General features: G+C 37.1%; 105 protein-coding genes, 1 pseudogene and 1 riboswitch (2 of these 107 running past the window's edge). Of the genes and pseudogenes, 73 read left to right on the top strand and 33 right to left on the bottom strand.

Annotated features, from left to right (window positions below):
• From K5S59_RS09130 to K5S59_RS09045, 18 genes are all read left to right on the top strand, one after another.
• A protein-coding gene (locus tag K5S59_RS09130) for a glycosyltransferase (protein WP_120451013.1) crosses the window boundary here: on the top strand, window positions 1-100 show its 3' end. 968 nt of this gene lie to the left of the window's left edge; 100 of the gene's 1,068 nt are visible here — the last part of the coding sequence; its start codon lies beyond the left edge, outside the window; the stop codon is at window positions 98-100.
• A 31-nt stretch (window positions 101-131) separates the two neighbouring features.
• The gene (manA, locus tag K5S59_RS09125) at window positions 132-1,076 is read left to right on the top strand and encodes a mannose-6-phosphate isomerase, class I (protein ID WP_120451012.1); all 945 of its coding nucleotides are present in this window, start codon (window positions 132-134) and stop codon (window positions 1,074-1,076) included.
• A gap of 103 nt (window positions 1,077-1,179) precedes the next feature.
• Complete coding sequence (tagU, locus tag K5S59_RS09120) at window positions 1,180-2,094, top strand: polyisoprenyl-teichoic acid--peptidoglycan teichoic acid transferase TagU (protein ID WP_120451011.1); 915 nt, start codon at window positions 1,180-1,182, stop codon at window positions 2,092-2,094.
• A 98-nt stretch (window positions 2,095-2,192) separates the two neighbouring features.
• Entirely contained in the window at window positions 2,193-3,011 is an 819-nt protein-coding gene (locus K5S59_RS09115) for an SGNH/GDSL hydrolase family protein (protein WP_120451010.1), read from the top strand.
• Between the two features lie 89 nt (window positions 3,012-3,100).
• Window positions 3,101-4,093 (top strand): UDP-glucose 4-epimerase GalE, encoded by a 993-nt coding sequence (galE, locus tag K5S59_RS09110; RefSeq protein ID WP_001084652.1) that lies wholly within the window; start codon window positions 3,101-3,103, stop codon window positions 4,091-4,093.
• Between the two features lie 180 nt (window positions 4,094-4,273).
• On the top strand, window positions 4,274-6,220 hold the full coding sequence (locus tag K5S59_RS09105; RefSeq protein ID WP_120451009.1) for a BglG family transcription antiterminator: 1,947 nt from the start codon (window positions 4,274-4,276) through the stop codon (window positions 6,218-6,220).
• A 144-nt stretch (window positions 6,221-6,364) separates the two neighbouring features.
• Window positions 6,365-8,317: a PTS fructose transporter subunit IIABC gene (locus tag K5S59_RS09100; protein WP_120451008.1), complete on the top strand. Its 1,953-nt coding sequence runs from the start codon at window positions 6,365-6,367 to the stop codon at window positions 8,315-8,317.
• 17 nt (window positions 8,318-8,334) lie between these two features.
• Window positions 8,335-9,279 carry a mannose-6-phosphate isomerase, class I gene (gene manA / locus K5S59_RS09095; protein ID WP_120451007.1) on the top strand — a complete coding sequence of 315 codons (945 nt, stop codon included), beginning with the start codon at window positions 8,335-8,337 and terminating at the stop codon, window positions 9,277-9,279.
• Between the two features lie 121 nt (window positions 9,280-9,400).
• Window positions 9,401-10,072: a response regulator transcription factor gene (locus tag K5S59_RS09090; RefSeq protein ID WP_098258907.1), complete on the top strand. Its 672-nt coding sequence runs from the start codon at window positions 9,401-9,403 to the stop codon at window positions 10,070-10,072.
• An 11-nt stretch (window positions 10,073-10,083) separates the two neighbouring features.
• On the top strand, window positions 10,084-11,514 hold the full coding sequence (locus tag K5S59_RS09085; protein WP_120451006.1) for a sensor histidine kinase: 1,431 nt from the start codon (window positions 10,084-10,086) through the stop codon (window positions 11,512-11,514).
• Between the two features lie 66 nt (window positions 11,515-11,580).
• Entirely contained in the window at window positions 11,581-12,363 is a 783-nt protein-coding gene (locus tag K5S59_RS09080; RefSeq protein ID WP_000826629.1) for a DUF3919 family protein, read from the top strand.
• Window positions 12,360-13,394: an ABC transporter substrate-binding protein gene (locus tag K5S59_RS09075; RefSeq protein WP_001225603.1), complete on the top strand. Its 1,035-nt coding sequence runs from the start codon at window positions 12,360-12,362 to the stop codon at window positions 13,392-13,394. Before K5S59_RS09080 ends, K5S59_RS09075 begins: the two co-directional genes overlap by 4 nt.
• A 19-nt stretch (window positions 13,395-13,413) precedes the next feature.
• Window positions 13,414-14,748: an MFS transporter gene (gene pgtP, locus K5S59_RS09070; RefSeq protein WP_000477578.1), complete on the top strand. Its 1,335-nt coding sequence runs from the start codon at window positions 13,414-13,416 to the stop codon at window positions 14,746-14,748.
• 239 nt (window positions 14,749-14,987) lie between these two features.
• Window positions 14,988-16,181 carry an efflux RND transporter periplasmic adaptor subunit gene (locus tag K5S59_RS09065; RefSeq protein WP_120451005.1) on the top strand — a complete coding sequence of 398 codons (1,194 nt, stop codon included), beginning with the start codon at window positions 14,988-14,990 and terminating at the stop codon, window positions 16,179-16,181.
• Complete coding sequence (locus K5S59_RS09060) at window positions 16,178-16,858, top strand: ABC transporter ATP-binding protein (RefSeq protein WP_098133472.1); 681 nt, start codon at window positions 16,178-16,180, stop codon at window positions 16,856-16,858. Before K5S59_RS09065 ends, K5S59_RS09060 begins: the two co-directional genes overlap by 4 nt.
• A complete protein-coding gene (locus K5S59_RS09055; protein ID WP_000054369.1) occupies window positions 16,855-18,057 on the top strand; it encodes an ABC transporter permease in 1,203 nt (400 codons plus the stop codon). Before K5S59_RS09060 ends, K5S59_RS09055 begins: the two co-directional genes overlap by 4 nt.
• Window positions 18,058-18,183: 126 nt before the next feature.
• A complete protein-coding gene (gene yknW, locus K5S59_RS09050) occupies window positions 18,184-18,885 on the top strand; it encodes a YknW family membrane protein (protein ID WP_000387949.1) in 702 nt (233 codons plus the stop codon).
• 222 nt (window positions 18,886-19,107) lie between these two features.
• Window positions 19,108-19,578, top strand: a complete 471-nt coding sequence (locus K5S59_RS09045; RefSeq protein ID WP_120451004.1) for a sigma-70 family RNA polymerase sigma factor — start codon at window positions 19,108-19,110, stop codon at window positions 19,576-19,578.
• A gap of 55 nt (window positions 19,579-19,633) precedes the next feature.
• On the opposite strand, the gene K5S59_RS09040 is transcribed toward K5S59_RS09045, so the two are convergent.
• On the bottom strand, window positions 19,634-20,140 hold the full coding sequence (locus K5S59_RS09040; RefSeq protein WP_120451003.1) for a competence protein ComK: 507 nt from the start codon (window positions 20,138-20,140) through the stop codon (window positions 19,634-19,636).
• Between the two features lie 191 nt (window positions 20,141-20,331).
• Between K5S59_RS09040 and K5S59_RS09035 the strand changes: the two genes are divergently transcribed.
• Complete coding sequence (locus tag K5S59_RS09035; protein WP_000731404.1) at window positions 20,332-20,730, top strand: DUF4359 domain-containing protein; 399 nt, start codon at window positions 20,332-20,334, stop codon at window positions 20,728-20,730.
• Between the two features lie 33 nt (window positions 20,731-20,763).
• Here K5S59_RS09035 and K5S59_RS09030 read toward each other — a convergent pair whose 3' ends face one another.
• Window positions 20,764-20,979 carry a DUF2922 domain-containing protein gene (locus tag K5S59_RS09030; protein ID WP_001197598.1) on the bottom strand — a complete coding sequence of 72 codons (216 nt, stop codon included), beginning with the start codon at window positions 20,977-20,979 and terminating at the stop codon, window positions 20,764-20,766.
• 99 nt (window positions 20,980-21,078) lie between these two features.
• Entirely contained in the window at window positions 21,079-21,303 is a 225-nt protein-coding gene (locus K5S59_RS09025; RefSeq protein WP_073517148.1) for a DUF1659 domain-containing protein, read from the bottom strand.
• A 110-nt stretch (window positions 21,304-21,413) separates the two neighbouring features.
• On the opposite strand from K5S59_RS09025, the gene K5S59_RS09020 reads away from it, so the two are divergent.
• Window positions 21,414-21,899, top strand: coding sequence for a VanZ family protein (locus K5S59_RS09020; RefSeq protein ID WP_001080718.1), 486 nt, complete (start codon window positions 21,414-21,416; stop codon window positions 21,897-21,899).
• Window positions 21,900-21,923: 24 nt separating this feature from the next.
• Here the strand turns inward: K5S59_RS09020 and K5S59_RS09015 are convergent, their stop codons facing one another.
• Window positions 21,924-24,680 (bottom strand): DEAD/DEAH box helicase, encoded by a 2,757-nt coding sequence (locus K5S59_RS09015; RefSeq protein ID WP_000610122.1) that lies wholly within the window; start codon window positions 24,678-24,680, stop codon window positions 21,924-21,926.
• On the bottom strand, window positions 24,664-26,283 hold the full coding sequence (locus tag K5S59_RS09010) for an SWIM zinc finger family protein (protein ID WP_120451002.1): 1,620 nt from the start codon (window positions 26,281-26,283) through the stop codon (window positions 24,664-24,666). The genes K5S59_RS09015 and K5S59_RS09010 overlap by 17 nt, the downstream gene beginning before the upstream one ends.
• A 158-nt stretch (window positions 26,284-26,441) precedes the next feature.
• On the opposite strand from K5S59_RS09010, the gene K5S59_RS09005 reads away from it, so the two are divergent.
• Genes K5S59_RS09005 through K5S59_RS08995 form a run of 3 tightly spaced genes read left to right on the top strand, consistent with a single transcriptional unit; the run spans window position 26,442 to window position 29,881 of the window.
• Window positions 26,442-26,933: a zinc ribbon domain-containing protein gene (locus K5S59_RS09005; RefSeq protein WP_097844723.1), complete on the top strand. Its 492-nt coding sequence runs from the start codon at window positions 26,442-26,444 to the stop codon at window positions 26,931-26,933.
• Between the two features lie 5 nt (window positions 26,934-26,938).
• Window positions 26,939-28,489 carry a zinc ribbon domain-containing protein gene (locus K5S59_RS09000; protein WP_120451001.1) on the top strand — a complete coding sequence of 517 codons (1,551 nt, stop codon included), beginning with the start codon at window positions 26,939-26,941 and terminating at the stop codon, window positions 28,487-28,489.
• Between the two features lie 12 nt (window positions 28,490-28,501).
• Complete coding sequence (locus K5S59_RS08995) at window positions 28,502-29,881, top strand: zinc ribbon domain-containing protein (RefSeq protein ID WP_120451116.1); 1,380 nt, start codon at window positions 28,502-28,504, stop codon at window positions 29,879-29,881.
• 98 nt (window positions 29,882-29,979) lie between these two features.
• Here K5S59_RS08995 and K5S59_RS08990 read toward each other — a convergent pair whose 3' ends face one another.
• Together K5S59_RS08990 and K5S59_RS08985 are read right to left on the bottom strand one after the other, a co-directional pair.
• Complete coding sequence (locus tag K5S59_RS08990; protein ID WP_000867906.1) at window positions 29,980-30,282, bottom strand: DUF3910 family protein; 303 nt, start codon at window positions 30,280-30,282, stop codon at window positions 29,980-29,982.
• A gap of 80 nt (window positions 30,283-30,362) precedes the next feature.
• The gene (locus tag K5S59_RS08985; RefSeq protein WP_120451000.1) at window positions 30,363-31,253 is read right to left on the bottom strand and encodes a cell wall-binding protein EntA; all 891 of its coding nucleotides are present in this window, start codon (window positions 31,251-31,253) and stop codon (window positions 30,363-30,365) included.
• Between the two features lie 664 nt (window positions 31,254-31,917).
• On the opposite strand from K5S59_RS08985, the gene opuD reads away from it, so the two are divergent.
• A complete protein-coding gene (gene opuD, locus K5S59_RS08980) occupies window positions 31,918-33,435 on the top strand; it encodes a glycine betaine transporter OpuD (RefSeq protein ID WP_001230112.1) in 1,518 nt (505 codons plus the stop codon).
• Between the two features lie 563 nt (window positions 33,436-33,998).
• On the opposite strand, the gene K5S59_RS08975 is transcribed toward opuD, so the two are convergent.
• The 6 genes from K5S59_RS08975 to K5S59_RS08950 form a co-directional block, all read right to left on the bottom strand.
• Complete coding sequence (locus tag K5S59_RS08975) at window positions 33,999-35,300, bottom strand: glycosyltransferase family 2 protein (RefSeq protein WP_000988760.1); 1,302 nt, start codon at window positions 35,298-35,300, stop codon at window positions 33,999-34,001.
• Entirely contained in the window at window positions 35,297-36,052 is a 756-nt protein-coding gene (locus tag K5S59_RS08970) for a PleD family two-component system response regulator (protein ID WP_120450999.1), read from the bottom strand. Before K5S59_RS08970 ends, K5S59_RS08975 begins: the two co-directional genes overlap by 4 nt.
• Window positions 36,053-36,302: 250 nt before the next feature.
• Window positions 36,303-37,514 carry a NupC/NupG family nucleoside CNT transporter gene (locus tag K5S59_RS08965; protein ID WP_001051035.1) on the bottom strand — a complete coding sequence of 404 codons (1,212 nt, stop codon included), beginning with the start codon at window positions 37,512-37,514 and terminating at the stop codon, window positions 36,303-36,305.
• Between the two features lie 346 nt (window positions 37,515-37,860).
• The gene (locus K5S59_RS08960) at window positions 37,861-39,612 is read right to left on the bottom strand and encodes a C40 family peptidase (protein WP_000760304.1); all 1,752 of its coding nucleotides are present in this window, start codon (window positions 39,610-39,612) and stop codon (window positions 37,861-37,863) included.
• A gap of 209 nt (window positions 39,613-39,821) precedes the next feature.
• Entirely contained in the window at window positions 39,822-40,706 is an 885-nt protein-coding gene (locus K5S59_RS08955) for a D-amino-acid transaminase (RefSeq protein WP_002073626.1), read from the bottom strand.
• 511 nt (window positions 40,707-41,217) lie between these two features.
• Window positions 41,218-43,146: an LTA synthase family protein gene (locus K5S59_RS08950; RefSeq protein WP_000665353.1), complete on the bottom strand. Its 1,929-nt coding sequence runs from the start codon at window positions 43,144-43,146 to the stop codon at window positions 41,218-41,220.
• A 545-nt stretch (window positions 43,147-43,691) separates the two neighbouring features.
• On the opposite strand from K5S59_RS08950, the gene K5S59_RS08945 reads away from it, so the two are divergent.
• Window positions 43,692-44,057: a YkvA family protein gene (locus tag K5S59_RS08945; RefSeq protein ID WP_000435500.1), complete on the top strand. Its 366-nt coding sequence runs from the start codon at window positions 43,692-43,694 to the stop codon at window positions 44,055-44,057.
• 50 nt (window positions 44,058-44,107) lie between these two features.
• Window positions 44,108-44,599, top strand: a complete 492-nt coding sequence (locus K5S59_RS08940) for a metal-binding protein (protein ID WP_098258012.1) — start codon at window positions 44,108-44,110, stop codon at window positions 44,597-44,599.
• A gap of 117 nt (window positions 44,600-44,716) precedes the next feature.
• On the opposite strand, the gene K5S59_RS08935 is transcribed toward K5S59_RS08940, so the two are convergent.
• Complete coding sequence (locus tag K5S59_RS08935; RefSeq protein WP_001014106.1) at window positions 44,717-45,034, bottom strand: magnetosome magnetite crystal formation protein family; 318 nt, start codon at window positions 45,032-45,034, stop codon at window positions 44,717-44,719.
• Window positions 45,035-45,317: 283 nt separating this feature from the next.
• Between K5S59_RS08935 and lldP the strand changes: the two genes are divergently transcribed.
• Window positions 45,318-46,979 (top strand): L-lactate permease, encoded by a 1,662-nt coding sequence (gene lldP / locus K5S59_RS08930; protein WP_001099312.1) that lies wholly within the window; start codon window positions 45,318-45,320, stop codon window positions 46,977-46,979.
• Between the two features lie 71 nt (window positions 46,980-47,050).
• A riboswitch (TPP riboswitch) is annotated at window positions 47,051-47,166 on the top strand.
• Window positions 47,167-47,278: 112 nt separating this feature from the next.
• The gene (gene thiC, locus K5S59_RS08925; protein WP_000814447.1) at window positions 47,279-49,039 is read left to right on the top strand and encodes a phosphomethylpyrimidine synthase ThiC; all 1,761 of its coding nucleotides are present in this window, start codon (window positions 47,279-47,281) and stop codon (window positions 49,037-49,039) included.
• Window positions 49,040-49,140: 101 nt separating this feature from the next.
• Here the strand turns inward: thiC and K5S59_RS08920 are convergent, their stop codons facing one another.
• The 3 genes from K5S59_RS08920 to cydA form a co-directional block, all read right to left on the bottom strand.
• Window positions 49,141-50,499, bottom strand: a complete 1,359-nt coding sequence (locus tag K5S59_RS08920; protein ID WP_120450998.1) for an arsenic transporter — start codon at window positions 50,497-50,499, stop codon at window positions 49,141-49,143.
• 351 nt (window positions 50,500-50,850) lie between these two features.
• On the bottom strand, window positions 50,851-51,876 hold the full coding sequence (locus tag K5S59_RS08915) for a cytochrome d ubiquinol oxidase subunit II (protein WP_000544182.1): 1,026 nt from the start codon (window positions 51,874-51,876) through the stop codon (window positions 50,851-50,853).
• Window positions 51,869-53,224, bottom strand: coding sequence for a cytochrome ubiquinol oxidase subunit I (gene cydA, locus K5S59_RS08910; RefSeq protein ID WP_000381953.1), 1,356 nt, complete (start codon window positions 53,222-53,224; stop codon window positions 51,869-51,871). Before cydA ends, K5S59_RS08915 begins: the two co-directional genes overlap by 8 nt.
• 255 nt (window positions 53,225-53,479) lie before the next feature.
• Here cydA and K5S59_RS08905 point away from each other — a divergent pair, with 255 nt between their 5' ends.
• Window positions 53,480-53,629 (top strand): hypothetical protein, encoded by a 150-nt coding sequence (locus tag K5S59_RS08905; protein ID WP_000283173.1) that lies wholly within the window; start codon window positions 53,480-53,482, stop codon window positions 53,627-53,629.
• A gap of 91 nt (window positions 53,630-53,720) precedes the next feature.
• Entirely contained in the window at window positions 53,721-54,806 is a 1,086-nt protein-coding gene (locus K5S59_RS08900) for a transcriptional regulator (protein ID WP_120450997.1), read from the top strand.
• A 47-nt stretch (window positions 54,807-54,853) separates the two neighbouring features.
• Here the strand turns inward: K5S59_RS08900 and K5S59_RS08895 are convergent, their stop codons facing one another.
• The gene (locus K5S59_RS08895) at window positions 54,854-55,738 is read right to left on the bottom strand and encodes a LysR family transcriptional regulator (protein ID WP_000421925.1); all 885 of its coding nucleotides are present in this window, start codon (window positions 55,736-55,738) and stop codon (window positions 54,854-54,856) included.
• 135 nt (window positions 55,739-55,873) lie between these two features.
• Between K5S59_RS08895 and K5S59_RS08890 the strand changes: the two genes are divergently transcribed.
• Window positions 55,874-57,874, top strand: coding sequence for a YhgE/Pip domain-containing protein (locus tag K5S59_RS08890; protein ID WP_120450996.1), 2,001 nt, complete (start codon window positions 55,874-55,876; stop codon window positions 57,872-57,874).
• Window positions 57,875-57,916: 42 nt separating this feature from the next.
• Here K5S59_RS08890 and K5S59_RS08885 read toward each other — a convergent pair whose 3' ends face one another.
• From K5S59_RS08885 to K5S59_RS08875, 3 genes are all read right to left on the bottom strand, one after another.
• Window positions 57,917-58,297 carry a VOC family protein gene (locus K5S59_RS08885; protein ID WP_042515874.1) on the bottom strand — a complete coding sequence of 127 codons (381 nt, stop codon included), beginning with the start codon at window positions 58,295-58,297 and terminating at the stop codon, window positions 57,917-57,919.
• A 42-nt stretch (window positions 58,298-58,339) separates the two neighbouring features.
• Window positions 58,340-59,497: an acyltransferase gene (locus K5S59_RS08880; protein ID WP_120450995.1), complete on the bottom strand. Its 1,158-nt coding sequence runs from the start codon at window positions 59,495-59,497 to the stop codon at window positions 58,340-58,342.
• 148 nt (window positions 59,498-59,645) lie between these two features.
• Window positions 59,646-60,863, bottom strand: coding sequence for a dicarboxylate/amino acid:cation symporter (locus tag K5S59_RS08875; protein ID WP_000649374.1), 1,218 nt, complete (start codon window positions 60,861-60,863; stop codon window positions 59,646-59,648).
• Window positions 60,864-61,085: 222 nt separating this feature from the next.
• Here K5S59_RS08875 and K5S59_RS08870 point away from each other — a divergent pair, with 222 nt between their 5' ends.
• From K5S59_RS08870 to K5S59_RS30460, 4 genes are read left to right on the top strand one after another with little or no spacing between them, the layout of a single operon-like run.
• On the top strand, window positions 61,086-61,388 hold the full coding sequence (locus K5S59_RS08870; RefSeq protein ID WP_001023540.1) for a PTS sugar transporter subunit IIB: 303 nt from the start codon (window positions 61,086-61,088) through the stop codon (window positions 61,386-61,388).
• A 14-nt stretch (window positions 61,389-61,402) separates the two neighbouring features.
• A complete protein-coding gene (celB, locus tag K5S59_RS08865) occupies window positions 61,403-62,704 on the top strand; it encodes a PTS cellobiose transporter subunit IIC (protein ID WP_097844741.1) in 1,302 nt (433 codons plus the stop codon).
• Between the two features lie 9 nt (window positions 62,705-62,713).
• Complete coding sequence (locus K5S59_RS08860) at window positions 62,714-63,031, top strand: PTS sugar transporter subunit IIA (RefSeq protein WP_087983153.1); 318 nt, start codon at window positions 62,714-62,716, stop codon at window positions 63,029-63,031.
• A gap of 9 nt (window positions 63,032-63,040) precedes the next feature.
• The gene (locus tag K5S59_RS30460; RefSeq protein WP_120450994.1) at window positions 63,041-63,160 is read left to right on the top strand and encodes a DUF3021 family protein; all 120 of its coding nucleotides are present in this window, start codon (window positions 63,041-63,043) and stop codon (window positions 63,158-63,160) included.
• A 104-nt stretch (window positions 63,161-63,264) separates the two neighbouring features.
• Here K5S59_RS30460 and speD read toward each other — a convergent pair whose 3' ends face one another.
• Both speD and K5S59_RS08845 read right to left on the bottom strand, forming a co-directional pair.
• The gene (speD, locus tag K5S59_RS08850; RefSeq protein ID WP_098258007.1) at window positions 63,265-63,636 is read right to left on the bottom strand and encodes an adenosylmethionine decarboxylase; all 372 of its coding nucleotides are present in this window, start codon (window positions 63,634-63,636) and stop codon (window positions 63,265-63,267) included.
• 18 nt (window positions 63,637-63,654) lie between these two features.
• Window positions 63,655-64,866: a polyamine aminopropyltransferase gene (locus tag K5S59_RS08845; RefSeq protein ID WP_120450993.1), complete on the bottom strand. Its 1,212-nt coding sequence runs from the start codon at window positions 64,864-64,866 to the stop codon at window positions 63,655-63,657.
• A gap of 424 nt (window positions 64,867-65,290) precedes the next feature.
• Between K5S59_RS08845 and K5S59_RS08840 the strand changes: the two genes are divergently transcribed.
• The 5 genes from K5S59_RS08840 (at window position 65,291) to chbG (ending at window position 69,507) form a co-directional block, all read left to right on the top strand.
• Window positions 65,291-65,593: a PTS sugar transporter subunit IIB gene (locus K5S59_RS08840; RefSeq protein ID WP_001023569.1), complete on the top strand. Its 303-nt coding sequence runs from the start codon at window positions 65,291-65,293 to the stop codon at window positions 65,591-65,593.
• A 16-nt stretch (window positions 65,594-65,609) separates the two neighbouring features.
• Entirely contained in the window at window positions 65,610-66,917 is a 1,308-nt protein-coding gene (gene celB / locus K5S59_RS08835) for a PTS cellobiose transporter subunit IIC (RefSeq protein WP_001168833.1), read from the top strand.
• Between the two features lie 183 nt (window positions 66,918-67,100).
• Window positions 67,101-67,424, top strand: coding sequence for a PTS lactose/cellobiose transporter subunit IIA (locus K5S59_RS08830; protein WP_000989050.1), 324 nt, complete (start codon window positions 67,101-67,103; stop codon window positions 67,422-67,424).
• 3 nt (window positions 67,425-67,427) lie between these two features.
• The gene (gene celF / locus K5S59_RS08825; RefSeq protein ID WP_000145768.1) at window positions 67,428-68,753 is read left to right on the top strand and encodes a 6-phospho-beta-glucosidase; all 1,326 of its coding nucleotides are present in this window, start codon (window positions 67,428-67,430) and stop codon (window positions 68,751-68,753) included.
• A gap of 49 nt (window positions 68,754-68,802) precedes the next feature.
• Complete coding sequence (gene chbG / locus K5S59_RS08820; protein ID WP_120450992.1) at window positions 68,803-69,507, top strand: chitin disaccharide deacetylase; 705 nt, start codon at window positions 68,803-68,805, stop codon at window positions 69,505-69,507.
• Window positions 69,508-69,548: 41 nt separating this feature from the next.
• Here chbG and K5S59_RS08815 read toward each other — a convergent pair whose 3' ends face one another.
• On the bottom strand, window positions 69,549-70,730 hold the full coding sequence (locus K5S59_RS08815) for a chromate transporter (protein WP_000002747.1): 1,182 nt from the start codon (window positions 70,728-70,730) through the stop codon (window positions 69,549-69,551).
• A gap of 189 nt (window positions 70,731-70,919) precedes the next feature.
• Between K5S59_RS08815 and exsM the strand changes: the two genes are divergently transcribed.
• A complete protein-coding gene (gene exsM / locus K5S59_RS08810) occupies window positions 70,920-71,333 on the top strand; it encodes an exosporium regulatory protein ExsM (RefSeq protein ID WP_120450991.1) in 414 nt (137 codons plus the stop codon).
• Between the two features lie 141 nt (window positions 71,334-71,474).
• Here exsM and K5S59_RS08805 read toward each other — a convergent pair whose 3' ends face one another.
• The 3 genes from K5S59_RS08805 to K5S59_RS08795 all read right to left on the bottom strand — a co-directional run bounded on the left by K5S59_RS08805 (window position 71,475) and on the right by K5S59_RS08795 (window position 76,273).
• A complete protein-coding gene (locus tag K5S59_RS08805) occupies window positions 71,475-74,150 on the bottom strand; it encodes a sigma-54-dependent transcriptional regulator (RefSeq protein ID WP_212981665.1) in 2,676 nt (891 codons plus the stop codon).
• Between the two features lie 104 nt (window positions 74,151-74,254).
• Window positions 74,255-74,992, bottom strand: coding sequence for a polysaccharide deacetylase family protein (locus tag K5S59_RS08800; protein WP_000595800.1), 738 nt, complete (start codon window positions 74,990-74,992; stop codon window positions 74,255-74,257).
• 207 nt (window positions 74,993-75,199) lie between these two features.
• Complete coding sequence (locus K5S59_RS08795) at window positions 75,200-76,273, bottom strand: glycosyltransferase family 4 protein (RefSeq protein WP_000378314.1); 1,074 nt, start codon at window positions 76,271-76,273, stop codon at window positions 75,200-75,202.
• A gap of 572 nt (window positions 76,274-76,845) precedes the next feature.
• Here K5S59_RS08795 and K5S59_RS08790 point away from each other — a divergent pair.
• Window positions 76,846-78,216, top strand: a complete 1,371-nt coding sequence (locus K5S59_RS08790; RefSeq protein WP_098258002.1) for a UDP-glucose dehydrogenase family protein — start codon at window positions 76,846-76,848, stop codon at window positions 78,214-78,216.
• 74 nt (window positions 78,217-78,290) lie between these two features.
• Window positions 78,291-79,406, top strand: coding sequence for a non-hydrolyzing UDP-N-acetylglucosamine 2-epimerase (gene wecB / locus K5S59_RS08785; protein WP_097844748.1), 1,116 nt, complete (start codon window positions 78,291-78,293; stop codon window positions 79,404-79,406).
• 40 nt (window positions 79,407-79,446) lie between these two features.
• Here wecB and K5S59_RS08780 read toward each other — a convergent pair whose 3' ends face one another.
• Window positions 79,447-80,574, bottom strand: coding sequence for an LCP family protein (locus tag K5S59_RS08780; protein WP_098258001.1), 1,128 nt, complete (start codon window positions 80,572-80,574; stop codon window positions 79,447-79,449).
• A 74-nt stretch (window positions 80,575-80,648) separates the two neighbouring features.
• Window positions 80,649-81,284: a YigZ family protein gene (locus K5S59_RS08775; RefSeq protein WP_000926679.1), complete on the bottom strand. Its 636-nt coding sequence runs from the start codon at window positions 81,282-81,284 to the stop codon at window positions 80,649-80,651.
• A 239-nt stretch (window positions 81,285-81,523) separates the two neighbouring features.
• Between K5S59_RS08775 and K5S59_RS08770 the strand changes: the two genes are divergently transcribed.
• The 16 genes from K5S59_RS08770 to K5S59_RS08695 all read left to right on the top strand — a co-directional run bounded on the left by K5S59_RS08770 (window position 81,524) and on the right by K5S59_RS08695 (window position 99,729).
• Entirely contained in the window at window positions 81,524-82,366 is an 843-nt protein-coding gene (locus tag K5S59_RS08770; RefSeq protein WP_000844775.1) for a DegV family protein, read from the top strand.
• Between the two features lie 171 nt (window positions 82,367-82,537).
• On the top strand, window positions 82,538-82,852 hold the full coding sequence (locus K5S59_RS08765) for a winged helix-turn-helix transcriptional regulator (RefSeq protein WP_000400858.1): 315 nt from the start codon (window positions 82,538-82,540) through the stop codon (window positions 82,850-82,852).
• Window positions 82,853-82,999: 147 nt separating this feature from the next.
• Window positions 83,000-84,415, top strand: coding sequence for a C40 family peptidase (locus K5S59_RS08760; RefSeq protein WP_120451115.1), 1,416 nt, complete (start codon window positions 83,000-83,002; stop codon window positions 84,413-84,415).
• Window positions 84,416-84,542: 127 nt separating this feature from the next.
• Window positions 84,543-85,892: an ATP-dependent helicase ComFA gene (gene comFA, locus K5S59_RS08755; protein ID WP_000879442.1), complete on the top strand. Its 1,350-nt coding sequence runs from the start codon at window positions 84,543-84,545 to the stop codon at window positions 85,890-85,892.
• Window positions 85,892-86,596, top strand: a complete 705-nt coding sequence (locus K5S59_RS08750; RefSeq protein WP_120450990.1) for a ComFC family protein — start codon at window positions 85,892-85,894, stop codon at window positions 86,594-86,596. Before comFA ends, K5S59_RS08750 begins: the two co-directional genes overlap by 1 nt.
• Window positions 86,597-86,722: 126 nt before the next feature.
• Complete coding sequence (gene cspC, locus K5S59_RS08745; protein ID WP_001990088.1) at window positions 86,723-86,920, top strand: cold shock protein CspC; 198 nt, start codon at window positions 86,723-86,725, stop codon at window positions 86,918-86,920.
• 320 nt (window positions 86,921-87,240) lie between these two features.
• Complete coding sequence (gene hpf, locus K5S59_RS08740) at window positions 87,241-87,783, top strand: ribosome hibernation-promoting factor, HPF/YfiA family (protein ID WP_000671193.1); 543 nt, start codon at window positions 87,241-87,243, stop codon at window positions 87,781-87,783.
• Window positions 87,784-88,057: 274 nt separating this feature from the next.
• Window positions 88,058-90,565: a preprotein translocase subunit SecA gene (gene secA, locus K5S59_RS08735; protein ID WP_000579393.1), complete on the top strand. Its 2,508-nt coding sequence runs from the start codon at window positions 88,058-88,060 to the stop codon at window positions 90,563-90,565.
• Between the two features lie 143 nt (window positions 90,566-90,708).
• A protein-coding gene (prfB, locus tag K5S59_RS08730) for a peptide chain release factor 2 (RefSeq protein ID WP_097844753.1) occupies window positions 90,709-91,807 on the top strand; the annotation gives its coding sequence in 2 pieces (ribosomal slippage) (window positions 90,709-90,780 and window positions 90,782-91,807; 1,098 coding nt in all).
• Window positions 91,808-92,349: 542 nt separating this feature from the next.
• Entirely contained in the window at window positions 92,350-92,673 is a 324-nt protein-coding gene (cccB, locus tag K5S59_RS08725; protein WP_000727965.1) for a cytochrome c551, read from the top strand.
• Between the two features lie 313 nt (window positions 92,674-92,986).
• On the top strand, window positions 92,987-93,673 hold the full coding sequence (gene ftsE, locus K5S59_RS08720; RefSeq protein WP_000594325.1) for a cell division ATP-binding protein FtsE: 687 nt from the start codon (window positions 92,987-92,989) through the stop codon (window positions 93,671-93,673).
• On the top strand, window positions 93,663-94,556 hold the full coding sequence (ftsX, locus tag K5S59_RS08715) for a permease-like cell division protein FtsX (protein ID WP_000645029.1): 894 nt from the start codon (window positions 93,663-93,665) through the stop codon (window positions 94,554-94,556). The genes ftsE and ftsX overlap by 11 nt, the downstream gene beginning before the upstream one ends.
• 118 nt (window positions 94,557-94,674) lie before the next feature.
• Window positions 94,675-96,111 carry a S41 family peptidase gene (locus tag K5S59_RS08710; RefSeq protein WP_000830292.1) on the top strand — a complete coding sequence of 479 codons (1,437 nt, stop codon included), beginning with the start codon at window positions 94,675-94,677 and terminating at the stop codon, window positions 96,109-96,111.
• 91 nt (window positions 96,112-96,202) lie between these two features.
• Complete coding sequence (locus K5S59_RS08705) at window positions 96,203-97,405, top strand: PDZ domain-containing protein (RefSeq protein ID WP_050418689.1); 1,203 nt, start codon at window positions 96,203-96,205, stop codon at window positions 97,403-97,405.
• A 231-nt stretch (window positions 97,406-97,636) separates the two neighbouring features.
• Window positions 97,637-99,352: an ABC transporter ATP-binding protein gene (locus K5S59_RS08700; RefSeq protein ID WP_000944612.1), complete on the top strand. Its 1,716-nt coding sequence runs from the start codon at window positions 97,637-97,639 to the stop codon at window positions 99,350-99,352.
• 65 nt (window positions 99,353-99,417) lie between these two features.
• On the top strand, window positions 99,418-99,729 hold the full coding sequence (locus K5S59_RS08695) for a heavy metal-binding domain-containing protein (RefSeq protein WP_000637523.1): 312 nt from the start codon (window positions 99,418-99,420) through the stop codon (window positions 99,727-99,729).
• Window positions 99,730-99,842: 113 nt separating this feature from the next.
• Here the strand turns inward: K5S59_RS08695 and abc-f are convergent, their stop codons facing one another.
• The 4 genes from abc-f to K5S59_RS08675 all read right to left on the bottom strand — a co-directional run bounded on the left by abc-f (window position 99,843) and on the right by K5S59_RS08675 (window position 103,608).
• Window positions 99,843-101,477: a ribosomal protection-like ABC-F family protein gene (gene abc-f / locus K5S59_RS08690; protein WP_220784048.1), complete on the bottom strand. Its 1,635-nt coding sequence runs from the start codon at window positions 101,475-101,477 to the stop codon at window positions 99,843-99,845.
• Between the two features lie 267 nt (window positions 101,478-101,744).
• Entirely contained in the window at window positions 101,745-102,290 is a 546-nt protein-coding gene (locus tag K5S59_RS08685) for a flavodoxin family protein (protein ID WP_000497646.1), read from the bottom strand.
• Between the two features lie 4 nt (window positions 102,291-102,294).
• Window positions 102,295-102,663, bottom strand: a complete 369-nt coding sequence (locus K5S59_RS08680; protein ID WP_098257997.1) for a MerR family transcriptional regulator — start codon at window positions 102,661-102,663, stop codon at window positions 102,295-102,297.
• A gap of 51 nt (window positions 102,664-102,714) precedes the next feature.
• Window positions 102,715-103,608 carry a LysR family transcriptional regulator gene (locus K5S59_RS08675; RefSeq protein ID WP_001099979.1) on the bottom strand — a complete coding sequence of 298 codons (894 nt, stop codon included), beginning with the start codon at window positions 103,606-103,608 and terminating at the stop codon, window positions 102,715-102,717.
• A gap of 152 nt (window positions 103,609-103,760) precedes the next feature.
• On the opposite strand from K5S59_RS08675, the gene K5S59_RS08670 reads away from it, so the two are divergent.
• From K5S59_RS08670 to hprK, 14 genes and pseudogenes are all read left to right on the top strand, one after another.
• A complete protein-coding gene (locus K5S59_RS08670) occupies window positions 103,761-104,783 on the top strand; it encodes a YeiH family protein (protein ID WP_000438430.1) in 1,023 nt (340 codons plus the stop codon).
• A gap of 290 nt (window positions 104,784-105,073) precedes the next feature.
• A complete protein-coding gene (locus K5S59_RS08665; RefSeq protein ID WP_120450989.1) occupies window positions 105,074-105,271 on the top strand; it encodes a helix-turn-helix transcriptional regulator in 198 nt (65 codons plus the stop codon).
• Between the two features lie 11 nt (window positions 105,272-105,282).
• Entirely contained in the window at window positions 105,283-105,672 is a 390-nt protein-coding gene (locus tag K5S59_RS08660) for a hypothetical protein (protein WP_001000176.1), read from the top strand.
• Window positions 105,673-105,690: 18 nt separating this feature from the next.
• Window positions 105,691-105,912 carry a hypothetical protein gene (locus tag K5S59_RS08655; protein ID WP_001150203.1) on the top strand — a complete coding sequence of 74 codons (222 nt, stop codon included), beginning with the start codon at window positions 105,691-105,693 and terminating at the stop codon, window positions 105,910-105,912.
• Entirely contained in the window at window positions 105,909-106,301 is a 393-nt protein-coding gene (locus tag K5S59_RS08650) for a hypothetical protein (protein ID WP_000043088.1), read from the top strand. The genes K5S59_RS08655 and K5S59_RS08650 overlap by 4 nt, the downstream gene beginning before the upstream one ends.
• A 16-nt stretch (window positions 106,302-106,317) precedes the next feature.
• The gene (locus K5S59_RS08645; protein ID WP_000524124.1) at window positions 106,318-106,545 is read left to right on the top strand and encodes a hypothetical protein; all 228 of its coding nucleotides are present in this window, start codon (window positions 106,318-106,320) and stop codon (window positions 106,543-106,545) included.
• Between the two features lie 100 nt (window positions 106,546-106,645).
• Window positions 106,646-107,407, top strand: coding sequence for a MerR family transcriptional regulator (locus tag K5S59_RS08640; protein ID WP_000260352.1), 762 nt, complete (start codon window positions 106,646-106,648; stop codon window positions 107,405-107,407).
• On the top strand, window positions 107,404-108,024 hold the full coding sequence (locus tag K5S59_RS08635) for a hypothetical protein (protein WP_000025198.1): 621 nt from the start codon (window positions 107,404-107,406) through the stop codon (window positions 108,022-108,024). The genes K5S59_RS08640 and K5S59_RS08635 overlap by 4 nt, the downstream gene beginning before the upstream one ends.
• 44 nt (window positions 108,025-108,068) lie before the next feature.
• On the top strand, window positions 108,069-108,500 hold the full coding sequence (locus K5S59_RS08630; RefSeq protein ID WP_002073537.1) for a DUF4362 domain-containing protein: 432 nt from the start codon (window positions 108,069-108,071) through the stop codon (window positions 108,498-108,500).
• Window positions 108,501-108,651: 151 nt separating this feature from the next.
• Entirely contained in the window at window positions 108,652-110,628 is a 1,977-nt protein-coding gene (uvrB, locus tag K5S59_RS08625) for an excinuclease ABC subunit B (protein WP_000400995.1), read from the top strand.
• Between the two features lie 11 nt (window positions 110,629-110,639).
• A complete protein-coding gene (gene uvrA, locus K5S59_RS08620; RefSeq protein WP_120450988.1) occupies window positions 110,640-113,510 on the top strand; it encodes an excinuclease ABC subunit UvrA in 2,871 nt (956 codons plus the stop codon).
• Between the two features lie 59 nt (window positions 113,511-113,569).
• Window positions 113,570-114,019 (top strand): annotated as a pseudogene (locus K5S59_RS08615) (DUF4275 family protein).
• A 114-nt stretch (window positions 114,020-114,133) separates the two neighbouring features.
• A complete protein-coding gene (locus K5S59_RS08610; RefSeq protein ID WP_001267311.1) occupies window positions 114,134-114,514 on the top strand; it encodes a phage holin family protein in 381 nt (126 codons plus the stop codon).
• 156 nt (window positions 114,515-114,670) lie between these two features.
• Window positions 114,671-115,343: the 5' portion of an HPr(Ser) kinase/phosphatase gene (hprK, locus tag K5S59_RS08605; RefSeq protein WP_001127250.1), read on the top strand. The gene runs 257 nt beyond the window's last position; the window shows 673 of its 930 coding nt (coding positions 1-673); the start codon lies at window positions 114,671-114,673; its stop codon lies beyond the right edge, outside the window.

Here is a 115,343-nt window from a genome sequence, read left to right as displayed (position 1 = left end):
GAGTATAGATATTGGAAGGTACATGGATACCGAGCGTTCTATATATCAAAATGAGGTTCATACTGTTGTATCGCACATTTTTGAATCTGTTATATCTTAATTTTTAGTAGGAAAGAAGGTTTTATACAAGAATGAAATCACCGTTATTTTTACAACCTATTCTTCAAGAAAGAATTTGGGGAGGTAAATCACTACAGAAATTTGGTTATGATTTATCCTGTGAATCAATTGGAGAATGCTGGGGGATTTCAGCTCATCCGAATGGAATGAGTGTTGTAAGGGGAGGCCTGTACGAGGGGAAAACTCTTGGGGAATTATGGGTAGAAGAAAAGCATCTTTTTGGAGATTGCTCATCAGATAAATTTCCATTACTAACAAAGATATTAGATGCTAATAAAAATCTATCTGTACAAGTACATCCAAATGATGAATTCGCAAAGGTTTATGAGAATGGAGAGCTTGGGAAAACAGAATGTTGGTATATTATTGATTGTAAAGAAGATGCTCAATTAGTATATGGCCATAATGCTTATACAAAATCTGAATTTGAAGAGATGGTTAACGATGGGAACTGGGATGATTTACTTCGTAAAGTTTCTATTAAACCAGGCGATTTCTTTTATGTACCAAGTGGAACAATCCATGCTTTATGTGAAGGAACAGTAGTATTAGAAACACAACAAAGTTCGGATACTACGTATAGAGTATATGATTATGATCGAATAGGTGCGGATGGTAAGAAAAGAGAATTGCATTTAGATAAAGCTATTCAGGTTACAAATATTCCACATGAAGATTATCACATTCAGCCAGAAATTATTGAGAGAAATGGTGCGTTAATTACAACTTATGTGCATGAAGAATATTTCTCGGTATATAAATGGGAAATTGAAGCGGAAGCATCATTTCAGCAAAGGGAAATCTTTCAATTAGTGAGTATAATTGAAGGGGAAGGCGTATTGGTCACTATTGATGGCGAGTTTTCTATTAAAAAGGGTAATCACTTTATTTTACCAATAACAATTGAAAACTTTATTATAAAAGGGAACATTGCCGCTATTGTATCTCATTTGTAGAATGATAAATTCTCTTTTATTTTTAGTCAGTCTTAAGGTAATATAATGAGGTAGTGAAAAATCATTGTGTTATTTATAAATATTGATAAAGAAGGTAAAAAATATGAAGAAGAAAATTTTATTTTGGATTTTGGGTATAATAGGTTTTCTGGTAATTGCAGGAGGGGCATATGCATACTATGTGTATTCTAATGTGTCAAATACATTAGATGCAGTGCATAAACCATTAGATCGTGATAAATCGGATAAACGTTCAGAAAAAGTTGATGTATCAGATAAAAAACCTATTTCTATTTTAATGATGGGTGTTGATCAGCGTGGTGCAGATCAGGGGCGTTCAGATTCATTAATGCTATTCACACTAAATCCTAAAACAAAATCAATGAAGATTACTAGTATTCCACGTGATACTTACACAGAAATTGTTGGAAAAGGAAAGAAAGACAAAATTAATCACGCTTATGCTTTTGGTGGGATTGATATGTCTGTAAAAACAGTAGAAAACTTTTTAAACGTACCAGTTGACCATTATATTGAAGTTAATATGGAAGGTTTTAGAGACATTGTAGATGCTGTTGGTGGAATTGATGTTTATAATGATTTAGAATTTGTACAAGAAGGTATGCATTTCTCAAAGGGAGATACTCACTTGAATGGGGAGCAAGCTCTAAAATATACTCGTATGAGATATAATGACCCACGCGGTGACTTCGGCCGCCAAATGCGCCAACGTCAAGTCATCCAAGCTGTAATTAAAAAGGGTGCAAGTGTATCTTCACTAGCAAGTTACGGTGATGTGTTAAAAGCGATTGAGAAAAACGTTAAAACAAGTTTAACGCAAGATCAAATGTTTGATATTCAAAAGAACTATAAAGATTGCATGGAGAATAGTGAAGAAATCCAAATCCCAGGTGACGGTCACAAAGCCGCTGATGGTATTTGGTACTACTATGTTCCAGATGCAGCGAAACAAGATATTACGAATAAGCTAAGAGCGCATCTTGAAGTGACGAAGTAATATGTAATAACCCAACTCCTTTGGTAGGAGTTGGGTTTATTTTTGCGTGGATTTATATTAGTATTATATGTTGTGAGATTAATAGATGAGGTGAATCGATGAATAAGAAAGCAGTACTTGTCCTAGTTATTTTTGTATTGTTTGTCGCTTCGGTTGTGAGTGGTAAACTGTACTGGAATAAGAAGATTGCGAATGCGACAGGGCAGACGAGTGAAGTAACGAAAACAAAGTCTGAAGTGAAAGATAGCGGAGCGAAGAAATCAGAGAAAAAACAAGGTGCGAAGTCATCTTTTAATGAAGCATATGCGAAGAATTTACCAGATGAAGTGAAAGAGAAGTTAAAGAAGGCTGCTGAGGATAAAAAGGCAGTAAATCTCGTAATTGTTGGTGATGAGGCTTCCTCATCTGAAAAAGATGCTTGGGCAGCTAAGTTAACGGCTAATTTAGAAGCTGCTTATGGTAAAGGTTTATGGAATGTGACGGTAAAGGAATATAAGGGTGAAAGCACAGAAGAGTTAATCGCAAATAAGCGTGATAAAGAGATTGCGAAAGATAATCCAGATGTGATTTTATTCGAACCACCATTCATTACTGACAATGGTAAAACTGGTAATGGAAATTCTGTTGTGAGTACGCAGAAATTTGTTCAAGCACTTTCTACTAGTGCAAAGGGTGCTACGATTATGATTCAACCACCAAACCCAGTGTATGGTGCGAAGAATTATCCGAAGGCAATTGAGGCGTTAAAGCAATTTGCGACTCAAAATGGTTATACATATGTGGATCATTGGGGAGCATGGCCTGATGCATCAACGAAGGCTATCCTACCATATTTAACAGAAGAATTCGGTTTCCCAAGTGCTAAAGGGCATGAAGTTTGGGCACAATATGTAACGGATTATTTCGTTGCTAAGTAATAAAGGTACACAAAAGGTATACGAGCAATCGTATACCTTTTATAATAAGTAAGTGAATAAGAAATCCTAATATATGTAGGAGGAAGACAATGAATTCAATTCTAATCTGCGGCGGAGCTGGTTATATCGGTTCTCACGCTGTGAAAAAATTAGTAGACGAAGGTTTATCTGTAGTAGTAGTAGATAACTTACAAACTGGTCATGAGGATGCAATTACGGAAGGTGCGAAGTTTTATAATGGCGACCTTCGTGATAAAGCATTTTTAAGAGATGTTTTTACACAAGAAAATATTGAGGCTGTTATGCATTTCGCAGCTGATTCTTTAGTTGGAGTTAGTATGGAGAAGCCTCTTCAATATTATAATAACAATGTGTATGGTGCACTTTGTTTATTAGAGGTAATGGATGAGTTTAAGGTAGATAAGTTTATTTTCTCTTCTACTGCGGCGACGTATGGTGAGGTAGATGTAGACCTTATTACTGAGGAAACGATGACAAATCCAACGAATACGTATGGAGAAACGAAGTTAGCAATCGAGAAGATGCTTCATTGGTATAGCCAAGCTTCTAATTTACGTTATAAGATTTTCAGATACTTTAACGTGGCTGGTGCAACTCCAAATGGTATTATTGGGGAAGATCACCGTCCAGAGACGCATTTAATTCCTCTTGTACTGCAAGTGGCGTTAGGTCAACGTGAGAAGATTATGATGTTTGGTGAGGATTATAATACACCAGATGGTACTTGTATCCGTGATTATATTCATGTTGAAGATTTAGTGGCAGCTCACTTCTTAGGGCTTAAAGACCTACAGAACGGCGGAGAGAGTGATTTCTATAACTTAGGAAATGGTAATGGTTTCAGTGTAAAAGAAATCGTTGATGCAGTTCGTGAAGTTACAAATCATGAAATTCCTGCTGAGGTAGCACCGCGTCGTGCGGGAGATCCAGCACGTTTAGTTGCTTCTTCTCAGAAGGCGAAAGAGAAGTTAGGATGGGATCCACAGTATGTAAATGTGAAGACAATCATTGAGCATGCTTGGAATTGGCATCAGAAGAAACCTAATGGGTATGAGAAGTAATAATTTTTTAAACCTCAAAAAGTAGTTTCGACTACTTTTTGAGGTTTTTTTGTTTATGTAAAAATGAATAAATTTCAAACAATAGAATCTTACAATTCATGAACCTGCCGATATGTTATGATAAATGCACTAAGTTAGTAACATAATGGGTACAAAGGATAGAAGAAACAGGTGAAGCAGATGAATAAAAGACAACAGGAAATTTTACAAGTTTTATTATCTGAGTCTAATGAGTATTTGTTAGTGCAGGAGCTTGCTGATAGGATAGGCTGTTCGGAGAAGACGATTCGTAATGATTTTAAGGTGATTGAGGAATATTTAGAGAAGTATTCAGATGCACTTCTTATTCGGAAACCAGGTTTAGGTGTCTGTTTAGAAATTAAGGATTATGATAGGACGATTTTGTTTAATAAATTGTATGCTGTAAAACAGAATGTAAGCTATGCATCAGACGAGGAGAGAGTGTTGCAAATAGCGTATAGTTTGTTGATGAATGTTAAGCCAGTTACGGTGCAGGAGCTTGCTGAGCAGTATTTCGTTAATAGAGCTGCAGTTAAGAAAGATTTAGATAGAATTGAAAAGTGGCTTGAGGAACTGGGATTAGAGTTAATTTTAAAACAGAGGGTAGGCTTAACGGTAGAAGGCGATGAGAGAAATAAGAGGAAAGCATTAGCTAAACTATCAGATTTAATTCATAATCAGGAATTAATGAATCAATTTATTAAAGAGCAGTTTTTGTATCATGAAATTGAATTTGTAATGACAGAATTGAAAGCGTTACAAAAAAGATACGCTATATTCTTTACAGATGATACGTTAGAAAATCTTTTATTACATACGTTAATTATGGTGCGGAGGATGAAGTTAAAACAACCAATTTCAATGTCTACAGATGATTTAAACATTGTGCGAGAGACGAAAGAGTATGGGTGGACATTAGACTTTTTAACAAGGTTAGAGTTTGTATTTACTGTTCATTTTACTGAAGAAGAGATAGCTTATTTAGCCATTCATATTTTAGGTGGGAAGTTTCGCTATCAAGATGAATGGGAAAAAAGTAAGCTAAATGTGGGTAGCCCCGTGCTTGCACAAGTTGTATCGCATTTAATAGATCGTATGTCTAATTTGAATGAAATCGATTTCGATAAGGATACATTTTTAGTAGAGGGATTACAGATGCACTTGTATACTACATTAAATCGTTTGCAATATAATCTTTCTGTCTCGAATCCGATGCTTCATGAAATTAAGCGTATGTATCCGTATATATTTGATATGTTAATTCATGAGCTGGATGATATTAATACATCATTAAGTTTACAAATCCCTGAGGAAGAGGCAGCCTATCTTACTTTACATTTTCAGGCGGCAATGGAGCGTTTGAATGATAAAAGGGTATCAAAAAATGTGATTATTGTTTGTCATATGGGGATAGGGATGTCGCAATTATTACGGACAAAAATTGAAAGGAAATTCCGGCATGTCCATGTAATGGATTGTATCGCAAAGTCCGATTTGGAAGAATACTTAATGAAAAATAAAAAGGTAGAGCTTATTATTTCTACGATAGATCTTCCACAGTTAAAGATTCCTCATTTTGTTGTATCTCCTTTATTAGAGCGGAGTGAAGAAAGTAAGTTAGAGGATTTTATGAAGAAATTAGATGAACTACCATCTAACGAAAATAAGGACTTTGTTTTATTGAATTATACAACTCCTTTTTTAGTTTTTTTACAACAGGAAATAGAGCATCGTTACGAGTTAATTGAAAGATTGGCGAGATCTCTTTATGAAAAGGGATATGTAGAGAAAGAGTATATTGAAAGTGCGATTGCTAGAGATAGAATGTCAGCAACGACAATTGGTGCAGGAGTCGCCATTCCGCACGGAAGTCCTAAGTTAATTAAACAATCCGCAATTGCAGTGGCTACGCTTAAGGAGCCGCTAGACTGGGGAGTAGAGAAAGTATCGCTTGTATTTATGTTAGCAGTTAAGAGTGATGGTAAGGAAGTTACGAAACAGTTATTTCATGAGTTGTCTTTTATAAGTGAACAGCCTGTTTTTGTTCAGAAGCTTATAAAGGAAAAGAATATAATGAAGTTTTTATCTTATTTAAGATATGAATAGGTAAGGCGAGAAGCCTTACTTTTTTATTTGCTTCGGTAAAATAATGTTTTTTCCGGAGGTTACGGTAAAAAAGAAAACTTTTATGAATCAAATATTGATATATAGTATTTGTAGGCGCTTACATAAGGGTTGAGGAGGATTAAAATGAAAGTACTAGCGATTACATCGTGTCCAAATGGGATTGCCCATACGTATATGGCTGCAGAAAACTTGCAAAAAGCAGCAGATAAATTAGGAATTCAAATGAAAGTTGAAACACAAGGTGGTATAGGTGTTGAAAATGAACTTACTGAGCAAGAAATTCGTGAAGCGGATGGCATCATTATAGCTGCGGATCGTGCTGTAAATAAAGATAGATTCATAGGTAAAAAGTTACTAGTTGTAGGAGTTAAAGATGGCATTCGTAAACCAGAGGAGCTCATTCAAAAAGTAGTAGAGGGTAATGTTCCTGTTTATCATTCAGATGTGAAAGAGGCAAGGGATGACTCGCAAGGAAAAAAACAAAATCCTATATACCGTCATTTAATGAATGGTGTATCATTCATGGTTCCTTTCATTGTTGTGGGAGGATTATTAATTGCAATTGCATTAACACTTGGCGGCGAAAAGACTCCTGGTGGTTTAGTAATACCAGAAGGTTCTTTTTGGAAAACAATTGAGCAAATAGGTGGAGCTTCATTTGCATTTATGGTTCCAATTCTAGCTGGTTATATTGCGTATAGTATAGCTGATAAACCTGGACTTGTTCCTGGTATGATTGGCGGATATATTGCAGCAACAGGAAGTTTTTATGGTAGTGAGAGTGGAGCAGGTTTCCTAGGCGGCATTATCGCAGGTTTCTTAGCTGGGTATGTAGCTTTAGGGATTAAAAAGTTAAAAGTGCCAAAAGCGATTCAACCAATTATGCCGATTATTATTATTCCGGTATTTACATCACTTATTGTTGGTTTAGCATTTGTATTTATTATCGGTGCCCCTGTAGCACAAGTATTTGAATCGTTAACAGCTTGGTTAGCTGGTATGCAAGGTTCAAGTTCAATTCTTTTAGCATTAATCTTAGGTGCAATGATTTCATTCGATATGGGTGGTCCAGTAAATAAAGTGGCATTCTTATTTGGTTCGGCAATGATCGGAGAAGGAAATTATGAAATTATGGGACCGATCGCAGCAGCAATTTGTATACCGCCAATCGGGATGGGACTTGCTACATTTATAGGAAAGAAAAAATTCCAAGAGTCTGAAAAGGAAATGGGGAAAGCTTCATTTACGATGGGCTTATTCGGTATTACAGAAGGAGCTATTCCTTTTGCCGCGCAGGATCCATTACGTGTTATTCCAAGTATTATGGCTGGTTCGATGACAGGTGCAGTTATTGCAATGATTGGTAACGTAGGAGATAGAGTAGCACATGGTGGACCGATTGTTGCGGTACTAGGAGCTGTAGATAACGTATTTATGTTCTTTGTTGCTATTATTGCAGGTTCTCTTGTTACAGCAGTTATTGTGAATATATTAAAGAAAGATGTTTCGGAAGTTGAAGAAGTACAGGAATTAAAAGAAATGAAAGAAGTGTCAGCGACGAAGGAAGTAACGGAATTTCAAGAGCAAGTGATAGAAAAGAAAGATGAAAAGATTGAAATTCAGAAGTTAACAGATATAACGAGTCTGGAGTTAATAGATATTCATTTAGCAGGAGAGACACGTGACGATATTATTGATGAAATGATTGGGAAATTAAATGCTGTAGGTGCTTTACATTCTGATTCGGAGTTTAAGCAAGCTATTATGAGTCGCGAAGCAGAGAGTAGTACAGGTATTGGAATGAATATAGCGATTCCTCATGGGAAATCGGATGCAGTAAAAAAACCGAGTGTTGTATTTGGGATTAAACAATCGGGGGTAGATTGGAAAAGTTTAGACGGAACGGATGCGAAGTTAGTATTTATGATTGCAGTTCCAAAAGAGAGTGAAGGAAATGAGCACTTGAAGATTCTTCAAATGCTTTCACGAAAACTTATGGATGATAGTTATAGAGAGAGATTAATATCTGTCCAAACGAAAGAAGAAGCACATAAGTTATTAGACGACATCGTATAAAATGGAGGATTTTAATCATGACAGAACCGTTATTTTTTGCACCCATTTTTAAAGAAAGAATTTGGGGTGGGACGAAATTAACTTCTTTCGGATATGAAATACCATCAGAACAAACGGGAGAATGTTGGGCCTTTGCTGCACATCAAAATGGACAAAGTGTAGTGAAAAATGGAAAGTATAAAGGCTTGTCTTTAGGGCAATTATGGAATAATCATCGAGAATTATTTGGGGGTATTGAGGGGGATCGATTCCCTCTTCTTACAAAAATTTTGGATGCAAATCGCGACTTATCTGTTCAGGTTCATCCAAATGATGAATATGCACGTATAAATGAAAATGGTGAGCTGGGAAAAACTGAATGTTGGTATGTCATTGATTGCAAAGAAGGTGCTGAGATTATTTATGGGCATCATGCAAAGACAAAGGATGAACTAGTAAATCTGGTTGAACAAGAAGGATGGGACAAGCTACTACAACGTGTAAAAGTGAAGCCAGGTGATTTTTTCTTTGTTCCAAGTGGCACAGTTCATGCGATTGGTGAAGGTATTTTAATATTAGAAACGCAACAAAACTCTGATACTACTTATCGATTATATGATTATAATAGAAGAGATTCAGAGGGGGAATTGCGTGAACTTCATCTTGAGAAAAGTATGGAAGTAATAGAAACACCATTTGTTTCAAAACAACAAGTTGTACAATATGAAGAAGTAGAAGATTTACATGTAACAAAACTTATTGAGTGCTCTTATTTTTCAGTGAGAAAATGGGAGTTAGGCGGGACGGTTAACTTAACACAAAATAGTCCATTTCTTCTCTTAAGTGTAATAGATGGAGAAGGAGAGCTAATACATGGGACTGAAAAGTATCAATTTGAGCAAGGTGATCATCTCATATTACCAAGTGATTTTGGGGAATATAGAGTTGTAGGGCGTGCTGAATTTATTATTGCGAGCGTGTAAGCGAAAAATATAAGTGGAGAGAGTATCGTCGACAAAATATGTTCGACAATACCCTCTCTTTTTTTATAAGATTTTTGCTATACTAAACTGTACTATAATACGGGATGAAAGGAGGAGAATAATGAAAATACTGGTAGTTGATGATGAATCGAGTATTCGTAATTTGATTCGGATGCAGTTGGAAATGGAAGGGTATGAAGTGCTGACGGCGGCTGATGGCAGAGAAGCTTTAGAGAAATGGAATGAAGTGCCGGATGTATTGATTTTGGATGTTATGCTTCCAGATACAGATGGGTATGAGTTGCTTCGTTTGTTCCGTGAGAAGGATAGGGATATTCCGGTGCTAATGTTAACTGCGAAGAGTCAGATGAATGATAAATTGCTTGGCTTGCAGCTTGGTGCAGATGATTATGTGACGAAGCCATTTAATTATGCGGAGCTTATTCTTCGGGTTAAGAATATGACGCGGCGTGTGAAGAAGAGAGAGGTAACGGTAAGTCATGAAGTGATTGGGGCGGGGGAGATAACGATCTGTCCTAAGGAAAGAAAAGTGCATGTTAGTGGACAAGAAATTCAGCTAACGTACCGAGAGTTTAATTTATGTCAGTTGTTTGTTTCCAATCCGCAGCGTGTATTTATGAGAGATGAGTTACTTGAGAAAGTATGGGGATTTGAGTATATCGGAAATACGAGAGCAGTTGATATTATGGTGCAAAGACTACGGAAGAAGCTAGGGAATAGTGGGGAATATATTAAGACAATTTATGGCGTTGGTTATAAACTAGATTGTTAAGTGGTGATGGTATGTCTTTAAAGAGAAATATGGTGTTTGGAATAGTGGGACTGTTAATCCCGATTTTTGTTCTTTTGTACGCAATTGTTTATATTACGTTAGAAAAGAATATGTATCATAACGCGGCAAATTCTTTAGAAAAGTTAAGTGTAGAAGCACAAATTTATACGATGAATTATTTAGAGAAGGAAGCAGAGGTCGAGACGCTCGGTCCGAATTCACTTTTAATTGCTTCGTATTTAGCGAAGCGTATGGATGTCCGTGTACAGATGATCGGGAAGAATGGGGATGTTGTGGCGGATACGCAAAAGGGGGCACTTCTTCACCGGAATATTGATATTGCGAGTTCTTTGAAGGGGAAGAAATCTTATGTTTTTGAAGAGGGAGACCCAGCTCCAATTCTTTTGTTTTCAAGCCCAGTGTATTATGGAAACGATGTCATCGGAAGTGTTCGTTTCATAAATGAGTTAACGGGTGAGAAGGAAGTTTTAACAAATGTCGGTTGGACGTTCTTAATGACGTCTCTTTGTCTCGTAGCTGCGGGTATTTTCTTTGCAATTCGTTTAGCAAAGTCTCTTCATAAGCCGATTGATCAGTTAAGACAAATGGCAAAGCGGCTTGCGAATGGTGATTATAAAAGCAAGATTGAGCTAAATGAATATGTGGAAATTGCTCAGCTTTCAGCATCTTTTAATGCGATGGCTGATGGAATTGAACTGCATATTAAGCAATTGAAAGAGGAGAAAGAGAAGCAGAAAGATTTCTTAGACCGCATTACGCATGAGCTAAAAACGCCGCTAACTGCGATTATTGGCTATGTGGATTTAATTCCGAAGTTAAAGGCGAAGGAAGATGTACAGGAGAGCCTGCGTTATGTAGCTGTAGAGAGTGAGCGTTTATTATCACTTGTGGAGGAATTACTTAAGTCTTCAAAGTACGGGACGAGTACGTTTGAAGTGTCACCTACAGTTGTGAATATAAAGGAATTAGCAGAAGAAGCAGTTTCAATTGTGAAACCTCGCCTGCAGAAATTTGAGATTGAAGTGATAAATGAGTTAACAGATGTACATGTTGTTGCAGATTTCGATAAGACGAAACAGATTTTCTTAAACGTGCTGGATAATGCGATAAAATATAGCGATGCTACGCAAATTCGTATGAATGTAATTGTTAATGAGCGTGAGGCGAAGGTTTTTGTTCATGATGATGGCATTGGTATAGATGAAGGTGTGCTTGCAGAGTGGAATGAATCGCCAGAAGGGAAGGTACTTCCTTCTAGTTACGGGAATGGTTACGGTTTGTATATTTGTCAGGAGATTATGAATAAGCAGGGTGGAAGTATGCGAATTGAGAGTAGTGAAGAGGTTGGTACTACAATATTTATTACATTCTTGCTTCCGAGACGGATGGAAGACATAAAAAACTTGAAAGCGGTTAAATGATACATTTATGAAACAATTATGCGGTATTTTCGAAACAACGTTTTTTTATCTTGGAGGTAGGCAGAAATGAAAAGGCTATCATTTCAAATTCTTATGTTTGTCCTTTGTATAATCGTTTCTCTTATTTTGTTTTATGTGATAGAGAAGCAAATATATAATCGAATCACAATAGTGAATGACAAACAAACTGTTTTACAAAGGGTGAATGAATCCCTGCCTACTGAAATGAAGGTTAGGCATGAAAAGTGGGGAGAAATTGTTATAACGGATGAAGTTCGTTTACACACGATTGTTTCATTCTTTGACCGAATTCAAATAGAACCGAGAGAAGCTAAGAATCAAGAACAAGTATTTACTGGAGAAGTAACGTACTTGAATGGACATAAACGTACTTTTGCAGTAGGTGACTTGTTCCAGTACGGGGCTGATATGTACGGAAAGAATGGTACGGATCCAATGATTTCAGCATTTCAAACGTATTTGCTAAGCCTGTATTACACACCAGAACGTATTAGTGATTTTTTTGCGTCAGCACAAGATGTTATAGTACGCCAAGGTGATGTAGAACGTGCGATGAATCTTACGCACATACTTGATTCGATTCGGTATGCAAAGCAAATTACAGATTACGGAGAAATACAGAAATTATTACAATCACAGAATGAACCAATTGCTTATATTACCGCTTATAAAACAGGGAAGCGTATAAAGAATGAGCGAGAAGACATTCTTACTATTTCTGTATATCCATCGTACTTTGTTGTGCAATATCTCGGTGATAATAACGGGAATGTCATGTATATGAAAAGCTCCCTCGCAAATGTATTTGTAAAGGAGAATGTGTCATGAGAAAGATAGCCTTTTTCTTTTTTTTGCTAGTAATTGGGGGAGCGATGTCTAGTTGCTCTCGAGATACAACCTCTATTAAATATAATAAAAATGGTCTCCCTATTTTGGATGATCGTCATCTTGTTGCGTATGTAGCGGCACGTGAGGAAGTGGGTGAAGCTTTGCTTTCATCATTTTGTAAACCACGCGGCTGTACGTATGAATTTATTCGTCTTTCGACAGAAGAGCTTCTTCGGAGGGTAGAAGAGGAAGCTGGAAATCCGAAAGCGGATATTATTATTGGCGGTACGGTAGACGCGCATCAAATGATGAAGCAAAAAAATCTATCTATTCCTGTTACGAGTCAGCATGCGAACCGTATTTCAAAAACTGTTAAAGATAAAGACGGTTATTGGTACGGTTATGAAGTGGAGAAACTGGCAATTGCGATCAATAAAGAGCGGTGGAATGAAGAGATAGCACCGCTCGGACTTCCTTATCCATCAAGGTGGCAAGATTTATTAAATCCAGTATATAAGGAAAAGATTGTGATACCAGATCCAAATGTATCAGGAACAGCATATACGTTTTTTCAATCACTTATTGATACGGTAGGTGAAGAGGAAGCGAAGGAATATGTGAAGAATCTCGCAGGACAAGTTGGTGAAGTAACGGTGAATGGTTATATACCAGTGGAGCTTGTTGCGAGCGGTGAGTATATGATAGGTATCAATTTCATGGGAGACCAGAGAATGCTTCAAAAACAAGGCTTTCCAATTGTAAGTATTGTACCTGAGCAAACAGGGTTATCTGTTAATGCGATTTCGAAACTAAAACGTGCACCGAATGGTATTATTGCGGATTTATTTATTGATTATTGTTTATCAGAAGAAGCGGGTCACATTTTAGAAAAGGTTTCGTTTGGCGTACCAACGATGTTTGCGAAGAACGAGAAAGAAATTGAAGGACAGCCGGTTAGAAGAACAAACAAAAATATATCAAATAGCGGAATAATCGAGATATGGAATAGACAGCGTCTCTCTCAGAAGTGAGAAAAGGAGACGAAAGAATATGTTTAAATGGCTTAAGCCAGCACCTGCAATTGAGAGATTGCCAGCGGATATGATTGATCGAGTATACAAATTATTACGTATTCGTGTATTAATGGGAATTTCAGTTGGGTATGCTGCTTATTATTTAGTTCGTAGTAACTTTACGTTATCAAGTACGTATTTAGTACAAGAATATGGGTTTAGTACAGCTGAAATTGGACTACTAGGTTCAATCATGGCAATTGTTTATGGATTTAGTAAGTTCTTTATGGGGAATTTGTCAGATAAAGCTTTCGCCCAGCGCTTTATCGCAGTCGGTTTATTCTTATCAGGGCTTGTAAATATTTGTTTCGGTTTTGCATCGTCATTTGGAATGATTGTTACACTACTTGTTCTAAATGGTATTGTACAAGGTATGGGAGCACCACCTTGTAGTATTGTTATGACGAAATGGTTCTCAAAGAAAGAACGTGGTACGAAAACAGGTATTTGGAATATTTCACATAACGTTGGCGGAATGCTTGTGCCACCACTTGTCGGAATTGGTGTAGCTATTTTTGGTGAAAACCATTGGCAAGGCGGCGTGTTTATTTTCCCAGCGATTATCGCAATGGTAATTGCAGTTCTTGTTTGGATTAATGCGAAGGATACACCAGAATCAGAAGGTCTTCCTCCAATTGATGAGTATCGTAATGACTATGAAAATCTTGAAAAAGCAGATAATGCTAACAAGATGTCACCAAAAGAAATTTTAATGAAATATGTAGTAAAGAATAAATTTGTTTGGTTCTTATGTATTGCAAATGCATTTGTTTATTTAATTCGCTTCGGTGTTATTAACTGGGTTCCACTTTATTTAACGACAGTTAAAGGCTTCTCAAAAAATGAAGCACATGCAGCATACGCAATCTTTGAAGGTATGGCAATTCCAAGTTCATTAATCGTTGGTCTTTTAAGTGATAAATTATTTAAAGGAAAACGTATGCCATTATGTATCATTAGTATGGTCGGAGTTGTTATTGGTACGTTTGTATATTGGCAAGCAACTAGCATACTTGTTGTAAGTATCGCAGTTTCTATTATCGGTTGCTTAATTTATGTACCACAGTTCTTAATCGGTTTAAGTGCGATGGAATTAGTACCAAAATTTGCAGTAGGTACGACAGTTGGTATGTGTGGTCTGTTCGGTTATGTAGGCGGAAGTCTTGTAGCAAACGCAGCAATCGGTGTTATTGTTGATCGTTCTGGCTGGGACGGTTGCTTCATCTTACTATTAACAGGTGCAATTTTATCAACAATCTTCTTGTTCATCGTTCAACGTGGACATGAGAGAAACGCTCCTAAAGCGGCATAATGTTTTGTTCGAAAAGCTATCCAATTATTATTTTGGATAGCTTTTTTTATATTAATATAATCTTTCCTTAAATCTATCTTAAAAGACAATATGTGATATTTCTAATCATTGGAATTTTTGTTACAATATAAATGGATGTGTAAAACTTTGTAAAAAGAATGTAATAATATGTAATTTGTTTTCAGAAAGTTTTATACAATTTTTATATTAAACTATTAAGTTATAAAGGGAGCGAGAAAATGATACCAAATACGGTTCGTACTCCAAACAAGAAGAAGAAATGGATTATTATCGGGGTTATTGCACTAATTGTTATTGTAGCAGCAGTTAATATTTTTATTATGCAGGGTAAGAAGAAGGGCGCATCAACAACGGCTGATGCTGTAAGCTTTGAGAAAGTAACGGAGCGAAAGCTTAATAATACGAAGTTAATTTCTGGTCAGGTGAAGCCTGGGAATATTGAAAGTTTTTATGCAGATCCAACTAAAGGAAAAGTGAAAGATATTGAGGTAAAAGAAGGACAAGAGGTTGAGAAAGGTGCGAAGTTATTCTCTTATGATAATGAAGAGATTAATTTGCAAATGAAGCAAGCTGAGCTTGATCAGAAGATGGCAGATATGCGTTATGATCAAGGGAAGAAGAAGATTGATTCGCTGAAGAAAGAAATTAAGAAAGCGAAAGATAGCGGAGCTGGGAAAGAAGTAACAGATCCGATGGAAGAGCAAGTAAGTGAGTTAGAGATGGCGCAAAAGACAACAGATCTTGAGAAAGAAAAAGGGAAGTTGCAAAAAGAGGAGTTAAGTAAAAAGCAGAAAGAGCTTACGATTTATAGTAATTTTGCTGGTGTCGTTCAAAAGTTAGATAAAGATGCGGCGCAAAGTTCATCTCAAGCGTTAGGTGGTCAAGGGAAAGCATTTTTACAAGTGGCGTCTAAAGATCCATTCCAAGTTCAAGGGACGTTAACTGAGCTTCAAAAGTCACAAATTCAAAAGGATCAAACATTTACTGTAACTGCGAAAGCAAATAATAAGAAGAAGTGGACAGGTAAGATTACAGAGGTAAGTGAATTCCCAACGAGTGCAGAGATGGCTCAAGCTGGTGGGATGGGTGAAGCGACTCAAAATATGTCCCAATATACATATAAAGCAAGTCTTGATAGTCAAGATGGTTTATCTCCAGGTTATCACGTTTCTCTGCAAGTAAATTTAGAGAATAAGACGATGATTGCTGTTCCAACTAAGAGCATTGTGGAAAAAGACGATGATGCATTTGTTTATGTTGAGGATAAAGGAAAGCTTCGTAAACAAAATGTGAAAAAAGGTTCTACTGATGGAGACTGGACAGAGGTTGTAGAAGGCGTAACAGTGGGGCAAAAGGTGGTTAAAAATCCTTCCGACGATGTGTATGACGGAATGGAAGTGAAAGAGAAATGATTACGTTAAATAATATTGCTAAAACGTATTATCAAGGAAAATTGGCAGTGCCGATTTTGCACGGTATTAGTTTAACGATTCAAAGTGGTGAGTTCGTTTCGATTATGGGACCGTCTGGTTCTGGTAAATCAACGCTTATGAATATTATCGGTTGTTTAGATCGTCCAACAGAAGGCGAATATATGCTGAATGATGTGAATATCTTAACAGCAGACGAGTCAAAGCTTGCTTTAATTCGTAATGAATATATTGGTTTTGTGTTTCAGCACTTTAATTTGCTGCCGCGTCTTTCAGCAGTAGAAAATGTTGAACTTCCGCTCGTATACGGTGGTGTGAAGAAAGCAGAGCGTCGTCAAAGGGCTCTAGAAGCGCTTGGTAAGGTCGGTTTGTCAGATAGGGTTCACCATTTACCGAATGAATTATCAGGTGGACAGAAGCAGCGTGTAGCGATTGCAAGGTCGATTGCGAATAACCCAACGTTCATTATGGCCGATGAGCCAACTGGTGCGCTTGATACGAAGTCTGGTGAGCAAGTGATGAATATTTTCACGAAGCTTAATGCAGAAGGTACAACGATTGTTATGGTTACGCATGAAGAGGAAGTAGCAGCGTATTCTTCCCGCCGCATTGTACTGCGAGACGGGAAAATTACAGAAGATAGAAGGTGTGCGGTATGAGTTTACTAGATAGTATAAAAATTGCCCTATCTTCTATTTTAGCTCATAAACTGCGTTCAGCGCTTACGATGCTCGGTATTATTATCGGCGTTGGTTCTATTATTACTGTCGTTGCAATTGGGCAAGGCGGGGAAGCGATGCTGAAGTCGAAATTCGCAGGTTCTGGTGGTAATAACCTGATGCCAATTCAATTTAAACCAGATATGAATGATGAGTTTGCTATAGGTGGATTTGAAATACCAAAGTTAACGGAAGAAGATATTATGGAAGTAAAACAAGTGAAAGATGTTTCACATGTTATTACGACAAATTCGACAACAGAGATATTGGATGTAAATGATAAAAAAGCAAATCTGAATGTTATTGGTCTTGATAATGAATATTTTGCGGTTAATAAAGTAAAGGTCGTAAAGGGACGTACTTTAAATGAATCAGATATTTCTCATGCAAATAACGTTGTGATGATTAGTACAAAAACAGAAAAGACGTTATTTAAGGACGTAAACCCAGTTGGGCAAATTATTGAGATGAAAGGACAACCGATGCAGATTGTCGGTGTGTATACATCTGATAATGAGTTTATGGGATTTGAAATGGAAGAAGCGTTAATCCCCCTTACATTATGGCCTGTTTTATTCGGAACAGATGATATTCAAAATATCGCAATTCAAGCTAAAAATGTAGACGATTTAGAAGCAGCTGGGAAACAAGCTGTTGATGTATTAAATAGTCGTAAGCCAAGTGAAATTCCAGGTAAATATGAACTAGTGAATTTAAAAGAATTCCAAGAAAATGTTTCTAAAGTAACTGGTATTATGACGATGATTATCGGTGGTATTGCGGGTATTTCATTAGTCGTTGGTGGTATTGGTGTTATGAATATTATGCTCGTATCTGTAACAGAGCGTACGCGCGAAATTGGGATACGTAAAGCGCTTGGGGCGACACGTAGTAAAATTTTATTACAGTTTTTAATTGAAGCAGTTATGTTAACGCTTCTAGGTGGTTTAATCGGAATTGGTCTTGGATATGGCGGGGCCTATATCGTTTCCACATTTGCGAAATGGCCACCACTCGTTTCATGGGAAGTTGTTGTTGGAGGCGTACTGTTCTCTATGACACTTGGTATTATTTTTGGATTAATTCCAGCGAATAAAGCTGCGAAATTAGATCCAATTGAAGCATTACGTTATGAATAAGTTAATAGTGTAGTAGAGAGGGGGCTCTCTACTACAAATTACCGTTCTAGTGGGCGGTTCGTTGCCTCATATGAGGAAGTGAACCGCCCGTTAGAACGGGTTATATAAATAGAAGGAGGCGTTATAATGGAAGCGAATTTGAATACAGAAAAAGCTAGCGGAGAGAAGCCATCATTGTTCGGAATGATTACTTCTCCTGGTTTACAGTTTGAGAGAATGAAGACGACTGAGAAAGTTTGGGGCATGTTCTTCATAGTAGCGCTATTACAAGGGCTTGTAGGTGGCTTAAATTCGTATATTACGTATACATCACCTGAGATGATTGAAATGCAAAAGAAATTAGGAGGCGAATTTGCAAAGCAGGGTTCGCTTGTATCAGATGTAATTTCTGGTACGATATGGGGAATAGTAGGTGTTATGATTGCAACACTTGTTATTGCAGCTATTTATAAGGTGTTTATGATGTTCTATGGGAATGATACTTCTTATAAAAAAATAGTAATGATTATTGTATACGCGGATATTATTGTTATTATTGGTGGACTTATTAATGGTGTTATAGCTTTAATTTTAGGTGCTGGACCAACTGCGTATACAAGTTTAGGACCACTATTCGATCAGGGTTCACTTGCATATGGAATTGGTAATACAGTTGAATTGTTCTATTTATGGAATTTAGTTTTAATTTGGTTAGGATTACAAGTTACAGCAGGATTAAGTAAAGTGAAAGCAGCTATTCCAATTATTGTTTTATTCATTATTAAAGCGGGATTCCTAGCTGCGATTGTTGTATTGATTGCAAAGTTCTTACCTGGTTTGCCTGTATAATAATATGATTGAATTAAAGGGTGACTCTTCAGAGGAGTCACCTTTTTTATTTTTACCCTTATTTCAAATACGAACAGCAGAATTTCAAATTCTACTTCGTGTAATTTCAAATTTCAGCGATACTATTTAAAATTACTCACAGTGAAATCACTTCTTTATTTTTATATTGTGGAGGTACCGGCGGAATAACAAAGAGGTATACCTTTTAGAAGTGGGTACTGTGTGAAACCAGCAACTTTTACAGAGACAGTTGTTTTGTATGAAGGTATGATTGTGAATCAAATAAAGAAGTTAGGTATTTACCAAGATCATGAAGAGTATTATCAATGTGGTTTAATTGGTCTTTGGTATGCGTATGAAAGATTTGATGCGGAGAAAGGAAGTTTCCCATCATATGCAGTTGTAACGGTGCGTGGTTATATATTAGAAAGATTGAAGAAAGAGTTTGCGGTGCAAGAAAAGTGTGTATGTGTAGGAGAGTATGAGGATATCTTCCATTTTGAAGATGTTGAAATGAGAGCGAAAGATTTTATGAGTGTATTAGATGAGAAGGAGAAGTATATTATTTTTGAACGTTTTTTTGTAGGGAAGACGATGGGGGAGATCGCTAGCGAGATGGAAATGACTTATTATCAAGTGAGATGGGTGTATCGGCAAGCGCTTGAGAAAATGCGAAATAGCTTAAGAGGGTAAATATTATCATAAGAATGGAAGGCAAGGGATATTGCTTTCCATTCTACTTATTATGTTAAGGTAGTAAGTTTAATAAGAGGTTTTTAAATTGTAGTGAATCTTGCATGTTCATACGTGATAATACGTATCCAGCTTTTAATAATTGTTGTTTTAACCTATGGGGACTGATATGTATTGTTGTAGTGGTGCCGTTTGAAAAATGAATATTAGCTTTTTTACTCTTTTTGAAAAATTCTATGTCATCTATATGGTTATAAAACAGCCATATACAGTTTGGAGAAGAAGGAGATTCTGTTGGGAAAGCACAAATATATTCTCGATGATTAATTGGAATTGGGACATTTTGTTTGAAATGAAAGTTTGTTTGAACTGCTTTCCGTCTGCCTTGATAAGTAGAGTGAACATTAGTTAGACAAGATTGTTTGATGAGCTGGAGAGCAGTTTGACAGGAGTAAAGATGGTTCTCGCTACTTTCGATTATTTTTGTTCGATAATAAGGGTGCTTGTAAGGCTCTAACATCATTGTAGAATTAGAAATAAAAATATCATTTTCATTGTTCATAACTTCGAGTCCTCCCCTATGAAATGTTGTTACAAATATCATTATATACGAATTAAGTAAATTAATTGTTGATATTCTGTTTCATATTGTAAATTTTGGCTATTTGTTTACAATCAATAGATGTTAGTCTTTCTAATTTGCATCGCTTGTACATATATATGAAAATAGAAAAGAGTAGGCGGTGAGATAGTATGAAGAAAAAGTATATTATTATGGCTCTAGTTGTTGTTCTTCTAGTATATTTAGCAAATAGTAATCCGAGTAAAGGTGAATATACGGATTGGGCAGCAAAGCAGTTTATGAAACGTAATGATGTAAGTAAGAAGCTAGACGAAGTTCAAAAGGAGAATGAAGAGGGTCTCCTTGGCGATTTAGCATCGGCTGGTAAGAAGTTGGCGAAAAAATATGTTGAGCCACAAGTTGGATTATTAATCGAGAATTATACAAAGCGAAGTGATTATATTTTCTTCTCAACATATACGACCGAGTTTGATATAGGCGGAGAACACTATAAATATGTATGCGTCGGTTTTTCAAAAATCTTTATTCCGATTGAAATGCCGAAGAAAAAAGACGAATCTGCAAAATGATGCAGATTCGTCTTTTTGTTTATCTCCACTGATTTAGATGTTAATGGGAACTTCAGATACGTTCCTTTCTACAAGACGGGCTCCTTTTTTTCGAGTAGTATCATTAATTGATGAAAATACAGATGAGGCAAGGATCGTATCCATTACTTGATTGACGACTTGTGCATCGACGGGTGTGATAGGTTTCTCGATAGAAAAAACAACTGTTTTTCCATCTTCTTTCGCGAAAATTAATTCTAGTACTTGCATACTTTATTTCCTCCTTTTTATTTATCACGTTAGGCAGGACTGATTGGTGTTGCTTCATAATCAGCGGGGGATGAACACCCCACTGATTAAAGTTTCACCTTATAGGTTAGAAAGATCCGATGTGCTAACAAGTTGTATAGCGTGAAGCGGTGATGCTTGTACAGAAGCAAGAGCACGTGCTACGTTTTGTACTTGCTCTAAGTTTGCGTTTGTTTTAACACGCTTAAATTGTTTGTTCTTGAAAACTGTTTTTCCATTCTTATCTAATCCACTGTTTAAGACAAGACGTAAAGTTAAATCCATTACGATTGTTTCGACTGCCATGTTTATCACCCCCTTTCACTTTATAAATAGGGCGTGAATGTCATGTTTTGGCGTGAAATTTATTCTTTTTTTTGGTACGCTTAAAAGACTAAGAGAGGGGTTTCGGAAGAATGAATCGTAAATGGTTATTTTGGATTCCTGTTTTACTATGGATGGGGTTGATTTTCTATTCCTCGGCACAACCATATAAAAAGCAGGATATGCGTTCGGATATTGAACAATATGTAAATGTTGAGTTTGTGAAAGAGCATTTCTCATGGGTATCTATCGATTATGGCGGTGGTACACCTGTTAGCATTGCGAATAAAGGTGTAGGCGGATTTATTGAGTTTTTCCTTCGTAAAGGTGCTCATTTTATGGTGTTCTTTATGCTCGGTTCATTGACGTATTATGCTTTTCATCGATCGGGTTATTCGAGAAAAAGGTGTTTCCTATACGCTCTTCTATTCGTTGCGGGATATGCAACATTTGATGAAATTCATCAATGGACTACGGGAGATCGTACACCGATGTGGCAAGATTCATTGCTGGATACATGCGGCGGATTAACAGGAATTATAATAAGCAATTGGTTTTGGAATAGAAAAAGGAGCTAATCTTTTGAGATTAGCTCCTTTTGTTTATACACCAAGCAATTCTTTTAGTTCATCTGTAGATAGTTCGGTCATCCAACTATCGGTTGTAATGACGGCGTTGTTTAATGATTGTTTTCTTTCTAACATTTCATCAATTTTTTCTTCGAGTGTCCCCGTTGTAATAAGCTTATGAACGTGAACGAAGCGTTTTTGACCAATACGATATGCGCGGTCTGTTGCTTGGTTTTCCACAGCTGGATTCCACCAACGGTCGTAGTGAATGACATGGTTGGCAGCGGTTAAGTTTAAGCCAGTTCCACCTGCTTTTAACGATAAGATGAAAATGTCATACGTTCCGTTTTGGAACTGCTCGATCATTTTGTCACGTTCTTTCTTCGGTACACTACCGTTTAAGAAGAGGACGCGCTGACCGAAATGTTCTTCTAACACATTTTTTAGCATGTTCCCCATACCGATATATTGTGTGAAGATTAAACAACTTTCATTTTGATCTTTTATATTTTCAATGAGTTCCATTAGCGTGCTCGTTTTCATGGAACGTTCGATGATGTCTTTTGGTTCTGTTTCTTTTAAATAAAGAGCAGGGTGATTACAAATTTGTTTGAGCTTGTTCAGCATAAGTAATATAAATCCGCGTCTTTCAATCCCGCTTAATCCTTCTACATTTTGCAATGTATCTTGAACAAGTTGTTCATATAAGGAAGCTTGTTCACCAGTAAGTGGGCAGTAAGCTTTCTGCTCTTGTTTATCTGGTAAGTTTAATGCGACGGTTTGATCTTTCTTCGTTCGTCGCAGTAAAAATGGTGAGATAAAACGTTGAACTTGTTGGATTTTTCCTTCGTCACGGTCTTTTTCAATCGGTGAGACGAAGCGGCGCTGGAATTGTCCTAAGCTGCCGAGATATCCATGATTAATGAAGTCGAAAATAGACCAAAGCTCGGCAAGTCGGTTTTCCATCGGTGTACCGGTTAAAGCGATTTTGTGATTTGCTGACAAGTTTCGTACTGCTTTCGACTGTTTCGTATGTGGGTTTTTAATATTTTGTGCTTCATCCAAAATAACAGCATCCCAGCATAACGTACTAAGTTCTTCTTCATCAAGTTGAGCTAATGCATAAGATGTTAATACAACATCTGCTGATTGAAGGAAGTCTTTAAATGATTCGCCTTTCGCTCGGTTACTTCCATAATGTAACTGAACGCGTAAATTTGGTGCGAAACGCTCAAATTCTTTTTGCCAATTTCCAAGAACAGATGTCGGTGCCACGATTAAGGCAGGGCCTGTTTGGAGATTGTTCTCTTTTATATATAGTAAGTAAGTGATCGTTTGAATACTTTTTCCAAGTCCCATGTCATCAGCTAATAATGCTCCGAATCCAAGCTTTCTTAAATATAATAACCACTCAATGCCATGTTGTTGATACGGACGGAGTGTTGCGTTTAGTGCAGAAGGGACATCTACTTTTGGAATATCCCCAATGTGCAATAGTTTTTGGAATAGCTCTTCATAATATCCATCTAGTTCGATTTCAATATCGGTAAATGGACTATCTTCTTCTACAATTTCTGCCTCAGCAGTGTTTGATAAATGTTGCTGAAGGACATCTTTCATTTCGAGTCCATATTTATCGGCACGATTCATGAGCTTTCGCACTTCTTCAATAAAGGCTGGATCCAGTCTCATCCATTGACCATTTATATTGAATAATCGTTTGTTTTGCTCAACGAGTTCAAAAAATTCGCTTTCTGATAAATCAATGCCGTTCGTTGAAATGCGCCAGTCAAAATTAACGAGCGTATTCATGCCGAAGAAAGATTGCGTTTGCGTAGCATTTTGCTTCAGCTGTACACGTAATTTTGGTTTTGTTGCTTTTAAATTTTGCCACCATGATGGTAGTAAAATCGTAATACCTGCAGCGAGTAATTCGTTACTTGCTTCCGTTAAGAAGTTCCATGCTTCTGTTTCAAAGAGTTCACTTCGGAACGTCTCGTCTTCTTTTAACCACGGTACGAGCTTACTGAATCCTTCTTGTGTTTCAAGAATACGTTCTTCATAATCGTGCCATCGTTTTGGCAAAGAATCGATACTCTCATATACATATATGCGATGAGCCCCGCGCTTTGGTGTAACAATTGTCTCAAGCTTCCACATTTCAAATTCTTCTTGTGGCTCTTGTAGCCGTAGTCCGATTGTAAAGGGAAGATCATCTTCAATGTAACCAATTTTGCGAAGCCAATCTTCTTCATGTAGTGCTGCATCCAATTGCCTTTTCGTAAAGTCGTAATGTTCATAAAGTCTCTTGGCATCTTCCCATCCATCATTTGAACGGTTATCTTGTAATATGCTTTCATTTACCGCGGCCGAGAAAAGAGATGCCAATGTTTCATCTTCTATTGGGGTATTTTGCACTTTCCAAGATGGTTGCTGAGACCAACGCTCCATATCAGGTACGAAGCTACCGCCGATGAAGGCATCCCATAATTCGTTCGCATCTTCCGTAAGTGCTGTAATAGGACCGTTCATTTGGATATGGGCAAAAGAGTTCATCGGTTTATTAGCGATGTATTCAAATGCTTGTGCGTTTGTTAGCATAACACCTTGTTTTCCCTCAAAGGTTGCTTCTTTTAGAAATGTGCCGTAGAAGGAAGTGGAGTGCCATGTAAATGCATTTCGTTTCCAACTTGTTACGGATAACGGAGTACCGCTGTCATCTTCTCCCCAAAGGAACCAACCTTGACTAACATGCTGGAGCCTAATTGTTACTTCAGTTTGATTGATCATCGATTAATTTTCCTTTCCGTAATTCCTCTTGTAGTGCACGCAGACGTGAGTGTAAGTTTGCGATTTGAATAATGAAAGCATCAAATTCATCAGTGCGCTTTAATCGTTTATACAATGTACGTAATTTCTTTAAGTAACGAACTGCACGTCTATATGATTTGCGGTTTCGCTCTTCAATGGCCTCTACGGCAGCAAGGTGATAAAGAGGAAGGGCTGCTTCTGGTGCTTCCTTTTCAATATCTTTCAGCGGCTCTTTCAAAAGTTCAATGGCTTCAAATCCATGCAAGAGCTGAAGTTCTGTCCATGTACGATATTGCTTTTTTGCGAGTACGTATTGCTCATAGTTTGCGAAACTATATGGTAATAGCTCTTGCAAAATCATTTCGAGTCCGGCTTGTTCATTTGTATGGGTTGCATACGTTTCATACATGATGACAAATAAGCGAACGATATCTTTTATGAAAATCGTATTTTCGTGCTCATGTATCGTTTTCTTCACTTGTTTATACGTAAAGGAAAGCCAGTTTTTCGCACGATCCCACTGCATTGTATTTAATAGCTCTTCTAACCAATAGAAGTACAGACTTACAACAGAAGCAGGCTGTTTCTTTAGTAAGTCCATCGCTAATAGGTCTTCGTCATTTAAAAAGAGTAGATGAGAAGATGCTAATGCTTTGGAGAGTGGATTGATTTTCGTATCGATTCGCTTTTCTTCTTCTTGCAGTTTCTCTTTATTGTGTAAGAGTTCACTCCATATGTGACGATAAATAAAAAATCTTTCTTGCGTATAGGCGTCGGTGGAGAAGAATACTTCGTGAACGAGACGAGCTGTTTCTTGCAAAATTGCTTCAGACTCTGAAGGAATCGCTTCTGATTGTAAGTCCCGAACGATGGATTCCACTTTATCTACAAATAAGCGAACGACGTTAACAGGCTGGTGATAAGAATACGTTTTATTTGCTTCGAAGTCCTGAATTTCTTCTAATAATTTTTGAAAGCAATAAAGCGCTGCATGTAGCCTGAACAACTCATGTATCACAACGATACGTGGAGCTTTCCGCTCGAGTTTCGTATAGAAGTCTGTAAAAATACTCATAAGAAAATACATTTGTTTATAAGTAAGCCGAGCTTGTTCTTTCTTAAATGATTCATATTCGTTGTCAAAATACGATTGCCAACTTTTATAATCCGTTTCTTCAAAAGCTGATGATTGCAACACTTGTCTTGCAGTTCGAATAGGAGGAAGGGAAGGTTTCGTATTATTTTTAAATAAAGTTAATACATCTCCTACTTGCCCAAAACTAGACGCTGCAGATAGTAACACAGCGAGCATATGCTCACATTGCGTTGGTGCAAAGCAATCACAATAGCTTTCAGCAACGTTACGAATTGGGATATGGACGCTATATACGCTGCCTTCAGCATCTACAGTTCCTGATAGCGTATAACCATCAAAGTCAACGTTGTAGACAACACCACTACGATATAGGTGCCGAGCTGTAGCGACATGTTCCTGATCAGCTGTTTGCTGTGGATCTAGTCCTTGAACGAACTCATTCGCAATCATCATAATTTCATCTTTCGTAATTGAGTGTTGCAGCATAATATTCCTCCGTACACATATTTCTTTCCTCTACCATTATAAACAAAAAATGCTCAAAACAGAAAAAATGAAATTTAGATTACACAAATTGAAAATCATGGTAATATATATAATGTTAATTTTGCATATTACTATATTCATATAGGAGGAGAGATAATTTGTCAGATTTACAGACGAAGTTAGGCAGTGGAATGAATAAGTTACAAGAAGGAATTGAGCAAGGGAAGATGAAGCTGCAAGTTGCACAAGAGATTGCTCAATTGAAAAAGGGAATGCAAGTGCAAATGCAGAGAAAGGCAGAAGTTCTATTAGAGGTTGGACAAAAAGTGTATGTTCAATTAAGAGGGCACGGAGTAAATGAATCAAGTTTAAAAGAAATGATTGCTCCAGTCCAAGAATTTGATGTGGCTATTTATCAAGCGAGAAAACGCATCATTGAATTGCAAAAGCAGCAAGGCGAGAAAGCTACATGTGAATGTGGTGGACCTTTATCGATGAATGATAAGTTTTGTGGTTCATGCGGAAATCCTAACCCGATGTTAGTGGTAGAAAATGATGGTGAAACGGCAAATTGTATTTCGTGTGATGAGCATATTGATAAAAACTCTACATACTGTCCAGTTTGTGGAATTGAGCAAAGTGGGGAGTGAATAAGATGTATTGTCGCACGTGCGGAAAGCAACATGGTGAGGAAGTAAATTATTGCCCAATTGAAGGTAGTATGGAGATTGCGGGAGCTACGGATGTAGTAACGTTAGAACAAGATACTGCGAAATATTGTAAAGGTTGCGGCAGTGAAAATGCTCAGCAAAATTTATATTGTCAAAAGTGTGGGCATTCTTTATTTGTTGTGAAGAAAAAAGAACAAACTGTAAAATTACCTGTGATGGACGGCGCTCCTAAAGTTGAATTTACAGCAGATAAGGCTTCGTTACAAACAGGTGTTATTGGTGGAGCTATTGCAAGTATTCTTATGTTAATTGCTGGATGGATTGGTAGTGTATTATTTGCATCTATGTTAAGTGAGATGTTTAGTACATTTGCGAAAGAGTTAAAAATGCTATCAAGCTTTTATACGAGTGCGACTTCTACGCTGCTAAGTTATCATTTACTTGGTTTTACAGCTAGTGCCGATAGTGGAATGGTATTATCTTTATCTTGGCATACTCCATTTACATTATTATTGATCATTCCATTTATTATTTTCGCTGGAACAGGAATTTGGTTAGGAAAGCAGGGCGCTGCAAAAACGATTAAAGATCAAATTTTTATGGCAGCAATAGTTGGTATTATTTATGGCGTCTTTTTATTCATCATAAGTTTTATCGCATCACAATCTTTTGCAATTCCATTCACAGATGGAGGTAAGATTACGGTTGGTTTTTCAGCATTTAAGAGCTTATTGAGTGGTTTTGTATGCGGAACATTATTTACTTTATTAGGATTTATTGCTCATACAAGCAAAAAAAATATGGCAGCAGCATTCCAAGAATTAATGCCATATGGAGCATCTATTTATTATGGAATTTCATCTATGATAAAAGGGTTTTTAGCGACAGCGGTAGTAATGTGCATTTTAGCTGTAGTGCTAGTAAGTAACATAGACAGTGCTGCGCCGTTACAAGAAGAGAAAGAATCTAAAACACAAGGTGTATTATTAGCGCTAGAATTAACACCTCAAGTATGGAGTATGGCTCATTTTTCTCCGTTAGAAGTGTCAAGTCCAGTATTTGATCATCAATTCAAAAAATATACTAAGCAAGAATCTGATAACAAATTAGCATTTTCATTCGTGTCAGGTATTTCTATGAATGGTATCGGAATGAAGGATGTCATAATTGCACAAGGTGGATATCCAGAGGATCTCGCTGAAGTAGAAGAAGTAAATGGTGCATTCCATTACGGTTTATTACTACTTATCATTCCAGCATTCTTTATGTTCATGGCTGGGAGAAAATTAGCGAAATTACCAACTACGAACATGTATATCACACTAGCAGTATGTAGCGGTTCTTACACGATTATGATGATTGTACTGAACATCATTTCTAAATTCCAAATTGATGTTTCAGGAAAGGTCATGAATTTAGCTGGAGCAGGCGGTACTGTACTATCTATGCAAAATTCATTTGTGTATTTAACTTTGTTTAGTTTTATTTTGACATATGCAGCGGCATTCGCCGGAATGAAATTAGCTAAAAAATAGGGGGAGAGCATGTTGAAGTTTTGTGGAACATGTAACAAGAAGGTTGCAGATCATTTGAACTTTTGCCCCGAGTGCGGAAGTAAGGTCGAAATAATCGTTGATAACACTGTCACTTCATATACAGAAGTGCAAAGTGAGACCAAACCAGTAAAAAGTAAGAAAAATTTATTTTTGATTATTGGTTTCGTCATTATTGCAGCTTTATTATTTGGAGCATATAAATTTGGAGCAAATAAGTTTTCAAAAGAAAAGCAAGTGAATGTAATGATTGAAGCATTCCAAAAGAAAGATATCAATGCGATTGATGAGTTTGTGAAAGCAGAAGACCCGAGTTTAAAGATTAAGACAGAGGATATTAAGGCGTACATCCGTTACTTGAAAGAGAATCCGTCTTATAACAAAGAATTACTGTCTTATTTACAGAAAGAGACTGTAGATCAAAAGTTAACAAAAGATAAAGCGGCCTTTAAAGATGGACAAATTGTCGAAGACGGAAAAGAATGGTTCTTATATCCGAAGTATAAGTTCAGCATGAAATCTTATTACATGAGTGTAAGCACAACTGCAAAGAAAGCGGAAATATCTGTGAATGATAAGAAGGTAGCAGACATTTCTAGTGATAAATCTTCGAAAGAGCTGGGGCCATACTTCCCAGGTACGTATGTTGTAAAGGCAAAGGCGAAGACGGAACTTACTGAATTAGAAACAGAAAAAGAAGTAGAGTTAGCAGATGAAAAGAGCGGAAAAGTAGAAGTGGATTTACCACTTGAAGGTAAGTATGTAACCATCTCTTCTGATGAAAATGAAGCAACTGTGTTTGTGAATGGTAAAAAACGCGGGAAATTAACTTTTGGAAGTTACGAACTTGGTCCTGTATCGACAGATGAAACAGTAGAAGTACATTTAGAGAAAACTACTGATTTTGGTGTAGTGAAATCTGAAAGTATTAAAATTGGAGACCAAAGCACGTATTACTTAAAATTCCCAAAAGAAACATCAAGCTCAGCAGTTGGCGATTTTGTACGAAGTCATATTTATGATAATGTACGTGCGATTTCATTAAATGATTTTAGTCTAATTGAAAATAATTATGATAAGAGCGGGAAATCGTATAAAGAAGACCGTGATTACTTACAATATTTACACAAAAAGGGAATTACAGAAGACTTATTAACGATGGAAGTTCGTAATATAGAGCGTCAAAGTGCTACGAAATATAAAGTAACGACATACGAAGAGTACCATATTCGTTACGGTGATGGGTCTGTAAAGTTCAAAAGCTTTAATAATGACCATATAGTTACTGTTAATGGAAATGGAAAGATATTGTACCATTCTCTTGGAGCGAATAATACGCTTAAGTCAGAGGAAGTATCTGGTCCGACTCGCTAATAAGAGAGAGAGGTTGTTCAATATTGTTGAACAACCTCTTTTTTATAGTTTATTCCTTTTGTGAATTTGTTCCGGTAAATTGATATCCTTTTTTACAATTATGAGCGCGTTTCCTTTACTATCGCTTGTACATATGGATCATGTAATATTTGTTCTATGATTGGTAACATGTTTTGTTCGAATGGAATGTCGATAGGAAATGGCTTTTGTGAGCCGGGTTTGATTCCATATTGGACAATTTTGTAATGTGTATTTTCTTCAAAGCTGAGCACAATTAATTTATATCGATTGTCATCGCCAGCGAGTGAAAAGTCAATGGAAGTAGCGTCGTATGTTACTTCATCCTTATATATATACGGTTTTGGTGTACCGATCCAGTCTACTTTTGCTTGTACTTTCATGGACATAACCTCCTTATAAGCTATTATAAAAAAATAAAAGCCAGCTCTCAACAAAGAGAACTGGCTTTAGCAGTCATTGGTTATTTTAAAATTTTCACTTTAACAGTTTTGCGTCCCCATTTTTGAGCAGCACTATCTGATCCAAGTAGGATGTCGATACGGTTACCTTTAATCGCACCGCCAGTATCTCCAGCGATAGCTTCTCCGTAACCTTCAACCCATACTTTAGATCCTAATGGGATTACTTTCGGGTCAACAGCGATCATTTTCATGTTTGGGTTCGCTGTTAAGTCATGACCCATTGCAGTTAATACACGGCCGCCGTATGTGCCACCGTTTTCGCTTGGGTGAGCTGTATATGCTGTAGCTACAACTGTTAACTCACGACCATTAGAAGGTTCGCTAGTTTCAGCAGCTTTCACAGCAGCTTTCACAGCAGGTTTAGCAGCTGGTTTTGCTTGTGCTGCAGGTGCTTGCGCTTTAGCTGGTGCTACAGTTTTAGCAGGAGCAGGTTGTTCTTGTTTCTCAATAACAGGTGCTGTACCTGTTAAGAAAGGAACGTGAACATAAGCTGTTTTCCCGTTATATTCGAATTGTAACCACTCATTTTGTACTTGGTTCGTTGTTTCGATCATATCGTCTTTCTTCAACGTTCCAAGAACTTCTGAGTCTGTGTTCGCTTCAGCACGTACGTTTAATACGTTAGCTGTTACGTAGTAGATGCTTTTTGTAAACTCTGTACTTACGAATGCGTCTTTACCATCTAAAGTGATTTTTGACCATCCGTTCTCTGTATTTTGAACATCTATTTTATTCCCGTTTAGTAATTTACCGACAACTTTTGATTCCGTAGTAGGGTTTTCGCGTACATTTAGTACGTCTGTTGTTACAACAGTTTCTGCATTAGCAGATGATGTGAAAATCCCAAGACCAAAAACTGCTGCTGTTGCTATTCCAATTAATTTTTTCATGATAGCCTCCATTGCGTTTGTTTTCGTGTCCTCATTATAGCAACAGATTTTTTCGGATTTCAGGAAAACACACAATTACAAACCATTCGTAATAAGTCGTTAACATCCTGTAATATAACAAAAAATATAGGAAAGCGTATTTCATTCTATGTGATTAGTAGGTTTCTACTTATATTCAAAATATTTAATACAACATATTGTTTTCGGCGGAAATAAAAACATTACAGGAGTGTTACATGATGTTTACTAAACGATTACATTCCTTGAGTATTTTACCGTTTTATGGGTAATATAGTTATATAAACATAAACATTTCGTTTGTGAAACTATAAACACGTGCTATATACTAGCAAAAAAACCGCATAATTGTTACAAAAAGAAAGGGTTGCAAGGAAGAAAAATGCCCTTTTTTAGATCTGTAACACATCCTTTTTTGGGAAAATACATTCCCATCCGCATTTTTCTCACACAATTTGACAGCAGTATTTCGATCTCATAGCTCTTGTAGAGTGAAAAGGTTATACGGAAGGTAAGGCTGTCCATAAGAATTCGAATTGGTGAAGGTGAAATTAAGAAAATCACCGTAAAATTATAGTTTTCTATCCGATTTTACATATCGGAATTTATGTTATTTACAAAAGTGAAACCTACGAAGGGGGATTTGATGAGGAAACTGACAAAAACATTCATCGTTTCATTAACATTATGTATTGCATTTACAATTTGGGGGATTATTCCCGAATCTATTATTGGAAAAGGTAGCTTAGGAAATGTAACAACCGCAATTCAAACTGCATTAGTTAGTAAGTTTGGGTGGTTCTATATTATTTCTGTTTCTATTATATTAGGTGTGTCTATCTTTTTAATTGTTTCGAAATACGGTTCTATTCGTTTAGGTAAAGATGATGATGAACCTGATTATAGTTATATGACATGGTTTGCTATGCTATTTAGTGCTGGTATGGGTATCGGTTTAGTTTTCTGGGGCGTTGCCGAACCATTAAACCATTTGTACGCACCGCCGTTTGGAGAAGGTGCAACAGAGGAAAGTGCGCGTCTTGCACTACGTTTTTCATTTTTCCATTGGGGATTACATCCGTGGGGACTATATGCGTTTGTAGCGCTGTGTATTGCTTACTTTACTTTTAGAAAAGGAAAAGCAAGTACGATTAGTGCGACAGTAGGTCCGTTATTTAAAGGCGGGGAGCATGGACGTATTGCTCATTCATTTGATGTGTTAGCTGTTTTTGCAACTGTGTTTGGTGTTGCAACATCATTAGGTCTTGGTGCGAAACAAATTGCTGGTGGTGTTAGTTATTTAACATCTATCCCGAATTCATTGCCGACACAGTTAGTTATTATTGCAATCGTAACCGTTCTTTTCATGTTATCTGCGCAAACAGGTCTTGATAAAGGAATTAAATATTTAAGTAATGCGAATATTATTTTGGCATTTGCACTTATGATTATTGTATTATTTGCAGGTCCAACAAACTTTATTATGAATTACTTCACTTCAACAATCGGTTCTTATATTCAGGAATTGCCAAGCATGAGCTTCCGTTTAAGTCCATTAGATGAAGGCGGAAATCAATGGATTCAGTCGTGGACAATTTTCTATTGGGCATGGTGGATTGCATGGTCACCATTCGTAGGTACGTTTATTGCACGTGTTTCACGAGGACGTACCATTCGTGAGTTTGTTATCGGTGTGTTACTCGTACCGACTGTAATTGGTGCACTTTGGTTCTCTGTTTTCGGCGGGACTGGTATTCATATGGAACTGTTCGGCGATGCACATATCTTTGAAAAAGTGAAAGAGATGGGGACTGAAGTAGGATTATTCGCTATGTTTGATCAGATGGGAAGCTTTGGATCAGCTTTATCAGTTCTAGCTATTCTTCTTATTTCTACATTCTTTATTACATCTGCAGACTCTGCGACATTTGTTTTAGGGATGTTAACGACACATGGTAGTTTAAATCCACCAAACCGCATTAAAATGGTTTGGGGTATCGTTCTAGCAGTGTTAGCTTCTATCTTATTATATGTAGGTGGATTAGAAGCCTTACAAACGGCAGCTATCATAGCGGCATTCCCATTCGTCTTCGTTATTTTCTTTATGATGGCAGCATTATTTAAAGAGTTACAAAAAGAAGGGCGTATGAAGCGTCATAAATAATAGAAGGAAAAAGAGCTGATTATGTATCAGCTCTTTTTTATATAGAAGAAACTTGAACTGCAAGTCAGGGAAATAAAATACTTTACGAGATAAGTAGTATGCCTTTTATATAAAGAAAAACCGATACATTTCGACAAATTCCGATATTTTATAAATTCTATTCATATTTTTGACAAAAAATTGTCGGAAATGTGTTGTCACGTTTATGTATATGTGCTATATTATTTCCTGTAAGCGATTTCAAATAGTTTTAAAGCGCATTCAAGGGGGACATCTAGAATAATGAAACGTTACGAAAGAAAGTGGAAGCATATTTGTTTGAAACGTGTGGCACATCGTAGTGTCCAAGAAAGCACGGAACCTAAGACTGAAACGCGCAAAGAACAGCAAGAGAAGCAATTGGTTCTACAAAAATAGCAATCACTTTTTCGTATATAAATGAAGGTCAATCGTTCGTTGGGGGATGGACGTGAAATTACTTTCAGCTAAGGGGTATTGTCTGATATATAATTTATACGGCAATAAATAAGCACAGAGCATACGGCGCTCTGTGCTTATTTTTATTATTTATCTTTTTTGAATCGAACTGTTTTATCCCAGCCAATGACTTGTTTCTTGCTTTTTGCACGTAAGTATAAAATTAAGCTACGAATAAATAAGTACGTAAAGAGCTGTGCGTACGTAAAGTACATGATAACACTAATAAAAATATTAGTTGGTGTAAAGGTTCGTTCTACACTCTGGGCACTAAATAATTGAGAAACATATGTAATATATGCGACATACCACATAAATAGTAGCGGAATGCTATATTGAATTTGGAATATCCCGAGTAACCCAATTACAAACCAAACGTTTGAAATGATTAAGAATAGCCAAAATACAACATACACTAAAACTTGTTGTAAGGAATGGACGAGAAGTTTTCCTTTAAAGAAACTTAAGGAAGAAAACATTTTTTCTAAAATGTACAAGTTCCCTTGGAGCCAACGTGTACGCTGTTTAATAAGGATTTTTAAATGCTCAGGTTCTTGTTCCCATGTAATCGATTCCGGAACGATTGGCAAGAGATAGCCTTTTTGTGTAATTCGTAATGTTAATTCAGCGTCTTCTGCAATTGCATACGGATCATAACCACCAAGCTCCTCTAATGCAGAGCGGCGAAGAAGCATGTTTGTTCCTGTTAGTGAACCTGTTTGGAATAGTAACCAGCGTCCGGATTGCATAAGGAGTTGGAAGATTTGAAATTCTAACGAAATCATTCGTGTTAGCCAGTTTCTTTTTTCATTTACAGTACGAACGTGACCAACAGCTCCAACAGCATCCTCGGTTGTTTCAGCGTGTTCTACAAGCATTCGCAGTGCATGTGGTTCAGGCTGGTTATCTGCATCATATACACAGAAGTATTCACCATCTGAAATACTAAGACCATAGTTTAATACACGCGATTTCCCTTTTGGTTCACCCGCCGGAACACGGATATGACGAATATGAGCATAAGCTTTGTCAAAATCGTCACCAATTTCAGGTGTCTCATCTTGAGAGTTATCGTTTAATAAATAAACAGTTAGTTTTCCTGGATATTCAATCTTCGCCATCGCCTCTAAAGTATCTTTAATAACGACTCCTTCATTGTGGGCAGGTATTAAAATGTCGACGCTTGGATAATGTTCTAGCGTACGATCTTTTCGTTTCCTATTTCGGTGAACTAAGCCCGCAAGTGTTAAGAAAGAATAGTAAACGAGTAAGCCAGAGAACAGAAAGGCTGTAAAAATAAGTACATATTTAATTGAAAATGTGATGCTGATCCAAAAAACAAGTACGCAAAACAAGAGGAATAAAAGGAGTATAACGAGTGTCATCATAATACTGTCGGTCCTTTTGTAGCGATTTGTTCTCGTTTAATCTTAATGTCTTGAATTGCCTCAGCTGCAAGCCATTTTTCCATTTTAGGCTGTAGACGGTTCATTACAATATCGGCACCAGCTTCATTTGTATTTTGTAATAAAATGACTAATGTGTTGTTATCATATTCAGCAACAAGGTCAAAGTCAGCCCTTACCGTTTCAACTAATAATGAAGCTACACGGTCCATAACACTTTCCTTCGTATATTTACTAAAGGGAGTGAAGTCAAAATAAATCATAAGGCCTGTTTCATTACGACGATTCATTGCATTTATTAATAATGCTTGTCGTCTTTCGAATTCTTGTCTTGTTAATAATTTTGATTCTCCAATGTATTGTTCTAACGTTCTCACACGTTCGGTTAATTCTTTATTTTCATGAATAACCTTCTTTAATAAATGAGTTGATATATATACGATGAAGAAGTTTGCTGCCATTAGGAAGTGAGTAATAATGTATTCCCATTGTTCTGATGTACTCCATAAGTAAAGCCATGCTTGGTAGAACAGATAGAATACCGAAGTAATGGTTCCTAATATAAAGAGAACAAATGCGGTTTTATCAGTCAATAATAGAAATAGTAAATTAACAATTACATATATAATTGTGAAAATGAGAGCATGCTCATATTGGGTTACATGTACGGTTGTAAAATAAAATAAAATTTGTAAAATCCACATAGAGAGGACTTTATAGAAGTTATCTTTCACAAAACTTTCCTCCTTAAAGATAATTCAGCAAGGATACTTGTAGTATGCGCAATTATTAAGAAATAGACCGGATGAATAGGTTATTTTACAGAGCAACCACAAGTAGTATCCCTCTTTTGCAAGAAAAAATAAACAGACTTACTAATTATTTTATCATAATGTTTTTATATTTCGGCATGAAGTATTTAATATATACGAAAAAAACATAATAAAAAGCCTCCTCTTTAGAAAGAGGAGACTTTACATCATTTTATAGGAACATCATACCTGCAACTGCTGCATTTAAGAAGTTCGCTAATGTACCAGCGATAACTGCTTTAATCCCTAACTGTGCAATTTGTTTACGGCGAGTAGGAGCTAACGTTCCTGTTACACCTAATTGAATTGCGATAGAAGAGAAGTTTGCGAATCCACAGATTGCGAATGTTAAAATTAAATTTGTTTTTGCAGAGAACTCTGCCATATGTGGTCCTAAGTTTGCATATGCAACGAATTCGTTGATTGCAAGTTTTTGACCGATAAAGCTTGCTGCTTGCACAGCTTCACCAGGAGAAACCCCGATTAAGATTGCAAATGGTGATAGTAAGTAACCGAAGATTAAATCAAGGCTAAGTTTAATATGGAACAGAGAGCCAATTAATCCTAATAGACCATTTAATAAAGCGATTAATGCGATGAAAGCCATTAACATTGCTGCTACGTTAATAACAAGTTGCATACCTTCAGATGCACCACGTGCAGCTGCATCAATAACGTTTGCGTCTTCACGTTCTGTAGAAAGCTCAACGTTATTATCTACTTCTTCTGTTTCTGGCATAATTAGTTTTGCAATTAATAAACTTGATGGAGCTGCCATAATTGCTGCTGCTAATAAGTGTTCCAACGGAATTCCCATCGCTGCATAGCCGACAAGAACTGATCCGGCAACAGCTGTCATACCGCTTACCATAATAGTGAAGAATTCACTATTTGTTAAACGTGCTAAGTAAGGTTTAATTAAGATTGGAGCTTCAGTTTGTCCTAAGAATACAGTTGTTACAGAGTTTAAACTTTCAGCTTTAGAAGTTCCAAGAAGTTTACTTAATGCGCCACCAACGACACTGACAAATTTCTGCATAATACCGAAATAATATAAGATTGCAACTAATGAACTAATAAATACGATTGGAAGTAGTGCTTGAATGAAGAAAACAAATCCCCAAGGGCCTTTTGCGTTGACTAAATCCCCAGCAACGAACTTAATTCCCTCGTAAGAAAAATTAATTAATCCTTGAACGCCATCTGCAGCGTATTTTAAACCTGCTTTTCCGGCATCCCATCGTAATACGATAAATGAAAATGACATTTGTAATGCTAGCGCAATTAAAATTGTGCGCCAATTAATAGCTTTGCGGTTGGAAGATAGTAAGAAAGCAATTGCTAATACTCCAATCACGCCGCCAATTCCCCATAAAAGATTCATGCAGTGTATGCTCCTTCCTCATAGTAAAAAAAGTGTATAAACCAGTTGTCTATACTTTTGCGAATATAACATCTTAAGTAACTTATCATAATGGACATCGGAGGTCAAACGTCTAACGAAAAGTTTAAATAAAAAGAAAATTCTTTAAAAAAACACATATAAAATAAATAGACATGAAATAGGTTATGTTTTTTGTGGGAATATATACATTGTGATAACGTTAGGGGTTATTTTTGTGGAATATAGTGTATGAAATAGGGAAATGGATACATTATTTTTTCTTGGATAGAGGTGACACATACTAAAAAGAGCCTTCTAGTAATCTAGAAGGCTCTAAAAATATAACTTAAGGTGCTTTTGTGTATCCTAAGAAATGGCTCTTCCAATAAGAATTACTTAATGAAGCGATTGCTACACCTTTATCTCCGGCTTGGATAAATGATCCCCCGCCAAGGTAAATACCCATATGAGAAGGACCTGCTTTATAAGTGTCTTTGAAATAAATTAAGTCACCTGGTTGTGGGCTTGAAGTTTGTGGTAAGCTGCTCCAATATCCTGCAACACTTTGACGACTAATGTTATGACCAAATTTCTTAAATACATGGTAGATGTAACCACTGCAGTCAACACCAGTAGCAGAAGTACCGCCCCAAACGTATGGTACGCCTTGCATTCCTTTTGCGTATGCAAGTAGGGAAGAACTATCGCCGTTATTATTACTTGTATTGTTGTTATTATTGTTATTATTTTGATTGTTATTTTGGTTGTCGTTAGGCTTATTATTTACAGCGCCACCAACTGGTGTTTTAGATAGGAAACGTGTTCCGATATAACCATTTTGACCGTTGTAGTTAATTTTACTCCATCCAGAGTTTTCAGAGATTACTTGAACCTTCTGTCCTTGTGGAAGTGCGCCTATGATTCTATAATTTGTACCCTCGCCGCTACGTACGTTTAGGGCAGAAGCATTAATGTAGTAGTCACCAATTGCACCTTGATCAGGTTGTTTTGGCTGTTCAGGCTGTTTCGGTTGTTCAGGAGTAGCAGTGCCACCTTTAACGAATTTTACAAATTCGCTACTAACGAAGCCTGTTTTCCCTTGATAGTTTACTTTAAACCAACCGTTTTCAGATCCAACTACGTTTAATGTAGTACCATTTAACACGCCACCAATTACACTATGGTAAGCAGCAGGGCCTGTACGAACGCGTAGAGATGTTGCGTTAACAACGTAAGTACCGCCAGTTTGAACAGTTACATTATTGTTTTGTTCTTGGTTGTTTCCTTGCGTAACGTTGTCGTTAGAACCGCCTTTTGTTACGTAGTCTTTGCTTACGTAAGCAGCTTGTCCAGCATAATTGATTTTGAACCAATCTTGAACTTCCCCAACAACTTGTACGACTTGTCCTTTTGCAACAGAACCTACAGTTGTATGAGAAGTGCTAGGACCTGTACGAACACGAAGGGAAGATACATTTACTGTATAGTTTCCGCTTGCTGGTTTTACAGATTCTTGGTTGTTATTATTTGTATTGTTGTTTGAAGAACCTGCATTAGAAGAAACACCAGATACAAATTCGCCACTTACATAACCTACTTGTCCATTATGGTTGATTTTCACCCAACCATTTTCTTGACCAATTACGTTTAATGCTTGTCCTTCATATACACGTCCTGAAACAGAACTAGAAGTGTTAGGAGCGGTACGTACACGTAATACATCGGCAGTAACTTTATTGTTCCCACCTGTTGTACTTACATTAGAATTGCTTGCTCCATTTTTTGATACAAATTCGCCACTAACAAATCCTGTTTTTCCATTAATGTTAATTTTGAACCAACCATTTTCTTCGCCAATCACATTTAATGATTGACCGTTATAAACACGCGAGATGATGTCGTGAGAAGTACTTGATCCTGCACGAACATGTAATACACTAGTGTTTACCGTATAAGATGAGCTGTTTGATGCAGAAGCTTGGACAGTTGTAGCAGCTTTTTGTGTATTTTGTTCAGGGGCAGCTTGAACACTATCAAGTGTAGGTGCTGCTCCTCCTGCTACAGACACTGCCGCAAGACCGGCAAGGTATTTTTTCATAATTTGTCGATTCCTTTCTGTCTGTAATGTAGTGAAGAAATATTTACCAACTGTTAAAAATTCTAAAGAGCATGTCGATTACTGTCAAGACTTATGCGGGAATCTGAATATGACAAAAAGATTACAAGAAAAAATCAAGGCATAAATTATACCTTGATTTCCATTTAAATACATATATTGAATGTAGAAAGGTTAGAAATTATTCGTGTTTAAGAAGATGAAATATTGGATTGTAATAAGCTTTGAGCAAAGGATCTTTGCAGCATCTTTGTGATAGGACCAACTTGACCATCTTGAATGGCAGTTCCATCAAGGTGAGTCATCGGTAAGATTTCAATTGTCGTTCCTGTAAAGAAGCATTCATCCGCTTGATAAACATCACGAACGCTGAAAAGCTCTTCTTTTACCGGAATGCGAAGAGTTTTCGCTAAAGAAAGGACATATTGACGAATAATACCATTTAAAATAAGGTGATTAGCTGGATGTGTGTAAAGAGTTCCGTTTTTTATGAGAAAGAAGTTTGAACAGCTTCCCTCAGTTACAGTCCCATTTCGTACGAACAGAGCTTCTTTACAACCTTTGCGTTCCGCTTTCGTAGCAGCTAATACGTTGGGTAATAAATTTAATGATTTGATATCACAGCGTAGCCAGCGCGTATCGGGTTCTGATATAGCACGTACACCATATTCAATCCATAACGCGGGTCTTTCTTTCTTCGTAATATAGGCATAGATTGTCGGCGGGACGTCATATGAGAATGTGTGGGTACGAGCTTGTACACCACGAGATACTTGTAAATAAATCGTTCCATCTTCGTAGAAATTATTATTTTCAATTAGTTTGTAAAGTAGGATAATAAGTTCTGCTTTTGAGAAAGGGAGTGATAATTCTATTTCTTCCATGGAGCGATATAATCTTGTGATATGCGGATCTAATAAGTGAAAGTTCCCTTTATATAGGCGAATAACTTCGTAGACACCATCTCCAAACTGCAAGCCTCTTTCTTCAAGTTCTATGTACGCGCGATGTTTTGTTGTATCAATAACTGCATCATTCCATAGTACAAATTTTTCGTATGCCAATTTCTGTCCCATCCTTTCGTAAGTGCATAAGTAAAGTGAAGCTTTCATTCATTCGCAATAAAAGTCACTATAGTAATTTTTATGTGAGTACTTCTTTACATATGACGTATATGTATTTGTAAATGGTAGAGAAGTAGTAGTGATTTACAGCATTTTGTATATACAAATTCGAAAATAAGAAATAAGAATCCTGCTTTTGAATAAAAAAAAGCAACATTCTTATGGAATGCTGCACAAGGAGGGTAGCTATCTTTCATAGGGACATCGTCTTATTGAATGTTTTGTGTATGGAAACAAAACATATTGAAAGACAATTATAAGAAAGTAGAAATAAACGATTCATATATTTCTTTAAGGGATCTTATTACAGATGAGAGATAAGAAATATATAGAACCTTGCTTACATATTTTATTATAGAGATGTTTCGTTAATCCTATGTGAATATTTGGTAAAGGTTATGTAATGTTAAAGTTAATGAATATAAGTGATTGTATGGAGAAATATAAAAAAAAGAGGCTGAGATTACTCAGCGCTCTTCTTTTCTTCTTTAATAGCTGTTTTTACTTCACCAGTTTTGGTCTTATTACTTTCAGAGAAGCGAAGTAAGTCACCTTCAATGATTTTGTCAGACATGTTCAATTCATTTTGGGCGCGATCAATGAGTGGTTGAGATTCTTCTTTTGGTAGTTGTACAACTTCACCGGTGTTACGGTCATAGAATGTACTGTTCGTGTACATGTACTTATCTGTAATGAAGCTACCGTCACGAAGAACAACGAACCCTTTATTATCAGGTGAGAATACATCATGACCAAATTGAATTTGGTTCGTAGAATCTACACCAAGTAAGTTTAGAATTGTTGGTTTAATGTCAATTTCACCAGTTGGTTTTGAAATTGTTTTACCTTCTTTTTGACCTGGAACGTGAATAAACATCGGTGTTTTTTGTAAGTTCATATGGTCAAATGCAGTGATTTCTTCTTTTCCTAAGAACTGTGCCATTGCACGGTTATGGTTTTCAGAAATACCGTAGTGATCACCGTAGAATACGATAACTGAGTTGTCGTAAATACCTTCTGCTTTTAGACGCTCAATAAAGTGTTTCATTGCTTCGTCTAAATAGCGAGCAGTTACCATGTAACGGTCAAATACGCCATCACCAGAATTGTATTCATCGATTAATTTCGTGCTGTCATCATAAGTGAATGGGTAATGGTTTGTTAAAGTAAGGAAGCGAGTATAGAACGGTTGCTTCACTTCTTTTAACATATCGATAGATTGATCGAAGTATTCGATATCTTTTAATCCCCAATTTAATTTCGTTTCTGGCGTAATCTTGTAGTCAAGCTCGTTGTAGTAACGATCGTAACCAAGCGCCGGATACATAATGTTACGGTTCCAGAATGTTGCGTTGTTCGCGTGGAATACTGATGTGTGGTATCCTTGCTCACGTAAAATTTCTGGAGTTGCTGTATATTCGTTATTACCGTGTGTGAAGAATACAGCACCACGGTCTAGTGGATACATGGAAGTATCTACTAAGAATTCAGCATCAGATGTTTTTCCTTGCCCAGTTTGATGGAAGAAGTTATCAAAGTAATAACTTTCTTTCGTAAATTGGTTTAAGAACGGTGTAACTTCTTGTCCGTTAACTGTTGCACCAATTAAGAATGTTTGTAATGACTCAAGAGAGACAACAATTACGTTTTTCCCTTTTGCCGTACCAAACATATTTGGATCTGGTTTGCTTTGCGTTGTTTTTACGTAGTTCTCTGTTTCCTGTAACTTACTACCGTCAGCAAAAGCTTTTTGTGAACTTGATTTTGCTTGTAAGCCAAGATCATACACTTGGTGTACATATAAACCTAAGTTTTTAACAAGCATAACGCGGTCGAATGAACGTGTTAATAGTTCAGGACGCTCAGCTTCTGCAAGTCCTAAGTTTGCGAAGAAAATAGCAACTGTTGACACGAAGTATAGGGAACGCATTGGGCGTGCTACACGTTCTGTCGGTGCAAAATTCTTCATCTTCTTCAATAAAATGAAGAATACAATAATATCAGCAAATGCAAGGATAATTTTGTAGTTAAACAATTCTTTCACACTAGAACCTAAACTTCCAAAGTTAGATGTTTGTCCTAGTACTGGTAAAGTAACGAAGTCATTGTAGAATCCGTAGAACATTACGTTACCAACAAGAACGATTGTTAAAACAAAATTAATTCCAAGTGCTATATAGTTACGTTTTTTCCCTTTTGCAAATAATGCAAGGCCAACAAGCAGTAATGATGCTGCTAATGGGCTAAGGAATAAAATGAATTCTTGCATGAAAGATTCAAGTTTTAAATCAAAGCTTGTGCGTGTAATAAGATACGTCTTCAGCCATAAAGCTAAAGCTACGAATACAGTGAAACGCACATTTTGAAATTGTGATTTCAAGGTTTCTTTCATTCATTTCCACCCTTTCTCTATCAGGCTTGGTCGATTTTGGAGCGAAAAATGCTAAAATAAAAAATACATAGTTTTCTTGGCCATAATTAGAGGTTCTATATTCACCCATATACGACTATAACTATGCATACCCTTTTGGTTTCTTGTGCTGCTCATAAGCATAACGTCATTTCTGTATTATACAACAAAATTCATTTCTGAGAAACACTATAACATTTTACATTTTTTGTATGAGATTTGTCACTACCAGAGAAAACTTTAACATTCGTTTATATGTCCGTCAACTAGAAAATATAACAAAGGTAGAGCAGAATGTTCAGTGAAAGTGAAAATTTTCTTGTTGAGAAATAAGAAATGACAATGGGTGAGTGGTTATCTAGAAACCTATTATATGAAGGGAAGTATGTAAAAATTAACGAACACTTGTTCTTTTTTAGTTTGTTTGTTACAATGAAAGTTCATTGATAGATTATGTGTAATTTTGATGAACTTTTACTGATAACATATTGTAGCTTATTTCTTTAAAAAAATAGGGAGGCTTTTACATGGAACAAAAATTTTCAGTTGAAGCGTTTTGGAAGAAAGCAAAACATGTTGCAAAGCAAGCAGGGCAGTCGGTCATTTATGCAAGTTTATTATTATTTTACGTTTTGCAAAGACCTGATGTTCCAAAGCGAGTGAAAATTATTGTGATTGGAGCACTTGCTTATTTTATTGCACCAATTGATGCCATCCCAGATTTCATTGCTGGAGTTGGTTATACAGATGATTTAGGGGCGTTAATGGCTGCGCTATTACAAGCGTCGTTATACGTCAATGAAGAGGTGAAAGATAAGGCACGAGTAAAGTTGGCAGAATGGTTTGGTTCGGATATAGACACATCCTTTATCGATCAGAAATTAGATCAATAGGTGAGAACTGTCATATGGTGACAGGGCGAACGTAAGCGAGGAAGTGCTTTATGCCATCAGGAAGAACGCATACGAAAATAAACTTAATATCCCTTCCGGTTGTTTTGTTTATGCTCTTTTCGTATGGATTAACAAACTTGGATTTTTTATTAACTTTTGCAATTGGCTTTTTAGTAGGTACTTCATTTTTAACGCCGGATTTAGATACATATAGTAATGCGTATAATAAATGGGGGTTCTTACGTATATTTTGGTATCCGTATAAGAAGGTCATGCCGCATCGCTCCTTCTTTACACATACAATTATACTTGGTGATGTGATTCGTATTGCATACATGTTAATTGTATTTTCTCCGTTTTTATTCCTATTAAATATAATCGCGCTTGACGGGAATTTGATAGAAATTACGAAGAAACATGAGGTTGAAATTGTAACGTTCGTAATGGGAATTGTTGTGGCAAGCACGCTTCACATTATAGCGGATAAAGTGAATACGCGCCGCAAAAAAATGATGAGAAAAAAGAAGAAACGCAGAAGATAAAAAAACCGTCCCAAAAGGTATTTTGGGACGGTTTTTTCTTATTAATAAGTCGGTTATCGACGAAATTTCATTTATCATCATGGGATAGTGTCTTTTTAATCAAACGTTTGTTTAACCTTAAGCTTTCAGCACTTTAATACCTTTTACGATGTTCCAAATGAAGTAGTATAAGCTAATAATGCCGCAAATACATAAGACAATCATTGCTCCAATGCCAAGTGTTACGTCTGGTTGATCCGATCCGATGCCCATAATTCCTAGAATAATAAATCCAATAAATGACGCGATGCTTGGAATGATGTGTGTCCATAGAGCGCGTTTTGCATGTGGTTTTGTTTCAGAATCTCCCACAATCCACACAATGATAGGGAATAAGATAGGGGCAAATAATACACTAAAGTATGATAAAGCTGCTAATATTTTGTTTCCGTTCATATATATCACCTCATAAATAATATCCGTTGTTATACCTTTATTATGCAGGAAATGTAGTGAGCTTCCTATCGATGAACATTACAAGAACGTGACGTTTTTGTAAGATTTCCATACTAAATAATAAAATTTTCAAAAAACTCTTTTGTAATAGAAATGGTTGTGATAGAATTAATGAAAACGTTTTCTTAAACGTTTTTTATTTTAGGCTTAAAGGTATGATGACCTGATAGTCTATTGATGAGGTTATTCTATTTAAAAGGGGATTCTTTAGGGGGAGAGAACAATGAACACATGGACACAAGTTTATGATCCGTTCGGAAACATTTGGATTTCGGCAGCGGTCGCACTTATTCCGATTATCTTTTTTTTCTTAGCTTTAGCAGTTTTTCGCATGAAGGGGTATGTAGCAGGATTTATTACAGTTGTACTTACAATTTTAGTGGCGTTATTCGCTTATAAGATGCCGTTCACGATGGCGATGGCAGCGACCGGATATGGTTTCTTATACGGACTATGGCCGATTGCTTGGATTATCATTATGTCGGTATTTTTATATAAAATATCTGTAAAAACAGGTCAATTCGATGTCATTCGTGCATCTGTATTATCCATTACAAATGACCATCGTTTACTCGTTATTTTAATCGGTTTTTCATTTGGAGCATTTTTGGAAGGGGCAGCAGGATTTGGTGCACCAGTAGCGATTACGGCAGCACTTCTTGCAGGTCTTGGATTAAATCCTTTATATGCAGCGGGTCTTTGTTTAATCGCAAATACGGCACCAGTAGCGTTCGGAGCGATGGGAATTCCGATTACAGTTGCTGGACAAGTAACTGGTATTGATCCACATAAAATTGGACAAATGGCTGGACATCAATTACCGTTTCTATCATTATTTGTTCCGTTCTTTATCGTATTTTTAATGGATGGATTTAAAGGAGTAAGACAAACATGGCCAGCTCTATTTGTAGCGGGTAGCTCATTTGCAATTACGCAGTTCATTACAGCGACGTTCTTAGGACCAGAACTTCCGGATATTACGTCAGCACTTGTAAGTTTAGTGAGTTTATCGCTATTCTTAAAAGTTTGGCAGCCGAAAGAAATCTATCAGTCTAAAGAAGCAAATAGTGAAGTAGCTGCGGCAACGACGGCAACATCTATGCCGAAACTAACGGTAGGAAAAGTCGTAAAAGCATGGTCTCCATTCATTATTTTAACTGTAATGGTAGTCATTTGGAGCCAAAGTTTCTTTAAAGCGTTATTTGCTCCAGGTGGCGCATTGGAAAGCCTTGTGTTTAAGTTTGAAGTTCCAGGCTTACACAATCTAGTAATGAAAGCAGAGCCAATTGTAAATAAACCGACGCCTTATGAAGCAATTTTGAAATTAGATATTTTATCAGCGACGGGAACAGCAATTTTAATTGCTTGTATCATTTCTATCTTTATTTTGAAAATGAGTGCAAAAGATGCAGTAGTAACATTTAAAGAAACGCTAAATGAGCTTAAGATGCCAATTCTATCTATCGGATTCGTATTAGGATTCGCATTTATCGCAAACTATTCTGGTTTATCTTCTACACTAGCGTTAGCGCTTGCTGGAACTGGCGGACTATTCCCGTTCTTCTCACCATTCTTAGGCTGGATCGGTGTGTTTTTAACAGGATCCGATACGTCAGCCAATGCACTGTTCTCGAATTTACAAGCGATTACAGCACAGCAAGTCGGTGTATCAGAAGTACTTCTCGTTGCAGCAAATACAACGGGCGGTGTAACAGGAAAAATGATTTCTCCGCAATCGATTGCAATTGCTTGTGCGGCAGTTGGACTTGCTGGAAAGGAATCAGATTTATTCCGCTTTACAGTGAAGCATAGTTTATTCTTCGTAATTATTGTTGGTATTATGACGTATGTACAGGCATATTATTTAACGTGGATGATTCCGTAAACAACAAAAGAAATAACCTTTGCATTTTTCAGATTATCGTGTATGATGGGAAAGTATTGAAAATTAAATCAGTGATAAACTAGGGGTGCCTAACGTATGCGTAGGCTGAGAGAGAAGCGTGTAAACTTCTTAACCCTTTGGACCTGATCTGGCTCGTACCAGCGTAGGGAAGTTAACGGCTTTACATAATGATGTCTTTATGAGCCAGGTCCTTATTTTTTTATGGACCTGGCTCTTTTTATTTTGGCATACGCTGGCCATATCTCGTCCTTGTCACGTACAGGGGGGCAACAAAGGTTATGAAACAGTCTGTTTCAGCTGAGCAAATTGAATTGAAATCGAGTTTACCAGGAAGTAAGAAAGTGTATGTGGATGGACCACGCGCGGGTATGAAAGTGCCGATGCGCGAGATTGAACAAAGTGAAACGAACGGCATTCCGAATCCGCCAATTCGTGTATACGATACGAGCGGTCCTTATACAGATCCTGCGTATAAGGTGGAGCTGGAAAAGGGGTTGCAGGCGCCGCGCCACTCTTGGATTATAGAGCGCGAAGATGTAGAAGCATACGAAGGGCGCGAAGTGAAACCAGAGGATGACGGTGTGAAAGTGGCTTCGAAACATACACCTGTTTTTCCGCAAATGGATCGCCAGCCGCTTAGAGCGAAGCAAGGGGCAAACGTTACGCAAATGCATTATGCGCGCAATGGCATCATTACGTCTGAGATGGAATATGTTGCGATTCGTGAAGGAGTAGAGCCTGAGTTTGTTCGTAAGGAAATCGCGGAAGGCCGTGCCATTTTACCAGCGAATATTAACCATCCGGAAGTAGAGCCAATGATTATCGGACGTAATTTCCACGTGAAGGTTAATGCAAATATCGGAAACTCTGCTGTATCTTCTTCTATTGCAGAAGAAGTAGAGAAGATGACTTGGGCAACACGCTGGGGTGCAGATACGATTATGGATTTATCTACAGGTAAAAATATTCATACGACGCGTGAGTGGATTATTCGTAACGCGCCTGTACCAGTTGGAACTGTACCGATCTATCAAGCGCTGGAAAAAGTAAACGGAATTGCAGAAGATTTAACGTGGGAAGTGTATCGTGATACGTTAATTGAGCAAGCGGAGCAAGGTGTTGATTACTTTACGATTCACGCTGGTGTATTACTTCGTTACATTCCGATTACAGCAAAGCGTACGACAGGTATCGTTTCACGTGGTGGTTCAATTATGGCACAGTGGTGTTTATTCCATCATAAAGAAAACTTCTTATACACTCATTTTGAAGAAATTTGTGAAATTATGAAGCAGTACGACGTTTCGTTCTCTCTTGGAGATGGATTACGTCCAGGTTCGATTGCAGATGCAAATGACGAAGCACAATTCTCTGAGCTTGAAACACTTGGTGAATTAACGAAGATTGCTTGGAAACATGATGTGCAAGTGATGATTGAAGGACCTGGGCATGTGCCGATGCACTTAATTAAAGAGAATATGGAGAAAGAACTTGATATTTGTCAGGGCGCGCCGTTCTATACTCTTGGGCCGCTAACGACCGATATTGCACCAGGTTATGACCATATTACCTCAGCAATTGGAGCAGCGATGATTGGCTGGTTTGGAACGGCGATGCTTTGTTATGTAACGCCGAAAGAACATTTAGGTTTACCGAATAAAGATGATGTTCGTGAGGGAGTTATTACGTACAAAATCGCTGCACATGCGGCTGATCTTGCGAAAGGGCACAAAACGGCTCATCAGCGTGATGATGCACTTTCAAAAGCTCGCTTTGAATTCCGTTGGCGCGATCAATTTAATTTATCTTTAGATCCTGAACGTGCGATGGAATATCACGATGAAACATTACCAGCAGAAGGCGCGAAAACAGCTCATTTCTGCTCCATGTGTGGACCGAAGTTTTGTAGTATGAGAATTTCACATGATATTCGTGAATACGCAAAAGAAAATGATTTAGAAACGACAGAAGCAATTGAAAAAGGGATGAAAGAGAAAGCGAAAGAATTTAAAGACACTGGTAGTCATTTATACCAATAATACGTTACACCTCTTTACTTGATTGATCACACTGTAGTACCTAACTTAAATATAGAAGAAGCCCGCTTTGCTAAGACGGTAGCAAAGCGGGCTTCTGTCGTTTATAGGGTGAAGAAGAGGTGTACCCAGTAGTATAAGAGGAATAATGTGACGACTGTTGTGAGAGGAATAACGATAAGGGATACACTTAAATAGTCTTTCCATTTTACTTTAATTTTGTTTTGTTTAAGGATATACATCCAAATGAGGGAAGCTAGCGTACCGATTGGTAATAATAGTGAACCGATGTCACTACCAATAATGTTTGCGAGATAGATAGTTTTTAATGTGACTGGGTCTAGTCCCATTTCTGTTAATGTGATTGTACCAATCATAAGTGCAGGATGGTTATTGAAGACGTTAGAGAGGAGGGAGACGAGTCCGCCCATTGCAAAGCTGGCATAGAGTAGATGTTGACTTACAACTGGTTCAAGCCAATTTACAAGCGCAGCTGTTAACCCTGCGTTATGAAGCCCGTAAATAATGACGTACATAGAGAAAGCGAAAATTAAAATGTGCCACGGTGTCTTTTTCAAAATGTCGACAGGGTTCGTTCGTAAGTAGTACCATCTCCAGATGAGAAGAACGAGTGAACCGAGTACGGCAACAATTTCAATTGGGATGGATAAGAAGGATGCAACGAATAGAAGACAGCGCATAAGGAAGACGAAGCCTAATACTTTTAGCATGAATCTTGTCCGTTTTTGTTTCGTATCAACTGAATTTTTTCCTTTTAACGGATGGAAGTTTTTCGTGAAGAATATTTCTTCGATATCGTATGAAGAAACAGGTAATTTTTTTGGTAGTTTTTTCTTTAACACTGTATACATAAGCCATGACATAAACAATAGTCCTAATGTTGCAGGTACAAACATCATAGCAGTATGCATATAAAGAGTCATATTCACGATATTTAATGCGATTAAGTTTACGATATTACTTACACCAATTGGTGCACTAGATGCAGTAGCGATTAAAGCACCGCTTAATAAATAAGGGATTTGTTGATGCGGTTTTAATTGAAGGTTTTTTAGAAGAAGAATTAAAATTGGAGTTGTAATTAAAATACTACCATCGTTATTAAATAAAAGAGTCATAAGAAAACATAATAATTGAATATACCAGTATAAACGGCGACCAGAGCCTTTTGCTAAATTCGCAAGTTTTGCTGCGGACCAGTGGAAGAAGCCGAAGCTTTCTAATATAACCGCCATAACGATGGTCGCTAATATTGTTATGGAGGCACCGCCAATTTTACTAATAATGTCCATGACGTCGGGTCTTGATACGAGTCCAGTAATCAAGATAATGCCAGCGCCAATTGCTGCCGGCCACGCCTCATTTAAACCACGGGGTCGCCAAAAGATAACAACCATCGTTAAGAAGAATACAATAATAGTAATCCATATCTCAATGCTCATATTTTACCTACCTTTCTACTTTTCCTTAAAGCAATGTAGCTTGTCTCAAGGTCTGTATTGGTAGTATATTCACCAAAAAATAAGAAGAACTAGACGTATAATGGATTAAAGCGAATATGTGTTTTTCAAGCTAAAGGACAAGTGTCACTAATAGAGAAATAACTATTGTGAGAGGGGTCTATAAATTATTGGGGCGATAAGATAGTAAATGAAATTTATATGGGTGATTATGGAGATATATCGGCGCAATGCAAAATATATCAGCGATTTTTAAAATATATCGATTTATCGACAAAACATGACAAAAGGAGTCCATCCCAAAATGCCTTTTGGAACAGACTCTCCACTATATTATTTTTCCTTCAAAAAAGTTCGATCCTTCAAGAATAAATTCCAGAAGAAAATAAATCCTGGTAATAAAATTGCAATCCCAATTGCATATAAAATAAGCAATGCATAGAATGTTTCGACCGTTGTAAAGCTTGTAAATACAGTTACATCAGGATAAATAATATACGGTAAATGCGCAACGCCGTAAGCATAACTTGCAAATGCATATTGAGCGACGACTGCTAAAACGGCAATGCGAGGGTATCCTAGTGTGTCATACTTCTTGTTTGTCCACCAAAGAGAAGAGTATCCGATAACGAATAAAACGATAGAAACTGTAAACCATGTGAATTGCTTTATTAGCCCTTGCATAAGCCAGTGTGTTTCCGGATCCATTACAACGAGGGCAATAATCGCCGTAACGAGCGTTGCAGGACCAAGGATAATCGCGTTTCTTCTATAAATTCTATATGCATCTTCTGAACCTTGTTCTCTCGCAAAATCAGCAAGAAAGAGAGAGGAAAGAAATAGTTCCGAAGTTAGTCCGAAGAGCATATAACAATAAATAACAGGACTAGAAAGAAGTTTTCCATATAGGAGTACTTCTTTTCCTTCAGACATTGTAATATAGGCACCTTCTGTAACAGGTAAAACGGTAATTAATAGGGCTGGAATTAAGAGTCCTGTAATACCTGAAATAATACGAAGAAGGTGTTGGTACTTCGGCAGGGAATAAGCAAATACCATAAATGTACTGCGAATTGCCACGAGTACTAGAATTAACATAACGGGTACGAACATCACCGTTGCTAGGGTGAAAGCGGCTTTCGGAAAGAAACCGAGAAAAGCGACAACGACAAAGACGAGAAATGTATTTGTTACTTCCCAAGTCGGTGATAAGTATCGGTTGGCAAGCTTGGCAGCGAGCGTTGGATGTTTTGCGTATACCATGCCCCAAAAACCTGCCCCAAAATCGATGGACCCTAATATACTGTATACGAAAATAAGAGCCCATAAGATGATGATTGCAATACTTTCCTCATGCACGAGAATCGCCTCCTTCGTGATGTAAATCATTTGTAAGCGGATGTTTCTTAAAGAATGTCCGTAGCACAAAGACTGTTAAAATACCGAGTCCAATATATAAAATGATGAATAGAATAAATAAAGGACCGACAAAATCAGCGCGTGTAGAAGCATCGACTGTACGTTGCATACCGTAAATGGTCCACGGTTGACGACCGCTACAGCTGAAAATCCACCCAAATTCAATGCCAAGCATCATAACTGGTCCACATGCGGCAGCTCCCCAAAGAAGCCACTTCGGTAGTTCGGCTCCTTTTTTTCGGTAAACAAAGTACCAATATAAGAGGGCAATTGCTGCAACTGCAAAGGTAAAGGCAGCAGTGCCAACCATTAAATTGAACAGTGTATGTGTGTAAAATGGTGGCCATGTTTCTTGTGGAAATTCATTTAGACCTTTTACGACGGTGCTAGGGTCTAGCCCCACTAGTAGGCTAAGCATGTTCGGAATTTCTAGTGCATAGTTTAGTTCAAGTGTGTTAGGATCTACAACGCCGCCAATTGATAACGGTGCATGTGATGTCGTTTCAAATAGAGCTTCAGCAGATGCCAGTTTTTCAGGGGAATGCTTATGTAAGGCAATTGCCGATTCGTGTCCCGAAAGCCACATCGTAGCACCTGTAATAAATGTCACGACGAGTCCTAACAGTAGTCCTTTTTTATGATATGCCACTTCACGTTCACTTAAATTCTTCTTTAATAATTTAAATCCGGCGATAGAGGCAATGACGGCAGCTCCAGTTGCGTAGGCTGTAATCACAACGTGGAATGCGCTTGTGCCAAAACTCGGATTAAAGAAAGCTTTCCACGGGTCAACGTTAAAAACTGATCCATCTGGCCCCATTGAAAAGCCCGCGGGTGTATTCATCCATGTATTTGCTGATGTAATAAGCACGGCGGATGCCGTGGCACCAATCATGACGAAGAATAGCGAGATTAATCTCATGAATGGAGGTAGTTTGTCAGCTGCATATACATAAATGGACATGAACAAAGCCTCTAAAAAGAAGGCGAAAATCTCAATTTGAAAGGGAACAGAAATAACTTGCCCAACAATTTTGGCAAAACCAGGCCAAAGAAGTGAGATTTGCACACCAACAATTGTTCCAGTTGGAATTGCTACACCGAGAAGGATGGCAAAAGCCTTTGTCCATCTTTTCGCCATAATGGCGTAGTCGGAATCTTTCTTCCAGTGATAGAGTATTTCACTTATAAAAATCATTAATGAAAGTCCGACACCAAGTGTTGCGAAGATAATGTGGAATGCTAGTGAAGAACCGAAAAATGCTCTTGCTAATGTTACCGTATCCATATGTAAACTCCTCTGCTTTTTTGCCATTATTTTCTGATTGAATTGGAAGATTTATTCAAAAAAACTACCAAAAATATATATGTATTTAAAAAGTGGATATGGTAATGTAATGTTTAAATATTCTAAATAGAAAGAAGTTAATGTTTAATAATATTTTGTTTGTTTTTTAGTAAGGAATATTTTATAATCTTTTATGCGAACGTAAGTTCTGTTTTTGAAGGTGAAGAAGTTTATGTGAAATGGAGAGGATGTTTTATGTATCCTGAAGTCATTAAAAAGATGGCATTTTCAAAAGAGCATAGAGATTTATTATTGAAGCTGTATAATAAAGAGATTACACGTCGTGAATATGATCGACTTGTGGCATCGCTATATAGACCTTCTAAAGAGGCTTGTGAGGGATAGAGGTACGGGAGACAATCTAATCGATTGTCTTTTTTAATTTTACGTATGTTCTGGTAAAATTAAGGCTAGCCTTATTAGGGAGGTGAAAAGATTGCGGAAACGTTTATATATAGGGGTTGGAGTTATTCTCTTAATCGCTTTAGGCGGCATTGTATTTTGGTCAGCTATACAAGGAAACCGTACAGAACATTTTATTTTAAGACATATGGTGAATGAAAATGGGACGCTTGCCACATATCGTTTAGCGGATACAAAGGCAGGTATGGGTGAAGCGAAAGGTCGTGAAGCTTTATCGGAATCAGCAGGACTATGGCTACAATATACATTGGATAAAGACGATCAAGCGTTATTCGATGAACAAGTTAAGGTTATTCAAAATAGCTTTGTACATAAGGATCACATTGTTATATGGAAAATCTCTGAAAAGGGAGAAATGCAGTCAGCTACAAATGCACTTATAGATGATCTTCGTATTATAGAACAATTATATCGTGCTTATGAAATGTATAAGGAAGAGCGTTATAAAAACTTGGCAGATCAATTGAGTGATGCTGTAGTTCGTTATAATAAAAAAGATAATTATTACGTTGATTATTATGATGCAGATGCAGGGAAACAAAATAATTTTGCAACTACATCATACTTAAATCCGCACGCATTCTCGTATATGAAGAAGTATGGAAAAGTCTCTGCTCAGCAATATCAGGAAGTCGTTCAATTTTTAGCGGATTATCCAAGGCATGGCTGGGCATTCCCAAAAGAGTATAAAGAAGATGGTACATTTACGTACGATAAAGAAGTGAATCTTATTGACCAATCATACGTTGCGTATCATCGAAGTTTAGGTGGCCTTTCATCAGATGCTTATTTGGAATTTATAAAGAAGAAATTCCAGGAGGATGGAAAGCTATACGGTCGTTACAATTTAGAAACAGGAAAACAAACTGTGAATTATGAATCGCCAGCCGCTTATGGACTAACAATCTTGTACGTACTACAAACAGGTGATACAAAGTTTGCAAAGGAATTATACGATCATATGGCCACATTCCGAAATGACAACGTATTTAGTAGGTATTACGGTGGATACGTAACAGGCGAAAATAACAATACGCATATTTTTGATAATGTTTTGCCGCTTTTAGCTGAAATAGAATTAGAGAAGAGTGAAAAATAAAAGGTGCCACCCTATGGGGATGGCACCTTTTATTTTTTGATGTCATTTTACGTCCTAATATTGGAAAAGTAATCAATCACGAATTCACGAAATTGCTGAGCAGTTTTCGATAAGTAGCGTTTCTTCGACCAACTTAAGCCGATAGTTCGCTCGCAATTTGGTTCAATAATACGTAACTTATTTAATGCTAAAGTAGAGTTTTTTAATAAAGTTAAACTTGGGACAAAGGCGATGCCGAGACCTTGCTTAATAAGGTCGCTAATCACGGTTGGTTCATCTACTTCAAAAGCGATATGTGGAGTGAAACCAGCTTCCTTGCAAAATTTATCTGTTAAGTGTCGAAATCCGTAACCAGTGTTCATACTAATAAATGGTTCGTCTTTTACTTCATGCAGATGGATGCTTTCGCGTCCTGATAAACGATGACCTGAAGGGACGACTAAGAAAATCTCTTCTGTAATAAGGGGTTCCCAAATAATCTCCTCGCCTTCAATGGGCACAGAAGAAATGCAAAAGTCGATTTCTATATTATCTAGTTGTCGTTTCATAGAAGGAGTAGATGCGAGAAATTGTTGGAAGCGAACGTTAGGATGCTCTAGTAAAAAAGAACCGAGTAGTTCTGGTAATATTCTTGGAATAGAAACTGCCAGTGTAATAGAGCTTTGTTGTAATTCAGCTAAATCTTTAATTTCTCGTTCGCCTTCACTTAATTCATGAAAAATGCGTTCTACTCGTTTTAAAAATACTTTCCCAAAAGAGTTTAATGTAATTTGTCGACCTTGGCGATCAAATAACGGGACGCCTAAGTCCTTTTCTAATCTAGCGATTGTTTTGCTAAGCGAAGGTTGTGCGATATGCAATTCTTCAGCGGCTTTTGTCATATGTTCTAATCGTGCGACTGTCTGAAAGTATTTTAGTTGAAGAAGTTCCATTTTGACTCTCCTTTCTATAGACCCAAAGGAATGAATTGATAATTAAAGATGTATTATACAGTATGAAAATGGGTGTGTATAGTAAATCTGTTAAACCATTCTAATGGTGTTAAATTAGGAGAAGGAGTATGTTTCATGAAGGGAATTCAACTTATATTTAAAGATTGGAAAGCGATGTGGCACCATAAACATGGACGTATCGCTTTAATTTTTTTATTAATCGTTCCTTTAATTTATTCAGGATTCTTTTTAGCTGGATATTGGGATCCCTACGGACGATTAGATAAATTACCTGTTGCGATTGTAAATTTAGATAAGGGTGCTACGATGGATGAAAAAACAATTCATGCAGGAGACGATTTTGTAAGAAACTTAAAGGAGAATAAGGAACTAGCTTTTCATTTCGTATCAGAAAAAAATGCTGATGAAGGGTTAAAAGAAGATAAGTATTATATGGTTGTTACGATTCCAGAGGATTTCTCTAAAAAGGTAAGTACACTTATGGATGAGAAACCAGAGCCAGCACAACTTCAGTACAAAGTGAATCCGGGCAAAAACTTTGTAGCAGCGCAAATTGGAACGACTGCTGTTGAAAATATGAAAACAAAAATCTCAAATAGTATTACGAAATCTTATACAGAAGGTGTCTTTTCAAAGTTTCAAGACTTAGCACAAGGGTTGAGTGATGCAAGTAATGGTGCTGAGAAGTTACATGAAGGAACGACAGATGTAAGAAACGGGGCAAATCAGCTTGCAGATGGTATTCATCGTTTAAGTGACGGGACATCAAAAGTGAAAGAGGGAAGTGAAAAACTTGCTGATAGCCAATCAGCCTTAACTGGTGGAGCAAACGAGCTGAGTCAAGGGGCGACCTCACTTCATAGTGGTATGGAATTATTAGCTCAAGGTGAAAAAACTTTACAATCAGGGGTTAGTGAATTAAGTGCTGGTACAAATGAATGGGTGAACGGAAGTGAGAAACTTGCTGAAGGGCAAGTGAAAGCGGACAATGCAGCAAATAGTTTAAAACAACAACTAGAAGAGTACGTGAAAAGTCATCCAGAAGTGCAGCAAGATCCTGCTTTTCAAAAAATCATTGCTACTTCTAATGGATTAGCTAAAGCAACAAACACTTTAAATAATAGCCAACAACAATTGACACAAGGTGCGCAGAAGCTTGCTGATGGTCAGCATAAGGTTGAAGAAGGCATGAATACATTTGGAGTTAAGTTAAATGAGGCTACTGCTGGAACGAAAAAGATAGCAGATGGTGCGGCGAATTTAGCTGATGGATTTACGAAATGGGAAAATGGATTTACATCATTACAAGAAGGTGTAAATCAACTTGCGAATGGTGGAACGGAGCTAAATAACGGTGCTGGTAAGTTAACGAACGGACTTGTTAAACTTGACGATGGTGCGAAAGAACTTTCTACGAAATTAGGAGAGGGCGCAGAGAAGATAGCGGACGTTCGCAATGATGATGCACGCAATACGATGTTCTCAGAGCCGGTTCAATTAGTGAAGTCGACAGTTTCTGATGTGCCTAATTACGGTTCAGGTATTGCACCATATTTCTTATCACTTGCATTTTATGTTGGTGGAATTATGGCATCAAATATTTTACCTCTTGGCCGTAGACAAAATATGAAGGTAAGCGGAACGGTACATTTTATTAATAAACTAGGACTGGTATATGTAATTGGACTTATTCAAGCATTACTTGTGGATGTGGTCGTGCTAGGAGTTATGAAATTAGAAGTTGCAAGTGTGCCACTCTTTGTTTTATCAAGTATCGTTATTTCCTTTACGTTCATGACGTTTATTCTTATGTTAGTAACGGTATTTGGTCTTGTTGGAAAATTCTTAGCGGTAACGCTTCTCGTCTTGCAATTAGCGACGAGCGGGGGGACTTTCCCAGGAGAATTAAATATAGCTGTTCTTAGCAAAATTGGAGAATTTCTCCCAATGTCCCATTCTCTTAGAGGGCTACAAGATGTGATTTCTTTAGGGGATTGGTCACAATTACAAATACAAATTTTAATATTGTTATGCTATCTCGTTGTTGCTGGCGGAATTGCTTGGATCACGAGTCATATACAACATAGGGAAACGAATGCAGAACAAGTTTCTTAAAATGAAAGAAGCTATCCGTTTTTTTTTCGGATAGCTTCTTTTTTATTTGCGTTCCATTACCGCAAAGTAATTGTTTTCATTATCAGCAAAGTTAAATGCTCTACCAGTAGGTAAATCTACAACTTGTCCAACAGTAACGTTTTTCTCAGCAAGATCTTTATACAGTTGATCTAAGTTGTTAGAGAAGAACATAAGTGAAGGTGTATGTAAGTTTAACTCAGGTTGCATCTTTGCAATTAACGCTTTATCGTGAAGGACGATGCTTGTGCCTGCTTCTTTTGACGGCGCAATTTCAATCCAACGAAAACCTTGTCCGTTATTTTCTTCCGCAATAATTTGGAATCCTACTGTCTCAGTCCAGAATTGTACTGCTTCATCTTGATTATTTACATATAGCATAATTTGTCCAATTTGATTAATCATAGGTGTGTCCTACTTTCTTTTCGTGTATGGAATTCTATTATATCAAAGATATGGTTTGAATACCTTTTCGTGATTTTTCCGAGGTACAATCTTCGCCCATTTCATATTTGTCGTAGGAGAAGGTCCTGTAATCCACGTATGAAATGGTAGTGTACTGCAAATGACCATTGCTGAAATTGAGATTGTGGCCGTTATTATAAATAATAATAGGCTATACAGTATTGTGTTTTCTTGCTGTGTGAATAAAGAAAGAAATTTTGTACATAGTTGCAAGAAGAAAAAATGAGCTAAATAAGCACCATACGTGTAATTCCCGATAAATCGTAAAGCTTTATATAAGAAACCGCGTCGCTGTACGATTGTAATAGAAAGCACGTAAAGTATAATAATTTCGCATACGATATATAAAAACATAGACGGTTTTAAATAAGTCGAAACGGTTAAATGAATAGAATTTGCTCCGTAAAAACTAAATAACTCATAATTGATGAATAAAAATAAGATGAAAAATAATATTGTAATAAGCGGGATATGTTTCATGACAAATGTACGCCACGTTTTTAATGCGACAGCAGCGATTCCTCCCATGACGAAATAGAATGAGTAGAAGAAGAAGGAACGGTCTGTATAATGTAAAATGGTTGAGCTAGTCAATTTCTCTCCATTAAAAATGTAGTGAGAAGAATACCACATTAAGAGAAAATATAGAGAAGCAAAGATGGTCATATATTTATATATGTCTTTTTTATTTTCTGTTCGTTTTTGAAACCAATAAAATAGCGTGCACAGCAAAGGAAACAATAAATGAATTTGGAACATCATAATCACGTACCAAAGATGGGGTGCGGCTGTTCCGAGTAATAAACTTTTTATTCCACTTTGTAGTGTAATCATATCGTTTGTTGTTAATAAGTAAAGAATAGACCAGAAGAAATAAGGAATGAGTAAATGTGCAGCTTTTTCATAAATATATTCTGTGTAGGCTAGTTGCTTCGTATATTGCCGAATTAAGTGAAAGCCGACGATAAATATGAATGCAGGTGCTGAAAATTTTGCAAGGTTGAATAGCATGCCCATAATGAGGGATTGCTCAAGTAAGACATTTCCTTGGTTCATTGTATATAATAAGGAACTTTGCAAAACGACAGCAAGGAATGCAATGCTTTGCAAAACTTTAAATTCTGGTGCGCTTTGAGTCATTAGGTCCATCTCCTTTTCCATACATGATTATAGTACGGAGAATGGATAATGAGTGTGGAATATTTGTGAAGATTATAACAAATTTGTGGCGGAATGGATTAACAACAAAAAAAGAGGATGCTCGTTAGGAGCATCCTCTTTCTATTTATTAAGCAAATTTGTTTTTGATCCAGTTCTTACCTTCTACAAGGCGAGCTGTCATTACGGCACAAGCGTTATCTGCTGTTACGTTTAACATCGTTGCAGGAGGATCAATGATTGTACTAATTGCTGCGATAATTGGCAATGCTTCTGGCGGGAAGCCGTATAGAGAAACGATTAACATTTCACCAATCATACCGCCGCCTGGAATAGCACCCATTACTGTTCCTACTAATAGAGAAACAACAAGTGCGATTGCTAATGTTTTCGGTCCTTCGAATTCCATGTTGAAAATACCGAATAAGAAAGCAATTTTTAATACGCCGCCTAAAACAGATCCGTCTTTATGAAGTGTAGATCCAAGAAGGACAACTGTTTCACGAACGTCAGAAGAGATACCCATTTTCTTCGTTGCTTCCAAGTTCGCTGGAATACTAGCAGCACTACTACAAGTTGCAAGTGATGTAACGGTAGGAGAGACCATGTTCTTCCAAAATACTTGTACACCTTGTTTGCGACCTGCAAGGTATGCATAGAACGTGAAGAATACAAAGAAGTAAATGAGAGACGCTGGGTAGTATACCATTGCTGCTCGGAAGTACGTTCCAAGAAGTTGTGGTCCGAATTCACCAACTAATGCTGCGAAGTAAGCAGCAAGTCCGATTGGAGCGTAGTACATAATGAAAGATACAACTTTCATTGAAATTTCTGCACCAGCTTGTAAGAATGTAGCGAATGGTTTTCCTTTTTCACCAACTGCTGAAGTTGCAACCCCCATTAAAATAGAGAAGAAAATAAGAGCTAGCATATTTTCACGAGATAGTAACTTTGAGAAGTCAGATACTGTTACAATACCGACGATTTGATCTGCAACACTAACAGCTTTTTCAGCTTTATCAGGCTGCGTTAGTTCTAATACAACACCTTGTGCTGGCGGGAATACTTTCACGACAATAATCATAAAAATAGCAGCTAAAATACTTGTAAATAAGAAAGTTCCAGCCATACTAGACATAATTTTACCGAAACGTTTTAATCCATCCATATTAGCAATAGATGACGCGATGCTAAAGAACACTAAAGGTACAACAATCGTAAACATTAAGTTTAAGAAAATGTCACCAAGCGGCTTTAAAGCAACTGCATCGGCACCCATGAAATAACCAATGAAACCACCAATTAGGATAGAAGATAATAAAATAAGTGGAAAGCGATATGCCTTCATAAATATATCCTCCTATCAATTAAAAAAATCATACTGAATTATTATAGCGAGTTAGAGTCCTCTTTACTAGGAGAATAATGATAGATAGAATAGCGTGAAAACCGAGAAATTTTTGTTTTTAAGCTCGGCATACAGCAGGCAATCTAGACATATATATTTGTAACCTAGTGGTGGCAAGGATGCGCCGTAACTTAGGTTTGGAAAAAGGGGGAGGGAAAAGGGATGAATATTTTACTTTGCTGTGCAGCGGGAATGTCTTCCAGTTTAATTGTTACGAAAATGGAGAAAGCAGCAGAGGCAAGAGGGATAGAGGTAAAGATTTGGGCAGTATCAGGTTCTGAAGTAAATAGTCATATAGATGAAGCTGATGTACTTTTACTTGGACCGCAAGTACGTTATTTATTACCGAAGATGAAAGAGTTATGTAAAGGGAAAGGGATACCTGTTGATGTCATTCAGTCCGTCCATTACGGGCTTTGTAATGGGGAAGCAATCCTGCAAGCAGCTTTGTTAATGAAACCATGAGGAGAGTGGGATAGATGGTACGGTTTTTAGAGAAATATGTAATGCCAGTAGCAGGGAAGGTTGCAGAACAGAGACACTTGCTAGCGATTCGTGATGGACTTGTATTGACGATGCCTTTCTTAATTATAGGGTCATTTTTCCTCATCATTAGTGCTTTACCAATACCAGGTTATAATGATTTTATGGCAGGTTTGTTTGGGGAGAATTGGCAGAGGGCTTTGGGGTATCCAGTTAGTGCAACTTTTAATATAATGGCTTTAATAGCTGTTTTTGGAATCGCTTACAGACTTGGAGAATATTATAAGGTGGACGCTTTAGCATCCGGGGCATTGTCGCTTGTGACGTTTTTACTTGCGACGCCATTTCAAGTTGCATATATTATACCAAGTACAAAAGAGAGTGTACTTGTAGAAGGTGCTATCCCAGCTGCATTAATGGGAAGCCAAGGGTTATTTGTAGCTATGATTATTGCACTTATATCTACTGAACTTTATCGGTTTATTGTACAAAAAAAGATAATTATAAAAATGCCAGAGACAGTTCCGCCAGCTGTGACACGTTCATTTGCCGCGCTTGTTCCAGGATTTATTGTTGTAACGGTGATTTGGATTTTACGCTTAATTATAGAAAATACTTCTTTTGGCAGTATCCATAATATTGTGGGGCAAATTTTACAGGAACCACTTAGTGTACTTGGTGCTAGTCTTTGGGGTGCAATAATAGCTGTTATTCTCGTTCATGTTCTTTGGTCATGTGGAATTCATGGAGCTACTATTGTTGGTGGTGTAATGAGTCCGGTTTGGTTATCGTTAATGGATCAAAACCGAATTGCTTACCAAGCAGGGCAAGATATACCAAATACGATTACTGCACAGTTTTTTGATTTATGGATTTATATGGGTGGATCTGGTGCGACACTTGCTTTAGTTATTGGAATGTTATTGTTTGCACGGAGTCAGCAATTAAAAAGTTTAGGAAGATTGTCAATTGCACCTGGTATATTTAATATTAACGAGATGGTAACTTTTGGTATGCCGATTGTCATGAACCCAATTTTACTAATTCCATTTATATTGGTTCCGGTTGTGTTAACGATTGTTTCTTACTTTGCAATGGAATGGGGATTAGTTGCTCGTCCGAGCGGGGCTGCTGTTCCTTGGACGACACCAATTCTATTTAGTGGATATTTAGGATCGGGCGGGAAAATTTCAGGTGTTGTGTTACAACTTGTTAACTTTGCGCTTGCATTCTTCATTTATTTACCGTTCTTAAAAATATGGGATAAACAAAAAGTGGCGGAAGAAAAGGGGGAGTAGTGAACTAAAATGGATACGATAGAGACAAAGGCTTTTCATTTAATTTTGCATGGGGGAAATGCGAGAAGTTGTTCAATGGAAGCAATAGATTGTGCAAAGCGTGGAGAGTTTACAGAAGCGGAAGCGAAATTACAAGAAGCGTTAGAGGAATTAAAAGAGGCGCACCGTGTACAAACGGAGCTCATACAGAAAGAAGCTGGTGGTGAAAAGACCGAAGTTACCCTTCTGATGGTGCACGCGCAAGATCATTTAATGAATGCGATTACGGTGAAGGAATTAGCGAGTGAATTTGTAGAATTATATAGGAAGATGTCGATGTCTGAATGAACCTTGCGTATGCAAGGTTTTTTTATGTTTTGTAAAGATAATTTCATTATTACTTACGTCGTTATATGGTTTATGATGACTTTATATTGGAAACGAAAAATCGCGAAATTAAATTATCAATTAAGATGAATAAACTATGTATGTGTGCGTACCATCAGTAGAGTGTTATGAGCCCCACTGATGGTATTTTCATATTAACAAGCCTCCTTCTTCGTGGGAAATGGGTATGGTAACTAATTGATAGTAATAAATTCTCCTACACCACGAATTAATTTTTTTATATGCATACGCTCTGGTTTTAATACGTTTATTATTGAATCAATGGCTTCTTGAGGATCGACAGATGTGCCACAAGTATAACAATCAATTGCTGCAAATTTCTTTTCAGGATAAGTGTGAATAGAGAGATGGCTTTCTGATAATAAAAGTAATACCGTTACTCCATATGGTTGAAATTCTTTGTTACTTACATTTAAAACGTGAGCACCAGAGCGATTCGCAGCATCTATTAGATGATGCTCTAAAAAATGAACATCATTTAATAGAGAAAAATCCACGCCCCATAAATCTACTATTATATGACGCCCAAACGTGGAATATTCCATATATTTATACCCTCCTTGTCAAAATTGCATCTCTTTTTGATAGCAATGATGTAGGATAAGTTCAGATTCTAAATTTAAAACGGCATTATTACGGTGTTCCAGATGTTCTTCTTTAAATTGAAACAAAGGAGCAAGAAGTGAAGGTAATGTTCGAGGAGTTGGCACAACATATAATTGTTCAATTTGATCGAGTATATAGGCAGAGTTAGCGGCAATATGAAATCCCCAGTCAGTTCCGAAAGATGGGACGATTGTATGATAACTTTTCACAGTTAATCCAGCATGTTCAATTGTGTTACCGATGCTCCAATATACAAGAGGTGCATCAGCAGGTGAATTAGATTGACAGACGAATGCACCACCTTCTGTTAAAAACGTAGCTATACGAGCAAATAGTTCACTTGTATATAAAGTACTTAATAATTCCGTCGCTGGATCAGGAAAATCAATAATAATTACATCATATAAAGAGGAAGGAGAGTTCAGAAATTCTTTTGCGTCACATACATGTACATTTGCACGCTCATCAAAAAATGCACGTTGGTTTAAAGAAACTAATTCTGGAACATTGCGAGCCATCGTAATCATTTCTTCGTCTAAGTCGACAAGGTCTACATGTAGAACTGTTTCATATTTTAAAACTTCTCTTAAAGCAAGACCATCGCCACCGCCTAAGATGAGAACGCGTTTGGGATCTATTACCTTTGACATAATCGGATGCACGAGTGCTTCATGATAAATTTGCTCATCGACGGAACTAAATTGTAGTTGCTTATCCAAATATAGACGAATGTCGCTTACTTGGAGTAAATTAATGTTTTGATAATTACTTTTTTTTTCAAATAAACTTGTATGTTCACCAGTTTGTATTTCTTTTAGTGAAATTTCATCCCATACATCTAAGCTGTGTGAATCTGTGGGTACTATGCTTACATTTTCCGATTGTACTTGTTTATCAGGTTTGTCTTGTTTATCAGGTTTGTCTTGTTTATCGTGTTTGTCTTGTTTATCGTGTTTGTCTTGTTTATCGTGTTTGTCTTGTTTATCGTGTTTGTCTTGTTTATCGTGTTTGTCCTGTTTATCAGGTTTGTCTTGTTTGTCTTCAGTGTCCTTTTGATCTAGTGTATCCGTGTTGGAATTTAATTCAGAATCCTCTTCTTGTTTATACCATTTATTTGGAACCTGTATTCTATAAATCTTCATTCTATTCTTTTTTCTATGCTTTGGCATTGGAATCCCCTTTCAAAATACTTTATTTTCTTCTATTCTATGTAATTTAATAGAGTTTGACTGGACAATAACTAGACGAATATCTTGAATAGGTATTTGTTTTTGATTTGAGTTGAAATAGTATATTTTTCGGTATTATATTTTCACACTTTAAAAAAATAGTGTTTTTTGTTTTAAATACAACTAGACAACTAAACACTAATCTATTTTCATACAGTTATGTGTTAAAAGCGTGTTGTTTTATAACACACTGTGTGTTTTTTGGGTGACACACTAATTGAAAGCGTTAACACACAAAGAAAACAGTCGAAAAAGTGCTGATTTTAGTGGTTTTAAAAAGTTGGCACGCTAATTGCATTAATAAATAGCGTAAAGAAAAATAAATAAACATAAATTTTTTATACTACACAAGGGGGATTTTCAAATGAATATTTTATTATGTTGCTCAGCAGGGATGTCTACAAGTTTACTAGTTACAAAAATGGAAGCGGCTGCAAAAGCTCGCGGTCTAGAAGGAAAGATTTGGGCTGTATCTGGGGATGCAGTAAAAACAAATATCGATCAAGCAGATGTATTATTACTAGGACCACAAGTTCGTTACATGCTTTCTTCAATGAAAACGCTTGCTGATGAGAGAAATGTTGGAATCGATGTTATTAATCCAATGCACTACGGCATGATGAATGGAGAAGCAGTTTTAGATCACGCGTTAACACTTAAAAAATAATTAGGGGGGAAGCGAAATGCAAAAATTTATTGCATTTATGGAGAAATATATTGTTCCTGTCGCTGGTAAAATCGGATCGCAACGTCACTTAGCTGCGATTCGTGATGGATTTATTGCAGTTATGCCACTTATTTTAGTTGGTGCACTGGCATCACTAATTAATGGTTTTCCGTCTGAAGCTTTCCAAGAGTTCATGAAAGGTTTGTTTGGTGAAACGTGGAAACAAGTTGGCGGTGGAATGTGGACTGGTTCTTTCGCAATTTTAGCACTAATCATAGCATTTACAACAAGTTATAACTTAGCAAAATCTTACGGCGTTGATGGTTTGTCAGCAGGTATTATTTCATTTGGTGCGTTAATTATTCTTACGCCAACAACACCGAAAGAAGGCGGATTGAACTTAGCTTGGACAGGGGCACAAGGGTTATTCGTAGCAATTATTGTGGCACTCCTTGTTACTGAAGTATTCCGTTTCTTTGTACAAAGAAACATTACTTTTAAAATGCCTGATGGAGTACCACCAGCAGTTTTAAGATCTTTCGCAGCTATAGTTCCAGCATTTGTTATCTTAACAGTAGTTGCAGGTATTCAATTAGCAGTGAAATTAGCTGGTACAAGTGTTCATGAATTTATCTTTAATACGATTCAATCACCACTGCAAAGTTTAGCAGGGACATTACCAAGTGCAATTGTCATTGTACTCCTTGTTCATCTTCTTTGGTTCTTCGGTTTACATGGTCCAAATATCGTTGGTGGTATTATTGAGCCATTATACTTACCGGCATTAGAGAAAAACATGAATTTATTCAAAGGTGGTACATCTGCATTTGATGTTCCAAACATTGTTACAAAACCATTCTTTGATACTTTCGTATATCTTGGTGGTTCTGGTGCAACATTAGCGTTCTTAGTGGTCGTATTAATTGTAGCAAAAAGTGCACAATTACGCGGTGTATCTCGCTTATCAATTGGACCAGGTGCATTCAACATTAACGAACCTGTAATCTTTGGTACACCAATTATTTTAAATCCAATTTTATTCTTACCGTTTATCCTAACACCAATTGTATTAGTAATTACTTCTTATACAGCTATATCTATTGGTTGGGTACCAAAAACAGTTGTGATGATTCCATGGGCAACACCACCAATTATTAGTGGTTATCTTGTAACAGGTGGACATCTTTCAGGTGCAATTCTACAGTTATTCAACTTTGTAATTGCGATGGTAATCTACTATCCATTCGTTGTATTATCTGACCGTTCTGTTGTTCGTACTGAAAAAGCAGCAGCGCAAGGAAATAACAACTCTGTACCTATGTAACATAAAGATTGTTCTCACAGACAGCATTGTCTGTGAGAACAATTACCTTTATATCATGTTCAAAAAGATGAGACCCATCTACAAGAACACCAAACTATCATTCATAAATTAATATTTTAATAGAAATGTTCAAACTGAAGGGGTATTTCAATCGGTTGAACCATAATAGAGAGGGCGGTAATTATGATGACTACAGCAGAACAAATTCCATTCCAATTAATTTTAAATAGTGGTAATGCACGAAGCTTTGCAATGGAGGCACTTCAATTTGCCAAACAGGGGAAAATGGCAGAGGCTGATGAAGCGATGGTAAAGGCGAAAGAAGCGATTAATGAAGCGCATCATTTCCAAACAGAGCTCATACAATCAGAAGCAAGAGGAGAAAAAACAGAGATTAGTGTTCTTTTAATTCATGCACAGGATCATTTAATGAATGCGATTACAGTGAAAGAATTAGCAGCAGAATTTATTGACCTTTATAAAAAGTTAGAAGCGAAAGGGGAATAAAGCATGACTGGAATTAAAATTGCTACAATCGGCGGTGGATCTAGTTATACACCAGAGTTAATTGAAGGATTTATTAAGCGTTATGATGAGCTTCCTGTTCGTGAAATTTGGTTAGTAGATATTGAGGCAGGAAAAGAAAAGTTAGAAATCGTTGGTAACTTAGCGAAACGTATGGTGAAAAAATCCGGTTTACCAATCGAGGTACATTTAACACTCGATCGCCGTGAAGCATTAAAAGGTGCTGATTTCGTAACGACGCAGCTTCGCGTAGGTTTATTAGAAGCTCGTGCAAAAGATGAAGCAATCCCGTTAAAATATGATGTAATCGGTCAGGAAACAAATGGTCCTGGTGGTTTATTCAAGGCGCTGAGAACGATTCCTGTTATTTTAGATATTTGTAAGGATATGGAGGAGCTTTGTCCGAATGCATGGTTAATTAACTTCGCAAACCCAGCTGGTATGGTAACAGAAGCTGTCCTTCGTTATACAAATATTCAAAGAGTAGTTGGTCTATGTAACGTTCCAATCGGAATTCGCATGGGTCTTGCAAGATTACTTGAAGTAGATGCAAGTCGTGTCCACGTTGATTTTGCAGGTTTAAATCATATGGTATACGGACTAGACGTATACTTAGATGGCGTAAGTGTAATGGATCGTGTGTTAGAGCTTGTAACAGATCCAGAAAAGCAAATTACGATGGAAAATATTGCAGCGCTTAACTGGGAGCCAGACTTTATTCGCGGCCTTCGTGCAATTCCATGTCCATACCATCGTTACTACTACAAAACACGTGAAATGTTAGAAGAAGAGAAAGAAGCTTCAGTTGAAAAAGGTACACGTGCAGAAGTAGTGAAACAGTTAGAAGATGATTTATTCGAGCTATATAAAGACCCGAACTTAGATATTAAACCACCACAATTAGAAAAACGTGGCGGCGCTTATTATAGTGATGCTGCATGTAGTTTAATTACGTCTATTTACAATAATAAAGGTGATATTCAGCCTGTTAATACACGAAACAACGGAACAATTGCAAGCTTACCACATGATTCGGCTGTTGAAGTGAACTGCATTATTACGAAAGAAGGTCCAAAACCAATTGCAGTTGGAGATCTTCCCGTACCAGTTCGCGGTTTAGTACAGCAAATTAAATCATTTGAGCGCACAACAATTGAAGCTGCTGTTACAGGGGATTATCATAAAGCGCTGCTTGCTATGACAATTAATCCACTTGTACCATCAGATAAAGTTGCAAAACAAATTTTAGATGAAATGTTGGAAGCACATAAAGAATATCTTCCACAGTTCTTCAAAAAGGTAGAGAAATAAAGCGGCGCTATTTAGCCCGCTTTTTTTATTCTATTAAGGAGGTATTATGATGATTAAGTTAATTGTAAATGCAGATGATTTCGGTCTTACAGAAGGTACAAATTACGGCATTATTGATGGACATATAAATGGACTGGTAAATTCAACGACAATGATGATGAATATGCCAGGAACAGAGCATGCGGTGCGCTTAGCAAAAGAGTATAACCTACTCGGAGTAGGGGTACATCTCGTATTAACAGCAGGAGAACCACTTCTTGGAGATGTACCATCACTTGTAAGTAGCGATGGATTGTTTCATAAACAAAGCGTCGTATGGGAAGGGAAGGTAAATCCAGAAGAAGTGGAGAGAGAATGGACTGCTCAAATTGAGAAATTCTTATCTTATGGATTAAAACCAACGCATTTAGATAGTCATCATCACGTGCATGGGTTGCCCATCTTGCACGATGTTCTTGAGAGGTTAGCGGCTACATATAATGTTCCGATTCGTCGTTGTGAGGAAGAGCGAGCGGTGCGCCCATTTTCAGATGTGTTTTACAGTGATTTTTACGCGGATGGTGTGACGGAAGATTACTTTGTGAAGTTAAAAGAAAGAGTACAAGGTGAACAAACGGTAGAAATTATGGTTCATCCAGCTTATATTGATCCAGAGCTTGTGAAGCGTTCTTCTTACGTGATGGATCGTGTGAAAGAATTGCGCATTTTAACAGAGAGCGAGTTACCTGAAGGAATAGAACTTGTGAAGTTTTAATAGAAAAACGACGGCTATATAATGCCGTCGTTTTTTTGTGCTTACAAGATGGATAGAATATATCCGCCGAAGGCTCCGAGTATAACGATAACCCAAGGTGGTGTTTTCCAAAAAGCGAGCAAGCAAAATAGAAGAGACGCAAAAACAAAATCTATAGCGTTCATAATTGTGCTTGTCCAAATAGGATCATAAAAAGCTGCTAATAAAATACCGACAACAGCTGCATTGACTCCAAGTAGTGCCCCTTGTATGAAAGATATTTTTCTTACACTGTCCCAAAATGGTAAAACACCAATAACGAGTAAGAAAGCAGGAAGAAAGATCGCAATTGTTGCGAGTATGGCTCCAAGCGTCCCGTTTAACACTGCTCCTATATAAGAGGCGAATGTAAATAGTGGACCTGGTACGGCTTGTGTTAATCCGTATCCAGCTAGAAACTGTTCTTTCGTCATCATTCCATTTTGTACGAACTCACCTTCAAGGAGGGGCAGCACGACGTGTCCGCCTCCGAATACAAGTGCACCAGAGCGATAGAAACTATCAAATAAAGCGATATAATAAGAGAACGGTCTTAATATTGGTAGCAGTAGTAACAGCCCGAAGAATAAGACGAGACAAGAAACTGCTATCTTTTTTGAAATAGGTACTTTTATATGTTGAGATTGGCTAATTGGTTGGTTGCGATATAAAAACCAGCCGATAAAGCCAGATATTATAATGAGGATGACTTGTGTCCAGCTGCTTGGCCATAATAAGGCGATTGCGGCAGTTATAATAGCGATTGTCGCACGATTTCGGTCTGGCGTTAATTTTTGTGCCATTCCCCATATGGCATGAGCAACAATAGCGACTGCTACAAGTTTTAGTCCGTGAATCCAGCCAGCACTTCCAAGATTGAATTGATTAAGGAATGAGGCGAAGAAAACCAAAACAAGCACAGACGGTAAAGTGAATCCAATCCATGAAATAATAGCTCCTAATACCCCGCCTCTTAATAATCCAACCCCCATACCGACTTGACTGCTAGCAGGGCCAGGAAGGAATTGACATAGTGCTACTAAATCTCCATAGCTTCGTTCATCCATCCATTTTCTTTTTTGTACATATTCGTGGTGGAAATAGCCGAGATGGGCGACAGGACCACCAAATGAAGTAAGTCCTAATTTAAATGAGACGAGAAAAATCTCTAATAATGTTTGAAAAGTGTATTTGTTATTTGCCAAAATGACCTCCTAGAATGCTTTCCTAAGTGCATTATACAAGAGGTAGTAAAGAAAAAGGAACGATTCTAATGTAAAGATTATGTGAATCTTTTCTTCGTAATTAAAACTTGAAAAAGTCATAAATGATTATGTATAAACCATAAAGTAGTAGAAGTAGTGCTGGGAAATTTATATAAGGAGAATGCCCGTATGACAACACATTTCTTTGCGAGGTTAACAGGCAAGAGGGAAATACCTCCTGTAAATACAGAAGCTTATGGTGTAACAGAGTTCATATTTAGTGGTGATTTAAAGAAATTGCAATATCGGGTCATATTGAAAAACATCGAAAAAGTTACATCATGCCAAATTCATTTAGGGAAAACGGATCAAATTGGTCCAGTTGTTTTAAATTTGTTTGGTCCGCTAAAGCCAGGTATTAGTGTAAATGAAGGAGTCGTGACTGGTGTAGTCAATGTGGATGATTTTGAAGGGCCTTTACAGGGAAGAGCGTTTGATAGCTTACTGCAAGAAATCATTGAGGCGAATGTATATGTAAATGTTTATACGAAGTCCAATAAGAAGGGCGAAATCAGGGGGAGAATCAGGAAAGTAAAGAAGTAGAAAAAAGGCTGTCCATATTTTGGAACAGCCTTTTCTGCTATAAGGTGCAAATTTTAGCGATTTTTGCCTGTAAATCGATTTATCTGGAAAATCGCTGATATAATCCGCGTTACGGTCGATATAGTTAAACAACTGCCTCGATTAATTTTTTACAGGCTGATTTTTAATGAAGAAGTCCATAACATAAAACACTTCGTCATCAGGTATTTGTATTTCAAATGTATTTTCAATCGGTTGCAATGCTTTTTTCACTTTCATATACATCCAGTACTCATCTTGTCTGCGTTTCTCTTTATCTGGATGAGGGAGGAGGCTTTCTCCTTTTTGAAGACGGTCAACCATACAGCTCATATGCAGGATCACACCCATTAAGCTGTCAGGAGTTAGCTGTAAGGAAATCAATTCTTGAATTGTATTTAATGCGTAACGAATTGTTTTAATAAGTAATGCTCCGTCGTTCCGCTGCATTTGTTGTTCCAGAATATCAGCCATTTTTGCATATGTTTCTTCATACGTAATTAATTCTTGAATTGGCTGAATTGCTGTGTAGTTTACAATGTCTTGGAAATGATATGTTAAGCATGGCACTTGCACATCGAAATTTGTGACGATACAAATGATATTCCGCTCTTTTTTTATGTTCTCAATCATTTTCGTTAAATCTTTTTCATGGACGATACTAATCGGAATAATTTCAATTAAGTCTTTGTCAAATCGCAAATAGTTCTCTAACATTTTTTGAATAGCTAAAGCGCTGCCTTCCCCAGTTAAACAAGCTGTCAAAATAACAGATTTCATTGGTGATAGTGGCTTTTTCTTTTCTTCTTGTACGTTTAAGTAAAACGGTGTTAAGTTCTTCACTGTTTCATATAATGCATCTAACGAGTAGCCAAGCTGTGCTTTTCGAGCTGCTTCTAGTGCATGTAGAGTGCTCGTCATGGAAAGAACACGTACCGGAATTTTGAACTCAGTTTCTAATATATCCCCAATATAAGCAAGCGAGCCCATATCAACGAGTAAGAGAAGTCCATTTACATTTTGGAGTGTTTTCATATACACTTTCACACGCTCTAAGAAATCTTTCGGCGATTCATGTAACGGCATATCAATACCGGTTACTTCCTCAATGCCGAGAAGTTCGTTTGCGACGTTTGCCATTTCTGTTGCGATGCCGTTACCGTGCGCTAATATTAATACTTTTACTTCTGTTTGTGAGGCAGGAATTGGATCAACAACGAAGAACATTGTTAAAAAGCCTGCTTCATCAATAGGCATTGTTATTTGTAATTCGTCCTCCAGTAGTTGAATGCATTGCATAGCTACGGAAAAAGCTTCTTTGTATTTCGTACGAATTTGATTTAATTGTGGGTGATGAATTTGTTTCCCAGCTTGCAAACGTTGTAGAGTTGTCTGTACATGTAAACTTAAAGCGAGAAATACTTTTTCATCAAACGTCTTAGATAAATGCTTCTCAGCAAGTACCGCAATTTTTTCACAAACGGAAACGATATTACGATCCACAATTTTAAAAACATTTTCATGACTTGTCTTTTTTGATATTTGGTTAAAATATTGTACGAAAAAGCTTTGAATATCATTTTCTATTAGTAATTCTAATTCTTCCTCTTCAATACCGCGAGCTTGAAGTTCTTCGTATTTATAATCAATATAATCGTATATAGAAGACTGTTTTTCATTCTCTATTTTATGATTACTCCAACCTTCATTACCTGTAAATACAAATGTTTCATTTGGTATTTGGTATAGATGACGGCTCTTTCTTTCAATGAATAGCCCTTCTTTCATATACCAAGGTAAATCTGTACTTGAAACATAAACAGAATCACGTTTCTTTGTCACAAAGTCAGAATAGGCTTTCGCACAGGCAATTTGTACATCCGTTTTTAATTGCCCGATGTTATTGGGACAATTATAAAAGACGAAGGCACGCATTGTATTCGGGCTAACGTGAATTTCTTTTCGTAGGCGTATCGCTTCATTTGTGAAAAATAGTTGTAGTAAAGCAAAGCGTTCTTTATGTGTACGCTCACGAAGTGGTGGCAGCGTAACGGTCATCGGTATACGTCTTGTAAATGTTTTTAATAAAAATGAATTCGGTTCTTCTGTTGTTGCAGTAATGATTAATACTTGTGCTTTACGCTCGTTTTCTGTTTCTCCAAGGCGGCGGTATACCCCGCGGTCAATAAAGGTGAAAAGCATTTCTTGTCCCTCTGGAGGAAGACGGTGTACTTCATCTAAGAAGAGGATCCCTTCATGTGCTTTTTCAATTAACCCTTTTTGATCACTTGCCCCTGTATAAGCTCCTTTTTTAATCCCAAATAACTGCCCCAGTAGTAGCTGTGGATTATTTGCGTAATCAGCACAGTTAAAGACGATAAATGGTGCATTTTTAGGAAGCTGTTCAACTTCAATTGCATATTCGTGCATTAAAGAAGCGAACATAGATTTTCCGACTCCTGTTTCTCCTAGCAGTAAAGTATGCATACCGTTTGGAGGATAGAGAATAGAAGCTTTCGCTTTTTCGATTGCGATTTTAAGGCTTGTATTTTCAATTGCAAATGTATCTAATGAAGTCATTTCCTTTGAATGCGTTTCCAACGAAGCGTTCGTTTCTATATAAAAACGAACAGGACGCGTATTTGTTTTTAATAAACGTTTATCTTTTACAAGTTTGTTTAAGTCGCTACTTACATTGGCGCGATCTAGCTGCAATAGGGTAGCGAGTTCTGATGCGGTTACACCTTCTGTATAATTTCCTTCTTGCATTGCGTTAAAAATGAGATCTATTCGTTTCATTTCTATTCACCTCGAAACTTCATCACTATTTAAAATTTTACACAAAAATGGGAAGGGTGGGAAGAAAAAAATAAAACAGCTTTAGCATATAGGCACTAAAGCTGTTACAATCTTGTGTCTTTCCAAAAGTTCACTTCGAGGTGAGAAGATGGATTATAGGGAAGAAGTTTGTATCCTTGTGACTGTAAGTAATCAATTACTTTGGGCAGTATTTGTACGGTTACACTCGAATCATGCATTAAAATTACTTCGACTTGTTCATCGCTCTGATTACGTACTCTTTCTAGTATGGCAGAAGGATTGTCATAGCTTTTCCAATCGTATGTATCGATTGTCCAATCCCACATTTTATACTGGGCGGATACAAGTGCATCACGGTAATTCTTTTTTAAGTAAGGCATGCTACCATACGGGACACGAACGAGATGTGTATTTAATTTTGTAACTTGTTGAACAATGGTTTGTGTTTGTTCCATTTCTGTAATTAAAGCAGATGGATCACCAGTATAAAGGCGTTTTACATCGTGTGACATACTGTGAAGTCCGATATAATGCCCGTCTTTAATTAATCGTTGCATTGTTTTTTTATAATGTGGCACTTTTCCACCAATAACAAAGAAAGTTGCTTTTCCGTTCTTTTCTTTTAAGATGTTTAAAATTTGCGTAGTATATTTGTTTGGTCCGTCATCAAATGTTAAGTACGCGATTTTTTTGATAGGAGAGGTAGTTTCAGTATTTGGATGATGTTCAGCAGGAATCATTGTAGTCGCTCCTGCATGAGATGACGCGTACATAGTAATTGTTAAAAATAAAATAATGTATTGAAATATTCGCTTGATCATAACATTCACCCTCAGTTTGACAATCAAGATGTAAAAAAGAAAATATAATCCTTTTCTTATTATGTATATCTTTCTCCAATAGTGGGACTCTCAAACAAACTATATTTTGGAAATATGAAATGAGGAGTAAAAAATAAAAAATAGCATCCTCTTATAAGAAAGAGGATACTATTTGAATATTTCATAATAGTAAAGGCTATACTACAATTAGTCTTCGCGTTTTTTCACTTTTTTATAAAAGGAAATAAGTGGTTTGTAACGTTCATGTACAAGCCCAATTACTTCAGCAATAATCTCTGTAAAGAAGATTAAAACGAAAAGAAGAATAATGGATAACCATAATGTCGCACTAGAGAAAATGATTGCATTTACACTAAAGAAAATACCGAATGCGTATATAATTAGTACCGTTTTACGATGAGAGAAGCCCATTGCAAGTAAACGGTGATGTAAATGCGATTTATCTGGTGCTGAAATAGGTTTTTTATTTACGATACGGCGGATAATTGCAAATGTCGTATCAAATACAGGTACGCCTAAAATGATAACTGGAACGATAAAGCTGAATAACGTTACACTTTTGTATAATCCAAGTAACGATATAACAGAAATACAGTATCCTAAAAATAGTGCGCCTGTATCTCCCATGAAAATTTTTGCTGGATGGAAGTTGTAGAATAAAAATCCAATTGTACTTGCTAATGTAATTAATGCTAGTGGTAAAATAATAGCGGCTCCAGTGCCCCATGGGCTAGTGAAGGCCATATATGCTAGCGTTGCAAGTACGATAGATGAAATACCAGCAGATAACCCATCTAAGCCATCAATTAAGTTGATTGCATTTGTAATACCTACAATCCAAAATACTGTAATTGGATAAGCAAGCCATCCAAGTTCAGTATCCCCGAGGATTGGAATATATAATACTTGCACTAATAATCCACTTTTTACAATCATCATGGCAACTAATAGTTGTCCACCGAATTTTACCTTCGCAGATAACTCGTACATATCATCTAAAATACCGATGATTACAATGATAATCGCACCTAGCGTTATCGATAACATTCTTTGTTCATATAAGCCGCCAACAACAAATCCTACAGCTACACCAATAAATATCGCTAATCCGCCAAGACGAGGCATGATCTTTTGGTGTACTTTACGCGCGTTTGGCTTATCTGTTGCTCCTATTTTAAAAGCTAACTTAATAACTAAAGGAGTAACGACGAGTACAGTGATGAAAGATGCCAAAATGGCATAAATCACTTGTGAGTCCATTAATACCCCACCCTTTTATAGTCTAACGTAATTTTTTTAAAATGTATTTATCTGAAAATTATGATGTTTATTTACAGGCTCATAACATATGGTATCACAAAAAGATTAGAATTCAATCTTTTTTTCTTTGTACGGCAAATGGAAGCGGATAGAATATATGACAATTGTATACAGAATGTTGAATCGTTTGAGAAGGTTAATCGTATTGTACTTTAGAATATGACATTGTCTCTGTTTCTTCGATAATGAATATTTTTATTTCAGTATTATAAGTGTTACACGTAGAAATGAGTAAATCCCGTGTTAAAATATGGGAATTTATCTGCATGAACGGGCAGTAGGGCTTCCACATCAAAATTTAGTTGAGAACCTTAATTCCTGTAAAATCTTGATTGGTTTAATTAATCATTAGTGGAGGATGGATGCCCCCAACTAAATAAATTTTCATTTTATATTCTTGCATGCAATTTTACAAAAACTTAAAAAAGAATGGAAAAAGTAATTCATATAATAAAGAAGTAAAAGAGTTTTCTCATTTTTAATGTGAGAGGGGGAAGCACAGGGGAAATTCTATGTATTCGTATATTTTCTATTGCATATTCCTGTGCGAAAAGGAAATGGAAATTACGATAATAGGTACCGGATACGTTGGATTGATTACAGGAGTAGGGTTAGCAATGTTAGGCCATTCAGTCACATGTTTTGATATAAATGATGAGAAAATTGAACGGATAAAACAAGGGGATCTGCCTATTTATGAAGCAGGTTTATATGAATTAATAAATGATGCGTGTGAGAATGATTGTTTAACTTTTACAACAAGTAGGGTAAAAGCATTTTGCGATGCAGAATTTATATTTATTGCAGTTGGAACGCCATCTTTATTAGATGGGACAGCGGATTTAACATATATTCGAAGTGCTTGTAATGATATCGGAACATATGCGACGAACGACATTATTGTCGTTACGAAAAGTACGGTTCCTGTAGGTACAAATGATGTTATGAGAGGATGGATTGAAGAGAAATTACAGAACAGATATGAATTACATATCGTATCGAATCCAGAATTTTTACGGGAAGGTTCAGGGATTTACGATTTCTTTCAGGGAGATCGTATTGTAATTGGAGCAGATAATGAGGAAGCAGCACGGAAAGTGGAGAATTTGTATAGTGAATTACGCTTAAAAACGTATGTTACAGATATAAAAAGTGCAGAGATGATTAAATATGCATCGAATGCTTTTTTAGCGACAAAAATTAGTTTTATCAATGAAATTTCAAATATATGTGAGAAGGTAGGAGCCAATGTATTAGACGTTGCACAAGGGATGGGAATGGATAAGAGAATTGGGGCGTCTTTTTTAAATGCGGGCATTGGTTATGGGGGATCGTGTTTTCCGAAAGATACGAAAGCCCTTGTGCAAATTGCAGGGAATGTGGCACATGATTTTCGCTTGTTAAAAGCAGTCATTGAAGTCAATAATAAACAACAGTTGTTATTGATTGAGAAAGCGAAGAAAGTATTAAATATGAACAAGAAACGGATTGCGGTGCTGGGAGCGGCATTTAAACCGAATACGGATGATATAAGGGACGCACCGTCTCTTATTATGATACAAGAATTAATTCATATAGGTGCGGACGTAGTTCTATATGACCCGAAGGCGATACCAAATATGAAAAACATCTTTGGAGAGACTATACAATATAGCGAATGTATAGATGAATCGATTAGAGGAGCGAGTGCGGCTTTTATCATGACAGAATGGGAGGCTATCCGAGCTTATCCGTTAGAAAAGTACGCACAACTTATGAGAGAGCCTATTTTATTAGATGGAAGAAATTGTTATACTATTGAGGATGTCAAGAAGCAAGAGATAGATTATTATTCGGTTGGAAGAGAAAGTATTTGTAAGAGGGACTTTTCCGTTATTCGTTAAAAAGGCATGTATTCATGTATATTCTTATATGTCATAATAGAATTTGTAACTAGTGAAAGAAAAGAGGCAATGAAATGACTGAACGTTTAAAAGTAATGACAATTTTCGGGACACGTCCAGAAGCAATTAAAATGGCACCTCTTGTGTTAGAGTTGCAAAAGCATCCAGAAAAAATTGAATCGATTGTGACTGTAACAGCACAACATCGTCAAATGTTAGACCAAGTATTAAGTATCTTTGGAATTACGCCAGATTTCGATTTGAATATTATGAAAGACCGCCAAACTTTAATTGATATTACAACGCGTGGTTTAGAAGGTTTGGATAAAGTAATGAAAGAAGCAAAGCCGGATATTGTACTTGTACATGGTGATACAACGACAACATTTATCGCAAGTTTAGCTGCTTTCTATAATCAAATTCCAGTAGGTCATGTTGAAGCAGGACTTCGTACATGGGATAAATATTCTCCATACCCAGAAGAGATGAATCGCCAACTAACAGGTGTAATGGCAGACCTTCATTTCTCACCTACAGCAAAATCAGCAACGAACTTACAGAAAGAAAATAAAGATGAGTCACGCATTTTCATCACTGGAAATACAGCAATTGACGCATTAAAAACGACTGTAAAAGAAACATATAGTCATCCTGTATTAGAGAAACTTGGAAGCGATCGTCTTGTACTTATGACAGCTCACCGTCGTGAAAACTTAGGAGAGCCAATGCGTAATATGTTCCGTGCAATTAAACGTCTTGTTGATAAGCATGAAGACGTACAAGTTGTGTATCCGGTTCATATGAACCCAGTTGTTCGTGAAACAGCGAATGACATTCTAGGCGATCATAGCCGCATTCATTTAATTGAGCCGCTAGATGTAATTGATTTCCACAATGTTGCAGCTCGTTCATACTTAATGTTAACTGATTCTGGTGGTGTACAAGAAGAAGCGCCGTCATTAGGTGTACCGGTTCTTGTTCTTCGTGATACAACGGAGCGCCCAGAAGGTATTGAAGCAGGTACATTGAAATTAGCAGGAACAGACGAAGAGACAATCTTTGGTCTTGCTGATGAATTGTTATCAGATAAAGAAGCTCATGATAAGATGTCAAAAGCATCTAATCCTTACGGTGATGGCCGTGCATCAGAGCGTATTGTAGAAGCAATTTTACAACACTTTAATAAGTAAATAAAAAAGAGCCAAATCATATGCGATTTGGCTCTTTTTGTTATTGCTGATTTCTCATAATCCACTCTGCATGAGCATTCGTAGAAGGAGGTGGCTCAGTTGGTGTTTTGTTCTGATTCGTTTCTTTCTTTGCTTTTTCGTCAGGGTTAGAATTTGAAGAAGGAGTTGATTCGGTTTTTGTAGTTGGATTTTCTTGAGTGTGTGCTGTTTCGCCTAATTCTTTTTTAATTTCGTTACGTACTGTCTCTACACCGATTGGATCTGGAAGGAAGTAATAAATACCACCTATTTTTTTGTCTTCTCCTTCAAGTTTGAACGTTTGTATTGTAGAAGGATCAAACCCAGATATTTTATTGTAAAGGGCAAGTCCGTCAGAAATAGGAATGTCAGTTTTTATATATTTTCCAACGACTGCCGTTAAATCTTTAATTTTAAATACGGTAGAGGCTGAATTTAGTTTTTGAGCAACTGCTGCTAGTAATTGTCTTTGTCTAGCGGCCCGACCGTAATCGCCGTTTGGATCCTGCTTTCGCATACGTACGTATGCAAGTGCTTCTTCTCCATTTAAGTCTTGTTGTCCTTGTTTAAATTCGATTTTTTTGTAATAATCCACGTCCGAACGCTCCCAAAAATCGAATGGGACATCAACGGTAACACCGCCAACAGCATCAACAATACCTTTAAAGCCTTGGAAATCAATTTTAATATAATGGTCTACAGGAACTTTTAGAAAACCTTCGACAGTTTTGATTGCCATTTCTTCTCCACCGTAAGCATGCGCAGCGTTAATTTTGTCCTCTTTGTTCTTGCCAACAATTGGAACGCGACTATCGCGAGGGATACTCATAAGCGAAATCTTTTTAGTTTTAGGATTGACTGTCGCAAACATTAATGAATCTGTACGACCGTTTTGACCGTCCGTTGCATAATCTTCTATACCCATAATGAGGAGTGTGAAAGGCTCCTTTGTAATTTCTACATCTTCGGTTCTCAAGTCCGATTTTTGACGAGTAAAACCACTATACATCCCCATGAGAGAAGTGTAGGAATTTAATATATAAAGTCCTACACCACCAAATAAAAATACGAAAATAAGGAAGTAGAAAAACTTTCTTCTTCGTTTCTTTTTTATTCTGCTATTTTGGAGATGATAATAACGTTCTTCCATATATAATCTCCTTAGTTCATTTGTAGGGAAGTAATTCACTACATTAATCTTTAGAGGTGATAGTATAGTTATTCTTAGATAATATTTTGTTCTAAGTACAACATATCTCCTTCTGTAATTGTACATTTCCCATTTGTTAATTCAATCATCCAATCTGTGAATGCTTGTTTTCCGTCTTCTTCTACATACGTATCAAATGTGACATTTTCGAGATAATGTATATCTTTAATGGCATATTTCGAATTACGTAATTCATTTTCAATTTTGCCAAGTAATGTGTAATCAATTTCGGTCTGCATAACACGCATTAGTTTTCGCTGAACGACACCAACATGATTAATACCCTCACTTGTACATTTTCCATATGCGCGAATTAATCCACCTGCGCCCAGTTTGATGCCGCCAAAATAGCGAGTAACGACAACGACGGTATCTTTTAAACCGCGTTTTTTTAGTACCTCTAACATAGGTACGCCAGCTGTACCGCTAGGTTCTCCATCATCATTTGCTTTTTGGATTTGATCTTGTTCGCCAATCAAATACGCAGAACAATTATGTGTGGCATTCCAATTTTGTTTTTTTATTTTGTGTATAAATTCTTGAGCCTCTTCTTCGGTTGTAGCTCTGCTAACATAACAAATAAATCTTGATTTTTGAATGACAATTTCGTGCTCACCGTAGTCTTTGATTGTTAAATATTGTAATAACACTCGTATACGCCCCTATCTACGAAAATGACTAGTACTTTACATTTTAAAAGCGAGCGTTTTTATATTCAAACATTTTTTATAAATAAGCTGAAATTTTTGGTGAGTATTTTACCTTTTTGTTGTAATTTGTCGAGATGGTGAGTATAATTTCAAATCGGCATTTTCATGTATGGATGCACCATTTTTAGTTTTCGTGTAAACTTAGGGAATAAAAACTTTTTTATAAGGCAGGTACGCAAATGAAAACAGCTATTGTTACTGATAGTACAGCATATATACCGAAGCATATTCGTGATGAACTCAATATATATATGATTCCATTAAACGTTGTGTTTGGAACGGAATCTTATCAAGAAGAAGCTGAAATTTCAGTAGATGATTTCTATGTAAAAGTACGTGAGCAAGAAGAACTTCCGAAAACTTCTCAGCCAGCAATCGGAAAGTTTGTTGAGTTATTTGAAGAGCTATCTAAGGATTATGATGCGGTTATTAGCATTCATCTTTCAAGTGGGATTAGTGGTACATATCAAACGGCAACGACAGCCGGGCAAATGGTAGAGGGTATTGATGTATATACGTACGATTCTGAAATTAGTTGTGAAGTACAAGGATTCTATGTGCGTGAAGGTGCAAAATTAGCAAGCGAAGGAAAGGATCCGAAAGAGATCGTTGCCCGTTTTGATGAAATGAAGAAAACGATGGACGCTTATTTTGTAGTAGATGATTTACATCATTTACAACGTGGAGGACGATTAAATAGTGCGCAAGCCTTCATTGGTAGTTTGTTACAAGTGAAACCCGTTTTATATTTTAGAGATAAAATCATTATTCCATTTGAAAAGATTCGTACACGTAAAAAAGCGTTAAAACGAATTGTTGAAATTTTTGATGAGCAAGCAAGTCAAGGTGTACCTATGGAAGCAGTTATCATTCATGCACAACGTGAAGAGGAAGCGAATGAATGGAAGGCAGAATTAGAAGCAAAATATCCTCATGTCACAATCCGCACAGGTTATTTCGGTGCTGTAATTGGTACGCATTTAGGTGAAGGTGCACTAGGTCTTGGGTGGTATACGAAGTAATAAGATATAAAAAGCTCTCTTTTTAAGAGGGTTTTTTTACGGATATTTTACGTGTAGTTGACAAGTTAATATTTGGAAATGTTAAAATGTACGTAAAATAAAATAATGAGGAAAGTTTTATAACTTACTTTTTACAAGAAACTATATTATAATAGAAGAGAGGTGAAACATATGGAGCATAATTCTTGTTTATGTCCAAAGTTTGAGTCAGCTTTTACTTTGCTTAGTAAAAAATGGACTGGCTTAATTATTAAATCTTTGCTTGAAGAGTCAAAACGTTTTAGAGAAATTGCAGATATTATACCGAATATGAGCGATCGTATGTTATCAGAGCGTTTAAAGGAATTGGAAAGCGAAGGCATTGTAGTTCGTAATGTTTATCCAGAAGTACCAGTTCGAATCGAGTACGGCTTAACTGAAAAAGGGAAAGCATTAGAAAGTGTTATGGATGAAGTCCAAAATTGGGCTGAGAAATGGATGAAATAACGTTTTGATTTCATTCATATTAGTGTATTGTAACAAAACGTAAGGGAAACCTTGCGTTTTTTCTTTGCCTATAAAAAGCTTTTAAAATTCTACACGTATATACAAAAATATGCATATTTTGCGATAGAGTTACATATAATATTACATTTGTTTTACAATAGCGTAACATTAGCAAAAAAAATCCCGAATTATGGTATAAATTTTATAGGTTATATACGGAAAAAGACAAAAGAAAGCGGTGTAAAAAATAAAATGAAAAAGCTAAAAATGGCATCTTGCGCATTAGTTGCAGGGTTAATGTTTTCAGGACTAACACCAAATGTATTTGCAGAAGATAAAATTTCTGACGTGAAATCACAAATTAATACACAAAATGACACTTTACATAAACAACAACAAGAACGTGATGTATTACAAAAGCAAATGAATGACTTAAACAATACAATTCAAAGTTTGGATAAATCTGTTCAAGAGAATGCTTCAAAGCTTGATGAAACAACGAAAAAAGTTGCGGATACTGAGCGATTAATCGAAAATAAAAATAAAGATATTGCAGAATTACAAACGAAAATTGCAAAACGTGAAGAGTTATTAAGAAAACGTTTAGTTGCACTTCAAGAACAACCAAACACAAATGTTGTAACAGAAGTTCTTGTAAACTCTAAAAATGTTGCAGATTTAGTTGATCGTTTAACTTCTGTTTCTAAAATTCTTGAGTCTGACGAAGATATCATGAAAACACAACAAGAAGATCAAGCGAACGTGAAAAAAGATGTTGAAACGGTAAAAACAAAGCAAAAAGAATTAAAAGAAGCACAAGCTCAAATTGAAACTGCTAAGAAAGAACTTGACGCTGAAAAGGCGAAAAAATCAACAGCAGTAAATGATTTAAGCGGTAAAATGGATACAGTTGTAACTTCAATGACAAGTACGGAGAGTCAATTGAAAGATCTGGAAAAACAAGCACTGCAATTACAACGTATTGCTGAACAAGAAGCACAAGAAAAAGCTGCACAAGAAGCTGCTGCTCAAAAACAAGCAGAACAAGCTGCTAAAGATGCGCAAGCGCCTACAGCACAAGCACCTGCAGCACAAACTGCACCAGCAAATAATGGTGGACAAGCTCAAAAAGAGGAACCTAAAAAAGAAGAGCCTAAAAAAGAAGCACCTAAAACAGAAAAGAAAACACCAGAGCAAAACCCAGCACCAACTCCGCCGGCTCCTGGCGTAATTGGTAAAGCGCAAAGCTACTTAGGTTTACCATATGTTTGGGGAAGTGCATCTCCATCAAACGGTGGTTTTGACTGTAGTGGATTCATTTCTTACATCTTCGGCGTAGGTCGTCAAGATGTTGCAGGTTACTGGAACTCAGTTTCTAAAGTAAGTAGCCCACAACCTGGAGATTTAGTATTCTTCCAAGGTACTTATAAACCAGGTCCATCTCACATCGGTATTTACGTTGGTAATGGCCAAATGATTCATGCTGGTGATAAAGGGATTGCATACTCTAGCTTAAGTAGTAGTTATAACCAAAAACATTTCTTAGGATACGGTCGATTCTAGGATTTATAAACGAATAAAACATGTGTATAAAGTCGATAGCTTACTATTTTATAAGTAGGTTATCGGCTTTTTTGAGTTTTTACGAGATCATGAGAAAGGTTTATAGTAATGCTGGAGGTGGTTGCTGATGCTTGCTGGAAAACAGTTGCTATTAGAAGAACTTTCTTCAGATTTACGGAGAGAATTAAGTGATTTGAAAAGGAAGGGAGAGGTCGTATGTGTACAAGGTATAACAAAAAAGGCTTCTAAATATATATGTCAGCGCTGCGGAAATATAGAGCAACGGCTATTTGCATCATTTTTATGTAAAAGGTGCAGTAAAGTGTGCACGTATTGTCGGAAGTGTATAACGATGGGGAGAGTTAGTGAATGTGCTGTACTCGTTCGTGGGATTGCTGAAAGAACAGGTGAAAAAAGTTTAAATTCGTTACAGTGGAATGGGACTTTGTCTACTGGTCAGGAGTTGGCTGCGCAAGGTGTTATAGAAGCTATTAAGCAGAAAGAATCTTTTTTTATTTGGGCTGTGTGCGGGGCTGGAAAAACAGAAATGTTGTTTTACGGTATTGCAAAGGCAATTCAAAAAGGAGAAAGAGTTTGTATCGCAACGCCAAGAACAGATGTTGTACTGGAATTAGCACCGAGATTACAAGAAGTGTTTCCGCATATAAATGTAGCTGCTTTATACGGAGGGAGTGTAGACCGGGAAAAAGATGCAGCGTTAGTCGTTGCAACGACGCATCAATTGTTACGTTACTATAGAGCATTTCATGTCATGATTGTAGATGAGATAGATGCTTTTCCGTATCATGCGGATCAAATGTTACAGTATGCAGTACAACAAGCGATGAAAGAGAAAGCAGCGCGTATTTATTTAACTGCAACTCCAGATGAAAAGTGGAAGCGTAATTTCAGAAGGGGTAAACAAAAAGGTGTCATTATCTCTGGGCGATATCATCGTTATCCGTTGCCAGTTCCTCTATTTTGCTGGTGCGGAAATTGGAAGAAAAGCCTCCATCATAAAAAAATCCCTCGAGTTTTACTACAATGGTTAGAAATGTACGTAAACAAAAAACATCCTATTTTTTTATTTGTTCCTCATGTGCGATATATAGAAGAAATGAGCCTGTTATTGAAATCGTTGGATAATAGAGTGGAAGGTGTACATGCAGAAGATCCGATGAGAAAAGAAAAAGTAGCAGCTTTCAGGAAGGGAGAAATTCCGTTATTAGTTACGACGACAATTTTAGAGAGAGGAGTAACTGTGAAGAATTTACAAGTTGCGGTGTTAGGGGCAGAAGAAGAAATCTTTTCGGAAAGTGCACTCGTACAAATTGCAGGCCGAGCAGGTCGTAGTTTTGAAGAACCTTATGGCGAGGTTGTTTATTTTCATTGCGGTAAGACAGAGGCGATGGTACGCGCGAAAAGGCATATTCAAAGTATGAACAAAAAGGCGAAAGAACAAGGATTAATCGATTAATGCATTGTCTACTTTGCGATGAGTATATGTTGGAAACAGTTAGTTGGTACACCTTCTTTGTAAAGTCTCACAAAAAATATATATGTGATAGGTGTGAGCGGAAACTTTCCTATATTATAGGAGAGATTTGCATGGAGTGTGGGCGACCTTTAGAGGACTTGACTTCCGAATATAAAGAAAATGATATTTGTGTGGATTGCATAAGGTGGATAAAAGAGGAGAAGTATCGTCCTTTTAAAAATCGTTCTTTGCACGTGTACGATGATGAGATGAAAGAAATATTAGCACAGTTTAAGTTTCGGGGAGATGCGGAGTTAGTTCATATTTTTCGTCGATCCTTTCGAGAGCTATGTCAAAAGCATTTTACGAGCGTTTCAAGTGTTATTGCTGTTCCGCTTAGTAGGGAACGGGAATATGAACGTGGTTTTAATCAGGCAGACTTATTAGCAGCTTGTTTACCTGTCAAAATTTCTTATCCATCATTAAGAAGAAGAGAAACAGAAAAGCAAAGTAAGAAGAAACGTAAAGAAAGGCTTTCGGGAAGTAATCCTTTTTATTTTCAGGGAGAAGATATGTTTCATGATCAACATATCTTACTCGTTGATGATGTATATACGACAGGAATTACAGTTAGACAAATTGGAAGTCTTTTATACGATAGAGGAGCAAGGGAAGTTTCTAGTTTGACGCTTTGTAGAAGTTGATCTATAACTGTCGAAAGGGATAATAAAAAGACGATAAGTCTCCTTTGACTTCGTAAGTTGTCATTCGTTATAGTCAAAGTATGGGGCGAATGCCCTGATTTTTAGAGTGAAGGGAATGGAATGAACATGCAAGGAAGAGTGAAATGGTTCAATGCAGAAAAGGGATTTGGGTTTATTGAGCGTGAAGATGGTGATGATGTGTTTGTTCATTTTTCTGCTATTCAACAAGATGGATATAAGTCATTAGAAGAAGGGCAACAAGTTGAGTTTGACATTGTAGATGGAGCACGTGGACCACAAGCAGCTAATGTTGTAAAACTGTAGGAATATTGTTTTTGGGAAGAGAAAGCTGCGTTTGTGGCAACGTTATATATATGGTAGAACCTCTTGTTTTTTACAAGGGGTTTTTGTTATGAATCAAGTTGTCAAAAAGTTGTTTCTTTTCTGTAACGAATTGTCCACAGTTATATTCGCTATTCACGATGTTAATAGGATAAAATAAAGGTAGAAATGATGCATCTTTTCATTTCAACAAAAAACGATAAAAAAATCGCAATTCCACTAATTTTTTTAAAAAAGTTAGAAGGAATTTTTAAGCCAATGTCGAAATTATAGTACATAGGCTTGAAAGGAGGAATTCATCTATGAAATTCAACATTCGTGGTGAAAATATTGAAGTAACTCCAGCATTAAAGGAATATGTAGAGAAAAAACTAAGTAAGTTAGAACGTTATTTTGATACATTCCCAGAGATTAAAGTTAATTTAAAAGTATACTCTGACAAGCAACGTGTCGAGGTAACAATTCCATTTACTGATTTATTACTTCGTGCAGAAGAAACTAATAGCGATATGTACGCTGCTATTGATTTAGTAGTTGATAAACTTGAGCGACAAATTCGTAAACATAAAACAAAGGTAAATCGTAAGTTACGTGAGAAAGGTTCTGTGAAAACGAACTTTATCCTTCCAGAAGCAGTAGCTGTTCTGGATGCGGTAGAAGAGGATGAACTAGAACTTGTACGTACAAAACGATTTGATTTAAAACCGATGGACGTTGAAGAAGCGATCCTACAAATGGATATGCTAGGACATAATTTCTTCGTCTTCACAAATGCTGATACAAATGAAACTAACGTTGTATATGGCCGTAAAGATGGGAAATACGGTTTAATCGAAACTAAATAATAATTCAAAAGCGCAGCCGAAATGGCTGCGCTTTTTTTGCTGAAAATAGATTTTTTTTAAAAGTTTTCTTAATTTAGAACGAGACATTCGGCCGATTGTTGTCATAGTTATAAGACAAGTGTTACAATTATCATTAGGTATATACATTTTAGTTTTTTTAATTAGGAGAAAAATTGGCATAACATACATTTGATTTTTATAACGACTGATTGTAATAGAAAAAGAAAAAACAATCGGAAGTTTTATTTTAATAAAAAAGAGGAGCGTATTTCCTATGATCGGTATTTTAAAAAAGGTATTTGATGTAAATCAACGCCAAATTAAACGTATGCAGAAGACAGTTGAGCAAATTGATGCATTAGAATCATCTATTAAGCCACTAACAGATGAACAATTAAAAGGAAAGACGCTTGAATTCAAAGAACGTCTAACAAAAGGTGAGACAGTAGATGATCTACTTCCAGAAGCTTTTGCGGTTGTTCGCGAAGCTGCGACTCGTGTTCTTGGAATGCGTCCGTATGGCGTGCAGTTAATGGGTGGTATTGCCTTACATGAAGGGAATATCTCTGAGATGAAAACGGGTGAAGGTAAAACGTTAACATCTACATTACCTGTATATTTAAATGCTTTAACAGGAAAAGGTGTTCACGTTGTTACAGTCAATGAATACTTAGCACAACGTGATGCGAGCGAAATGGGACAACTTCATGAGTTCCTTGGCTTAACAGTAGGAATTAACTTAAACAGTATGTCACGCGAAGAGAAACAAGAGGCTTATGCTGCTGATATTACGTATAGCACAAATAATGAGCTTGGATTCGATTACTTACGTGACAACATGGTTTTATATAGAGAACAGTGCGTTCAGCGTCCACTTCATTTTGCTATTATCGATGAAGTCGATTCTATTTTAGTCGATGAAGCACGTACGCCGCTTATTATTTCGGGACAAGCTCAAAAATCAACAGAGCTATACATGTTCGCAAATGCATTCGTTCGTACATTAGAAAATGAAAAAGAGTATTCATTTGATGTGAAAACGAAAAATGTAATGTTGACTGAAGATGGTATTACGAAAGCAGAGAAAGCTTTCCATATTGAAAACTTATTCGATTTAAAACATGTCGCACTTCTTCACCATATTAATCAGGCGCTTCGTGCACACGTTGTCATGCACCTTGATACTGATTATGTTGTACAAGAGGGCGAAATCGTAATTGTAGACCAATTCACTGGTCGTCTTATGAAAGGTCGTCGTTATAGCGAAGGTTTGCACCAAGCTATTGAAGCAAAAGAAGGCGTAGAAATTCAAAATGAAAGTATGACACTCGCAACAATTACGTTCCAGAACTATTTCCGTATGTATGAAAAGTTATCTGGTATGACTGGTACAGCAAAAACGGAAGAAGAAGAATTCCGTAGTATTTACAATATGAATGTTATCGTAATTCCAACGAACAAAGATATTATTCGTGATGATCGTGCGGATTTAATTTTCAAATCAATGGAAGGCAAATTCAATGCAGTTGTTGAGGATATTGTAAATCGTCATAAACAAGGGCAACCTATTCTTGTTGGTACAGTTGCAATTGAAACGTCAGAGCTTATTTCAAAAATGTTAACACGTAAAGGTGTACGCCATAACATTTTAAACGCGAAAAACCATGCGCGAGAAGCAGATATCATTGCAGAAGCTGGTATGAAAGGCGCTGTAACGATTGCGACGAATATGGCTGGTCGTGGTACGGATATTAAGCTTGGAGACGATATTAAAAACGTTGGTCTAGCAGTTATCGGTACAGAGCGTCACGAAAGCCGTCGTATTGATAATCAGTTACGTGGTCGTGCTGGTCGTCAAGGGGACCCTGGTGTAACGCAGTTCTACTTGTCTATGGAAGATGAACTAATGCGCCGCTTCGGTTCTGACAATATGAAAGCGATGATGGATCGTCTTGGTATGGATGATTCACAGCCGATTGAAAGTAAAATGGTTTCTCGTGCGGTAGAATCTGCACAAAAACGTGTAGAAGGAAATAACTATGATGCACGTAAGCAGTTACTGCAGTACGATGATGTACTTCGTCAGCAACGTGAAGTTATTTACAAACAGCGTCAAGAAGTAATGGATTCTGAGAACTTACGCAGTATTATTGAAGGTATGATGAAATCTACAGTAGAACGTGCTGTTGCGCTTCATACACAAGAGGAAATTGAAGAAGATTGGAACATTAAAGGTCTTGTTGACTACTTAAATACAAACCTTCTGCAAGAAGGCGATATAAAAGAGGAAGAGTTACGTCGTCTTGCCCCAGAGGAAATGAGCGAGCCAATTATCGCGAAATTAATAGAGCGTTACAACGACAAAGAAAAGCTTCTGCCAGAAGAGCAAATGCGTGAGTTTGAAAAAGTTGTTGTATTCCGTGTAGTAGATACGAAATGGACAGAGCATATTGATGCGATGGATCACCTTCGTGAAGGTATTCATTTACGTGCTTACGGTCAAATTGATCCACTTCGTGAGTATCAAATGGAAGGATTCGCAATGTTCGAGTCAATGATTGCTTCTATTGAAGAGGAAATCTCTCGTTACATTATGAAAGCTGAAATTGAACAAAACTTAGAGCGTCAAGAAGTTGTTCAAGGTGAAGCTGTTCATCCATCTAGTGATGGCGAAGAGGCGAAGAAAAAACCAGTTGTAAAAGGTGACCAAGTAGGCCGCAACGATTTATGTAAATGTGGTAGCGGTAAAAAATATAAAAACTGCTGTGGTATCGGGAAGTAATACAGGGCGGTAGCCCAGATTGCTTTGCAAAATTTTACATCAAAAATGTATAATTAAGAAAGATTAAACTCTCTCCGTCATAAGTGGAGAGAGTTTCCCTTGTTTTCATAAGAAGTAACAGCAATTACATAGAGGTGAAGGAAATGGAATTAGTAGAAATTAGACAAGAATTAGAGAAAATGGCTAAGAGATTAGCGGCTTTTAGGGGGTCTCTTTGACCTTCCTACTAAGGAAAAACAAATTGCAGAATTAGAAGAGACAATGATGGGTGCAGGATTTTGGGATGACCAACAAGGCGCACAAGCTGTAATTAACGAAGCTAATGCACTGAAAGAGATGGTTGGAAAGTTCCGTCAGTTAGATGAGACATTCGAAAATTTAGAAATCACGCATGAGCTTTTAAAAGAAGAGTATGATGAAGATTTACATGAGGAGCTTGAATCAGAAGTGAAAGGCTTAATTCAAGAAATGAATGAGTATGAGCTTCAGTTACTACTAAGCGATCCTTATGATAAAAATAACGCTATTTTAGAATTACACCCAGGTGCTGGTGGAACAGAGTCACAAGACTGGGGTTCTATGCTACTACGTATGTACACACGTTGGGCTGAAAAACGTGGATTTAAAGTAGAAACGGTTGACTACTTACCAGGTGATGAAGCTGGTATTAAGAGTGTTACTTTATTAATTAAAGGTCATAACGCTTACGGTTACTTGAAAGCAGAGAAAGGTGTACATCGTCTTGTGCGTATTTCACCATTCGATTCTTCAGGCCGTCGTCATACATCGTTCGTATCTTGTGAAGTTGTACCTGAGTTCAATGATGAAGTTGAAATCGAAATACGTTCAGAGGACTTAAAAATTGATACGTACCGTGCAAGTGGTGCAGGTGGACAGCATATTAATACGACAGACTCAGCAGTTCGTATTACACATACACCTACAAACACAGTTGTAACGTGTCAGTCAGAGCGTTCACAAATTAAAAACCGTGAGCACGCGATGAAAATGTTAAAAGCGAAATTATACCAAAAGAAATTAGAAGAGCAACAAGCGGAGTTAGATGAAATTCGCGGTGAACAAAAAGAAATCGGATGGGGTAGCCAAATTCGTTCTTACGTATTCCACCCGTATTCTCTTGTGAAAGACCACCGTACAAATACAGAGATTGGTAACGTGCAAGCAGTTATGGATGGAGAAATTGATCCATTTATTGATGCTTACTTACGTTCTCGCATCTAATAAAGTTGAACCAACCGGGCTTTTACGGGCAGTTGATTCCACACCTAACTTCTTTGCTTTCGCTGAATTTTGAGTTGGGGATCTTATTGCCCGTTAATGCGGGATAAGCGAAAAAAAGCCAACAAAGTTGTCGGCGTATGCTGAGGATAGTCGAGGAGATAAAGAATTTGATTTTATTTCTATAGTTGAAGTAAAGAGGAAGAGAAGTTGGAAACGACAACTTCTCTTTTTGATGGGATTATATGTAGCATATAATGTTGTATATTGTATTGTAAAAAGTAGAGAATAGTAAAACAGAGTAGCAATAGAGTAAGACTTGAACAGAACTTTTCTGATTTTCTGTTCAACAAGAATTCTTTATAGCAGTTTTTAAGTTGTTCACAGAATTGAAACAACTTATGAAAGCTTTATATTATCAGGGTTCTTACTGTATTTTTGAAAAATATGAAATATACCTTAGTTTTTCTATATAAAGATAATGCTTATAATGAAAATGAGTGTGTTAGGAATGAAAAGAATATCAACAATGGGGAGCGATAGAAGTGAAAAAGAAATTGTTGGCTATTGCGTTAGGAACATCAGTCGTTTTTGCTTTAGGAGCATGTGGAAATAAAGAAGAGAGTAAACCTTCGAAACAATCTGCAAGCACAGATAGCGCAGAGCAAATTTACCAAAAAAGTTGTATAGGCTGTCACGCGAAAGATTTATCGGGAGCAACTGGACCGGATTTACGAAAAGTGGGACAGAAATATGATGCAGCAGAGATTGAAAAGATTATTGAAAAAGGTCGCGGTTCCATGTCACCAGGAATCATTCAAGGTGAGGATGCGAAAAAAGTAGCTGAGTGGTTAGCTGAACATAAATAAAAAAGGTAAAGTGGACGAGTTGGTTATATAATCTTATCCCAAAATGATTTTGGGTGAGAACTATGACAGCTCGTTTCCTTTTTGTTGAGTGTAACATAACTGTAACAAAAATGTATCCGAACTGGAAACCGTTTGATGTTACAATGGGGTTTGTAGAATTTTGCTGAAATATATTACATAGAGTAGCGCTGCTAATAAAAAGCATGAATGGAAGCTACCTTCAACAAGAGTGGTTAAGTGAGAATAAAGTTTTTATTTTCAGATGTACAGAAAAGTATTTCGAAAAAAATCATTAAGTATTGGGTGATAAATAATGATAAAAATGACGAATGTTTATAAGGAGTACCCGAATGGTATGAAAGCCATTGCTGGTCTCACAGTTAACATTAAACAAGGTGAGTTTGTATACGTAGTTGGACCGAGTGGAGCCGGGAAATCTACATTTATTAAAATGATGTATCGTGAAGAGAAGCCATCTACAGGATCGATTAATGTAAATGGACTTGTTATTGAAACATTAGCAGAAAGAGATGTTCCATATTTCCGTCGTCAATTAGGCGTAATTTTCCAAGATTTTAAATTACTACCTAAGTTAACGGTATATGAGAATGTTGCGTTTGCCTTAGAAGTAATTGAAGAAGAAAAAGAAGCCATTCGTGAGCGTGTAACAGAAGTTTTAGGTCTTGTAGGTCTTGAGGATCGTGCAGACGCACTACCAAGTGAACTTTCGGGCGGAGAGCAGCAACGTGTTGCGATTGCGAGAGCAATTGTTAATAGACCAAAGGTTGTAATTGCCGATGAGCCAACAGGTAACTTAGATATTGAAACAGCTCTTGATATTATGAAGATTTTTACGCGTATTAACGAGCGTGGTACAACGATTGTTATGGCGACACATAACTCAGATATCGTAAATACAATTCGTCATCGTGTAATCGCGATTGAAGGCGGAAAAATTGTTCGAGATGAGATTGAGGGAGGATACGGATATGAAGGCTAAGACCCTTAGTCGACATTTGCGAGAAGGTGTAAAGAATCTATCACGTAACGGATGGATGACATTTGCTTCTGTTAGTGCAGTAACAGTTACATTATTACTTGTAGGTGTCTTTTTAACAGCGATAATGAATATGAACCATTTTGCGACGAAAGTAGAGCAAGATGTAGAAATTCGTGTACACATTGATCCAGCAGCAAAAGAAGCTGATCAAAAGAAATTAGAAGAAGATATGAGTAAGATTGCGAAAGTAGAATCTATTAAATATTCTTCTAAAGAAGAAGAGCTAAAACGCTTAATTAAAAGCTTAGGTGATAGTGGAAAAACGTTTGAGTTATTTGAACAAGATAACCCACTTAAAAACGTATTCATTGTAAAAGCAAAAGAACCAACAGATACAGCGACAATCGCGAAAAAGATTGAGAAAATGCAGTTTGTAAGTAATGTTCAATACGGTAAAGGGCAAGTTGAAAAATTATTTGATACTGTAAAAACAGGACGTAATATCGGTATTGCGTTAATTGCAGGTCTTTTATTCACAGCGATGTTCTTAATCTCTAATACAATTAAAATTACAATTTATGCTCGTAGTACAGAAATCGAAATTATGAAACTGGTAGGTGCAACAAACTGGTTTATTCGTTGGCCGTTCTTATTAGAGGGATTATTCTTAGGAGTATTAGGATCAATTATTCCAATTGGTCTAATTCTAGTTACGTATAATTCACTACAGAGTGTGTTTAACGAGAAACTTGGCGGAACAATTTTCGAACTTCTACCATACAGTCCTTTCGTGTTCCAATTAGCAGGTTTACTAGTGTTAATCGGGGCTTTAATCGGTATGTGGGGAAGTGTAATGTCAATTCGTCGCTTCTTAAAAGTATAAAAAGTTGCAAACATAATTCGTACAAGCTTATCATATAGTAGAAATAGGTAAAGGCATCACACACTGTGTGATGCCTTTTGCTACACCACCTGTGTGTTTTGGAAAGGGGAATTCCGCATTGAAACGTAGAGTTGCAATTATTGGAATGGTTGTTGCATTTTTAATTGGTGCTGGCGGAATGTTTGCAGGTATGTCTTTATTTGGGGTTAACCCAGCAGAAGTAACGCAAACAATTTCGAGTGGAAATGCTAGTACCGCGCAAGGGAATTTGGCAAAAATTAATGAGGCGTATGCACTAATTGATTCACGTTATGTGGAAGACGTGAAGGATGACAAGTTAGTCGAAGGTGCAATACAAGGCATGTTGTCTACGCTGAAGGACCCTTATTCCACGTATATGGATAAAGAAACGGCTAAACAGTTTAGTGAATCACTTGATCCTGAGCTAGAGGGGATCGGGGCTGAGGTGAACAAAACGGACGGTAAGCTTATTATCGTATCTCCAATTAAAGGCTCACCGGCAGAAAAGATTGGAATTAAACCGAATGACCAAATTTTATCTGTGGATGGAAATAGTGTGAAAGATTTATCACGTGAAGAAGCAGTATTAAAAATTCGTGGTAAAAAAGGAACGACTGTCGCGATTGAAATTAAGCGTGCAGGAGTAGCTGATCCGATTGTATTTAAAATTAAGCGTGAAAAAATTCCAATCTTCACAGTGTTTAGTTCTGTGAAACAAGAGAGCGGAAAAGATATCGGTTATATGCAAATCACTTCTTTTGCTGAAAATACGGCGAAAGAATTTAAGGATCAGTTAAAAGAGTTAGAGAAGAAAAATATAAAAGGCTTAGTTATTGACGTGCGTGGTAATCCTGGTGGCTACTTAAATAGTGTAGAAGAGATACTAGGGGAAATTATGACGGATAAAAAGCCGATGCTACAAGTAGAGCAACGAAATGGTGAGAAAAAGAAATTCTCTACGGAACTGAAAGAGAGAAAGTCATATCCAATTTCAGTATTAATTGATAACGGAAGTGCTTCTGCTTCAGAGATTTTAGCGGGTGCGCTAAAAGAGGGAGAAGGATACGATTTAATTGGTGAAAAAACGTTTGGTAAAGGCACTGTTCAGCAAGCCGTTCCATTTAAAGATGGCAGCAACATTAAATTAACGATGTTTAAATGGTTAACACCGGATGGAAACTGGATTCATAAAAAAGGAATCGCGCCAACAGTAGAAGTGAAGCAACCAGATTATTATCATGCGACACCAATTCAAATTGAAAAGACACTTTCATACAATTCAAATGATGTGCAAGTAAAACACGCGCAAGAAATGCTTAAGAGCCTAGGATATGTACCGGGGCGTGAAGATGGATACTTTAGTAAAGAGACAGAATCAGCGCTGAAAGCATTCCAAAATGCGAATGAGATGGAAGCGACAGGACAGCTGGATAAAAAGACAGCTGAGGCGATTCAAACGAAAATTATTGAAAAAATCCGTTCTGGAGAAAATGATCTACAATTACAATCAGCATTAAAATTAATAGCGAAATAAGAAGAAATACAGGCAGTTTGCTGCCTGTATTTTTTTGTGTTAAACAAACGTTTGTCCAGTTATGATAATATAAAAAGAAAGAATGATATAAATGGTGGTGAATGGGTTCGTGGAGGCATGGATTTTTGAAATAATGCGGGCAGTTGGACGTTTTTTCTTACACCCTGCTGTCTATGTATTTTTAATAAGTAGTATCTTCGTTGGATACTTACGTATGTTACGTGAACGAAAGGATTTTTCCTTTAAAGTTTATGATATTTGGTTTGAACTGCGAACATCTCTATTTGCGGGAGTTGGATACGGATTAATCGTATCTATTATTACAATTGGACTTGGCCTTGTCGTTTCCAAAGCAAGCTTATGGGTCATCTTATTATGGACGTTATTATTTGGATTAACTGCTATGTATCGATATTTATCAGCAGCTTATACATTTAGTATCGCAATTGTATGCGTTCTATTATCTTCTAAGCTACCAGTTTCTTTCTTACAGCTTGGAGAAGGTGAAGAGAATACGATTGTATCTCTTGCTATTTTACTAGGCGTCATGCTCATTGTAGAGGGCTTGTTGATTTCTAAAAATGCAGTAGGATATTCGACGCCGAAGATTAGGAAGGGTAAGCGCGGGTTAAAGATTGGTTTACATGAATCAAAGCGCTTATGGATCGTTCCTATTTTTATTCTTGTACCAGGTGACGCAGTAACACAATTTATTTCATGGTGGCCTGTCGTTTCAATCGGTTCAGATACTTATTCTTTATTCCTTGTTCCATTTTTAATTGGATTTATGAGAAAGATTAGAAGTTATGAGCCAACGGAAGCTTTATTATTTACAGGAAGACGTGTGTACGGATTAGCAGGACTTGTGCTTGTTTTAGGAATCGCAAGTTATTGGTGGCACGTACTTGCAATTATCGCGATGGGAGTTGCAATGCTTGGACGTTTCACAATTTCCATGCAAGAGAAAATTGTGGATGAGACAAGACCGGCGTACTTCGCTGCACGTAATGATGGGCTTGTTGTATTAGATACAATCCCAAATACAATTGGGGCAGAGTTGAATTTACTGCCTGGAGAAGTAATTACGAAAGTAAATGGAGTCATTCCAGGAAGCGCTGAGGAATTTTATGATGCGCTTCAAACGAAGACGACAGGAGCATTTTGCAAGTTAGAAGTATTAGATACTAATGGAGAGCTTCGCCTTGCTCAAACGGCATTATACGCCGGAGGACATCACGAATTAGGAATTGTGTTTGTTCAGCAGGAGCATGAGTGGGATTCGGAAGCGATGTAATAGAAGAAAGGGTATCACCTTGTGGTGATACCCTTTTTGGTTGTGATGGGGCGAGGTTAGCGGTAACTGAAATTTATATCAGCGATTATCCCAATATATCGACTTTCCGGCAAAAAACGACAACTATCGCAAACCTTATTTTGAAGTTTCATAGACGGATAACTTGAATAATTATTTGATAATGGTTATCATTTAGGGAGTCTTTTTAATTTTGGAAAATGGAGGTAAGATATGCTACGTAAATTTTTTTCTTACTATAAACCGTATAAAGGTTTATTTATACTCGACTTTTCTTGCGCAGTTGTCGCAGGGTTACTAGAACTTGGCTTCCCGCTTATCGTAAATCAATTTATTGATAAGTTATTGCCAGGGCAAAACTGGACGCTTATTTTATGGGCTTGTTTCGGTTTACTTGCAGTGTATATTTTAAATGCAGGCTTACAATACGTCGTTACATATTGGGGACATATGCTTGGCGTTAACATTGAAACGGATATGAGGCAGAAATTATTTGATCACATTCAAAAGCTATCATTCAGATTTTTTGACAATAATAAAACAGGTCATTTAATTTCACGTCTTACAAACGACTTAATGGAAATTGGGGAAATTGCTCACCATGGGCCAGAAGATTTATTTATCGCTGTTATGACTTTAGTTGGGGCATTCTCATTTATGATGATGATCAACTGGAAGTTAGCGCTATTAACGTTCTTCGTTATTCCATTCTTATTATGGTTGGCACTTTACTTCAATAAAAAAATGACAGGTACGTTTAGACGTTTATTCTCAGACGTTGCTGATTTCAATGCATGTATTGAGAATAACGTTGGTGGTATCCGTGTTGTACAAGCATTCGGAAATGAAAGGTTTGAGAAAGATCAATTTGCTGTAAACAATGCTCGTTTCCGTACAACGAAATTAATGGCGTATAAAATTATGGCGTTAAATTCATCGATTAGTTATATGCTCATGCGTCTCGTAACGCTCTTCGTCTTAATATGCGGTACATGGTTTGTTCTGCAAGGTGAATTAACGTACGGTGGATTTATCGGATTCGTTCTATTAACGAATATTTTCTTCCGCCCAATTGAAAAAATTAATGCGGTAATCGAAAGCTATCCGAAAGGGATCGCTGGTTTTAAGAGATATGTAGAGCTTCTTGAAACAGAGCCAGATATTGTAGACTCTAAAGATGCAATGGAAGTTAAACATGTACATGGTGATATTCAATATAGCAACATTACATTCGGATATGAAAATAAAGAACCGATTTTAAATGATATTAGTTTGAAAATACATGCAGGTGAAACAGTTGCTTTCGTAGGACCATCAGGAGCTGGAAAAACAACGTTATGTAGTTTACTTCCACGTTTTTATGAACAATCGTCTGGATCGATTCAAATTGATGGTATTGATACGAAAGATATGACGTTATCTTCACTTCGTAAGCAAATTGGAATTGTGCAGCAAGATGTGTTCTTATTCTCAGGAACAATTCGTGAAAATATCGCTTACGGAAACTTAAAGGCGTCAGAAGCTGAAATTTGGCAGGCAGTAAAACGTGCGCAGTTAGAAGACTTAATTTACTCACAACCAGACGGTTTAGATACTGTTATCGGTGAGCGTGGTGTGAAACTTTCTGGTGGACAGAAGCAACGTCTAGCGATTGCTCGTATGTTCTTGAAAAACCCGCCAATTTTAATATTAGATGAAGCGACTTCTGCATTAGATACAGAGACGGAACTAGCGATTCAAAAATCGCTTGCTGAACTATCTGTCGGCCGTACAACATTAGTTATCGCCCATAGACTTGCAACGATTAAAAATGCAGATCGTATCGTCGTTGTAAATAAAGATGGTATTGCAGAACAAGGTTCGCATGAGGAACTAATTGAGCAAGGCGGAGGATATAGCCGCTTATACGAAGCTCAGTTCAGTTCGTAAATATAATTTCTGCTGAATTAGTGCACCATAAGTAAGTGAAAATCTTATATGGGAGGCTATGAAGCATGATTGTAACAACAACGTCTACAATTCAAGGGAAAGAAATTATTGAGTATATCGATATCGTCAATGGAGAAGCGATTATGGGCGCGAATATCGTTCGTGACCTTTTCGCCTCTGTCCGTGACGTTGTCGGTGGCCGTGCAGGCGCTTATGAAAGTAAATTAAAAGAAGCGCGCGACATTGCAATGGAAGAGATGAAAACTTTCGCAAGACAAAAAAATGCGAATGCAATTGTTGGTATCGACGTGGATTACGAAGTAGTTCGCGAAGGAATGCTAATGGTTGCAGTGAGCGGGACTGCTGTCCGTATTTAAAGTAAAAAGCCGTGCTGATGCACGGCTTTTTACTTTTATTGATGCTATTGTATGTCGAAGTTCCAATATTTCTTGGGAAATGCGGAAGGCCTTGTCGATATATAGGGAAGACATTAGAGCGCTTCTTTACATTTCCGGATTTGAACTAATAATGTTTCGTATTCTTGTTCGAGAGATGTGATGTCATCGTGATGATTTGGTATGGAAATTCCGCTGATGATTTCTGTTAGTTTTGTTTGTAATCGTAATAATTCTTGTTCAGTAACGTTTACAGAATCCCCAGTCGTTCTTTTGGTGTATTGCTCGTAATTACCGTGGAATACTCTAGGTTCACTCTCATCTACTTGTAGAATATGGTCGGCAACAGAGCGAATAAAGGCACGGTCATGGCTAATGAAAAGTATTGTGCCAGGATATTCTTGTAACATGCTTTCTAATTCTTCTTGTGTTGCTAAGTCTAAATAGTTTGTCGGTTCATCAAGCAGAAGCATATTATAGTTTCCTAAAAATACTTTTGCGAGTGCAACCTTCATTCGTTCACCACCGCTTAGAACGTGCACAGGTTTATGAACATCTTCACGGCGGAATAGGAGCCTTGCAAGTATTGTTCGAACGAACGATTCAGTATAATTTGTTTCTTCTAGAACGTTTTCTAAAATGGTTTTATCTGTTTTTAAAATTGATAATGTTTGTTCGAAGTATCCAATTTTACAACTTTTTGAAAGCTGCATGCCACGCTCGTTTGCGAGAAGCATGTTGAACAAAGTTGTTTTGCCGCTTCCGTTTGCACCTAAAATAGCAAGTTTTGCACCAGGGGCAATAGTTCCATTCATATTTTTAAATAGTGTGCGGTCGCTTATTTTCTTTGTTGCTTTATTAAACTGTACTGCCACTTTACTATGAATGGGTGTATGGTATTGCACGTCAAACTGAGCCTGAGAAAGATCTTTTGGCTTTTCTTTCTTTTCTAGTTTTTCGAGACGTGTTTCTAATGCCTTTGTTGCTTTGCTAACCTGTTCTTGCCCATGAGCCCCACTTAACTTATAAAGTTTAGATTCAGATGAACTGAACCGAGTTGGGATTTTTGTCATGTTGGAAGCACGTTGTTTTCTTTGTGAAATGGATTGCTCTAAACGATTTTTTTCTTGTATATATTGCTCATACTTTGCTTGTTTTTGTATTCGTTCACGTTCTTTTTGTTTTCGATAGTTGGAATAATTCCCTTTATACTCTTGAATCATGCCGTCTTCAATTTCAATGATTTTTGTACATATATTATCTAAAAAGTCACGGTCGTGCGATATTAAAACAAGTGCCCCTTTATAAGATAAAAGTGCTTTTTCTAATTGCTCTGTACCGACCATATCTAAGTGGCTTGTTGGTTCATCAGCGAATAAAATGCCTGCATCTTGTTCGAGAGCATGGGCAATCTTTAGTCGCATTCGTTCACCACCGCTTATTGCATCTGTAACGTTTGAAATACTCCATTTTCCTTTTGCGAGAGAAGAAGCGGTTTCCGGTAGTTCTTCGCTAAGCTGAGGAATGATGCTGATAGAACTATGGTGAGTTACTATGCCATTGTCAGCTTCTATTTCTTTACTTAATATTTGTAATAACGTAGATTTACCAGCTCCGTTGACTCCGACAATTCCGATGCGGTCCTGTGCCTGAATTTCCAGTGACGGTAACGTAAATAGTGTGCGATCACCAAAACTCTTTTCAATATTACGTGCGAATAAAATAGTCATAAAAAAACCTCCCTAGTTTCACTAGAGAGGATAAATGTCGCCCTTGCATGTAAAAAATCGTACATAAATAAACGATTTTTTTACATGATCGTTTCGAAAGAAAGTATCGACAAATGGACAGACTAATCCTCTGCTAGTTTTCATCATTTTTTGTTCACTATTTGTGATGGATGAAATAAATAAGAGAATTAGAACTTCATTGGTCAAAGTACCTTCCTTTCATAATGTTACTTTTATTGTATGCGTATACAAAATGGTTTGTCAAAGTTATTTTTGCTTGTGATTTTTGAATTCGTTATTATACAGTTGTGCCTTTGCTAGTGCTTCAGCATCATTTTTGATTTCATCCAATCCATTCGCATCCCCAATAACATACCCTTCAAATGATGAACCAACAAAATCAAAGATGTATTGGAACTGAGCGATAAGCGGTAATGCTTTCAGCTTTGGATTGTCTCCGCCAACGATTACAACGTACATTTTTTTACCTTTCATTTTTTCTTTGAAATGAAGAGATGTATCACGCAAGCTTTGTGACCAGCGATCGACGAAGTTTTTCATATGACCGCTCATTCCATACCAGTATAGCGGTGTAGCAAAGATAATTGTGTCGTGCTCTAGCATGCGTTCAATTAAATGTTGATAGTCATCGTTTACAGACTGGAATCCTTTTGCATCATGACGTTGGTCTGTAATAGGATGGACTGTACGGTCTCGCAAGTAAATTTGTTCTGTTTCGATTCCATCGATCATCGTATGTGTTAAAGCTTCTGTATTTCCGCTTTGTCTTGAACTGCCATGTATAACAAACATGTAATCATTCCTTTTCTTTTGTTTGTTTTAGGAGTGAAACGTGTTTTTGCAAATTCGTTTGAATGCTGGAAAGTAATGAGATTTGCTTCGTTACTTCATTGAGTTTATCTTCATAAAGCGTAAGGATACTGCTGCAAGGATTTTCGTACAGGTGCGGCTCTATTTCGAGGCAGCGCAGCATCCTTGCCGTCTCTTCTAAATTTAAGCCGATTTGTAAGTACATTTGAATAAGCTCCACTTTTTCGATGGCACTTTCATCAAAATCACGGTAGCTATTTGCGAGGCGCTTAGAAGGGAGTAATCCCTTTTCTTCATAATGTCTTAGTGATCTTTCGCTAACCCCGGTTTCTTTTGATAACTCTCCAATTCGCAATGTGTTTCACTCCTTTTACATGTATTGTAAACCTTCACACTAATGTGAAGGTCAACCCTGTTTTTTCGCAAAGGAATCTACATGATTTAAAAACACTTGAATAGCCTTAGACGGGATGAAGTATTTGCCGCGTACGATGGAGAACGGACGGATGAGTTTTTCATTTGGAACTTCTACGTGGAATAGCTCTTTTGCCAGTAGCTCTTTCCGTACGGTCCAATCAGAAAGGATGGCGATGCCAAGCCCAGCACTAACTGCTTCCTTCACACTTTGGATACTACTAAATGTAAAGAATCGTTTCATTTTTAAATGGTGTTGATGAATAAAGCGGTCACTATAAGCGCGTGTTCCAGAACCACTTTCTCTTAATACCCATACTTGATCTTGGAGTGTACTTTCATTTATTTTCTTTGTGCGGAGTAGTGGATGATTTGGCGGGACGACGAGCTTCATTTCATCTTGCATAAACGTTTCAACGTCAACGTCGGCGTATACGACTTGCCCTTCCACTAAGCCGATATCAATTTGATTAGAGCGAAGGCTTTGCAAAACATCTTCTGTATTTGAGATAAAAGTATGAACTTCGACGTGTGGATTTTCATTCGCATAGTTAGCCAGTATTTTGGGAAGTAAGTATTCACCAATTGTAAAACTAGCACCGATGCGAAGAGTTCCTGTTACAACGTTATGTAGCTCGTTAATTTCTTGCTTAGCATCTTCATAAAGAGAGAGCATTTGCTTTGCATGTATATATAATATGTTTCCAGCCTCCGTTACTTGAACGTGCTTCGGAGAGCGCTGAATAAGTGTAGTGCCAAATTCGTTTTCTAAGTTGCGTATATGCATACTTACGCCAGGTTGTGAAAGGTTTAATAATTCTGCTGCACGGGAGAAGTGTTTCTGTTCAACGACAGTAACAAAAATTTTTAAAATGTCTACGTTCATGTAATGGGCTCCTTTCGTTTTTCTTTCATCTTATCATAAGTATTTCTGATGATAGAGATTCAATATTGATATTAAACTTATTATAGAAACTCTCTTATAATGTAAGTAGAAAGAACATGCATGTTCCAATACGATTATTGGAGTGGTTCAAAGTGGAACAAACACTTGTTATACAAAAGAAGAAGGGTTATGGATTTTCGCAAGGAATTGGGATTACACTATTAATCGCAATTGCTGCGAAATATTTAGCAGAGCTTCCGTTTTTAAATATTATGGGACAATTAGTAATTGCTATTCTAATTGGGATGGTTTGGCGTGCGGCAATTGGAGTTCCGCAAGAAGCGATAGCTGGAACGAACTTTGCGAGTAAGAAGTTACTTCGCTTTGGGATCATCTTACTTGGAATGCGATTAAATCTTGTTGATATTGCGAAGGCAGGGCCGAAAGTACTGGTCATCGCAGCGGTTGTTATTACATTTACGATTTTCGTTGTATATGGACTAACGAAAGTATTTAAAGTAGAGAAGAAGCTTGGAATTTTAACAGCGTGCGGAACAGCAATCTGCGGCGCGGCAGCGGTCGTGGCAATTGCACCGCAAGTGAAAGCGAAGGATGAGGAAACGGCAGTCGGCGCAGCGATTATTGCAATTTTAGGTACAATATTTACACTTATTTATACGCTATTATACCCAGTGCTTGGCTTCTCGCCGTACGGCTACGGTGTATTCTCAGGTGCGACGCTGCATGAAATCGCTCATGTCATCGCAGCTGCGGCGCCAGGAGGAAGCACGGCTGTAGACATCGCAGTTATCGTGAAGTTAACACGCGTTGCAATGCTTGTGCCAGTAGCGATTTTAATTGGACTATGGTTTGGTAAGAGCGAAGGTAGCGAGGAAAAAAGATCGTGGCGCGACCTTCCAATACCATGGTTCATCTTCGGATTTTTAGCAATGAGTGCCGTGCATTCGCTCGGTATTATCCCAGAAGTTGTTGCCGGATACATTGTTGTCATTGCTTACATGCTTATAGCTATGGCGATGGCAGGACTTGGTTTAAATGTAGAGTTTAAAACGTTCCGTAAGTTAGGAAGTAAAGCATTCGTGGCGGGGCTGATCGGATCGGTTTGCCTTTCTATTCTTGGCTACGTTCTTGTATATGTATTAGGATTTATGTAGTAGGACGAAGAGGCTGTTCCAAAAGATATTTTGGGACAGCTTTTTTCTTATGATTATTAGTTGAACCAATCGGACTTTAATGGGCAGCCCGACCCCCACCTAACTTCTTACTGCCCATTAAAGCGGGATAAAAATGGAGTTGCACTGATATAAATTGAATTTCTATCGTACTGTGTGAGAGAAGATGCTCAGTGAAACGTTTTTCTAAAATTTGTAAAGATATCTTTACTTGAAACTGGAAAATATTTATAATTAAAGTAAAGATATCTTTACTTTCGAAGGTGGAGCCTATGGGTATGAAAAATAAAATAAAAGAGTTAAGAAAGCAAAATCATATAACGCAAGTTGAAATGGCAAAGGCGATGCAGGTGACGCGGCAGACGATTGTGGCGATTGAAAACCATCATTATAACCCGAGTTTAGAGTTATCCTTAAAGATCGCCAAATATTTTGGGGTGAAGGTGGAGGAAATATTTACGCTAGAGTAAGGGGAGGAAACATGAACGATACTAAAAAGTTATTGATCGGTGCGACTTTTGGATTGTTTTTGGGAGACATTGTAGTTCATATTATGAACCCGGTTATACCAATTTTACCGCTCGTAGTGAGTAACGTTTTAGTAATTGTATTTTTGATAGTGTATACGTATTACAAAAAGCGTAAGTACAGAAAAGAAGAACTTCCGGATATAGATGAGCGAGTAAATGAAAATATAAAAAAATATGTAAATGTCTCATTTGTATTCGCTTTTCTATTGCTTATTGTTTATATTGTTGCAAGTAAAGCAATGGGCAGAGCTGTTATACCAGTGCAAGAAATATTTCTGATATGTAGTTCCTTATTTGCGGGTAGTCTCATCATAGGCGTCATGATAGGAAAACGAGCATAGCGATAGGAGGAATGAAAAATGCAAGATGAGTTTGAGAGATTCCAGTCAGATAAAGCGTTTAAATATGTAGGGTTATTTTTTACGATTAGTTTAGCGGTATGGAGTTTATATAATTTAATAGTTGATGGAAATGCTGGTATGCCGTTTGTTTTATTTGTACTAGGACAGTGGGTGTATTTTCTTGTAAACTATTGGCCGAAGTGGAAATATAGAAATCAAAAAGAGGCTGATCATGTATGAGTAAGCAAGATGCTATAAGGTTTATAGGAAGTTTATTTTTAGCAGGTCTTATTTTAAATGCGAGTTTAATAATGTTAAGTATTTCATGGGGAACAATCTTTATATCAAATGTAGCATTGGTTATTTTATATAGTATTGCGGAATATAGAGAACAGAAGCGTTTGAAAGAAGAGGGAGTACCGTCGATAGATGAGCGAGTTGTGAACAAGATGAAGTCGTATTTTACGATTAGTATTACAAGCTTCGTTTTTTTGTTCATTATGTATCTTTGTGTAAATAAGTATTTAGATAGGCAAGTTGTACATGTAAATGAGTTATTATATATTGCTATTTTTGGTTTATTAATAAGTATGGCATCGACGAGTGTGTTAGCAACAAGGAATAGATAGAAAAAGGGGAACTGGGATGGGATTACCGGTATTATGTGTCGCTACGGCTATTTTTGCTTTGTTTTGGGGAATGCAGAACTTCTCTCGTAATCCAGTACCAAGTATTTGTATTATGCTTGGTACTGTAGGTTTATCATATTATTTATTAGTTTCAGCTCATTACCATAAAACAGCAACGAGTGTTGTCGTTGGAGCACTTATTTTATTTTGTGGGCGCGCTGTACAAAAGGGATTATTTCCGTGAAAGCTGTTTATACGAAGAGTATAAACAGCTTTTTGTATTTTTTTAACAAAAGTATTGAAAGTGACGTTACGTCATCTTTTATAATGAAGGGGAAGAGGTGATGGTAGTGATTTCAATACAACAATTGACGAAGGAAACAGGGATAACAGTACGTACATTACGTTATTATGATCAAATAGATTTATTAAAGCCGAGCGGGAAAACAGAAGGCGGGCATCGTTTATATAGTGAAGCTGACGTAATACGTCTCCAACAAATTTTATTTTTAAAGGAAATGGGATTTTCATTAAAAGAGTCTGCGAATATGTTAGTAAAAGGTGAGCTTAACTTAAAGGATTCGCTTGAAAAACAACTTCGGTTTGTACAGGAAGAACAAAAGAAATTCAATCGAATGGAGCGCGTTTTACAAGCAGTTGTTTATTCGGTAGATGTGGAGGGAGAGCTCGATTGGAAAGTTATGTTTGAACTGATCCAGCTTTCGAAACAGTCTCCTCGTATACGTGAAATATTTCAAAATGAAGTATTTTCAAAGGAAGAACAAAAGTTGCTTCATAATTTGCCAAATATGAGTGAAGAAGATCCGAATGTTTTAGAATGGGTGGATTTATTAAAGCAATTACGCACTTTTATGAAAGACGGTAAAGAAGCTGCAAGTGATGAGGTGCAAGGGGCAATGAAGAGATTAATGCAGAAGTGTTTAGAAATGGCCAATGGTGATGAAGCGTTTTTAGATAAGTTATGGGAAGTTAGAAAATCGAAGGAAGATTCACAGAAAATGAGCATGTATCCAATTGAAGAAGAACTTTTATTATATATGGATGAAGCTTTTCGTATATATGATGAGAAGGAGAGGGATAAATGAGTATACTCGCAGAATATCGTTGGTACTTTTTAATTGGGGCAGAGATTGTATTTTGGTTATCAGCTATCGGTTTCTTTTTACTCCGTTACGGATTCCGTTTGAAGAAGGCAAGCTTTATTATGGGGATTGTACTCCTCATAAATGAAGTGTTTATTTTAACCGTAGGGGTAGTGGATTATTATCAAACAGGAAAGTTCTCTAACTTTCAAATCATTACGGTAATTATTTTATTGTATGCAGTTTTCTACGGGAAAAAGGATTTGAAGAAGCTTGATATATTTGCGCAAAAGCTAGTTGCGAAATGGCGGAATGAACCAGCGCCAATTATGGAAGAACACGTAGAATTAACAGGTATGGCTTATGCGAAGCAGGAAATAAAAAATTGGGTATTACATCTTGTTTTATTCGTTGTTGTGCATATTTTCTTTTTCTTTCTGTACGGTTTTGTCCCGTTTGAACAGTGGCATAATTGGTTAGAAACGGGGATTGTTTTAAATGAAAAAGCAAGTCGTGTTAGCCAAGTTTGGGCGATTATACTTTTAGTGGATACAGTTATTTCATTTTCATATGTTCTTTTCCCGAAGAAGGAAAAAGGAAAAGAGAAGCTACTTTCGTAGAGGAAAGTAGCTTTTGCAGTATACAAATGATTTTTATAGAGCGGATGACAATAGGAAAAAGAAGTGGTTTTATATGCCTACTTCTCTTTAGTTTAGTAGCATGCTCACAACCTAACATTACAATTGATAAGAAGAATGATGTCATTGTAAAGGAAGCAGGAACTTCCAATCTAGATAAATTTGAAAAGTTCGTTTTGAATGTGGAACAAGGGGAAGTTGATAAAATAAGAATTGTACATTATACACATGAAGGTGATCCGGTTTTTCAAACGTTAGAGTATAGTGGAACAGATATAATTCATATGTTAGATAATAGACAAGATCGATTTGCTGGTAATCATACAGGTATGAATGAAGATAGCTGTAAAAGGATTGTTAAAGAGTGGCGTGAAGCACAAATGGCTTATAGGTTAATAGATTGTGCGAATGAAAGTGGGCGCAATGGATATGATTTATTATATGTACCTAAAAAATAGAGTTAGTAGAGGAAGGAAGATTTGACTCCTTCCTTTTTCTATGTATATATTGTCGAAAATTTTACCGAATATCTGTTCGTTTTTTTAGGTTTTTTATGGGCGTTCGTGGTAAAATAATAATACAGATTTTTATGAGGAGGTCGGAACTTAAGTGGAACATCAATTTGAAATTATTTCAGCGTATTCCCCCCAAGGTGATCAGCCGGTAGCTATAGAGAAGCTTGTAGAGGGAATTAATAGTGGAAAGAAAAAGCAAGTGTTGCTTGGAGCGACAGGAACGGGTAAGACATTTACGATTTCAAATGTCATTAAAGAAGTGCAGAAGCCAACACTTGTCATGGCTCATAATAAAACGTTAGCGGGACAGTTATATAGTGAGCTGAAAGATTTTTTCCCGAATAATGCAGTTGAATATTTTGTTAGTTATTACGATTATTATCAGCCAGAAGCGTATGTGCCGCAAACAGATACGTTTATTGAAAAAGATGCGCAAATTAATGATGAAATTGATAAATTGCGTCACTCAGCAACGTCTGCACTATTTGAACGGGACGATGTAATTATTGTTGCGAGTGTTTCGTGTATATATGGTTTAGGTTCTCCAGAAGAATACCGCGAGTTAGTTGTTTCACTTCGAGTTGGTATGGAGAAGGATCGTAATCAATTGCTTCGTGAACTTGTTGATGTGCAGTATGGACGTAATGATATTGATTTCAAGCGTGGTACATTCCGTGTGCGCGGAGATGTAGTTGAAATCTTCCCAGCATCACTTGACGAGCATTGTATTCGAATTGAGTTTTTCGGTGATGAAATTGATCGTATTCGCGAAGTAAATGCGTTAACAGGTGAAGTATTAGCAGAACGTGATCATGTAGCAATCTTCCCAGCATCTCACTTCGTTACACGTGAAGAAAAGATGAAGGTCGCTATTGAAAATATCGAAAAAGAATTAGAAGAGCGTTTAAAGGAATTAAATGATAATGGCAAGTTGTTAGAAGCGCAGCGTATAGAGCAGCGCACACGTTATGATTTAGAAATGATGCGCGAGATGGGATTTTGTTCAGGGATTGAAAACTATTCCCGTCATTTAACACTTCGTCCGGCGGGTGCAACGCCATATACGTTATTAGACTATTTCCCGAAAGATTTCTTAATCGTTATGGATGAGTCACACGTATCGGTACCGCAAGTAAGAGCGATGTATAACGGGGACCAAGCACGTAAACAAGTGCTTGTAGATCATGGATTCCGTTTGCCATCAGCTTTAGATAATAGACCGCTTACGTTTGATGAATTTGAAGAGAAAACGAATCAAGTTATTTACGTTTCGGCAACGCCAGGACCGTATGAGTTAGAGCAGTCACCGGAAGTAATAGAACAAATTATTCGTCCAACAGGGCTTTTAGATCCACCAATTGATATACGACCAATTGAAGGACAGATTGATGATTTATTAGGAGAAATTCAAGATCGCATTGCAAAAAATGAACGTGTATTAATTACGACTTTAACGAAGAAGATGTCAGAGGATTTAACGGATTACTTAAAAGATGTAGGAATTAAAGTAAACTATCTTCACTCTGAAATTAAAACGTTAGAACGTATTGAAATTATCCGTGACCTTCGTCTTGGTAAGTTTGATGTACTTGTCGGTATTAACTTATTACGAGAAGGGTTAGATATTCCAGAAGTATCACTTGTAGCTATTTTAGATGCTGATAAGGAAGGCTTCTTGCGTTCAGAGCGTTCATTAATTCAAACAATCGGTCGTGCAGCACGTAATGAAAACGGCCGCGTAATTATGTACGCAGATCGTATAACAAGATCGATGGGAATTGCGATTGAAGAAACGCAGCGTCGTCGTACGATACAAGAGGCTTACAATAAAGAGCACGGTATTACGCCGAAAACGATTCAAAAAGGCGTGCGTGATGTTATCCGTGCAACGACAGCTGCTGAAGAGCCGGAAACATATGAAGCAGCACCAGCTAAGAAGATGACGAAAAAAGAGCGTGAAAAGACAATTGCGAAGATGGAAGCAGAGATGAAGGAAGCAGCAAAAGCGTTAGATTTCGAGCGTGCAGCTGAATTAAGAGATTTACTATTAGAATTAAAAGCGGAAGGGTGAACAGAGTGAGCATGAGCAAGGATTTTATTGTTGTAAAAGGTGCTAGAGCACATAACTTAAAAAATATTGATGTAACCATTCCGAGAAATCAGCTTGTTGTTGTGACAGGATTGTCTGGTTCAGGGAAATCATCATTAGCGTTTGATACGATTTATGCAGAAGGGCAGCGCAGATACGTAGAATCGTTATCTGCGTATGCGCGCCAGTTTTTAGGGCAAATGGATAAACCTGACGTGGATACGATTGAAGGCTTATCTCCAGCGATTTCAATCGACCAAAAAACAACGAGTCGCAATCCACGTTCAACTGTCGGAACGGTAACGGAGATTTATGATTATTTACGTCTACTATTTGCGCGAATTGGTACGCCGATTTGTCCGAATCATGGTATTGAAATTACATCACAAACAGTAGAGCAGATGGTAGACCGTGTACTTGAATATCCTGAACGTACGAAATTACAAGTGTTAGCTCCTATCGTTTCTGGACGTAAAGGTGCACATGTGAAAGTGCTTGAAGATATTAAGAAGCAAGGGTATGTTCGTGTACGTGTTGATGGTGAAATGCTTGATGTATCTGAAGATATCGCGTTAGATAAAAACAAGAAGCATTCCATTGAAGTTGTAATTGACCGTATTGTTGTAAAAGAAGGGATTGCAAGCCGTCTTGCGGATTCTCTTGAAAGTGCATTAAAGCTTGGCGGGGGCAGAGTGTTAATTGATGTAATGGGAGAAGAGGAACTTCTATTTAGTGAACATCATGCTTGTCCACATTGTGGTTTTTCAATTGGAGAATTAGAGCCGCGCATGTTCTCATTCAACAGTCCATTCGGAGCATGTCCTTCTTGTGATGGACTTGGTTCAAAGTTAGAGGTAGATTTAGAACTTGTCATTCCGAACTGGGATTTATCATTAAATGAACATGCGATTGCTCCATGGGAACCGACAAGCTCACAATATTACCCGCAGCTTTTACAATCTGTATGTAATCATTACGGCGTTGATATGGATATGCCTGTGAAAGATATACCGAAAGATTTATTTGATAAAGTGTTGTACGGAAGCGGAGAAGAGAAGGTTTATTTCCGCTATGTAAATGAATTTGGTCAAGTAAAGGAAAATGAGATTTTATTTGAAGGGGTTATTCCAAATATTGAACGTCGTTATCGTGAAACGAGTTCGGATTATGTTCGTGAGCAAATGGAGAAATATATGGCAGAGCAAGCTTGTCCGAAGTGTAAAGGTGGACGCTTAAAGCCTGAGAGTTTAGCTGTTTTCGTTGGTGATAAAACGATTGCTGATGTAACGAAGTATTCTGTTCAAGAAGTACAGGAATTCTTCTCAAATGTGGAGCTAACGGAGAAACAACAAAAAATTGCTCATTTAATTTTAAGAGAAATTCAGGAGCGCGTTGGATTCTTAGTGAACGTTGGTTTAGATTATTTAACGTTAAGTCGTGCCGCAGGAACTTTATCAGGTGGTGAGGCACAGCGTATTCGTTTAGCGACACAAATCGGTTCTCGTCTGACTGGCGTACTTTACATTCTTGATGAGCCTTCTATCGGTTTGCATCAGCGTGATAACGATCGTCTTATTCGCACATTGCAAGAAATGCGTGATTTAGGAAATACGTTAATTGTCGTTGAGCATGATGAAGACACGATGATGGCTGCTGATTATTTACTTGATATCGGACCTGGTGCAGGTATTCACGGTGGTCAAGTTGTGTCAGCAGGTACGCCAGCTGAAGTGATGCAAGATGATAATTCGCTAACAGGTAAGTATTTAAGCGGTAAAGAGTTTATTCCGGTTCCACTTGAAAGACGTAAAGGTGACGGACGTAAAGTGGAAATTATCGGTGCGAAAGAGAATAACTTAAAGAATGCAAAGATGTCATTCCCGCTTGGTACGTTTGTAGCGATAACGGGTGTATCTGGTTCAGGTAAAAGTACGATGATTAATGAAGTATTATATAAATCATTAGCGCAAAAGTTATATAAAGCGAAAGCGAAGCCAGGTACTCATAAAGAAATTAAAGGTCTTGAGCATTTAGATAAAGTAATTGATATCGATCAATCGCCAATCGGGCGTACACCACGTTCTAATCCAGCGACGTATACAGGTGTATTCGATGATATTCGTGATGTGTTTGCACAAACGAATGAAGCGAAAGTGCGCGGATATCAAAAAGGACGTTTCAGCTTTAATGTAAAAGGTGGACGTTGTGAAGCGTGCCGTGGTGATGGAATTATTAAAATCGAAATGCACTTCTTACCAGACGTATACGTTCCATGTGAAGTTTGTCACGGTAAACGTTATAACCGCGAAACGTTAGAAGTGAAGTATAAAGATAAGAACATTTCTGAAGTGTTAGGGATGACAATTGAAGACGGGGTAGAGTTCTTCGCTAATATCCCAAAAATTAAGCGTAAACTTCAAACGCTTGTAGATGTAGGGCTTGGTTATATGAAATTAGGGCAGCCAGCTACGACGTTATCTGGTGGAGAAGCGCAGCGCGTAAAATTAGCTTCTGAATTACACCGTCGTTCTACTGGGCGTACGTTATATATTTTAGATGAGCCAACGACTGGTTTACATGCACATGATATCGCGCGTCTTCTAGAAGTTCTGCAACGTCTTGTTGAGAGCGGTGAGACGGTGCTTGTAATTGAACATAATTTAGATGTAATTAAAACAGCTGACTATATCGTTGACCTTGGACCAGAGGGCGGAGACAAAGGTGGACAAATCGTTGCTTCCGGAACGCCAGAGCAAGTAGTGAAAGAAGAGCGCTCGTATACAGGTAAGTATTTAAAAGATATTTTAGTTCGTGATAAAGCAAGAATGAAAGAGAAAATAAAAGAAGTAGAGTTATCACAATAAGTGTATTACTAAAAACCGAGTGGAAATGCCACTCGGTTTTTAGTTCATAGGGGGAGAAAATGGAGTTCGCAGATGTTTTAAGAAAGAAAAATATGAAAGTAAGAGAGTTTCAAAATTGGGGTGTTTATTTTCGTAAGCGCTGAGAGGATAACTTTGCAAATCATTTAAGTGGTGAGGAAAAAGAAGACATTTTCCTATATGGAGATAAGTATGCATGTGGCTATCTTTGGCACATATTTAGTTATGAGAAAAAGGAATGTTTAGAAGGGACGGAAGCAGAGGGTGCGTTTCATAATGAAGTGAAAAAGGATTGCTGTATATTCTATCAACATTGTGATGATGTACTGCTAATAAAAGATGCGAGTTTAGTACATATGGATGATATATTGTGTGAGAGGGACGATATATATAAAGGGGATATCTATATTGTAGACAAAGCGTTCACTTGGACCTTTGTGAAAACGCATGAACATAGATGGTGTGGCCCTTATTTTGCGAGGAAATGTTAGTAGGTATACAAGCATGGAGAATAGAATAAGTTGATATAAGTGTTTGTATGATACTTGCGTTTATTATCTATTAGCGTATGATGAAATATATATGTCAAAAGGATGTGTAAGAAAATGAGATGGATTGTATCACTTCTTGTAAATAGCGTTGTGTTAATCGCTGTATCGGGACTTTTAAAAGGGATTGCGCCAGACGCGTTTTACGTAGCAAATATACAAACTGCAATTATTGCGAGTATTATCTTGGCTGTTTTAAATGTGTTTGTAAAACCGTTTTTAATTTTAATTACGCTACCAATTACGGTTGTAACTTTCGGGTTTTTCTTAATTGTTATTAATGCGATTACGTTAAAAATAGCAGATTCATTATTAGGAGATGCATTTAATATATCAGGATTTGGTGTAGCGATCGTTGCAGCAATTTGTATTTCAATTTTTAATATGATTATTGAAAAGGTAATTGTGGAACCTCTGTACGAAAAAAAGAGAAAATGACAAAAAGAAAAACATTTCATGATGTGTATGAAATGTTTTTTTCTATTTATTAGAAACCGTATTTCTTGTTTCCAGAAAAAAATGGTACAATATCCGGTAGAATGGAATTTTACATCAAATGAGACTGAACCCGCAGCGGAGTGGAGGTTTATACATATGCCGAAAGTAAGGACAAAAGATTTAATTGAACAATTTCAATTGGAGTTAATAAGTGGTGAAGAAGGAATTCATCGTCCGATTGATACAAGTGATTTATCACGACCGGGAATTGAAATGGCAGGATTTTTTACATATTATCCAGCTGATCGCGTACAGCTTCTTGGCAAAACGGAGCTTACGTTCTTTGACACGTTAACGTCAGAGCAAAAGCAAGAGAGAATGAAAGCGCTTTGTACTGAGGAGACGCCATGTATTATTGTAACTCGTAATCAAGATGTACCAGATGAGTTACTACAAGCATCGCGTGAATCAGGTATGCCTTTATTACGTTCTTCTCAAACGACAACAAGATTATCAAGTCGTTTAACAAACTATTTAGAAGGTAAGTTAGCACCAACAACAGCTGTACATGGTGTGTTAGTGGATATTTACGGCGTTGGTGTTTTAATTACAGGTCAAAGTGGTGTCGGTAAAAGTGAGACAGCTCTTGAGCTTGTAAAACGTGGTCACCGCCTTGTTGCGGATGATAGTGTAGAAATTCGCCAAGAAGATGAAGACATGTTAGTCGGAAGCTCGCCAGATTTAATTGAGCATTTATTAGAAATTCGTGGTCTAGGCATCATTAACGTTATGACGTTATTCGGTGCAGGGGCAGTGCGAAATTATAAGC

It is taken from the genome of Bacillus sp. BML-BC051 (assembly GCF_019656175.1).
GTDB classification, from domain to species: domain Bacteria; phylum Bacillota; class Bacilli; order Bacillales; family Bacillaceae_G; genus Bacillus_A; species Bacillus_A mobilis.
This window is presented reverse-complemented; position numbering and strand designations above follow the sequence as displayed.

Bases quoted from the DNA above. Each gene is read 5' to 3' on its own strand.
- K5S59_RS09020 (WP_001080718.1), top strand. From the start codon at position 21,414: ATGAATCGTAAATGGTTATTTTGGATTCCTGTTTTACTATGGATGGGG.
- K5S59_RS08845 (WP_120450993.1), bottom strand. From the start codon at position 64,866: ATGCCAAAGCATAGAAAAAAGAATAGAATGAAGATTTATAGAATACAG.
- K5S59_RS30460 (WP_120450994.1), top strand. From the start codon at position 63,041: ATGCAAGGTTTTTTTATGTTTTGTAAAGATAATTTCATTATTACTTAC.
- K5S59_RS08975 (WP_000988760.1), bottom strand. From the start codon at position 35,300: ATGATGACACTCGTTATACTCCTTTTATTCCTCTTGTTTTGCGTACTT.
- wecB (WP_097844748.1), top strand. From the start codon at position 78,291: ATGACTGAACGTTTAAAAGTAATGACAATTTTCGGGACACGTCCAGAA.
- K5S59_RS09015 (WP_000610122.1), bottom strand. From the start codon at position 24,680: ATGATCAATCAAACTGAAGTAACAATTAGGCTCCAGCATGTTAGTCAA.
- K5S59_RS08665 (WP_120450989.1), top strand. From the start codon at position 105,074: ATGGGTATGAAAAATAAAATAAAAGAGTTAAGAAAGCAAAATCATATA.
- K5S59_RS08675 (WP_001099979.1), bottom strand. From the start codon at position 103,608: ATGAACGTAGACATTTTAAAAATTTTTGTTACTGTCGTTGAACAGAAA.
- secA (WP_000579393.1), top strand. From the start codon at position 88,058: ATGATCGGTATTTTAAAAAAGGTATTTGATGTAAATCAACGCCAAATT.
- thiC (WP_000814447.1), top strand. From the start codon at position 47,279: ATGAAACAGTCTGTTTCAGCTGAGCAAATTGAATTGAAATCGAGTTTA.
- K5S59_RS08985 (WP_120451000.1), bottom strand. From the start codon at position 31,253: ATGAAAAAATTAATTGGAATAGCAACAGCAGCAGTTTTTGGTCTTGGG.
- cspC (WP_001990088.1), top strand. From the start codon at position 86,723: ATGCAAGGAAGAGTGAAATGGTTCAATGCAGAAAAGGGATTTGGGTTT.
- K5S59_RS09065 (WP_120451005.1), top strand. From the start codon at position 14,988: ATGATACCAAATACGGTTCGTACTCCAAACAAGAAGAAGAAATGGATT.
- K5S59_RS08950 (WP_000665353.1), bottom strand. From the start codon at position 43,146: ATGAAAGAAACCTTGAAATCACAATTTCAAAATGTGCGTTTCACTGTA.
- K5S59_RS09075 (WP_001225603.1), top strand. From the start codon at position 12,360: ATGAGAAAGATAGCCTTTTTCTTTTTTTTGCTAGTAATTGGGGGAGCG.
- K5S59_RS08790 (WP_098258002.1), top strand. From the start codon at position 76,846: ATGTATTCGTATATTTTCTATTGCATATTCCTGTGCGAAAAGGAAATG.
- K5S59_RS08935 (WP_001014106.1), bottom strand. From the start codon at position 45,034: ATGAACGGAAACAAAATATTAGCAGCTTTATCATACTTTAGTGTATTA.
- K5S59_RS09090 (WP_098258907.1), top strand. From the start codon at position 9,401: ATGAAAATACTGGTAGTTGATGATGAATCGAGTATTCGTAATTTGATT.
- K5S59_RS09105 (WP_120451009.1), top strand. From the start codon at position 4,274: ATGAATAAAAGACAACAGGAAATTTTACAAGTTTTATTATCTGAGTCT.
- K5S59_RS09010 (WP_120451002.1), bottom strand. From the start codon at position 26,283: ATGCTGCAACACTCAATTACGAAAGATGAAATTATGATGATTGCGAAT.
- K5S59_RS08695 (WP_000637523.1), top strand. From the start codon at position 99,418: ATGATTGTAACAACAACGTCTACAATTCAAGGGAAAGAAATTATTGAG.
- pgtP (WP_000477578.1), top strand. From the start codon at position 13,414: ATGTTTAAATGGCTTAAGCCAGCACCTGCAATTGAGAGATTGCCAGCG.
- K5S59_RS08655 (WP_001150203.1), top strand. From the start codon at position 105,691: ATGCAAGATGAGTTTGAGAGATTCCAGTCAGATAAAGCGTTTAAATAT.
- K5S59_RS08645 (WP_000524124.1), top strand. From the start codon at position 106,318: ATGGGATTACCGGTATTATGTGTCGCTACGGCTATTTTTGCTTTGTTT.
- uvrA (WP_120450988.1), top strand. From the start codon at position 110,640: ATGAGCAAGGATTTTATTGTTGTAAAAGGTGCTAGAGCACATAACTTA.
- K5S59_RS09000 (WP_120451001.1), top strand. From the start codon at position 26,939: ATGTATTGTCGCACGTGCGGAAAGCAACATGGTGAGGAAGTAAATTAT.
- abc-f (WP_220784048.1), bottom strand. From the start codon at position 101,477: ATGACTATTTTATTCGCACGTAATATTGAAAAGAGTTTTGGTGATCGC.
- K5S59_RS09080 (WP_000826629.1), top strand. From the start codon at position 11,581: ATGAAAAGGCTATCATTTCAAATTCTTATGTTTGTCCTTTGTATAATC.
- K5S59_RS08960 (WP_000760304.1), bottom strand. From the start codon at position 39,612: ATGAAAAAATACCTTGCCGGTCTTGCGGCAGTGTCTGTAGCAGGAGGA.
- K5S59_RS08770 (WP_000844775.1), top strand. From the start codon at position 81,524: ATGAAAACAGCTATTGTTACTGATAGTACAGCATATATACCGAAGCAT.
- K5S59_RS08800 (WP_000595800.1), bottom strand. From the start codon at position 74,992: ATGATCAAGCGAATATTTCAATACATTATTTTATTTTTAACAATTACT.
- K5S59_RS08765 (WP_000400858.1), top strand. From the start codon at position 82,538: ATGGAGCATAATTCTTGTTTATGTCCAAAGTTTGAGTCAGCTTTTACT.
- K5S59_RS08890 (WP_120450996.1), top strand. From the start codon at position 55,874: ATGAAGGGAATTCAACTTATATTTAAAGATTGGAAAGCGATGTGGCAC.
- K5S59_RS08650 (WP_000043088.1), top strand. From the start codon at position 105,909: ATGAGTAAGCAAGATGCTATAAGGTTTATAGGAAGTTTATTTTTAGCA.
- K5S59_RS08945 (WP_000435500.1), top strand. From the start codon at position 43,692: ATGGAACAAAAATTTTCAGTTGAAGCGTTTTGGAAGAAAGCAAAACAT.
- K5S59_RS08780 (WP_098258001.1), bottom strand. From the start codon at position 80,574: ATGGAAGAACGTTATTATCATCTCCAAAATAGCAGAATAAAAAAGAAA.
- K5S59_RS08895 (WP_000421925.1), bottom strand. From the start codon at position 55,738: ATGGAACTTCTTCAACTAAAATACTTTCAGACAGTCGCACGATTAGAA.
- K5S59_RS08885 (WP_042515874.1), bottom strand. From the start codon at position 58,297: ATGATTAATCAAATTGGACAAATTATGCTATATGTAAATAATCAAGAT.
- K5S59_RS08685 (WP_000497646.1), bottom strand. From the start codon at position 102,290: ATGTTTGTTATACATGGCAGTTCAAGACAAAGCGGAAATACAGAAGCT.
- K5S59_RS09100 (WP_120451008.1), top strand. From the start codon at position 6,365: ATGAAAGTACTAGCGATTACATCGTGTCCAAATGGGATTGCCCATACG.
- K5S59_RS09115 (WP_120451010.1), top strand. From the start codon at position 2,193: ATGAATAAGAAAGCAGTACTTGTCCTAGTTATTTTTGTATTGTTTGTC.
- K5S59_RS08805 (WP_212981665.1), bottom strand. From the start codon at position 74,150: ATGAAACGAATAGATCTCATTTTTAACGCAATGCAAGAAGGAAATTAT.
- K5S59_RS09055 (WP_000054369.1), top strand. From the start codon at position 16,855: ATGAGTTTACTAGATAGTATAAAAATTGCCCTATCTTCTATTTTAGCT.
- K5S59_RS08705 (WP_050418689.1), top strand. From the start codon at position 96,203: ATGGTGGTGAATGGGTTCGTGGAGGCATGGATTTTTGAAATAATGCGG.
- K5S59_RS08880 (WP_120450995.1), bottom strand. From the start codon at position 59,497: ATGACTCAAAGCGCACCAGAATTTAAAGTTTTGCAAAGCATTGCATTC.
- K5S59_RS08660 (WP_001000176.1), top strand. From the start codon at position 105,283: ATGAACGATACTAAAAAGTTATTGATCGGTGCGACTTTTGGATTGTTT.
- lldP (WP_001099312.1), top strand. From the start codon at position 45,318: ATGAACACATGGACACAAGTTTATGATCCGTTCGGAAACATTTGGATT.
- comFA (WP_000879442.1), top strand. From the start codon at position 84,543: ATGCTTGCTGGAAAACAGTTGCTATTAGAAGAACTTTCTTCAGATTTA.
- K5S59_RS08630 (WP_002073537.1), top strand. From the start codon at position 108,069: ATGACAATAGGAAAAAGAAGTGGTTTTATATGCCTACTTCTCTTTAGT.
- K5S59_RS08940 (WP_098258012.1), top strand. From the start codon at position 44,108: ATGCCATCAGGAAGAACGCATACGAAAATAAACTTAATATCCCTTCCG.
- K5S59_RS08875 (WP_000649374.1), bottom strand. From the start codon at position 60,863: ATGAAGGCATATCGCTTTCCACTTATTTTATTATCTTCTATCCTAATT.
- celB (WP_001168833.1), top strand. From the start codon at position 65,610: ATGCAAAAATTTATTGCATTTATGGAGAAATATATTGTTCCTGTCGCT.
- yknW (WP_000387949.1), top strand. From the start codon at position 18,184: ATGGAAGCGAATTTGAATACAGAAAAAGCTAGCGGAGAGAAGCCATCA.
- hpf (WP_000671193.1), top strand. From the start codon at position 87,241: ATGAAATTCAACATTCGTGGTGAAAATATTGAAGTAACTCCAGCATTA.
- K5S59_RS08640 (WP_000260352.1), top strand. From the start codon at position 106,646: ATGGTAGTGATTTCAATACAACAATTGACGAAGGAAACAGGGATAACA.
- ftsE (WP_000594325.1), top strand. From the start codon at position 92,987: ATGATAAAAATGACGAATGTTTATAAGGAGTACCCGAATGGTATGAAA.
- K5S59_RS08955 (WP_002073626.1), bottom strand. From the start codon at position 40,706: ATGGGACAGAAATTGGCATACGAAAAATTTGTACTATGGAATGATGCA.
- K5S59_RS08750 (WP_120450990.1), top strand. From the start codon at position 85,892: ATGCATTGTCTACTTTGCGATGAGTATATGTTGGAAACAGTTAGTTGG.
- speD (WP_098258007.1), bottom strand. From the start codon at position 63,636: ATGGAATATTCCACGTTTGGGCGTCATATAATAGTAGATTTATGGGGC.
- K5S59_RS09030 (WP_001197598.1), bottom strand. From the start codon at position 20,979: ATGCAAGTACTAGAATTAATTTTCGCGAAAGAAGATGGAAAAACAGTT.
- manA (WP_120451012.1), top strand. From the start codon at position 132: ATGAAATCACCGTTATTTTTACAACCTATTCTTCAAGAAAGAATTTGG.
- tagU (WP_120451011.1), top strand. From the start codon at position 1,180: ATGAAGAAGAAAATTTTATTTTGGATTTTGGGTATAATAGGTTTTCTG.
- opuD (WP_001230112.1), top strand. From the start codon at position 31,918: ATGAGGAAACTGACAAAAACATTCATCGTTTCATTAACATTATGTATT.
- galE (WP_001084652.1), top strand. From the start codon at position 3,101: ATGAATTCAATTCTAATCTGCGGCGGAGCTGGTTATATCGGTTCTCAC.
- K5S59_RS08990 (WP_000867906.1), bottom strand. From the start codon at position 30,282: ATGAAAGTACAAGCAAAAGTAGACTGGATCGGTACACCAAAACCGTAT.
- K5S59_RS08610 (WP_001267311.1), top strand. From the start codon at position 114,134: ATGAGATGGATTGTATCACTTCTTGTAAATAGCGTTGTGTTAATCGCT.
- K5S59_RS09040 (WP_120451003.1), bottom strand. From the start codon at position 20,140: ATGAACAATGAAAATGATATTTTTATTTCTAATTCTACAATGATGTTA.
- K5S59_RS09060 (WP_098133472.1), top strand. From the start codon at position 16,178: ATGATTACGTTAAATAATATTGCTAAAACGTATTATCAAGGAAAATTG.
- K5S59_RS09025 (WP_073517148.1), bottom strand. From the start codon at position 21,303: ATGGCAGTCGAAACAATCGTAATGGATTTAACTTTACGTCTTGTCTTA.
- K5S59_RS08840 (WP_001023569.1), top strand. From the start codon at position 65,291: ATGAATATTTTATTATGTTGCTCAGCAGGGATGTCTACAAGTTTACTA.
- manA (WP_120451007.1), top strand. From the start codon at position 8,335: ATGACAGAACCGTTATTTTTTGCACCCATTTTTAAAGAAAGAATTTGG.
- K5S59_RS08860 (WP_087983153.1), top strand. From the start codon at position 62,714: ATGGATACGATAGAGACAAAGGCTTTTCATTTAATTTTGCATGGGGGA.
- K5S59_RS08700 (WP_000944612.1), top strand. From the start codon at position 97,637: ATGCTACGTAAATTTTTTTCTTACTATAAACCGTATAAAGGTTTATTT.
- K5S59_RS08965 (WP_001051035.1), bottom strand. From the start codon at position 37,514: ATGAATCTTTTATGGGGAATTGGCGGCGTGATTGGAGTATTAGCAATT.
- celF (WP_000145768.1), top strand. From the start codon at position 67,428: ATGACTGGAATTAAAATTGCTACAATCGGCGGTGGATCTAGTTATACA.
- exsM (WP_120450991.1), top strand. From the start codon at position 70,920: ATGACAACACATTTCTTTGCGAGGTTAACAGGCAAGAGGGAAATACCT.
- K5S59_RS08905 (WP_000283173.1), top strand. From the start codon at position 53,480: ATGTATCCTGAAGTCATTAAAAAGATGGCATTTTCAAAAGAGCATAGA.
- K5S59_RS08830 (WP_000989050.1), top strand. From the start codon at position 67,101: ATGATGACTACAGCAGAACAAATTCCATTCCAATTAATTTTAAATAGT.
- K5S59_RS08870 (WP_001023540.1), top strand. From the start codon at position 61,086: ATGAATATTTTACTTTGCTGTGCAGCGGGAATGTCTTCCAGTTTAATT.
- K5S59_RS08635 (WP_000025198.1), top strand. From the start codon at position 107,404: ATGAGTATACTCGCAGAATATCGTTGGTACTTTTTAATTGGGGCAGAG.
- K5S59_RS09035 (WP_000731404.1), top strand. From the start codon at position 20,332: ATGAAGAAAAAGTATATTATTATGGCTCTAGTTGTTGTTCTTCTAGTA.
- ftsX (WP_000645029.1), top strand. From the start codon at position 93,663: ATGAAGGCTAAGACCCTTAGTCGACATTTGCGAGAAGGTGTAAAGAAT.
- cydA (WP_000381953.1), bottom strand. From the start codon at position 53,224: ATGGATACGGTAACATTAGCAAGAGCATTTTTCGGTTCTTCACTAGCA.
- K5S59_RS08920 (WP_120450998.1), bottom strand. From the start codon at position 50,499: ATGAGCATTGAGATATGGATTACTATTATTGTATTCTTCTTAACGATG.
- celB (WP_097844741.1), top strand. From the start codon at position 61,403: ATGGTACGGTTTTTAGAGAAATATGTAATGCCAGTAGCAGGGAAGGTT.
- K5S59_RS09085 (WP_120451006.1), top strand. From the start codon at position 10,084: ATGTCTTTAAAGAGAAATATGGTGTTTGGAATAGTGGGACTGTTAATC.
- K5S59_RS08795 (WP_000378314.1), bottom strand. From the start codon at position 76,273: ATGGACTCACAAGTGATTTATGCCATTTTGGCATCTTTCATCACTGTA.
- chbG (WP_120450992.1), top strand. From the start codon at position 68,803: ATGATTAAGTTAATTGTAAATGCAGATGATTTCGGTCTTACAGAAGGT.